Source organism: Nocardia cyriacigeorgica, assembly GCF_010858045.1.
Classification (GTDB): Bacteria; Actinomycetota; Actinomycetes; order Mycobacteriales; family Mycobacteriaceae; genus Nocardia; species Nocardia cyriacigeorgica_E.
On record NZ_JAAGVC010000010.1, the window covers coordinates 55,769 to 169,501 of the forward strand.

The following is a 113,733-nucleotide window of genomic DNA, read 5'->3' on the forward strand; positions in this document are numbered from 1 at the left end:
CGAAATGCGGCCGCGGCGAAGGGAGTTCGGCAATCCGGCGGGGATCGAGTTTGACGGCCAGGCAGGTGTCGTCGCCGGGTTCGCCGTGGACGTAGTGGTTGGTGCGCAGAGTCGCGTCGATAACGCTGAGGTAGGCGCGCAGAATACGGTCGGCATCCAAGCCGGGGACGGCGGCAATGCCTTCCTCGAGCGTCTCCAGCAGTGATTCGGTATCGGACTCCGGTGCGGCCGGATCGAATCGGGCCTCGAACAGACTCACCAGGCCGCGCGTGATCCCGGGATGCTCACCCAGGACGTTCGCGATATGGGCTCGGCTGTACGGGAATTCGCCTTGGCGCAGATAGTTCGCGTAGGCGCGCAGCACGATGACCTGGCGGTGGTCCAGTCCCGCGCGCGGTACCAGTTCATTGAAACGATCCGCCTCCGCCCGGCCGTGCCAGATGGCGGCGCAGGTGGCGGTGAAACGGCGGGCGAAATCGGCGTCGTCCAGATGCGGTGGTAGCAGGCGTTCGGGATAGCGCAGCGAGAAGCGGTAGATGCGGCAGGCGAGGCCGCCGGTGTTCGCGATGACGTACGGCCGCTCGTCGAGCACCTCCACGCCGAGGCTCTGCACGATCGGCAATACCTCGCTCAACGATGCCGGCCGTCCACCGAGGTAGAGGGTGAGCACCCAATCCTCGCTCGATTCCGGGATCCGGTGCAGCGCCAGCTCGACGTCGCCGGGGCCGAGGTGTTCCAGGTGGGCGAGGTCGTTCGGGGCGCTACCCGGATCGACGTCCTGCTTATAGCCTTCTGATATAGCCGATACGTAGTGGTCGGCGAGGTGGGGCGCGATCGGAGTGGCCCGCAAGCGCTCATCCCAGCCGCCTCCGGGTCGCTCGTATCGCACATCCGTATTCGAATCTCGCACCGGAGCCGTCGACGTTGCCTTCATGTCACTACCTTCCGAACGGAAGTCTCACCGCTTCCGCTGAGGACGCTTGACAGGTGGTTGTATATACAGGACTATACACCTAACCAGTGATTCGGCACACATTCGTTTTTCTGAGGAGAGAACCCCATGACCGACGCTTCCACCCGGCCGCAGTCCGGCCCGCGTCCCGTCCGCGCCGACCGTGGCAGCGAGCTGAGCACCCTCGGCTGGCAGCAAGAAGGCGCGCTGCGGATGCTGATGAACAACCTCGACCCCGAGGTCGCCGAACGCCCCGACGATCTCGTCGTCTACGGCGGCACCGGCCGCGCCGCCCGCAGCTGGGAGGCCTTCGACGCCATCGTGCGCACGCTGAAGACGCTGAAATCCGATGAAACGCTGCTGGTGCAGTCCGGTAAGCCGGTCGGCGTGTTCCGCACCAACGAGTGGGCGCCGCGCGTGCTGCTGGCCAACTCCAACCTGGTCGGCGACTGGGCCAACTGGGAAGAATTCCGCAAGCTCGAACAGCTCGGCCTGATCATGTACGGGCAGATGACCGCCGGCTCCTGGATCTACATCGGCAGCCAGGGCATCTTGCAGGGCACCTACGAAACCTTCGGCGCCGTCGCGCGCAAGCGCTTCGGCGGCACCCTCGCGGGCACCATCACCCTCACCGCCGGTATGGGCGGTATGGGCGGTGCGCAGCCGCTGGCCGTCACCATGAACGAGGGCGTCGCGATCTGCGTCGACTGCGACCCGGCCCGCATCGACCGCCGCATCGCCCACGGCTACCTCGACACCAAGGTCGACACCGTGCAGGACGCGCTCGACCTGGCCATCAAGATGCGCGACGAACGCAAGCCGCTGTCCATCGGCCTGGTCGGCAATGCCGCCGAGGTGTTCCCGCAGTTGCTGGCGATGGACGCGCCCATCGACATCGTCACCGACCAGACCTCGGCCCACGACCCGCTGTCCTACCTGCCGATCGGCGTGGCTCTGGAGGACTGGCACAAGCTCGCCGACAAGGATCCGGGCTGGTTCACCACCGAAGCGCAGGCTTCGATGGCCAAGCACGTCGAAGCCATGGTCGGGTTCATGGACAAGGGCGCCGAGGTGTTCGACTACGGCAACTCCATCCGCGACGAAGCCCGCAAGGGCGGGTACGCCCGCGCCTTCGAATTCCCCGGATTCGTCCCCGCCTACATCCGTCCGCTCTTCGAAGAGGGCCTCGGCCCCTTCCGCTGGGCCGCGCTCTCCGGTGACCCCAAGGACATCGCCGCCACCGACAAGGCGATCCTCGAACTGTTCCCGGAGAACGAGCACCTCAAGCGCTGGATCACCATGGCAGGCGAAAAGGTGCACTTCGAAGGCCTGCCCGCCCGCATCTGCTGGCTCGGCTACGGCGAACGGCACCGCGCGGGCCTGAAATTCAACGAAATGGTCGCCTCCGGCGAACTCTCCGCCCCCGTAGCCATCGGCCGCGACCACCTCGACTCCGGCTCGGTGGCCTCCCCCTACCGCGAAACCGAAGCCATGGCAGACGGTTCCGACGCCATCGCCGACTGGCCGCTACTGAACGCCCTGCTGAACACGGCGTCGGGCGCCTCGTGGGTGTCCATCCACCACGGTGGTGGGGTCGGCATGGGCCGCTCCATCCACGCCGGCCAGGTCTGCATCGCCGACGGCACCGAGCTCGCCGCGCAGAAGCTGGAGCGGGTGCTGACCAATGATCCCGGTATGGGTGTAATCCGGCACGTGGACGCCGGTTACGAGCACGCCGCCGAGGTCGCGCGCGAGCGCGGGGTTCGGATTCCCATGCAGGAGGGGTGATCTGAACGGTGCGGCGGCGGACTGCCGGCGCACCGACGATGGCGACGACCTCGGAGCTGCGTGAGGCCCCTCAGGCAGCTCCGAGGTCGTCGTGTGTTCAGGCGCCCCTGACAATTGGCTTTACCCGCAGCGACTTCTCGGGGAACCTCACAGAGTGAAAGCGATCGACTAGCTCGACTTCTGCGAACACACGGATCGAGTCTTGGTGGCGGTCGAGGCCGGAGCGAGCATCACCATCACCCGCGACGGCCGACCGATCGCGATACTCGCGCCGGTGCGGCGACGCACCTTCGTGCCGATCTCCGAACTCGCACAGACCAGTACGCACCTACCGCGCATCGATTACGCCGAGTGGCGGGCCGACCTCGATGCCCTGATCGACCCTTGGATCTCGAAAAGGGAGGACCCGACTCATACCGGCGGATCGAACTCAGCTCCCGAGTGACTTCGGGGCGGTTCAGGGGCAGCTTCTCATGTGTCGAAGCGGGCCTCCCTTCTGTCGGCATCGTGGCTGTACAGACCCATAATGCGTGCGAGACCACCACTGGAACTGGAAAGGTGAACCTCACCCTGACGATGAGCGCGTTGACGCAGGAACCGCTGCACGCTGCCGAGGCGAAGCTGTCCCCGAAGCAGGTCGAGGCGCGCCGCCACCAGGCCGAGAAACTCCTCGGAAAGAAGCTTCCACCCCCGCCACGCACCAACTGTCGCGGGAGTGGCACATGAGGAGGGCTCTGCCCGGCGTTTCCCATCGCCATGTGCCACTCGCGCCGCCCCAACTGGCACTGAGCAGCCGAGTCTGGCGTCGGGCGAGATCCACCGATACCGTCGACGGGTGACCCAGTGGAAGATTCTCGGTGAGCGCCGCGTGGATGAGAACCGGCACATCCAGCTGTCCACCGTCGATATCGAACTACCGGACGGGGTGCGGTTCACGCAGTATGTCGCGCGGATGCCGCGGTGCGCAATGACCTTGGTGATCAACGATGACCGGGAAGTGCTGCTGATGTACCGGCACCGGTTCATCATCGATCGCTGGGTGTGGGAGCTCCCTGGTGGGTACGTCGATCACGCCGAAGACGTTGCCGTGGCGGCTGCGAGAGAGGTCGAGGAAGAGACCGGGTGGCGGCCCCGGTCGATGGAACATCTGGTCACCTACCAGCCTGCGATCGGCACCTTGGACCAGCCACAAGAGGTGTACCTGGCACGAGGCGCCGACCTCACCACAACCGAGCCCGACATCAACGAGGCGGAGAAGGTGGCGTGGATCCCTCTGTCCGAAGCAGTCGACATGATCGCCCGGGGCGAGATCGTGGGCGCGGCGACCGTCGTCGGTGTCTACCGGGCGTTGTCACTCAGTTGACCCGCTCGAGCATCACCCTGTCACGGAATGCTGCGACGTCGGGCAACCCGGCGTAGCGAGTCAGCCTCGCCCGCAGACCACGCAGGTAGGCGTGGGTGCGGCGCGATTCCAGTGCACCGGCCATGTCCAACGCCTCGGTGCCGATACGCACCGCTTCGTGGGGATCCTGCTCGACAATCGCGGAGGCCAGCAAGCAAAGGTTGAACATCTTGCCGCGCAGGTATCCACCGGCCATGTCCAGGGATTGGATGGCCAGGCCGGCGGCGCGTTTGTGGTCACCGAGATCGCGGAAACAATGGGCAGCTTTCGCCGACATGTAGGCGGCGTCGAAATAGTCGAGCCACAGGGGGACGGCCCCCGCTCGCGAGTAAGTTCTCTCAGCGGCATTGAGTGAGGCTGCACATGAGGTTCCGTCGGACCGAGCAGCGTGGCCATGCGCCTCTACCAGATGGCATTCGGATTCCAAGGACGGCAGCCCTGCTGTCCGCGCCGCGATTCGGGCAGCGCGGGCAAGATCTACCGCGTCGCCGGGGCGCCCGACGTAAGTCGCCTGATGCGACATGGCAGCCAGTATCTCGGCGCTGAGCGCGGCATCACCGGCGGCACGCGCCATCCGAAGCGCCTGTATGAGATATCGCTGCGCAAGCCCATGCTCTTCCATGTCATAGGCCGCCCATCCCGCCAGCTTCGTCAACTCGGCCGTGGTCGCGAACAATTTGCGGCCAACAGTTTCCGCGTAGCTCCCGCGTAATAGCGGCGCGACTGAACTGTGCAGGTAGTGCACGATTGTCGAGCGCACCTTGCGCCACCGACCTGGTTGTCCAGGTCCCGGAAGGCGCCGACCATAGTCCGGACCGCGTCTACGTCGGCCAGACCAACGCGGCGCGTACCCGCCGACGTCGGATGATCAGGGCCGGAAAGAGTCAGCCACCGTATCGAGGCCGCGGGGTAAGCGGCGACCGCGTATACCGTTCCGACGAGGAACCTGCGCTGTTCGACATCGCTTCGCCATAGAGCAGTCGCCTCGGCAGTAGCCTCGGAGAGGCTGAGGGGAAATTCCAGCCCGAGGCCTGGCGAATCCTGAATGCTCGCCATCCCAGAGCTTTCTGGCGTGATTCGACGCCCCGTCAACTCGGTGAGCACTTCTGCTATCAGCATCGGCCCAGGCGGATTGGGTTGCTCGCCGGCGAGCCAACGACCGACGGACGTGTGGTCGTAATGCAGCTCCACGCCGACAGTTCGACCGCGCTCGACTATGCGACGGGCGAAACCTTTTCTACTGGTGCGAACTTCGTCGAGAAGGTCCTGAAGTTGGTGATTCGGCTGCTTCGGCAGGCGTCCCATCTCTGAAGTCTGGCATCTCATCCCGGGCGCACACCATGATCACCGACCTGTGCACACCCCCTGTGCACACACCTGCCCATGGCACGCGCCTTCCGCCACCTCGTTGTGGCGCAAGATTCGGTTCAGCCCCCGGCGCCGGGTGTGTGCCCCTCATTCCTCGGCGCCGGGTGGTCCCCAATAACCAACAATCGCAGGGGGTTCAATGGCGGATTACATCGCCGCGTTCGCCGTGGCCGGCTCGATCGCCGTATTACTGCTGGGCCTGATCTACGTACTGCCCTACACCTTCGGTGAGGATGACCCGCCGATCACGGAACGCGCTCCTCGGATGTCGGCGCGTACGGCCCATGACCTCATGCAGGCGCACCGCAGGTGCAGTATCGAAAGCTGCCCGCATAAGCGGGATGCGTATCGGACTCTTGTTGCGGTGGGGGCGATTACGCCGGATCAGCGGGCCGAGCGGTACATGCGGTGACGGATCCTGACGAAGAGCGGCGGGGGTGGGTGCAGTGGGATGACGGGACCTGGTCGGAGCTGGACGGGTATGGGATGGCGAGTGAGCGGCGGACGCTCGAGGAGATGTTGGAGGCGCTGGGGCGGGCGGAGGATGAGTGATGGGGCACAGCCGGCCACACCGATCGGCGTAGATCAGGTGGCGGTCGCAGGCTTCGCGGGGTCCCGGCACACCGCTGCCCCTGTCGTCAGCGACAGGGGCAGCGGAAACCATCCGTGAGTGAGGCTCAGTCCAGCGGACCGATCACCGACTCCGCTCCGGCGACGAGCGCACCGGAAGCAGCGAGTTCCACGGCCTTTTCGATCTCGGGCGAGAGATGACGGTCGGTGCCGGGGCCTTCGATGTGCTCGCGGAGCACGGCGCGCACGGCGGACGTCGCGGGGGACGGCTCGAGCGGGGCGCGCAGGTCGAGGGCGCGGGCGGCGGTCAATGCCTCGATGGCGAGGACGCGGGTCAGGCCGTCGAGCGCTCGGCGCAGCTTGCGGGCGGCGGACCAACCCATGGACACGTGGTCTTCCTGCATGGCCGAGGACGGGATCGAGTCGACGCTGGCGGGAGCCGCCAGGCGCTTGAGCTCGGAAACTATTGCCGCCTGGGTGTATTGGGCGATCATGTGTCCGCTGTCCACGCCCGGATCGTCGGCCAGGAACGGCGGCAGCCCGTGGTTGCGGGCTTTGTCGAGGAAGCGGTCGGTGCGGCGTTCGCTGATGCTGGCCACGTCGGCGACGACGATGGCGAGGAAGTCGAGCACGTAGGCGACGGGCGCGCCGTGGAAGTTGCCATTGGATTCGACGCGGCCGTCGAGGGTGACGACCGGGTTGTCGACGGCGCTGGCCAGCTCGCAGGCCGCTACCCGCTCGGCGTGGGCGAGGGTGTCGCGGGCGCCGCCGGCCACCTGGGGGGCGCACCGTAGGGAGTAGGCGTCCTGGACGACGGTGCAGTCGGGGTTGGCGTGGCTGGCGACGATGGGCGAATCCTTCAGCAGCCGAGTCATATTCGCCGCCGCGACGGCCTGGCCGGGCTGGGGGCGCAGGGCTTGTAGATCGGCGGCGAAGACCTTGTCGGTGCCGAGCAGTCCCTCCACGCTCATCGACGCCGTCACGTCGGCGAGCTGCAACAACTTGCGCAGATCATGGCAGGCCAGCACCAGCATGCCGAGCATGCCGTCGGTGCCGTTGATCAGGGCCAGGCCTTCCTTCTCCTCGAGTTCGACCGGCTCGATACCGGCGGCGGCGAGGGCCTGGGCGGCGGGCATCAGCTCGCCGGCGGCATCGCGCACGGTGCCCTCACCGAGCACGGCCAGCGCCACGTGCGCGAGCGGTGCGAGGTCGCCCGAGCAGCCGAGGCTGCCGTACTCGTGCACGACCGGCGTGATGCCTGCCGACAGCAGCGCGGCATAAACCTGCGCGACCTGCGGACGGACCCCGGTACGGCCGGTGGCCAGCGTGGACAGCCGCAACAGCATCAGCGCGCGCACCACCTCACGCTCCACCTCGGGCCCGGAGCCCGCGGCATGGGAGCGCACCAGGCTGCGCTGCAATTGTTTGCGCAGCTCCAGCGGGATATGCCGGACCGCGAGGGCGCCGAACCCGGTGGACACGCCGTAGACGGGCTTCGGGTCGGCGGCCAGCGCCTCGATCCGCTTGCGGCTTTCCGCCAGCGCGGCCAGCGCATCGTCCGACAGCTGGACCGGGGCGTCGTACCTGGCCACCCGCACGACGTCTTCAGGCGCCACGGGACCGGTCCCGACGATCACCGGATCGGTATTGCCCGCCACTGCTCGCTCCGCGCGCGGCAAGGTCTCCATACTCACGATTGTTCTCCGTTTCGAAATAGGTAGTAGGACGAAACTCCGGGGATCCGGAGGGTGCGGACACGCCATCGGTCACCGCAGCGACGACGGTCCCCCTGGCGCCCGAGTCGAAGCCGACGCGGCATCGGTCACCTGTGCCGTATCGCCGGTAGCACCGACCGCCGCACCATCGGCCGCCCGAGCCGCACCCGCGGGTTCGGCCACACGAGTTGCGGCGGGCCCAGTACCAGCCGCGACGGCCACACCGCTCTCCTGAACCTCCGCTGCCGCACCCGCGGGCATCGGCCCCGCCACCGGCGCGGCACCCGGTTCAGCAGACTCCGGCCGCACCCAGCGCCGATAGGCGAGGAACAGCAGCGCCAGCCACACCACGCCGACCACCAGCGCGACCCGGCTGTCGTCGTCGAAGGCGATCACGCCGATTACGAACACCAGGAACCCGATGGTGATCAGCTGCCCGTACGGCCAGAACGGCACCGGGAACTTCAACGCGGCCGCCTCCTGGGCGCTCATCCGGCGACGCGAGCGGTAGTGCGCGAGCAGAATCATCAACCAGACGAAGATGGTCGCGAAGGTGGCGATCGAGGCGATCACCAGGAACACCTTGTCCGGGATGAGGTAGTTGAGCAGCACGCCGACCAGCAGCGTGATCGTCATGATGACCACCGTCATCCAGGGCACGCCGTTGCGGGAGACCTGCTTCATCACCGCGGGCGCCTGGCCGCGCTGGGCCATCCCGTACATCATCCGGCCCGCGCCGAAGATATCGCTGTTGATGGCCGACAGCGCCGCGGTGATCACCACGATGTTGAGCACCGTCGCCGCGGGGCCGATGCCGAGGCCGGAGAAGATCTGCACGAACGGGCTGCCCTCGGAGCCGATGGTCTGCCAGGGGTTGATCGCCATGATGACGGCCAGTGTCAGCACGTAGAACAGCATGATCCGCACCGGGACGGTATTGATCGCACGCGGGATCGTGCGCTCCGGATTCTCGGCTTCACCTGCGGTGATGCCGATGATCTCGGTGCCACCGAAGGCGAACATCACGATCGCGAAGCAGGCCACGAATCCGCCGAACCCTTCGGGGAAGAATCCGCCGTCGGCCCACAGGTGGCTCACGCCGCTGCTGGTGTCGTGCACGCCGAATCCGAAGATGAGGATGGCGATGCCGCCGGCGATCATCGCGAGGATCGCGACGATCTTGACCAGGCTGAACCAGAACTCGACCTCGCCGAACACCTTCACGTGCAGCAGGTTGATCGCGCCGATGAAGAAGATGATCGCCAGCACCCAGATCCAGCGCGGGACATCGGGGAACCAGAAGCCCATGTATACGCCGAACGCGGTGACGTCGGCGAGGCAGACGATGATCATCTCGAAGGTGTAGGTCCAGCCGGTCATGAACCCGGCCAGCGGTCCGAGGTGTTTGCTGGCGTACTCGCCGAACGACCCCGAGACCGGGTTGCTCACCGCCATCTCCCCCAGCGCCCGCAGCACGATGTAGATCGCGGCGCCGCCGATCAGGTAGGCCAGCAGCACCGAGGGCCCGGCGCGTTTGATGGCCTCGGCCGACCCGTAGAACAGGCCGGTCCCGATCGCCGATCCGAGCGCGATGAATCGGATGTGGCGGGCGGTGAGGCCGCGCGTCAGCGCTTCGGCGGTTGTGTTCACACCAAACTCCCGGGTTCGAAATGGGGCAGCAGTCGAGCAATGCGGTTCGAGCATCGATGTGCGTGGGGTCACATCGGCCCTACATGTATAAGCCTATCTATACAGGAATGTCAACGTCCCCCGGCTCGCCACTCTCGCGGCTCGATTCGCTCTGGACAAATTCTGCGATCCAGGTCATAGTCGTTTCATGCCGCCTAGTGGCATTCGACTTTCATCAGATGAAATTTCTAGCCCGTCGAGGAGACCCTCGTGACCGTTGACCTACTCGATCGTTCGCTCGATACGACCGACCTACGCCGCACCGTGCGCGCCTTCGCGAATGCCGAGATCCTGCCGGGCGCCGCCGCCCGCGACGAGTCCAGGCAATTCCCTGCCGAACTGATCCGCCGGCTCGCCGAACAGGACCTCATGGGCATTTCGGTGCCCGAGGAGCTGGGCGGGCTCGGCCTCTCGACGCGCGCCCAGCTCGTCGCCATCGAAGAGGTGGCCCGCGCCGACGCCGCGCTAGCCTCGATCTACACCGCCCACTACCTCGGCCTCGAGCCGATCCTGGTCGGCGGAACCGCCGAACAGCAGCGACGCTGGCTACCCGCGCTCGCCTCGGGTCAGCAGCTGGCCGGATTCGCCCTCACCGAACCCGACGCGGGCTCGGACATCGCCTCCATGCGCACGGTGGCGCGCCGCGATGACGACGGCTGGCACCTCAACGGCGCCAAGACCTTCATCTCCAATGCCCGCGAGGCCGACCTGCTCGTGCTCTTCGCCAAGACCGACCCGAATGCCGGATTCCGCGGCATCACCGCGTTCGCGGTACCGAAGGGCACGCCGGGCATCTCGTTCTCGGAGCCACAGGACAAGCTGGGCATCCGCTCGGCGCCCACCTACACCGTGTACCTCGACGACGTCGTCCTGCCGCACGATGCGGTGATCGGCACCGAGGGCCGCGGCGGCAATATCGCGCTCACCGCGCTCAACCGCGCCCGCATCGACGTCGCCGCGATGGCCGATGGAATCGCCCTGCGCGCATGGGAACTCGGCCGCGAGTACGCCACCGAACGCAAGCAGTTCGGCCATCCGATCGCCGAATTCCAGGCCATCCAACTGCTTCTCGGCGCTTGCGATGCCGAGCTGGTGGCGGCCAGGGTGACCGCGGATTGGGCCGCCGATGTGAAGGACGCCGGTCAGGACCTGCGCCGGGCCGCCTCGATCGCGAAGTACACCGCGACCGAAGCCTGCTTCCGGATCGTCGACCGAGTGGTGCAGATCCACGGCGGCGCCGGCTTCATGCGCGAATCCGAAATCGAGCGGCTCTACCGCGACTGCCGCATCCTGCGCATCTTCGAGGGCACCTCGCAGATCCAGCTGCTGACCATCGCGGGCAACGCGCCCTCGACCCGAACCCTCGACTACTGAGAGGCCAACATGAACGCACTACCCCCGCTCGACGGCGTCCGCGTCGTCGATCTGTCCCGGGTGCTGGCCGGGCCGTACTGCACCGCACTGCTCGCCGACGCCGGCGCCGACGTGGTGAAGGTGGAGGCCCGAACCGGAGAGGACGCCCGCCACCTCGGCCCGTTCCGCGACGGCGAGAGCATCTACTTCACGCTGCTCAACCGCGGCAAACGCTCGATCGCACTCGACCTGAAGTCCCCGGAAGGTCGCGATGCGGTGCTGCGGCTGATCGAGGACGCCGACGTGGTGGTCGAGAACTTCCGCCCCGGTGTCACCACCCGCCTCGGCATCGACTACGCGGCGGCTCGTGCGCGCAATCCGCGCATCGTCTACGCCTCCATCTCCGGCTTCGGCCAGCACGGCCCGATGTCCGGGGCCGCCGCCTACGACCTGGTCGTACAGGCCCTGTCCGGCATCATGAGCATCACCGGTTCGCCCGAATCCGGCCCGACCCGGCTCGGCGAATCCTTCGGCGACCTGATCGCGGGCCTGTTCGCGGCGTGGGGCATCAGCACCGCACTGCTCGCCGCCAGGGCCACCGGCGCCGGCCAGCACCTCGACATCGCGATGTTCGACAGCATGCTCGCCATGCTCCCGACGGCACACAGCCAACTCCAGGCCACCGGAACCGCTCCGGAGCGAGTGGGCAACCGGCATCCCATCTCGACTCCATTCGACACCTACCGGGCCGATGACGGCCTGTTCGTCCTCGCCGTCGCCAGCCAGTCCGGTTTCGAGAAGCTGGCCAGAACGATGCAACGCGAAGACCTGATCGCCGATCCTCGCTTCGCCGACGACACCGCGCGCACCCGCAACGAGCCCGCGCTGCGCAAGGAGATCGAGAACTGGGCCGCCGGACGCACCGTCGCCGAGATCGTGGACATCCTCGGCACCGCCGGACTGGCGAGCTCGCCGGTGTGGGACGTAGCGGAAGCGCTCGGTTCCGAGCTGGCACGCAGCCGCGGTGTAGTCGAGTCCTTCGAGCATCCGGCGGCGGGCACCGTAAGCTACGTGCGGCAACCCGTCGTCTTCGGCGGCAGCGCACGGCCGCCGGTACGGCGAAGCCCGCTGCTGGACGAGCATCACGACGAAGTGCTCGCAGAGCTGCGGCGATAGCCCGGCACCCGGCGCATGGAGGAAACGCGAATGGCTCCCGGCGAGGTCACCCGCAGCGTGAGCCGGACCTTCGAGTTGCTCGGCGCCATCATCGAGCACGGCGGCCTGAGCCTCGCCGACGCCGCCAAGGCCACCGACCTGGCCACCAGTACCGCGCTGCGGCTGATCCGCAGCCTGGAGCAGACCGAGTTCGTGCTGCGCGGCGAGGACAACGTCTACCGGGTGGGCCCGCGCCTATTGCAGATCGGGGCGCGCGCCATCGCCGACAACCAGCTGGTGCTGCGGGCCCGGCCGGCGATGATCGAGATCGCCGAGACCACCAGGGAATCGACCTACCTGTCCGCGCCGGGACCGCACGGCACCGCGCTCTACATCGCGCAGATCGAGGGCACCTACGCCATCCGGCATATGGGCTGGGTCGGGCAGACGGTGCCGCTGATCGGCACCGCGGTGGGCGCGGCCTTGCGTGGTGAGGTCGGCGCCGAGGGCTACGCCATCGCCCACGACACTCTCGAGGAACATTCGACCGGCGTCGCAGCGCCGATCCACGACGCGACCGGACGGATCGCCGGGGCGCTGAGCATCATCGGCCCCACCTTCCGCCTCGACGATCAGACCTGCGCCGAACACGGCCGGGTACTGGTCGACCACTGCGCCCGGCTCTCGGCCGAGCTCGGTCGCAGCACCACCTCGCACTGATCCATCGCCGATCACACACCACGTCGGATTCCAGCCTCTTGACAGCCTGTCTATACAGGCATATACATATCCGGTGTGGCGTGATCCAACACACAGCATCGAACCGTTGTGAAGGGCGCCGCAAGCCGAGTCGCCCCGCAGTGATTTCGCCGCAGAAAGTCAGGCACCGCCATGAAGAACGACGGCACCCAAGAGGACCTGCTCACCCTCGAACGTCGCACCATCGACGTCGTCCCCGACAACGAGCGCCACGGCACCCCGCGCAGTCAGTTCACGCTCTGGTTCGGGGCGAATATGCAGATCACCGCCATAGTCGACGGCGCGTTGGCCGTCGTCTTCGGCGCCGACGCCATCTGGGCCATCATCGGTCTGCTCATCGGCAACGTCTTCGGCGGGGCGGTGATGGCACTGCATTCGGCGCAGGGCCCGCGCATGGGGCTACCGCAGATGATCTCCAGCCGCGCCCAGTTCGGCGTCAAGGGTGCGGTGGTGCCTCTGGTGCTGGTGATCCTGATGTACCTGGGCTTCGCCGCGACCGGCACCGTGCTCGCCGGGCAAGCCGTGAACAAGGTGCTCGGCATCGACAACCCGACGATCGGCATCCTGATCTTCGGCGGGCTCACCGCGTTCGTCGCGATCACCGGATATCGGCTGATCCACATGGTCGGGCGGGTCGCCACCGTCATCGGCATCATCGGGTTCAGCTACCTGGCGGTCCGGTTGTTCACCGAATACAACGTCGGCGATTACCTCGGCATCGTCGGATTCGATGCGGTGACCTTCCTGCTCGCCATCTCCCTCGGCGCGGGCTGGCAGCTCACCTTCGGCCCCTACGTCGCCGACTACTCCCGCTACCTGCCGCGCAGCACCAGCGAACGCACCACGTTCTGGTCCACCTTCCTGGGCAGCGTCATCGGTTCGCAGTGGTCGATGACCTTCGGCGCGCTGGTCGCTGCCGTCGCCGGGGATGCCTTCCTCGGCAATCAGGTCGGCTTCATGGGTGAGCTGGCCGGCCCGGCCGCCATCGCGTTCCTGATCTACCTGGTGATCGTGGTCGGCAAGCTGACGGTCAATGTGCTCAACGCCTACGGCGGGTTCATGTCGATCCTCACCACCGTCACCGCGTTCAACGGCCGCTCGCACATCTCCACCACCGCCCGCACCCTCTACATCCTCGGATTCGTCGGGGTGTCGATGCTGATCGCGATCGCCGCGAGCGCAGACTTCCTGGAGAACTTCAAGAATTTCGTGCTCGTGCTGCTGATGGTGTTCACCCCGTGGAGCGCGATCAACCTGATCGACTACTACCTGATCTCCAAGGAACGCATCGATCTGCCCGCGCTCTACGACCCCAAGGGCCGCTACGGGTCATGGAATGTGCCTGCGCTGATCTGCTACGCGCTGGGTGTCGTCGCCCAGATCCCGTTCCTGGCGCAGAAGATGTACACCGGGCCCGTCACCGAGATGCTCGGCGGCGCCGATATCTCGTGGATCGTCGGCATCGTGTTCACCGGCGCCATCTACTACCCGGTCGCCAAACGCACCAACAACCCGCCCGCGCAGATGATCTACCCCTCGCACACCGCGATGGTCGACACCCGGATCTAGGAGTCATCCATGGCAACAACGGCACTGACCGGCATCGGACTGCTCGTCACCAACGATCCCGCGCTCGGCGACGGACCGCTGGGCCTGCGGCGCGACGCCGCGATCGTCTTCGACGACGGCGTGGTGGCGTGGGTCGGTGATTCCGCCGCCGCACCCGCCGCCGATACCGGGCATGAGCTGGACGGGCGCGCGGTCCTGCCCGGTTTCGTCGAATCGCATTCCCACCTGGTGTTCGCCGGTGACCGGGCCGAGGAGTTCGCGGCCAGGATGTCGGGCCAGAAGTACGCGGCAGGCGGCATCCGCACCACCATCGAGGCCACCCGCGCGGCCACCGACGAGCAGCTCGGCGCGAATGTGCGGCGGTTGATGGACGAATCGCTGCGTGCCGGAAGCACCACCGTGGAATGCAAATCCGGGTACGGGCAGTCGGTGGCCGATGAGCTGCGCAGCGTGCAGGTCGCCGGCCGCTACACCGACGAGGTGACGTTGCTGGCCGCGCATGTGGCGCCGCCGGAGTATGCCGGGCGGATCGACGAATACGTCGCGATGGCCGTCGCGGAGATGATCCCGAAGTGCGCGCCGCACGCGAAATGGATCGACGTGTTCTGTGAGCACGGCGCCTTCGACCGCGATCAAGCGCATGCCGTGCTGAGCGCGGGTATCGCGCACGGTCTGATCCCGCGAGTACACGGCAACCAGCTGCGCCAGGGGCCGGGAGTGCAGCTCGCGGTGGAGTTGGGCGCGGCCTCGGTCGACCACGTGACGCATGTGAACGCCGCCGATATCGACGCCCTCGCGCACAGCGACACCGTGGCCACCCTGCTTCCCGGCGCCGACTTCTGCACGCGCAGTAGCTATCCCGACGCGCGGGCGTTGCTCGACGCCGGAGTGACGGTCGCGCTCGGGGCCGACTGCAATCCGGGCACGAGCTACACCACCAGCCTCCCGTTCTGCATCGCGATCGCGGTCCGCGATATGCATATGACGCCCGACGAGGCGGTCTGGGCGGCAACCGCCGGGGGCGCCCGCGCGCTGCGCCGCACCGACGTCGGCACGCTCACCCCCGGCACCCGCGCCGACGCGATCGCCCTCGACGCGCCCACCCATCTGCACCTGGCCTATCGGCCCGGTGTGCCGCTGATCAGCCACGTGTGGCGCAACGGCACGCTCGCCTACTCGAACTGAGGAGATTCGATGCAACCCCGCTGGACCGGACGCACCGATGGCACCACGCCCGAGCATCTGCGCTGGCATCAGGTCGTCGAACCGTATGGCGCCGGCGTCGAGCCCGACGCGTGCGTCTTCGTCGGATTCGCCAGCGACGAGGGCGTGCGACGGAACAAGGGCCGCGTTGGCGCGGCGGCGGGGCCGGATGCGTTGCGCCAGGCGCTGTCCCCGATGGCCTTGGCGACCCCGCGCCGGGCCTACGACGCGGGAACGGTGACGGTGTCGGACGCACGACTGGAGGAGGGGCAGCGCGCGCTCGGCGCCGAAGTGAGCACACTGCTCGACGCCGGCCACTTCCCCATCGTGCTCGGTGGCGGGCACGAGATCGCCTACGGTACCTACCTCGGCGTCGCGGGTTCCGCGCTCGGCCGAGCCGCCGGGCGGATCGGAATCCTCAATCTCGACGCCCATTTCGATCTGCGCGCCGACCCCGTCCCCAGCTCCGGCACCCCGTTCCGGCAGATCCTCGAGGCCGACGCCGGCGTGCGCTACGCCGTACTCGGCATCAGCCAGCCGAGCAATACCGCCGCGCTGTTCGACACCGCGGCGAAGTACGACGTGCGCTATCTGCTCGACGACGATTGCGATCAGGAGTCCGCGCTCGGTTTCGTCGACGCCTTCATGGCCGACATCGACCTGCTCTACTTGACCATCGACCTCGACGTTCTACCCGCGGCGGTCGCACCGGGTGTCAGCGCCCCGGCGGCGTTCGGCATTCCGCTCGCGACGATTCAGGCCGTCTGCGATCGCGTCACCGCCAGCGGGAAGCTCGCCGTCGTGGATGTGGCGGAGCTGAATCCCGGTCTGGATATCGACAACCGGACCGCGCGGACAGCGGCGCGCTTGATCCACCGGATCGCCACCCGGCACGTGCCCTATCGCGCGAACCCGAGCTGAACGGGCGACCGGTGTGACGGCTCCCCGGGCGGGGGGCGACCGGTGTGAGGGCTCCTCGTGCGAGCGGGCGACCGGTGTGAGGGCTCCCTGTGCGAGCGGGCGACCGGTGTGAGGGCTCCCTGTGCGAGCGGGCGACCGGTGTGAGGGCTCCCTGTGCGAGCGGATGACCGGGTGAGTGCTCGCCCGGGCGAGCGGGCGAGCCGCCGGCCGCCCCGACCGCCCCGTCCGCCGGCTGTGCCACCGATCGCATTCCGGCGGCTTGTCGGCCGCTCCCATGCCGGGGCAGTCGAGCCAGGCGGCTCCCCGATCACCGCCCGTTAATCTCGAACGCGTGACCAGCGAATCTCACGAGGCAGCCCTCGAGCTGCTCGACACCGTCACCGAATCGACCCGGCGTCTGCTCGCCACCATCGACTCCCTGGACGACGCCGCCCTGAGGGAGCCGTCGCTGCTGCCCGGGTGGACCCGCGGCCACGTGCTCGCCCATCTGTGCCGCAACGCCGACAGCCTGGTCAACCTGTTCCTCTGGGCCCGCACCGGAATCGAAACCCCGCAGTACGCAAGCACTTTCCTGCGCGATCACGATATCGAGGAAGGCGCGCCGCGACCGCTCGCCGAGCAGCGCACCGATTTCGTGGAGTCGGCCGCCCGGTTCGAAGGCATGGCCCGGATCCTCACGCCCGAACAGTGGCAGGCCGAGGTCCGCACCCGCCAGGGCCGCCCCATTCCGGCCACCGAGGTGGTGTGGATGCGCTGGCAGGAGGTCGAGGTCCATCACGTGGACCTGGCATCCGGCTACACCCACGCCGACTGGCCTGCCGAGTTCGTCGACCGGCTGCTGCCCGAGGCGGCGACCGCCCTGAGCGCATCGGCCACTGAGCCGTTCGAGATCGTCACGCCCGGATACAGCGCCGCGATCGGCGCGGGTACCCCCACGGCAACGGTCACCGCGCCCGCCGCCGACGTCCTCGTCTGGCTGCTGGGCCGCACGACGCCCGATTCGCTCACTGAGCCGCTCCCCCCTGTGCCCGACTGGAAGTAGAACGGGCGGTACCCGGCCGCGCCAAGTGTGCGCAGCCGGGTACCACTCGCGGGTCGGTCGTCAGGCGGCCTTGCCGGACCAGCCGTGATGGGTGAGGCGGCTGTGCGGGGCGACGGTCGCGACGGGGACGCCGGTGCAGTTGTCGGAGGCGAAGAGCAGGAAGGGACGGTCGCTGCGGTTGTCGACCTCGATCTCCCGCGGGAACCCGCTGGCCCAGCACTGGTCGAGGTTGCTCAGCTCCATCGTGCCGTCGATGAGCACCACTTGCCTGCCATCGCCGCCGCCGCCGAACGAACCGGTCGGGAAGGCCGAGGCGGCCGGCGCCACCACAGCCGCCGCAGCGACGGTGAGAGCGCCCATGCACGAAAGCAATCCAAGTTTCACGACGGCGAGCCTACGGGTCGGGCAAGGGTGTTCCCCACCGTTGGCGAGCCGCGCAGGCCCGCTCGAGGGGTCAGGGGCGACGCCGATCCCTGCACATTTGCCGATCCCCGCACATTGCCGAGTGCGGCGCCGGGCAGGCGCCGATCGGGCGCGAAAATGGTACGAAAGTATCCCCCCGAGACCAAGGAAGGCCCCTCCCGAGCTGGGGAGGGGCCTTCTGAAGTGCGCCCGAAGGGATTCGAACCCCTAACCTTCTGATCCGTAGTCAGATGCTCTATCCGTTGAGCTACGGGCGCATGCGGTGTTCAGTTGTACACCCGGTTTCCCGGGCTTGGCGGAGGCGAGAGGATTTGAACCTCCGGTCCCCGTGAAGGGACAACTCATTAGCAGTGAGTCCCATTCGGCCGCTCTGGCACGCCTCCTGGAGCCTTCTCTTCGAGGGCACCGGTCCTTTCGAACCGCCGAGCAGCAAGGTTACAGTAGCCAATCCACAGAGTGCAAAACGGCTGGTAGTTAGCGTAAATTGCTGTCGAACCAGTCGAAGATCCTGGTTTGCGCGTCGATGAGATCGTCGCGCTCCTCCTCGTCGTCGCCGGGTTTGTCGGCGCGGTGCAGCAGACCCGGATAACTGATCACCAGACTCGCCACCTCGGCGCGGGCGGCAGCGTCGCGTAACTGCTCGACCTCCTCGGCCGGGGTGTTCGGATCGGTCTCGCCGAACAGGCCCAGCCACGGTGCCTGTAAGCGGGGAGCGGCCTCGACGAGTGCTTCGGCCTTGTCGGTGAGCGGGCTCACGATGCCGGGGGCCGCGACGCTGACCGCGGCGCCGATGGGGCGGTTGGTGGCCACCAGGCAGGCGGCGGTGCCCGCGGTATCGAAGCCGAGCGCGCCGATGCAGTCCGGGAACACCCCGCGCCGGGTGAGCCAGTCGAAGCAGGCGTCGAAATCCTCGAACAGTTCGTCGCCGAACACACCGGTCGACGGCGGATCGGTGGCGCGGTGGAACAGATTGGGCGCGACGACCGTCCAGCCCTCGGTGGCCAGCGCCTGCATGAGCTCCAGCAACGGCCCGGTGAACTCACCGGATTCGTGCAGCAGCACGATGCCGCCACGGGCGTTGCCCTCGGGTTCGACCACGGTGATGGGCACCTGCGGGTGCGCGGCCGGGCGCCGGTCCGGCTCGGACTCACCTTCGGTTGCCATGTCGTCCCCGACGCGCAGCGGCGCTAGATCGTCATAAGTGCCCGACATGAATCCAGCGTAGGGCCGAATTCTGATCTTGGGGAGAAATTGCACGTGAGAGGCCCTCGCGCACGGAAATTCCGGCACCGGGCATATGGTTGGGGGGTGACCGCGCAGATTCGGCCGGACCTCGATTCCATTCCGGCGTACGTCCCCGGCCGCAACCATCCCGGTGCGGTCAAACTGGCCAGCAACGAGACCACCTTCGGTCCGCTGCCCGCCGCGCTCAAGGCCATCACCGAGGCGGCCGAGCTGGCGAGCCGCTACCCGGACAATCAGGTGACCGAGCTGCGGGCCGCGCTCGCGGAGTTCCTCGGCGTCTCTCCGGCGAACGTCGCGGTGGGCTGCGGCAGCGTCGCGCTGTGCCAGGAACTGGTGCAGATCACCTGCTCCTCCCCCGACGACGAGGTGCTGTTCGCGTGGCGCTCGTTCGAGGCGTACCCGATCGTCACCCAGGTGGGCAATGCCACGGCCGTGCCGGTGCCGCTGGACCCGGAGCTGGTGCACGATCTGGACGCGATCGCCGCCGCGGTCACCGAGCGCACCAAGATGATCTTCATCTGCAACCCGAACAACCCGACCGGCACCGCGGTCGGCCGCGAGGCGCTCACCCGCTTCCTCGACTCCGTGCCGGACAACGTGCTCGTGGTGCTGGACGAGGCCTACTACGAGTACATGCGACTCACCCCGCAGGACCGCCCCGATGGCGTCGAGCTCGGCCGCACCAGGCCCAATGTCGTTGTGCTCCGCACCTTCTCGAAGGCCTACGGGCTGGCCGGGCTGCGTGCCGGCTACGCGGTGGGCGCGCCCGAGGTGATCACCGCGCTGCTGAAGGTGCACATTCCGTTCAGCGTCAACCGGGTGGCGCAGGCCGCCGCGATCGCCTCGCTGGAGGCGCGCCACGAACTACTCGATCGCACCGAACCGCTGATCGCCGAGCGTGACCGGGTGCGCGACGCGCTGCTGGCGGCGGGCTATCGGGTGCCGCCGAGCGAGGCGAACTTCGTCTGGCTGGCGCTGGGCGAGCACAGCGTGCCGTTCGCGGAGGCCAGCGCCGAGGCCGGCGTGCTGGTGCGGCCGTTCGCCGGCGACGGCGTGCGCGTCACCACCGGCGATCCGCACGAGAACGATCTGTTCCTGAGTTTCGCCACCGATCCGGCGGTGGCCGCCAGGTTCACCGGCTGAGCAGCAGGTCCACTGCTGAGCGGCTGATCTACCGCCGAAGCCAGGCGGCCGGCCGGACTCTGAGCTCCGCCGGGCTCAGGCCACGCCGAGCCCGCGCGCGATGGTCGGCCAGGAGCTGACCAGCTCGTCGGCCCAGTATGGCCAGGAATGGGTGCCGGTGGGCCGCAGATTCGCGGTGTGCGCGATACCGAGGGCGTTGAGCCGGTCGATGAGGCGGCGGGTGCAGGTGTTGGTGCCGGCTTCGAGCGGGCTGCCGAATCCGATGGCGGTGAGCAGCTCCGGGTTGCTCGGGACCTCGTACTTGCCGGGGACGCCGCTGCCGGAGGACAGGTAGATCGCCTTGCCGCGCAACGCTTCCGCGTTCCTGGTGACGTCGTGGGCCAGCCAGGCCGGATCCTCTGGCTCGCCGAACATGTTGTCCGGATCGCCCTTGTAGGTGGCGATCACGGCGCGCACCTGCGCCTGCCCGAGATCGGATCCGCTGGTGTAGCAGCCGCTGTGCGCGGCGACGGCGGCGTAGAGCTGCGGTTCGCGCACCGCGAGCATCATCGCTCCCTCGGCGCCCATCGACACGCCCATCAGGGCATTGCGACCGTTGCCGTTGAAGCGGGCATCGATCAGCGGGGGCAGTTCCTTGGTCAGGAACGTCTCCCACATGTTGGTGCCGAGCACCGGGTCGGGCCGCTGCCAGTCGGTGTAGTAGCTGGCGGGCCCGCCGACGGTGAGCACCACGTTGACGTTCTTGTCCTCGTAGAACTGCAGCGCGCCGCCGCGTTCGATCCAGTTGTTGCTGTCTTCGACGGCGCTGCGGCCATCGAGCATGTAGACCGTGGGCCGAGGGGCGCTGCGATCCCGCGGCAAGAGCACCTGCACCTCGACGGTGCGGCTCATCGCGGGCGAATCGACGTAGACGCGCAGCCTGCGGTCTGTTATCTCGCTGACGCCGCTGATCTTCGGGCGGGCGGGCATCGGCCTGGTCTGCTCGGCCATGCCCGGCCCGTCGGAGGATCCGGTGCCCTGTTCCTCCGCGGGCGCCGCCGTCGTCAAGGGCGCGCCGATCGTCGCCGCACCGATCATGAGTGCGGCGCTCACCAGCGCGCCGGACAGCCGGCGCCGCGGTCCACGCCGTGACAGCATGTGGCCATACTGCCAGAAACGGCCTGCGGGTCGCGGCGACGAGGAGCGGGCCGGGCCCGAATTCACCCGGCTACCAGCACGAATGGCCGAGATCAGGGCTCGTAGACGCCGTAGGCGCGGTTCGCGATGCACATCGGCACCACGTGCTGATCCCGGCGCCATTCGAATCGCGCGGCGGCCTCGACGGTTTCACGTTCCACCAGGCAGACGGTGGTGGTGCCGGGCCGGGTGATGTTCGCCAATGGCGAGACGGCCAGCGGGATCCCGATGTAGACCTTGTTGTTCATGCACACCGGCACCACCGGCACGCCACGGATGGCGCTGTGGCGGTCGGCCACGCCCTGCGCGTGCGGCACGCCCGAACAGTCCAGTGGGTTGGCGTCGCTCGCCTGGGCGGGGGCCGCGGCGAGGGTGAGACCGGCCGCGGTACCCACGGCCAGCAAGCTCAGGGATCTAGCGATGGTGGTCCACGTCATAGCCGCATTGAAACACTCGCGGTGCAGGACACACTCGATAATCGCGGCGTGTCCGCACGCTGGGACGCGATCGGTATCGGGGCGTTGCCGCCGCCGAGGCCGGGAAGGTCCGGCCGTCGGCGCGGGTTGATGGCGGAGACGGAGGGATTTGAACCCCCGGTCGCTCTCACGACGCTCGCTTTCAAGGCGAGTGCATTCGGCCGCTCTGCCACGTCTCCAGGTCCACGATCGTAACCGATCGTGCGGGCCGGTCAGTGGCCGTCCGAGAGCGCTTCGAGGTCGATGCGGCCGAAGACGTCGGCGACGAGGTCGAGTTGCTCGGGAGTGAGCAGGTCGATGAATCCCTTGCGCACGGCCTCGACGTGACCGGGCGCGGCCTCCGACAGCCTGCGCATTCCGGTGTCGGTGAGCTCGGCGAGGACCCCGCGCCCGTCTTCGACGCAGGTGTTGCGGCGTACCAGGCCCTGGGCTTCCATCCGGCGGATCTGGTGGGTGAGGCGGCTGCGCGAGGACAGCACGCCGTCGGCCAATTCGCTCATCCGCAGGGCCCGGCCGGGCGCTTCGGACAGCAGCACCAGGATGCGGTATTCGGCCAGGCTCAGATCGTTGTCGCGTTGCAGCTGCCGGTTCAACGCGGTCATCAAGCGGAGGTGGCCGTCCATGAACGCCCGCCACGCGTTCTGCTGAGCCGGGGTCAGCCACTCCGGCTCAGCGGAAACGCGACCGCTTGGTTTGGTAGGCACGTCGGTATTCTATGTCGTCCGACCAGCGAAGTTACCGGCCGGTTACCCATTCCGGGCTCAGCGCGGGGTCACCAGCAGATCGCGGGAAAGATCTCCGACCTTCGCGTGCCCGGACAGGCCCATCGCCGAATCGAAGTCGGCCAGCAGCAGACGCAGGGCATGACGAACGCCGTCGTGGCCCGCGATGCCGAGGCCGTAGGCCCACGGGCGTCCGTAGAACACCGCCTTGGCGCCGAGCGCCAGCGCGATGAGCATGTCCGAGCCGGTGCGGATACCGGAGTCGAAGAGCACATCGGCCCGGTCGCCGACACCAGCGACGACGGCGGGCAGCGCGTCCAGCGCCGCGATCGAACCGTCGACCTGGCGGCCGCCGTGGTTGCTCACCACCACCGCATCGGCACCGGCGTCGACCACCTGCCTGGCGTCGTCGGGGTGCAGGATGCCCTTGACCGCGATCGGCAGATCGGTCCATTCGCGCAGGTGCGCGATATCGGCGGGGCGCAACGTGTGATTGCCGAAGAGGCCGGCCCAGGTGAGGATCGCGGTGCGCATGGCGTCCTCGCTGTCCTCCGGCGCGGCGGGCAGTTTGGCCCGGAACACCGGATCGGACAGGTAATTCGCGATGCCCTTGCCCTTCAGGAAGGGCAGATGCGCCAGCTCGAGATCGCGCGGACGCCAGCCGAGCGACGGCGTGTCGACGGTGACGACAATGGCCTTGGCACCCGCCTTCTCCGCGCGCTGAACGAACGAGCGCGCCAAATCGTTGTCGGCGGGCCAGTACAGCTGGTACCACCATTCCCCCGACACCGCGCCGACCTCTTCGATGGTCGACGACGCCGCCGTCGACAACACCATGCCGACGCCGAGTTCCTTGGTGACCTCGCCGACCACCGTCTCGCCCCGATCCTGGAGCAGCTCGAGCACCCCGACCGGCGCCGTGAGCACCGGCGCGGCCAGTTTGGTGCCGAGCACCTCGACCGACAGATCGCGAGTGCCGTGGCCGGTGGTGCCGCGCAGCATGCGCGGGACGATCCGGTAGCGGTCGAAGGCGGCGCGATTGGCCTGCGCGGTCCGCTCATCCGAGGCGCTCCCCGCGACGTAGGCGAAGGCCTCGGCGCCGAGCAACTCCCGGGCGCGTTCTTCGAGACCATCGGCCGTCATCGGCAGTTCCGGAACCTCACCGCCGAGCCCGCGGAAGTAGATCTCATTCTGAAAGTCGATGAAGCTGCTCACGCTCGAAGACGCTAGCGCCTACCTTCGGTGACCGCGCCCACACCCGGCGAATCCGCAGGGCCCCCGGCATTCCCGCGCATCCTTCCGTCCCGGGCCACCCCGACGAGCGCTACTCCGCGTGCGCTCCACTCGGGCAGCGCCCCGCCGGCCGCGGATGCGGGTGCGCATCACCACGCCCTCGGTCGCGGGGCGACATCCACCGCACGACCAAGGGCCAGGTAGCGCTCGAGGGCTCCCACAATGGCCGGGTGGCGGAGCGCCCCGGTCCCAGCACGGCCGCCACCCGCCACGTAGCACTGGCTCTCATGGTGTCCGGGTGCGGAGCGGACCGGTACAGCACGGCAGCCACCCGGCCACGTAGCGCGGGCTCCCGATGGCCGGGCGACGGCGGTCCGGCAGTATGGGCGCGTGCGCGCGATCACGTTGAACGGATTCGGTGGGCCGGAGGTCATGGAGTGGGCGCAGACGCCCGAACCCGAGGCCGGGCCCGGCGAAGTGCTCATCGACGTGGCGGCGGCCGGGGTGAACCGGGCCGACATCATGCAACGCAAGGGCCACTATCCGCCGCCGCCGGGTGCCAGCGAGATCCCCGGACTCGAGTGCTCGGGGGTTATCGCGGCGGTCGGCGAGGGCGTGCGCGACTGGTCGGTGGGTGATCGGGTGTGCGCACTGCTGTCCGGCGGCGGCTATGCCGAGCGAGCCGTCGCACCGGCCGGGCAGCTGCTGCCGATCCCGGACGAGCTGGACCTGGGCGCGGCGGCCGGACTGCCGGAGGTGGCGGCCACCGTGTGGTCGAACCTGGTGATGACCGCGGGGCTGCACGCCGGGCAACTGGTGCTGATCCACGGCGGCGGGAGCGGCATCGGCACCCACGCGATCCAGGTGGCCAAGCGGCTGGGGGCGCGCGTCGCGGTGACGGCCGGGTCGGCGAACAAGCTGGAACAGTGCGCCGAGCTGGGCGCCGACCTCCTGATCAACTATCGCGAACAGGACTTCGTCGAGGTCATCCGCGCCGAACAGGGCAGCGGCGGGCCTGGCGCCGACATCATTCTCGACAATATGGGCGCGGCCTACCTGGCCCGCAATGTGGAGGCGCTGGCCACCTACGGGCAGCTGGTCGTCATCGGATTGCAGGGTGGAGCGAAGGCCGAACTGAACCTCGCGACCCTGCTCGGCAAGCGTGCGGCAGTCCGAGCCACCAACCTGCGCGGCCGCCCGGCGACCGGGCCCGCCAGCAAGGCCGAGATCATCGCCGAGGTGCGCAAGCATGTATGGCCGCTGGTGGCCGAGGGCGCGGTGGTCCCGGTGATCGCGGCCGAACTGCCGATCAGCGAGGTCGGCACGGCCCACACGCTGCTCGACTCCCCCGACACGGTGGGCAAGGTCGTGTTGCAGATCGGCGACTACTGACCGAACCGGTTGCGACGGCCACTATGCGCGGAGAGCCGGGCCGGGTCCGCGGTCCAGGACGGCCGGCGGATGCCTCGGTCCAGCACGGCCGACGCACGAGGTGGCTCGGTCCAGCACGGCCGGTGCACCAGGTGGCTCAGTCCAGCACGGCCCGCGCCCCGGGTGCCTCGGTCCAGCACGGCCGGCGGATGCCTCGGTCCAGCACCGCCGACGCACCGGGCACCTCAGTCCAACGCCGCCAGCGCTCGGCCGAGCTGATCGATCTCGAACTTCGTCGTATACGGCGCCAGACCGACCGTCACCGCACCACCCTCGTCGTTGACGCCGAGCGCGTCCAGCAACCGGCTGCCGCCGTGGGTGCCGCTGAGTACGCCGATGCGGTTGTCGGCCAGTTTGGCGGCGATCTTCTCCGCCTGCAGGCCGACCATGGTGAAGCTGACGGTCGGGATGCGGGTGGAGGCGCGGCCGATGACGGTGAGGTTCTCGATCTTGTCGAGGGTGTCCATCAGATGCTCGAACAGCTGGTCGTGGTAGTCCTGCAGCGAGGTGATGGACACTTCCAGCCGCTCACGTCGGGTGCCGGTGGCGCGTTCGTCGAGCCCGGCGAGATAGTCGATCGAGGTGGTGAGCCCGGCCAGCAGCGAGTACTGATGCCCGCCGACCTCGAGCCGTTCAGCACCCTTGGCATACGGGTTGAGCGACATCGACGGAATGCGGTCCAGAAACGCCGGATCGCGGAAGACCAGCGCACCGATCTGCGGACCACCCCACGACGGTGCGCTCAGCGCGACCACGTCGGCGTTGAGTTCTTCGATGTCGATCAGCGCGTACGGCGCGGCGCCGAACGCATCCGCCACCAGCAGTCCGCCCACCTCGTGCACCCGGTCGGCGGCCACCCGGACGGCGGGCGCCGAGCCGACGATCGGCGAGGCAGCGGTGAGCGCCACCAGGCGCGCGGTGGGCCCGATCAGCTCCTCGAACTGCCAGGCAGGCATCTCGCAGGTCTCGATCTCCACCTCGGCCCAGCGCACATGCGCGCCGTAGCGGTTGGCGATGCGGAGCCAGGGGGCCACATTGGCCTCGTCATCCAGGCGCGACAGCACGATCCCGGTACCGAGCCCAAGGCGCGAGCTCAGCGATTCGGCCAGCCAGGCCAGCAGTACCGCACGATCCGGTCCGAGCACGACGCCGGCGGGATCACCGCCGACCAGGTCCGCGACGGCCTCACGCGCCGCATCCAGAATGGCGGCGCTGCGCTTGGCTGCGTGATGACGGCCTACGTGGGAAAACGACGACGTACGGAAACCTGTTGACACGGCCCGGGATACCGAATCCGGAACCAGCATGCCCGCTTGCGGGTCGAGATGGATCCAGCCGTCGCCCAGGGACGGTATCAGGCCCCGAACCCGTGCGACGTCGTAAGTCATGCTGGCCACTCTAAGGGCAGCGGGTGAGGCCGCGTAACCCTCCCCACAGGCACCGTCTTTAGCACGTCGGCGCCCGACGCGACATGATAGAGACCATGACGCACTCGGATGACGCATCGGATCCCGTCGTCGTTATCGGACCCGAGGGACGCCCCCTGCTGCTACCCAGCGGCAAGGAATCGGGCGTGCCCTACACCGCGCAGGTGGTCTCCGACGGCGACGAGAAGAGCAAGGACTCCGACGAGCGCGATGACTCCGGCGAATCGCTGGCCGACATGGTCGAGCAGCCCGCGAAGGTCATGCGTATCGGCACCATGATCAAGCAGCTGCTGGAGGAGGTCAGGGCGGCACCGCTGGACGACGCCAGCCGGGCCAGGCTGCGCGAGATCCACAAGTCCTCGATCCGCGAGCTGGAGCAGGGCCTGGCCCCGGAGCTGCGCGAGGAGCTGGAACGGCTGACGCTGCCGTTCACCGACGAGTCGGTGCCATCGGACGCCGAACTGCGCATCGCCCAGGCCCAGCTGGTCGGCTGGCTGGAGGGCCTGTTCCACGGCATCCAGACCGCGCTGTTCGCCCAGCAGATGGCGGCTCGTGCCCAGCTCGAGCAGATGCGCCAAGGTGCGTTGCCGCCGGGCGTGCACGCGGGCGACCAGCGGTCGGCCCAGCACGGCCACACCATGGGCGGCACCGGCCAGTACCTGTAACCCAAGCAGAGCGTGGACGGTAGTGCTGGCGGGGCCCGGTACGCCTCGGCCGAGTAGTGTCGAGCACCGTGCCCGCCGCTGCCGCTCGCCCCGACTCGGTTTCCGATGTGACTAACGAACAGACCTCAGAACCCACCGTCACCGCGCCCGCCGAGCCTGCCGAACCGCTGGTCTCGGACTCGCAATCGTTCGCCCGCGCGTTCAAGGACATGCGCGACGGCTTCGGTCAGCGCGAGCTGTGGCTATCGCTTGGCTGGCAGGACATCAAGCAGCGCTACCGGCGCTCGGTGCTCGGCCCGTTCTGGATCACCATCGCCACCGGCGTGCAGGCCACCGCCATCGGCATCCTGTACGCGGCGCTGCTCGGGCAGCCGCTGCGCGAATACCTGCCGTACGTGGCGGTCGGGTTGATCGTGTGGAACGTCATCCAGGCCAGCATTCTCGAGGGTTCGGATGTGTTCATCGCCAACGAGGGCCTGATCAAGCAGTTGCCCTCGGCGTTGAGCGTGCACGTCTACCGGCTGGTGTGGCGGCAGTTCTTGTTCTTCGCGCACAATTTCGCGATCTATTTCGTGGTGCTGATCGCCTTCGGGGTGTGGCAGAACCTGCATTGGACGGTCGTCTTCGCGATACCTGCGTTGCTGCTGATCTTCGCCAATTCCATGTGGGTGTCGATCCTGTTCGGCATCTTCAGCACCCGCTACCGCGATATCGCGCCGATCCTCGGCAGCATGACGCTGATGTTGTTCGTGCTGACGCCGGTCATGTGGAACACCAAGAGCCTGCAAGAGCAGGGCGGCGACGTGGCCGATCGGGCCAAGCTGGCCGAAATCGTGCCGACCTTCCACTACCTGGAAATCGTGCGCGCGCCGCTGCTCGGCGATGATCAGCGGCTCTATCACTGGGGCATCGTCGGCGCGATCACCGTCGTCGGCTGGATCGCGGCCGTGTTCGCCCTGAAGAAATTCCGTTCGCGCGTGCCGTACTGGGTATAGGAGCCGATGCAACGATGACCGATCATGTGAGCATCGAAACCCGCAACGCGTGGGTGGAGTTCCCCATCTTCGACGCGAAATCGCGGTCGTTGAAGAAGGCGTTCCTCGGTAAGGCCGGCGGCGCCATCGGGCGCAATCAATCCGACGTCGTGGTAGTCGAGGCGCTGCGCGACATCACCCTCTCGCTCAAGGAGGGCGATCGGATCGGCCTGGTCGGGCACAACGGCGCAGGCAAATCCACGCTGCTGCGGCTGCTGTCGGGAATCTATGAACCCTCCCGCGGCAGCGCCCGTATTCGCGGCCGGGTCGCGCCCGTGTTCGACCTCGGTGTCGGTATGGACCCGGAGATCTCCGGATACGAGAACATCATCATTCGCGGCCTGTTCCTCGGCCAGACGCGCAAGCAGATGATGGCCAAGATCGATGAGATCGCCGATTTCACCGAACTCGGCGAATACCTGTCGATGCCTCTGCGCACCTACTCCACCGGTATGCGGGTGCGGCTGGCGATGGGGGTCGTCACCTCGATCGACCCGGAAATCCTGCTGCTGGACGAAGGCATCGGCGCGGTCGATGCGGAATTCATGAAAAAAGCCCGGCTGCGCCTCCAGAAATTGGTGGCCCGATCCGGCATCCTGGTCTTCGCCAGCCATTCCAACGAATTCCTCGCCCAGCTCTGCGATTCGGCCCTGTGGATCGATCACGGCCAGGTCCGGCTGCACGGCGGTATCGAAGAAGTGGTGCGGGCCTACGAAGGCCCGGAGGCGGGTAATCACGTCGCGACCGTCCTTGCCGAATTGGAAGCCGAGCAGGCCGCCGATGACGCCGAACGAGAACTGGAGCCGAACCAGACATGAGTGAGCCGACCGGGAAGAACACCCCGATCGCTGCCGGGGCGTCCCCGGTCGAGTCCGCGACCTCCGCCGAACACCCGGCAGTCGATACCGGCGCGACCGCTCGCATCGTCGCCGTCGTCGTCACCCACAAGCGGCGCGAACTGCTGGCCGAATCGCTGAAGGTGCTGGCCACCCAGTCGCGGCCGGTCGACCATCTCATCGTCGTCGACAACGGCAACGAACCGGAGGTCGCCGAGCTGGTGCGGGATCAGCCGGTGGAAACCACCTACCTGGGCTCGGCCCACAATCTCGGCGGCGCGGGCGGATTCGCGCTCGGCATCCTGCACGCGCTCAGCCTCGGCGCCGATTGGGTGTGGCTGGCCGACGACGACGGCAGGCCAGAAGGCCCCGAGGTGCTGGCGACGCTGCTGGACTGCGCGGGCAGGCACGGGCTGGTCGAGGTCTCGCCCGTGGTCTGCGATATCGACGAACCCGATCGGCTGGCTTTCCCGTTGCGCCGTGGCGTGGTGTGGCGGCGGCTGCGTTCGGAGCTGGGCGAGGAGGATTTCCTGCCGGGTATCGCGTCGCTGTTCAACGGGGCGCTGATCTCGGCGCAGGCGATCGACGTCATCGGGGTGCCCGATCTGCGGCTGTTCGTGCGTGGTGACGAGGTCGAGGTGCATCGGCGCCTGGTGCGCTCCGGGCTGCCCTTCGGCACCTGCCTGCAAACGGCCTACCTGCATCCCAATGGCGCCGCCGAGTTCAAGCCGATCCTCGGCGGCCGGATGCACACCCAGTACCCGGACGATCCGGTGAAGCGCTACTTCACCTACCGCAACCGCGGCTACCTCATGTCGCAGCCGGGGATGCGGAAGCTGCTGCCGCAGGAATGGATTCGTTTCTCCTGGTTTTTCCTGGTGACCAGGCGCGACCCGGCAGGTCTGCGGGAATGGTTCCACCTGCGCAGTCTGGGGCGGCACGAACAGTTCGGGAAGCCGGACTGAGTTCGGATCGCGCCCGGCGGCGTCGTGATCCTCGTCCGGCGCGGCGCGGACGGTACCGGTCCGTCCTCGGCGACTGCTCATGAGGCGGGCGCCATCGGCCGGTGGTTCGGGTCACCGGAAGCTCCCGGCCGTGCGGGAGTCGAGGTCGCCCGGATCCGGCGCAGCACCTGGCGACCCGGGTGCTCATGCGAGGCGTCGGAGGCGGAGCTCGTGACGGCGCCGGCTCAGTGGTGCGGACGCCCGGGAAATTCGGTTGCGCGGGCAGCGGTCGGCGTGTGAGAGTAGGCGCCGAGCTTCGAGGAGAACGAGGAGGTGGAGTTCGTGGTGATTGTCGCGCGGTTTGTCGTGTCCGCGTCGGCTGTGCGGGTGCACGCCGGCGGGCCGAACTCCATCTCGTACTCAACTCGCTGAGCCCCTCGTCGTGGGCTCGGCCCCACGGAGGTTCTCTCACCATGGTCGATTACGACCTGCTCATTCCCTACGGCTGGACCGACAGCGTCCGGCTCGACTACACCGCACATCTGGCGCCCGGCCACGTACCCGCCAGGGTGATCCGGATGGACCGCGGCGAATGCGATGTCGCCACACCCAGCGGCCTCGGCCGCGCGATCTGCCCACGCTCGGATCCCGAGATCAGCGGACTGTGCACGGGTGACTGGGTGCTCGTCGACGCGACGATGACCGTGCGGCGGCTGCTGCCGCGACGCTCGGCGATCGTGCGCACCACCGCGTCACGGGATTCGCGCGCCCAGGTACTCGCCGCCAATGTCGACACGGTACTGATCTGCGCGCCCGCCGACGGTGACGTCGACCTGGGCCGGATCGAGCGGATGCTCGCCCTGGCCTGGGAATCGCACGCGCAACCCGTCGTCGTGCTCACCAAAGCCGATGCGGCCGAGTATCTTCCGCTCGACGAGGTGCGGGCCGTCGCGCCCGGTGCCGCCGTCGTCGCGGTCAGCGCCACCAGCGAGTACGGGCTCGATGTGCTCACCGCGCTGCTCGACGGCACCGTCGCCCTCATCGGCGCGTCCGGTGCGGGTAAGTCGACGCTGGCCAATGCGTTGCTCGGCGCGGAAGTGTTCGCCACGAACGACGTTCGCGCGGTCGACAAGAAGGGCAAGCACACCACCGTGCACCGCGAGCTGCGTCCACTCCCCGGCGGCGGCACGCTGATCGATACGCCCGGTCTCCGTGGCGTCGGTCTCTGGGACGCGGCCGAGGGTCTCGAACGCACCTTCAGCGATATCGAAACCCTGGCCACCGACTGCCGCTTCACCGACTGCGCGCACGATGCCGAACCCGGCTGCGCGGTACGCGCCGCCATCGACAGCGGTGAACTCACCGAGCGACGGCTGGACAGCTACCGCAAGCTCGCCCGCGAGAACGAGTGGATGGCGGCGCGCAGCGATAAGCGGTTGCGGGCCGAGCGCGAGAAGGCGTGGCGGGATATCAGCAAACAGCACCGCCGGATGTTCCGAGAGAAGAACTCGCGGCGCTGAACCGCGCAACGGGGTCACCGGTAGTGGGTGGCCCCGTTGCCGGCGGTCGTTCGCCTCGGCCGGATTCACCGGGGCACGGGCGTCCGCGGCAATCGTTCGGCGGGCCGCCGAGGTGGCCGACCCGGTCCTCCTCCGGCAGCACCGGGGCACGGGCCTCCGCGGCAATCGTTCGACGGGCAGCCGAGGTGGCGGGCACCGTCCATCGTCCGGCAGCACCGGGGCGCGGGCGATCGCGCTCTGCGCGTCCGAACCTCGACTGATCGGCCCGGTTCAGCGTTGCGCTCTCGTGCCCGACCAGCGGAAACAGCTGATCCCGGATAGCTGGAGCGAGTGTGAGGCACAACACTGGCGCACCCTATGCAACTGGTTGCATAGGGTCTGGGTTTACGCTTAATGTCGAGAAGCGGATGGCCGCGGTACTCGCAACCGCGGCGGACACGACAGGAGCAGTCAATGACCGAATCGAAGCCGCTCGCGGGTAAGACGCTGATCATGTCCGGCGGCAGCCGAGGCATCGGGCTGGAGATCGCCAAGCGAGCCGCGGCCGACGGCGCGAACATCACCCTGATCGCCAAGACCGACAAGCCGCATCCCAAACTGCCAGGCACCATCCACACCGCCGCCGCCGAACTCGAAGCCGCCGGCGGCAAGGTGCTGCCCTTCGTCGGCGACGTGCGCATCGACGAATCGGTCGCCGAAGCCGTGCGCCAGACGATCGAGCAGTTCGGCGGCATCGACATCGTGGTCAACAACGCCTCGGCCATCGACCTCTCGCCCACCGACGCGCTGCCGATGAAGAAATACGACCTCATGCAGGACATCAACTGCCGCGGCAGTTTCCTGCTGTCGAAGCTGTGCATCCCCGCGCTGCGCGAATCCGCCGCGGCCGGGCGCAACCCGCACATCCTCACCCTCTCGCCGCCGCTGAACCTCGACCCGAAGTGGGCGGGCTCCTCGCTCGGCTACACCATCGCCAAGTACGGCATGTCGCTGACCACCCTCGGCCTGGCCGAAGAGCTGAAGTCCGACGGCATCGGCGTCAACTCGCTGTGGCCGCGCACCACCATCGCCACCGCCGCGGTGAAGAACCTGCTCGGCGGCGAGGAAATGGTCGCCACCTCCCGCACCCCCGACATCTACGCCGACGCCGCCTACCTGGTGCTGACCTCCCCCTCGACCGAAACCACCGGCAACTTCTTCATCGACGACGACGTCCTCGCCGCCCACGGCATCACCGACCTGGACAAGTACCGCGTCACCCCGGGCGATGGCCCCCTGACCACCGACCTGTTCCTGTAGCGGAGCCGGGCTGGATCCCGGAGGCAAGCCCAGCCTCTACCATTCCCCGCCGCACCGGTCCCGATCCGGCCGGGGCCCGGCTCACCCAGCTCGGACCGTAGGCAGCGAGTAGTCCGGCAGCGAAGTCAGCGCGAGCCAAGTCGGTGGCTGACAGCCCGGTGAGGAACGCACGGCCGGGTCAGGTGGTGGCCTCCGAGGTCCACGGCATCGTGCACACAGGAATACCGCAGTAGCCGATCGGTTTTCGGGCAGGCATCGGCCATGGAGCGCCGGGCCGTGCGCGGCCCGGCGCTCGAGGACTAGATGAGCAGCAGGGGCAGGACGCTGAGCAGGATCAGCAAGGCGGCGCAGGCCCAGGAAATGTAGACGAAGACCATGCCCGGGGTCTTCTGGGGGCCCGGGCCGATGGCGCCGTTGAGGAAGATCAGGGCGGGGGCGCGGTAGTAGAGGCGCGCGGCCTGGCCTTCGGCGACGGGGACGGCGGTGGTGGCGGGGCCCATGTCGAACAGCCAGGGAGTGCTGACCTTGACGTGGTGCTGGCCGGGGCCGACCGGGATGTGGTTGGCGCCCCAGAGGGTGTTGGGCACCTGCTGGCCGTTGACGATGATCTTCGGTTTGGTGATGGCGAGCAGGAAGGCCAGCGGAGTGTAGGAGGCGTCGACGGTGAGGCCGGGCGGGTCGCCGGGCATGCCCTGACCGGCCGCGGGAGCCTGCGCGCCCGGGCCGCCGTACGGCATGGGCGGCTGAGCGCCTGGCATCGGCGGACGACCCTGTGGCGGCATGCCCTGCGGCGGTTGACCATACGGCCCGCCCTGCGGGAACTGCGGTGCCCCATTCGGCATCGGCGGACGGCCTGGCATCGGCTGACCAGGCGCCTGCTGGCCCGGCATCGGATGGCCCATCGGCGGTTGACCCGGCATCGGATGACCGGGCGACTGGCCCGGCATCGGCTGACCCATCGGCGGCTGACCGTACGGCGGAGCACCCGGCGGCGCGTACTGCGGCGCACCCCCGAACTGCGGCTGACCTGGCACCGGCTGCGCCTGCGGCGGCCCCGGGTAACTCATCGATTCCTCCCAAGATCGGTAACGTGCACGCGCACCCTACCGAGGTTTCGCCGGTGGCTCATGTCGAGAGCGGCGGGCCGGCTTCGTCTGATCACTGCCGCAGCCGCCGTCGAGGCGGCTCGAGCTCACTAGTACCTACCCATCTCGGGCGAGCTCGAACCACAAGATGACTGCGCCGGCTGCGTCCGATTCATGCCGCGGCCGCCGTGAAGCAGCCCGGGCACACCGGTATCTACCCGTCCAGGGCAGGCTCGAACCACGAGAGGGCCGCGCATCGCGCCAAAGCACGCCGGCACTGTCTACGGCGAATCACACTCGGATACCGACACGGAGATACCGAGTCCGACCATGGCAATCACGGCGATCCACGACCCATCCCGAAATGTAGCGGCACGCCGAAACTCCATCGGCGACAACCGTTGTCATCCGGCCGTCACCGATGGTTCCGCACTCAGCGCGCCTCGCGACCTCCGTCGATCCCGTACAACCGCTCCCAATTCTCACGGCTGGTGAGCTCCGGCATCGCCGCCCGGTACTGCTGTTGCAGCGCGGGCAGTTCGCGGCGCAGGCGGCGCAGCACCCGGATGGTGCGCAGCAGCAGTTTGCGCACGGTCGCCTTGTCGCGGCGGCGAACTCGCACACCGGACTGGGAGGCATCGGTGACGACGACGTGGTCGAACAGCGACACGTGCCACCAGTGCGCGTCCTCGCGGGTGACGCCGACGATGCCGTGCTGGGTGCGCCCGGTCCACTGCGTGATCGCGCGCTTGACCAGCACCGCGAGCAGCCGGCTCGGCTCACCACCAGCGCGCCGGACCTGGATCTCGGCGGAGGACACCGGCGGCGTGGCGGCCGGATGCTTGATGGTCTCGGCGAATTCGGCGCGGCTGGTGCGGGCCGCCGCCAGCGCCTCGATGCCGCCGTCGCGCAGCACCTGCGGGCCACGCAGGAAGTCCTCGATGCCCTGCAACGTGGTGTGCGCGAGACCGTACTGCATGGCCACCAAATGCTCGGCCAGGTTGCGGAACAGCTGCCGGGTGATCGCCTTGCCGTCGAGATCGGTGTGCATGGCGCACACGATCAGCGAGTTGCGGGTGCTGAAGTAGCGGGCCCAGTCGTCGAAGTCTTTCCAGTAGAAATCGGCGTGCCAGACCGCGGCATTGGGCAGCGTCACCGTGACGAAGCCGTGCTCGCGGGCGCGAACGCCGTATTCGACGTCGTCCCACTGGAAGAAGATCGGGATCGGCAGCCCGATCTTCTTGACCACCTCGGCCGGGATCAGGCAGGTCCACCAGGCGTTGTAGCCGGCGTCGACGCGGCGTTCCTGGTTCTTCTTCAGCATGCTGGTGTTGCGCAGGGCCTTCGGCACCTTCTGCCCGTGCATCAGCTTGTCCAGATGCACTTCCTCGGCGCCGACGTTGAGGTAGTCGGGGTTGAGCAGGAACAGCATCTGTGCGCCGACCAGCGTCGGTTCCACGGTCAGATTGGCGAAAGCGTTGAGCCGCAACACCGTTTCCGGCTCGCACAGGATGTCGTCGTCCATCAGGATGACGTCGGCGTGCTCATTGGCGCCGGACACCTCGTAGAGCCCGCGGGTGAACCCGCCGGCCCCGCCAAGGTTGGGCTGACGGATGTAGCGCAGCTTGTCACCGAAGACGGGCAGCGTCTGCTGGAACAGCGGCCGGTCCTGTACCAGGTCGGTGCCCTGATCGACCACATACACCGCATCGATGGCGGCGAGCACGACCGGATCGGAGGCCAGCGCGGCGACGGTGTGCGCGCAATCCTCGGCCCGGTTGAAGGTGCAGATCGCGATGGCGACCGGACGCACCCGCTCCGGTGCGGCGGTGGTCCAGGTGAGTTCGGAGATGCCGAGCTCGGCGCCGACCGCGTCGAACTCCAGCCACAGCGCGCCACCGTCGACGTACTGGTCCAGCGGCGCGGACAGGGTCAGCGGACCGCTGGCATCGACGTCGGCGCTGGCGATGATGCGCCGGTGCCCGGCGATATCGGAGGCGACCAGCCGCACCCGCGCCTTGTTCGCCACCTCGAGCATCATCGTCGCCTCGACCGCGGTGACGGTGGTCCAGCGCTGCCAGTAGCTGGCCGCGAACCGCCCGAAATAGGTGTTGGTGTGCGCGAGGGCGCCCTTCTCCAGCCGCAACGCCTGCCGTTCCCGCGTCGAGCGGCCCTTGACCACGGCGTACAGCTCATCGCTTACCTTCGGCGACGGGCCGGTGAAGATCCCTCGCTGCAGCACCAGTCGATCGGGCGCCGGGTGGGAGGCGACACGCAACGCGTCCGGCGCGACGTCCGCGCGATCGTTCGTTTCGGTAACGGCCTGGGTAGCCGACTGGTCCATGAAGTCCTCGAAATTCCTCATTGTGCCGACGGGACAGACATGTCCCTGCATACGGTTCGCGGCGGGAGCGAGGATATCAATCGCACACGCCGTAAGCCCGCCGAGTAGCTACCCGGCCGGCCGGTCGGATAACCCTGCTCATTCGGCGCCGACCCGTTCCGGAGCGGGGGCGCTCTTGCCCACGAAGACGAACTTGTCGTAGGCCCAGTAGCGGAACACCACGGCGACGATCTGGCCGATCAGGGTGCCGGAGATGTTGTCCGAGAGCGCGCTGGAGAGATCCAGCACATAACGGGAAAAGCCCAGGCAGCCCAGCTGCAAGCCGATGGCGATGACGTTGAACACCGCGTACAGCAGGTACTCGCGCCCTGGGTTGTCGGTCTTCTTGTGCGAGAAGGTCCACCACTTGTTGCCGAAGTAGGTGACCACCGTCGCGACCGCGATCGCGATGATCTTCGCGGGCAGCGGTGCGTGATAGAGCACACCCTCCCCACCCCAGAACACCAGCAGGTTGTAGGTGCCCGCGTCGACCAGGAAACCGATGGCACCGACCACCAGGAACGCACTGCCCTGACGCAGCGCGGTGAACACTTTGCCGGTCAACGACGCGGGCGCCGCAGGCGCTGACTGCGGTGCGGGACTCGTCGGCTCACTGGGTGACACTCGGGCGACGGTACCGCAGGCACCTCGCTGGGGCGTTTGCCCGCGCGCACCTGTAATCTCCCGGTGTTCCCATTCACAGCCGACCTCGAGGATTGACCCGGGTGGATCCCACCGAGCTTCGCATTGCCGCCGTGGTCCCTTGCCACAACGAAGAGGCTTCGGTCGCCAAGGTCGTCACCGACCTGCAGGCCGCCGTGCCGGGCATCGTCGTCTACGTCTACGACAACCTGAGCACCGACGCCACGGCCGAACGCGCCCGCGAAGCCGGTGCGATCGTGCGGGCCGAGCACACCAAGGGCAAGGGCAATGTGGTTCGCCGCGCCTTTGCCGACATCGAGGCCGATGTGTACCTGATGATCGACGGCGACGACACCTATGAGGCGTCGGCCGCACCGCTGATGATCAAAACCCTGCTCGACGGCCCCTACGACCATGTGCTCGGCGTGCGCAAGCAGGACGAGGGCGCCTCGGCGTACCGTGCGGGCCACGAGACCGGCAACAAGGTGCTCAACGGCGTGGTCGGCAAGGTGTTCGGCGAGAACGTCGAGGACATGCTGAGCGGGTTCCGGGTGTTCTCCCGCCGTTTCGTCAAGAGCTTCCCCGCCGTCTCCCGCGAGTTCGAGATCGAGACCGAGCTGACGGTGCATTCGCTGCATCTGCGGGTGCCGCAGACCGCGGTCCCGGTGGGTTTCCGTGATCGCCCGGCGGGCAGCGAGAGCAAGCTGCGCACCTACCACGACGGTTTCAAGATCCTGGCGCTCATCATCGGGCTGGCGCGGCACGAGCGGCCGGTCGCCTTCTACGGCCTGTTCGGCACGTTGAGCTGGCTGGTGTCGGTGATCCTGACGATTCCGATCGTCATCGAGTTCTACGATTCGCACACCGTGCCGCGTTTCCCCACGCTGTTCCTGGCCTTCACCCTGCTGCTGCTCGGCAGCCTGGCCTGGACCGCGGGCATGATCCTCGACGGCATCCGCCGGTCGCGGCATGAAACGGCGCGACTGGTCTACCTGCGCTATTCGGCTCCCGGGGAGGACCCGCGTCCCGGCGAGGCCGGACGTTGACGACCTCGGCCGACCGGAAATCCGCAGCCTCCGAGGAACCGGCCGACCCCGAGACCCCCACCGCTGACACCGGCGACGCGGCGAAGTCCGAAGCCGCGAGCCCGGCCGCGTCGTCGCGCCCCGAGAAGTCCTCGCGGACCGCGAATCCCCTGCGCCGCACCGCCGACACCCTGATCGCCAGGTTCGGCGCCGCGACCCTCGCCTTCACCATCCTGGCGGCCCTGTTCGGCGCCGTATTCGCGGTGATCACCCCGCCGTTCTGGGGTCACGACGAGATCACCCAGTTCGGGCGCGCCTATCAGGTCGCGCACGGCGGCTTCCTGCCGCAGGAAATCGATGACGATCGCGGCGTCGCCTACGGCGGCCAAGCGCCCGCGGCCATCGACGCGCTGATGGGCTACGCCTTCCGCGACTACAACGACAACCCGGAAGAGCCGGGCGCGATGGTCGGCGACCCGGGCGGCTACGACCGCGTCGGCGGCGCCGAGGTGACCGCCGAGCACAAGACGATCTGGTTCACCAACACCGCCGCCTACTCGCCGGTGCCTTATGTGCCGGCCGCGATCGGTATCCGGCTGGCCGGGGTGCTCGATCTGGACGCGGGCGGCATGGTGCTGCTGACCCGGCTCGCCGGTCTGCTCGCCTATCTCGTGGTGGCCGGATTCGCGCTGTGGGCGTTGCGCGGCTATCGCGTGCAGTGGCTGGCTTTCAGTGTGGCGTTGCTGCCCATCGCGGTGTTCCAGGCGGGCACCGTCACCGCGGACACGATGACCAACGCGCTGGCCATCATGGTCTCGGCGCTGCTGGTCAAGGCACTGTTCCTCGGTCGGGGGCTGGGCCGGGTGGAGACGACGGCGCTGCTCGCCGCGACGGTGCTGCTGCCGTTGAGCAAGCCCACCTACGTGCTGCTGGCCATGCTGGTGGTCCTGGTTCCGGCGAAGCGCTTCGGTTTCTCGGGCCTGCTGCGCCGGCTGCCGTGGCTGTGCGCGGCCATCGGCGCGGCCGGGTTCGCGGTGTGGATGAAGATCGCCGCGCCGACCGGTGACGGCATGAGCCTGATGCGTCCGCGGCACCAGTGGTACACGGTGAATCCGGGCGAACAGCTCAGCGGCATCCTGCGTGACCCGTTCGGTTTCCTCGGCGTCTTCGGCGAGAGCATCGCCCGCCGCGATCAGGAGTGGTTCACCGAGTTCTTCGGCGAGCTCGGCTTCGGGTACGTGGATGTGCCCGCGATGTCGATCGTGACCTGCCTGCTGGCGTTCGCGGTCGGTCTCGGGATCGCCGAGCGGATGACGACCCCGGATTTCCGGCGCACCCTGATCGTGGCGCTGACGCTGGCGGCCAGCGTCGCGATGATCTACGTGACGCTCTACATGTCGTTCACGCCGGTCGATTTCTACATCATCGATGGTGTGCAGGGCCGCTACTTCGTGCCGCTGGCCATCCTCACCTTCGCGGTGCTGCTGCGCTGGATGCCGTTGCGGCTCACCGGCCCCGGCGGTAAGGCGCCGGGCCGCGCGGCGCCGATCACCATCGTGGCGGCCACCACGATCGCGCTGGCCGCGGCGGCCATCAAGTACTACGTGGTGGTCTGGGGCTGAGCGCGGCAGCTCAGTTCGGGCTGATCGTCGTCTCGCCGGCAGCCGCGTACGCGCGTTCGGTGCTCTCCTTGTGCGGGCGCCACCAGTCCTCGTTCGCGCGGTACCAGGCGATGGTGTCGGCCAGGCCGGCCCGGAAATCGGCGTAGCGGGGGCGCCAGCCGAGCTCCTCGCGCAGCAGGCTCGCGTCGATGGCGTAGCGCTGATCGTGCCCGGGCCGGTCGGTGACGTGGTCGAAATCGTCGGGGTCGCGGCCGAACGCCTCGAGGATCAGCCGCACCACGGTCTTGTTATCGAGTTCGCCGTCGGCGCCGATGAGGTAGGTCTGCCCGATGCGGCCGCGTTCGAGCACATCCCAGACCGCGCGGTTGTGGTCGTCGACGTGGATCCAATCCCGGATCTGATGGCCCGCGCCGTACAGCCGCGGCCGCACCCCGTCGATGAGATTGGTGATCTGGCGCGGAATGAACTTCTCCACGTGCTGGTACGGGCCGTAGTTGTTGGAGCAGTTGGACAGGGTGGCGCGGATCCCGAACGAGCGAGTCCAGGCCCGCACCAGCAGATCGCTGGCGGCCTTGGTCGCCGAATAGGGGCTGGACGGGTTATAGGCGGTCTCCTCGGTGAAGGCCGGATCCGCGGCCTCCAGGTCGCCGTACACCTCGTCGGTGGAGACGTGGTGGTAGCGCACGTCGTGCCTGCGCACCGCCTGCAGCAGCGAGTACGTGCCGATGATGTTGGTCTGGACGAACGGCCAGGGCTCGGTGAGCGAATTGTCGTTATGCGATTCGGCGGCGAAGTGGACCACCGCGTCGACACCGCTGACCAGTTCGTCGACCAGATCGAGGTCGGCGATGTCGCCGTGCACGAAGTCGATGCGGTCGGCCACGGGCGCGAGCGAGGCTCTGTTCCCAGCGTAGGTGAGCGCGTCGAGCACGGTTACCGTGACGTCGGGCCGCTCGGTCACGGTCTGCTGGACGAAATTCGCCCCGATGAACCCGGCACCGCCGGTTACCAGCAATCGCACCCCACTTACCTTACGTCGCCGCGAGCGGGCTCCGGGTACCGCGGGCATGGGCGAATTGCGAAGATAGCCGAGACGGATGGATGTGTCCTTGCTCGCTTTGAATTCCGATTCAGCGAAACACCGCCTCCGCGAATCCCCTGGAAACGCCGCCCAGAAGTACACATTTCCAGAACCGCACCGCGCTAAACGCGCCCCCGGTGAACAGAATTTGAACGAACGGACACAGCCGGTTCACCCATCGTTAGCTGAATTCGATTTCGATCATTTCGTCCCCTCCGAACGCTTTACATCGAGGTTCCAGAAATGCTGATGAGGAAATTCGCCGCGACTTCGGCGCTCGTGATCGCCGCGCTCGGCGTCACGGCCGGCACCGTCAACGCCGCGCCCGCCCCCGAGACCGCCGTCAACTTCACCGCCGAGAGCACCGAGTCGTCGACGATCATCACCACCGATGCCGGCTCGCTGGTCGTCGAGGACAACACCTTCAAAGTGAAGGCGAGCAACGGCACCGTGCTGGCCGGAACCCCGCTGTCGTTCCGCGTCGACGATTTCGAGTTCCCGATCGCCGCCGACATCTCCGGCCGCACCGCCACCCTGACCCCGCAGCTGGACATGGCCAAGGCCGTCTACAAGCCGGTCGCCCTGCCGTTCGAGGACCAGGCCAACTGGAAGTCCCCTTATGACCGGGAGAAGGACGCCTTCAACCGGATGAAGGACACCATCAGCACCGGCGCCACCATCGCCACCCTGGTCGGCGGCATCGGCGGCGCGGCCGTCGGCTGCGTGCTCGGGGGCATCGCGGGCGCCACCGTCGCCTCGGCCACCATCATCGGCCTGTTCGGCCCGTTCATCCCGGCCGCCGCGGTCGGATGCATCGGCGGCATCCTCGCCGTCGGCGCGCTCGGCACCCTGGCCGGCCAGATCCTGATCACCGCGCCCGTCGCGATCGGCGCCGCGATCCAGTACTTCACCACCATCAACCAGCCGTTCAACCCGCCGGCCAAGTAATTCTCCGACGGTTCCCTACAGCAGGTGACCCCGTCCGGTTCCGACCGGGCGGGGTTTCTGCGGTGATGGCCGAATATTTGCCCGCGAAATTACGGAACGTATTTCGGATCACATTGTTGCGGTATTCCTATCGGGCGGATTCGGCACGTGTGCGGGATTGTTCACCCACGGTTCACGCGGTACGCACGTGCTCGGCCTGTTCGATTCTTGCTCGAATGAATCGTGAGGCGCGCGCCAGGGCCGCCCGGCCCTCGGGCAGATTCGGCGCGATGCTCATGAAATCGTGCACCGTGCCACGCCAGAGCTCGAGCGAGTTCGGCACGCCCGCCGCGGTGAGCCGCCGGGCCATGAGCTCGCTGTCGAAGCGCAGCAGCTCCTGTTCGGCCGCGATCAGCAGGACCGGGGGCAGTCCGGTCAGTGTCGCGTTGACCGGGGACAGCTTCGGATCGAGTACGCCGGCGACCTCACCGCCGAGCCGCACCACCGCCGTCAGCGCCGCCAGCGGGATGTAGGCGTCGCGCGCGGTCTTCTCGTACTCGCTCTTCGCAGCGTAATCGAGATCGAGCAGCGGGCTGAGCCCGAGAATCCCGGCCGGCGCGGGCAGACCCACCTGTAGTGCGGCGAGCACGGTGGAGAAGGCCAGCAGACCGCCCGCCGAATCGCCTGCGATGACGATGCGCGCGGGATCGACGCGGTGGCGCAGCAGCCAGCGGTAGGCCTCCAGGCAGTCGGCCAGCGATTCGGTGATCCGGGTCCCGGGCAGCTGCCGGTACTCGACGTTGACCACCGGCAGCCCGGTCCGGCGCGCCAAGCCGGCCACGACGGGCCGGTGGGTGCGCAGCCCACAGATGGCGAAGCCGCCACCGTGGAAATACAGCACCGCACCGTGGCGCAGCGCCCGCGATGCTCCGGCCGGACGGACGATCTCCATCCGGAAACCCTTCATCCTGACCTGTTCGCGGTCGATGCCCGCGGGCTCCGGGCGCAACATCGACAGGCCGTCGATCAGGGCCGCGCCGACGGGCAGCGTCATCCGGTTGATCGGGAAGCTGCGCAGCACCGGTCGCACCACACCTCGGAAGGCTGCCTCGAAGACGCGTCCCGGCGCACTCGGACCGCCGGGATTCACCACGATGCCCGGTTCTTTTGTCGCACCCATGGCGCACCTGCCTCCGCTGGGGCGTCGAACCCCGGCCGGACGGCAGCCCGGATGAGCGTCGACGCTGACGTTCACACCGATCACCCGGCGCCAGTTCAGAAGCAAGTATGTTTCACAACTCGCCGCCCCGGCACACCGCGTGACCGCTATCTGTGCAACAACAGTGCCCGAATCCGCTGTTCCCCATACCTGGTACCCGCACTCCGTAACCGTTTCGAACAGCACTCGGAATCTGCTCGATGCCTGGGCCGGCCGTCGGCCGCACCCGAACGTCGCGGCCGCAGGCGGTCGAACCGGTCGCCCTCATCCCCCGATGCCCTGGCAGACTGTGCAGACATGCGCGGAATCATCTTGGCCGGCGGCACCGGGACCCGGTTGCACCCGATCACGCGCGGTGTCAGCAAGCAGCTGGTCCCGGTCTACGACAAGCCGATGGTCTACTACCCGCTCTCCACGCTGATGCTGGCCGGGATCCGCGAGATCCTGGTGATCACCACCCCGGAGGACGCGGAATCGTTCCGCCGCCTGCTCGGCGACGGCACCCAGTTCGGCATCACCATCGACTACGTCGTCCAGCCCGAACCCGACGGCCTGGCCAGGGCCTTCGTCCTCGGCGCCGACCATATCGGCACCGACTGCGCGGCGCTGGTGCTCGGCGACAACATCTTCCACGGGCCGGGCCTCGGCACCAGCCTGAGCCGGTTCGCCGGACTGGACGGTGGCGCGGTCTTCGCCTACCGCGTATCGGACCCCTCGGCCTACGGCGTCGTCGAATTCACCGACGGCCGAGCGGTATCCATCGAGGAGAAGCCGAAGGTCCCGCGCTCGAATTTCGCGATCCCCGGCCTGTACTTCTACGACAACGATGTCGTCGAGATCGCCCGCGGCCTGCGGCCATCGGCACGCGGCGAATACGAGATCACCGATATCAACCGGGCCTATCTGGAAGCGGGCAAGCTGCACGTCGATGTGCTCGCCCGCGGCACCGCGTGGCTGGACACCGGAACCTTCGACTCGCTGCTCGATGCCGCCAACTACGTGCGCACCATCGAGGAACGCCAAGGCCTCAAGATCGGCGTGCCGGAGGAGGTCGCCTGGCGGATGGGCTATATCGACGACGAACAGCTGTGCGTGCTGGCCGATCCGCTGGTCCGCTCCGGGTACGGCAGCTATCTGCTCGATCTGCTCGAGCACGGACAAGGTTGGTGACATGCAGATCACGGAGATGTCGATCCCGGGCGCATGGGTGTTCACCCCGCGGCTGCACAGCGACGAGCGCGGGACGTTCGCCGAGACGTTCAAGGCCTCCGAGTTCGAGAAGGCCACCGGCCGGCGCTTCGATCTGCTCCAGGTCAACACCTCGGTGTCGGCCGCCGGGGTACTGCGCGGCATCCACTACACCGAAAACCCACCCGGTCAGGCCAAATACGTGAGCTGCGTGCGCGGCGCCTTCCTCGATGTGGTGGTGGATCTGCGCGAGGGCTCGCCGACGTTCGGGCGCTGGGACAGCGTCGTACTCGACGATGTGCACCGCCGTTCGGTGTTCCTGTCCGAGGGGCTCGGCCACGCGATCCTGTCGCTGGCCGACGATTCCACCGTAACCTATCTGTGCTCGCTGGAATACTCCCCCGAATTCGACCATGATCTGGACGCTTTCGATCCGCAGCTGGCCATCGACTGGCCGCGCACCGATCGCGACGGCCGTCCGCTGACCTACCTGCGCTCGCCGAAGGACGCCGCCGCGCCCCGCCTCGCCGATCGCTGAGCCCGCCTCGCCGGGCAGGCCTCAGCGGACGTTGGCGCGTGCGTCATCGATCGCGGTGCGCGCGTCCACCGCCACCGCCCGGATACTGTCGAAAGCCGCCCGGTAACGGTCGATTTCGTGCGATTTGTCCAGGTAGACCGGCCCGGTGAAGGCCTCGACGTACACCACCGGCGGTTCCGGCGCACCCGCCCCCGGATCGAGCGCGGGGAATTCCAGCAGCACGAACGGCCCGGACTCGATGCCGCGGTGGTACTCGGCATCCGAGGGCACCACCTGGATGCGCACATTCGGCAGCTCGCACATCAGCCGGAGATGGTCGAGCTGGCCCGCGGTCACCGAACGATCGCCCAGCGGCCGCCACAGCGCGGCCTCGCCGATCAGCACATCCAGCCGCAACGGCGCTTCGTCCCTGGTGAGCAGGGGCTGGCGGGCCATCCGCAACCGCACCCGGCGCTCGATATCGGAATCGGACAGCTCCGGGCGCGCGGCCCGCAGCAGCGCGCGAGCATAGGCCTCGGTTTGCAGCAGGCCGGGAATCAGCTGGTCCTCGTAGGCGTACAGCCGCGCGGCGGCCTCCTCCAACCCGATGTAGACGTCGAATCCCTCACCGATGACGTCGCTGTAACCGGTCCACCATCCGCGCGCCTTGGTCTCCTTGGCCAGCGCGGTGAGCGGTGCGACGGCCTCCGGCGGCGCCCCGTACACCTTGCACATGGCCTCCACATCCAGGCCGCGCAGTGAGGTCTGCCCGGTTTCGATGCGCCAGATCTTGGCTTCCGACCATTCCAATTGCTGCGCCGCGGCGCGTGTGGTCATCCTCGCCCGGTTGCGCAGATCGCGCAGCTGCCTGCCGAGGCGCCGCCTCGGCATGGTCGAGCCGGTGGTCCCCTGTGCTGCCACTGTTCCCCCTTGTTAGACGAACGGCATTGTTCCACAAGGAAACCGGACGGCAATACCAGGGATGTCACAGATAGGACAGGTGTCGCTTGCAGGACAATCACTTACGTGAGCCGCCGCGGCGGAACCGCCAGAACTGCACCGCGCGAACGTCTTCGGAGAGCTGGTTGACCGGCTCGGCCACGTCGGACAACGCCTGGAACAGGTCGTCGGCCAGATCGCTGATGTGCTCGACGCGAGTGGCCAGCCGGGAGGCGTTCACCAGGAACTCCAGCACCAGGCGCACCGAGGCGGCGATGCTCAACCCCAGCGGCACCGCGATCAAGGCGGCGAAGATGCCGAGCAACGCCGAGGCCTGCCACATCAGCACCGTCAGCGCGATCGGGATGCCGAAGGCGAACAGCAGCCCGAGCAGATAGGCCAGCGGCAGCAGCGTGCGGGTGACGGGCCTGCGGAACTGCACATCGAGCAGGCCGCGCACGGCGTCGGCGCACCACTGCCGGAACGCGCGCCTGCTGACGAACGGCTCCGGCTGGGTCTCCTCGTCGGCGGCCGCGCCGGAGAACCGGCGGGCCGCGGTCGAGCGCCAGGTGATCCAGCGCGACTCGGCCTCCAGGTCGTCCGGTTGCGGCGACTCGGTGCGGCCGGACTCATCACTCATGCCGGGAATCCTTCCCGCTCCCGGCCGCGGAAACCAGCCCCGACCTCGTCACATCTGCCCCGGTCATAGCCATGCCACCGGCCGATGGGCGCCCTAGCACCGATCGCCATTACTCGCCGGTAAATGAGACGAATCCGACAGTTGTGAAAAATTCTCGGAATCTCGTAACGCTTCGGGCACCTGCCCTCGATACGAACCATGAATGCAGGACCTGATCTGTAACGGGGAATGGAGAAGACAGTGCGCACGACGTTTCCGACTTCCGTCTCGGCGGACGCCATGTCCGCAGCCGCGCAGGACTACACCCAGCGCGGTTGGACGGTCGCCGAAACGGCCAACGGTCTGTGCCTGATCACCGATGACGACCTGTCCGCCATCGAGGTCAGTGGGGAGCTGGCCGCGGAGGTCCGTCGCTTCCTGCGTGCCAACAACCTGTCCGGACCGGTGATCGAGATCCCCGGTACCGAGCGTCGCGAGATCCACCTCGTCACCGGTGCCCGTAAGGCCGCCATGGCGATCGAGGCCATGCGCGCGGCCGGGGTCACCGTCCACACCGACGGTGCGAGCATCCCGCTGCCGCCGACCCAGCTCTCGGCCGGATCGGCCTGCTGGGGCATCGCCCCGGGCGAGGCCCGCTGGCTGCCGCCGGTGGTCGCGATCAGCGCCGCCGTCCGGGCCGCCGCGGCCCGCAAGCGTGGACAGCTCACCAGCGTCGCCTGCTGAGCCGGCACCGCAGACACGGACCAGACCGTCCGATCGACAACTGCACACGGCAGACACCGACCCCGTCGTTCCCTGACGGGGTCTTTGCCGTGCCGCGAAAACCCTTGTGCGCGGGCGGGTTCGCCGCGCGGTAACCCGACGCCGATAATCGAACGAACCAGTCTGTTTTGTCAGTGCCCGGAAAACCTTGGGCGAGCTCGGGATTCGTCGGCCCGGCTGGACGCATTCCGCTCCGCAACCGAGTGTTTGCCGGATAAAATTGACCAGCTTTCGTTTTAAGTCGCTGGTTCGACGACGAGCCTCGACGGTCTCGAATCCGGCTATCTCAGGGGGCGCGCATGCGCGGCAGCGACGGCGAGCACGAACTACAGGAACGTCACGGCACCCAGGACCGGGCCCGGCGCTTCTATGACGACCAGGTCCGCGATCGGCTCAACGAGCAGATGATCGAATTCGTCGGCCGGATGGATATGGCGTTCATCGCCACCGCCGACGCCCGCGGCGAATGCGATGCCAGCTTCCGGGCGGGCGAACCGGGCTTCCTGCACGTCATCGACGCGCAGACGATCGCCTACCCGGAATATCGGGGCAACGGTGTACTGGCCAGCCTCGGCAATATCCACACCAACCCGCACATCGGGATCCTGCTGATCGATTTCCTGCGCGATCTGATCGGCCTGCACATCAACGGCTCGGCCCGCATCGTCGACGATGTCGCGCTGCGCACCTGGGTGCCCGGCCTGCCGCCGAGCCGGCGCGGGCGCGAGGCCCAGCTGTGGGTGGTGGTCGATGTGGAAGAGGCCTACATCCACTGCCGCAAACACATCCCGCATCTGGTGCCCGCCAGCCGTGAACAGCGCGAATGGGGTACCGACAGTGTGCGCGCCAAGGGCGGCGACTATTTCGGAGTCAAGGCGGAGACGGGCGCGCTGGTCGAGAGCTGAGCGGAGTGGGCGGCGCGCTCGGCCCGGCGGCAGCCTCCCTCGCCGGCGGACGCCGTCAGTCCGCCGGCCGTGCCGAGCCGGTCCGCCCTAGTCGATCTTGAAGATGACCATCCGCTGCACCACGAAATTGATCACGGTGGCGGTGCCCTGCGCGACCACGAACGCCAGCGGCAACCGCCACCAGGTGTCGTCCAGTGCCTGGTACATCACCCAGTTGAGACCGACCTGCACCGCGAAGGTCAGCGCGTAGAGCGCCACCACCGCGAGGAAACGGACGCGGCTCGGCGGTGCTTGGAAGGTCCAGCGGCGATTGATCAGGTAAGCGGTCGTGGTGCCCGCGATGAAGCCGATGGCCTTGGCGAGATTGACCTGGAGTCCCAGCGCGTACAGCAGGGAGTACAGGCCGAAGTCGACGATCGCCGACAACCCGCCGGTCAGACCGAACCGGATCACCTGCGTCTTCAGGTCGACGTCCGTGCCGCCCGGCTCGTCGACCAGCGGAAGTTCGACCGGAAGCGGCAGATGGGGTTCGGCACTCACGCGCACGAGAGTAATGGACACCGCCGCGGCCCACCGCGCATCCACCGGCCCGGACCGCGTCCACCGCGCCGGGGCCGCGCGCGTGGCCGACGCCATACCGGCGGGTACGGCGACCCCGGCCGCCCGGTCGGCGATACCTGTAGCCTCTATGCCGATGTCCACGAAAGCTACGACCCCCACCACGACGACCGGTGATGACAGCGTTCCCGCCGCCACCAACGGCGCGGGCCGCGCGTTCGATCTACCGACGCGCACCCGGACGCTCACCGGGTGGGGTCGCACCGCACCTACATCCGCCGAAGTGCTCTCGACCAGCGATCCGGAGCTGATCGCCAAGGCCGTGGCCATGGTCGCCGAGGACAACGACGGCAAGCCCGCCCACCTGCGCCGCGGCATCATCGCGCGCGGGCTCGGCCGCTCCTACGGCGATCACGCGCAGAACGGCGGCGGCCTCGTCGTCGACATGACCGCGCTCAACCGCATCCACCGCATCGACGGCGACACCCACCTGGTCGACGTCGACGGTGGCGTGAGCCTGGACCAGCTGATGAAGGCGGCGCTGCCGTTCGGCCTGTGGGTCCCGGTGCTGCCCGGCACCAGGCAGGTCACCATCGGCGGCGCCATCGCCTCCGATATCCACGGTAAGAACCATCACTCCGAAGGCAGCTTCGGCAACCACGTCCGCTCGATCGACCTGCTCACCGCCGACGGCCAGGTGCAGACCATCTCGCCGAAGAAGAACGCGAAACTGTTCTGGGCGACGGTCGGCGGCAACGGGCTGACCGGCATCATCCTGCGCGCGACGATCGAGATGATCCCGACCGAGACCGCGTACTTCCTCAACGACGGCGTCAAGACCAGGACGCTGGACGAGACCATCGCGGTGCACAGCGATGGGAGCGAGGCGAACTACACGTACTCGAGTGCGTGGTTCGACGTGATGAACCCGCTGCCGAAGCTCGGCCGAGCCTGCCTGACCCGCGGCCGCCTGGCGACGGTGGACGAACTGCCCAAGAAACTGCGCAAGAACCCGCTGAAGTTCGACGCACCGCAGCTGCTCACCGTGCCCAACATCTTCCCGAGCTGGACGGCGAACAAGCTGACCCTCGGCGCTGTCGGCGAGGCGTACTACGCCATGGGCGGCACCTACACCGGCAAGGTGCAGAACCTGACCCAGTTCTATCACCCGCTCGACATGGTGGCGGAGTGGAATCGGGCCTACGGTCCGGCCGGCTTCCTCCAGTACCAGTTCGTGGTGCCGACCGAAGCGGTCGAGGAGTTCAAGCGGATCATCATCGATATCCAGGCGTCCGGGCACATCTCGGCGCTGAACGTCTTCAAGCTGTTCGGCCCCGGCAACCAGGCTCCGCTGAGCTTCCCGATGCCCGGCTGGAACATCTGCGTCGACTTCCCGATCCGGCCCGGCCTGAACGAGCTGGTCACCGAACTCGACAAGCGCGTCCTGGAATTCGGCGGCCGGCTCTACACCGCGAAGGATTCGCGCACCACCGCCGAAACCTTCCACCGGATGTACCCGCGCATCGACGAGTGGATCGCGATCCGCCGAAGTGTCGACCCCACAGGCGTTTTCATGTCCGATATGGCCAGGAGGCTGGAGCTCCAGTGATCAACGCAGTAGGTAACCCGCAGACCATCCTGCTGCTCGGCGGAACGTCGGAGATCGGGCTGGCGATCTGTGCCGAGTATCTGAAGAAGGGCGCCGCCCGGATCATCCTGGCCACGTTGCCGAATGATCCGCTGCGCGATACCGCGGTGGCGCAGATGAAGGCGTCCGGGGCCGAGCAGGTCGATGTCGTCGATTTCGACGCGCTCGACACCGACAGCCACCCCAAGGTGATCGATCAGGCCTGGGACGGCGGCGATGTGGATGTCGCCATCGTCGCCTTCGGTGTTCTCGGCGATGCCGAGGAGCTGTGGCAGAACCAGCGCAAGGCGGTGCAGACCGTCGGCATCAACTACACCGCTGCGGTGTCGGTCGGCGTGCTGGTGGGCGAGAAGATGAAGGCGCAGGGCTACGGCCGCATCATCGCCATGTCCTCGGTCGCCGGTGAGCGGGTGCGCCGCTCCAACTTCGTCTACGGCTCCACCAAGGCCGGCCTCGACGGCTTCTACCTCGGCCTCGGTGAGGCGCTGCGGCCCTACGGCCCGCGCGTGCTCGTCATCCGGCCTGGCCAGGTGCGCACCACCACCACGCTGGAGCATTGGAAGGCGACCGGGGCCAAGGAAGCACCGTTCACCGTCGACAAGGAAGAGGTGGCCGCGCTCGCGGTCGAGGCCTCGCAGAAGGGCAAGGAGCTGATCTGGGCTCCCGGACAGGTGCGCTACCTGATGTCGGTGCTGCGCCACATTCCGCGCCCGATCTTCCGCAAACTCCCGATGTGAGCAGGTGATCGACGGCGGTCGCGGTGCCCTGCGGGGTACGACCAGCGGCTTACCCGCGCGGCCGCCGTCGACTGAAACTTCGAGCCGGCCGGGCTGGGACGTCGAGGGCGCAGAGGCAGCCCACCGGACTCCGGCAGTCGAATGCGCGTGATGGCCACTGGACCTCGGCACGGAGGCGCGCGGATGAGGCTCCACTAGGCTGACCGCGACGTGCAGTCGGTACGACAGGAGCCGGAGGTTGGGCGCGCCGATGACAACGAACGACGATGTGCGGTCGGGGCAGTTGGTGCGCCGGGTCGGGGGCGCGCTGGGGCAGGCGGTGCTGGCGACGGTTGTCGCGGCCGTGGTCGCGGCGGTCGGCCTGTACGCGTTTTCGCTGGTGCAGTGGCCAGCGTTCAACTCCTCCAATGTGACTCGCGCCCTCACCACAGTCGGGCAGGTGGCCTCGGCCCTGCTGCTGGTCGCGTCGATCGTGCTGATCCGGCGCAAGACCAAGCTCTGGTTGGCGAAACTGCTGTCGTGGGCCGGGATTTCGGCGTTCGTCACGGTGACGCTCGGGATGCCGCTGGCCGCGACCAAGCTGTACCTGTTCGGTGTCTCCGTCGATCAGGAGTTCCGCACCGAGTACCTGACCAGGCTCACCGACAGCGCAGCGCTGCGCGATATGACCTACGCGGATCTGCCGCCGTTCTATCCGGCCGGATGGTTCTGGATCGGCGGCCGGGTGGCGAATGTGCTCGGCATGGACGGGTGGGAGGTCTTCAAGCCGTACGCCATCGGCTCGATCGCGGTGGCCGCGGTGCTCGCGCTGGTGCTGTGGTCGGAGCTGATCCGCGCGGACTGGGCGGTCGCGGTGGCGGCGGCGGTGACGGCGGTCGGGGTCGCGTATGCCGCGCCGGAGGCCTATGGCGCCGTCATCGCGATTCTGCTGCCGCCGGTGCTGGTGCTGGCCTGGGGTGCACTGCATCGGCCGGGCGTACAGCGGGGAACCGCAGGTGGCTGGGGTGCGGTGCTCGGCACCGGGATATTCCTGGGGGTGGCCGCCACTTTCTACACGCTGTACCTCGCGTTCGCGGCCTTCGCGGTGACATTGATGGCGCTGGTCGCGGCGGGGTACGCCGCCGTCACCCACCCCACCACCGCCCAGCGGGACATGACCGCCACGCAGCCCGCCGCCACCTCGGGCGCCAATGCCACCCAGGGCACCGGGGGCGGCGGTGCCACGCGGGACGCCGATGCCACGCAGGGCCCGGGTGCCACCCTTGCCACCACTGCCACCGGCACCACCCAGATCACCGCTTCCACGCAGCGCTCCGGTGTGAGCGACGGCGGCGCGTGGCGGGCCGCACTTCCTCCGCTGGCGCGGCTCGTCGTCATCGGCGCGATCGCCGGGCTCATCGCGCTCACCGTCTATCTGCCGTTCCTGCTCGAGCTGCTCGGCGGCAGCTGGCCCAGCGGCGGCACGGCATTCCACTATCTGCCCGAGGCCGGCGCGGAGCTGCCGTTCCCGATGGTGGAATTCTCGCTGCTCGGCGGGTTCTGCCTGATCGGCACGATCTGGCTGGTGCTGCGGGCGGGATCGTCGCGGCGGGCGCAGGCGCTCGGGATCGGCGTGCTGGCGGTGTATCTGTGGTCGCTGCTGTCGATGCTGGCGACCGTGGCGGGGACGACTCTGCTGTCGTTCCGCCTGGAACCGATTCTGCTGGTGCTGCTGGCCGCGGCGGGTGCGTTCGGTTTCGTGGAGGGCGCGCGGGCGGCGTATCAGGCGTTCAACGAACCGGAGCGGTTCCGGATCGTGGTGGTCGTGGTGGCGCTGGTCGGTGCGCTGGCCTTCACCCAGGACATTCCGCGGGTGCTGGCGCCGGAGATCACCACCGCCTACACCGACACCGACGGCGACGGCGTGCGCGCCGATCAGCGCGACCCGTCGGCGGTGGCCTACTACCGCGAGATCGACGCCGCGCTCACCGCCCGAACCGGACGCCCCCGCTCGGAGACGGTGCTGCTCACCGCCGACACCACCTTCCTCGCCTACTACCCCTACTTCGGTTTCCAGGGCCTGACCTCGCACTACGCCAACCCGCTCGCCGAATTCGCCGAACGCGCGGCGGCGATCGAAGCGTGGAGCGCGCTGGAATCCCCGCAGGAACTGCTCGACGCGATGGACGCGGCGCCGTGGCGGGCTCCGGATGCGTTCCTGTTCCGGCGCAGCGGCGAGGACTACACGCTGAGGCTCGCAAAGGACGTCTATCCCAACGATCCGAATGTGAGCCGGTACACCGTCGCCTTCCCCCGCGCGCTGTTCGACGATCCGCGCTTCACCAGCACCGATATCGGTCCGTTCACGCTGATCACGCTCGCGCGCTGAGGGCGGCGGGCAGGCCGCGGGTTGTCAGCTCGCACTCAGGGTGGTTGGGTACGGTGGGCTGCTGATCCGGCCGGCACGAGGAGTTGTATTACGTTTTGAGTGGGGAACCTGACGTCGAGCGGGGTGGATCGACGGCGGTGGAGGTCGCGACGGAAGGGCCGTCGACGGCCCCGCGGCTCACCACCGGCCACACACCCGAACGGACCCGTCCGCGGCTGCGGATACCGCGCGCCGACCTGCTGGTCGGCACCGGCTACCTGGTGCTCGCGACCGTCATCCTGTCCGGGCAGTGGCGCGATACCAGCGGCTCCTACCTGATCAAGAGCGGCCAGGACCAGACCATGTGGGAGTGGTTCTTCGCGGTCACCGCCCATTCGGTCGCGAATCTGGAGAACCCGCTCGGGACGAATCTGCAAAACTTCCCGGCCGGGGTGAACATGATGGCCAATACGGCCATGTTCGGCGTCGGGATCCCGTTGACGCCGGTCACCCTGTTGTTCGGGCCGACGGTCACCTTCGTGTTCGTCCTCACCCTCGGCCTGAGCGCGACCGCGTTCGCCTGGTACTGGCTGTTCTCCCGGGAACTGGTGAGTTCGCGGACCGCGGCCGTCATCGGCGGTCTGTTCTGCGGCTTCGCGCCGGCGATGATCTCGCACGCCAATGCCCACCCGAACTTCGTGGTGCTGGTGCTGCTGCCGCTGATCGCCGGGCAGCTGATCCGGCTGGTGCGCCGGGCGAGCGTGACCGAGCGGCCGGGCCACCGGGTTCGCGATGCGCTGATCCTCGGCTTACTGGTGGCCACGCAGATCGCGCTCGGCGAGGAACCGCTGCTGATCTTCGCGCTCGCCATCGCGGTCTTCGCCATCGGCTACTACCTGCGCGAACCACGGGCCGGGCTGCTCGTGCTGCGCCGCGCCACCCCGACGGTGGCGCTGGCCGCGGCGATTACGCTCGCGCTCACCGCGATCCCGCTGTGGTGGCAGTTCTTCGGGCCGCAGAGCTATCGATCCATCGACCACGGTCCGATGGGCAACGATCTCAAGGCCATCGCCCAGTTCCCCTCGGAATCGCTCGGCGGCATGTTCGCCCCCGGCCAGAGCGTGGCGATCAATCCGACCGAACAGAACGCCTATTTCGGCTGGCCGCTGCTGTTGCTGCTGGTGGCGACCGTCGCGCTGCTGTGGCGTGAGCGCATGGTGCGGGCCGCGACGGGCGTCATCGTGGTGTTCGGGGTGCTGTCACTGGGTTCGGAGGCGGAGTTCGGCAAAGAACCCACCGGCATCGCGCTGCCATGGCGGCTGCTCGAATCGGTGCCGCTGGTCAACTCCATGCTGGAATCCCGGCTGACCATGGCCGCGATTCCGGCCATCGCGGTGATCCTGGCGCTGGCCACCGAACGGGCCGTCGCCCTGTGGAAGGAGTCCGCGGTCGACCCCAAGCCGCTCGGCTGGTTCGCCGCGCTCGCCTTCGCGCTGCTGCCGCTGGTGCCGACGATCCTGCCGGTGGCCGAACGCCAGGAGACGCCGCAGTTCTTCGCCGACGGCACCGTCGACCGGTACGTCGACCACGGCTCGGTGGTGGTGGTGCCGCCGCCGCGCCCACCCGACGCGCGGGCGCTGCGCTGGCAAGCCGACGCGGGCTTCACCTTCCCGCTCGCCGGCGGCTACTTCGTCGGGCCCACCGGCGCGGACAAGAAGGGCATCTACGGTCCCGCCGCGCGGGCCACCGCGTCGCTGCTGGTGAAGGCGCAGGACACCGGAAAGGTTCCGGCGATCGACGCCGACGACCGCGCGGCGGCACTGGCCGATCTGCGGTACTGGCAGGCCGACGTGGTGGTACTGCCACGCACCACCAACGCCGATACCCTGCGCCAGACCATGACCGAACTGCTCGGCACCGGACCGACCAGGGTCGAGGACGTCTGGGTGTGGGACGTGCGGATGCTGCGTTAGCTTCGGCGCCCAAGGGCAGGCAGCGGGCTCCGTCCGGCAGCGCCGGTTAGAGTCGAGTCCCGTGCGACCGGACCGATCTCCCAGAGCGTTCAACCGTCTCCGCCTGATCGCCCTCGTCTCCGGATTTCTCGGATTCGTGCTGGCGTTGCTGACCCCGCTGCTGCCGGTGCGTCAGGAGCAGGCGGTGCTCGACTGGCCGCAGGCCGGGCAGACGAGCGTCGAAGCGCCACTGGTGAGTTACGAACCGCTGCGCCTCGAGCTCACGGTGCCGTGCCCGGTGCTGCGGGACGCTACGGGCACGCTGGTCTCCACCATCCCGATGGAGTCGGATCAGGCCTCGGCCAAGGGGCTGATCGTGGCGGTGCGCGACGGTTCGCTGTCGGTGCTGTTGCGTGATGTGCCGTTGCTGTCGGCGCCGGTGGCCGAGATCGGCGATTGTGAAGTCGTGCGGGTCACCTCGGAAGCCGCGGCCACCAGCGCCGAGATCGCCGGGGCGAATCGCGCGGATGGAACGCCGTTCCGCGCCACCGTCACTCGCGATATCCGGCCGCAGATGGTCGGCGTGTTCACCGAATTGGAGCAGGCGCGGCTCGACGGCATCCGGTTGCACGCCGATATCGATTCGCGTTTCAGCTCCTCGCCCAGCGTGTTGAAGCTCGCCGCGATGATCATCGCGGTGCTGAGCACCATCGTCGCGCTGATCGCGCTGCATCTGCTCGACACCTCCGACGGGCGACGTGCGCGCCGCTTCCTGCCCGCGCACTGGTGGCGGTTCACCCTCGCCGACGGCGCGGTGCTCGGCACGCTCGCGCTCTGGCACGTCATCGGCGCCAACACCTCCGACGACGGCTACATCCTGAACATGGCGCGCGCCTCCGAGCACGCCGGCTACATGGCCAACTACTACCGCTGGTTCGGGGTGCCGGAGGCGCCGTTCGGGTGGTCGTACGAGGTGCTGTCATGGATGACGCGGGTCTCCGACGCCAGCCCGTGGATGCGGCTGCCCGCGCTGCTGGCCGGCGTGGTGTGCTGGCTGGTGATCAGCCGCGAGGTGCTGCCCCGGCTCGGTGCGCGAGTGCGCCGCAACAAGGTGGCATTGTGGACGGCCGGGCTGGTGTTCCTGGCCTTCTGGCTGCCCTACGACAACGGCCTGCGGCCCGAACCGCTGATCGCTGCCGGTGCGCTGCTCACCTGGTGCTCGATCGAACGCGCCATCGCCACCTCGCGGTTGCTGCCCGCGGCGATCGGCATTCTCATCGCGGCGTTCTCGCTGGCTGCCGGGCCGACCGGGCTGATCTGTATCGCGGCACTGATCGCTGGGTCACGGCCGGTGTTGCAGGTGATCGTGAAGCGCGCGCGGGGCGAGGTTGCGACGCAGTCGGTGCTCGCCGAGGCTCGGGCGCGGGCGCGGGGCGAAGCTCGGCCGGACGGCGTCCCCCAGCGACCTGACAGCCGGGTTCGGGAACCCGATGCGAAACCCGCTCAGCGCCCGCGCGGTTCGCTCGCCAGCGGAACCTTCCGCTACGCGGCGCTGCTCGCACCGGGCATCGCCGCCGGAACCCTGGTGCTGGTGGTCATCTTCGCCGACCAGACCCTGGCCACCGTCATGGAAGCCACCCGGGTGCGCACCATCGTCGGGCCCAACGTCGCGTGGTTCGACGAGCGCACCCGCTGGGACTCGCTGCTCATGCTGGCGCCGGACGGTTCGCTCTCGCGGCGTTTCGGTGTGCTGCTGATGCTGCTGTGCCTGCTGGTCTGTGTACTGCAAGTGTTGCGCAAGGGCCGGATTCCCGGCACCTCGCGTGGGCCGTCGGTGCGCATCCTCGGCATCGTGTTCGCCTCGCTGCTGCTGATGATGTGGACGCCGACCAAGTGGACCCATCACTTCGGCGTGTATGCCGGGCTGGCCGGTTCGCTCGCCGCTTTGGCGGCGGTCGCGGTGGGCGTCAACGGGATTCGCTCGGCGCGTAACCGGGCACTGTTCGCCGCGGCCGTGCTTTTCCTGCTCGCCATCACGTTCACCGGGTCCAACGGCTGGTGGTATGTGTCCAGTTACGGTGTGCCCTGGTGGGACAAGGCGCCGCTGGTGGCGGGCAAGGGCATATCGACGCTGTTCCTCGGGCTCAGCGTGCTGGCGCTGCTGGTCGCGCTGTGGCTGCATTACCGGCAGCCGTATCAGCGTTCCGGCGGTTCGCGATGGGGCCGGTACGCCTCGGCCCCGTTGACGATCGCGGCCGCGCTGATGGTGATCTTCGAGGTGGCCTCGCTGGCCAAAGCCGCCGTTTCCCAATACCCCGCGTACTCGGTCGCGAAATCCAATGTGCGATCCCTGGCCGGTGAGCCCTGCGCGCTCGCGGATTCGGTACTGGTGGAAACCAATACCGCCGATTCACTGCTGACTCCGTACGACGGCGACCCCGCCGACGGTCTCGTCTCCAGCGAACCCGGCGTACAGACGGTCGGATTCACCCCCGACGGCGTGGCCGACGATCTCACCGCCGACGCCGAGGAAATCGCCGGCGGCGGCGCCAATACCGTCGAAACCGATAACGACAACAAGACCAGCGACACCACCGGCGCGGGCACCGGCGGCGGCACCACCGCGCAGGCGGGCATCAACGGGTCGACTGTCGCGCTCCCGTTCGGCCTCGACCCCGCCCGCACCCCGGTGCTCGGCAGCTACCAGGACGACGACCAGAAGCAGGCGAAGCTCACCACCCAGTGGTATCGCCTCGACCTGTCCGACTCCCTGCGCGACGACCCCGCCTACCAGGTGCTCGCCATCACCGCGGCCGGTCGTATCCGCTCCGTCGACGCCGACGGCGTGCTCACCTACGGCCAGGACCTGGTGCTGGAGTACGGAACCCGCGCCGCCGACGGCACCATGACCGTCCTCGGCGCGATCGCGCCGACCGATATCGGACCGGCGCCGTCCTGGCGCAACCTGCGCGTGCCGCTGGACCAGCTGCCCGCCGAGGTGAACGCGGTGCGCCTGGTCGCCACCGACAATGACATCACCCAGCGGCAATGGCTGGCCATCACCCCGCCCCGCCTGCCGCGCCTGGCCACCCTCGATTCGGTCGTCGGCCACACCGACCCGGTCCTGCTGGACTGGCACGTCGGCCTGGCCTTCCCCTGCCAGCGTCCCTTCGACCACCGCTACGGCGTGGCCGAGGTCCCGCGCTGGCGCATCCTGCCCGACCGCGTCGGCTCCGACGCCTCCAACGCCTGGCAGGACGACATCGGCGGCGGCCCCCTCGGCTGGACCGAACTACTACTGCAAGCCGAGACCGTGCCCACGTACCTGAACGACGATTGGGGCCGCGACTGGGGTTCGCTGGAACAGTTCACCCCGTACGACCCGGATGCGATGCCGGCCGAACTCGACATCACGACCGTGACCCGCTCGGGTCTGGCCGACGACTCCCCGATCCGGATCAGATGACCCGAGCGAGTTCCTCGGGCGACAGGGCACTGTCGACGTAGTGCCAACGTCACCGCACCGCCGCGACGGATGTACCGCCTGCCTTCCCTCTGGTGGGTATATCCGCCCGCGGACGGGGTAGATTTTCCGGCCGCCGGCGATACCGCGCAGTAACTCACCGGTCACTCAGTGTCGGCCCGGGAAACGTTGCGCTACTGCTTGTTTCGATCTCAGGATTTACCCAGCGTCGAGTCGTACAGTTGAACCTATGACTCCGGCCTTCGAAGATATGCCCCTGCGCGATCTCGTCGGACTGCTCACCGACGAGGAGCAACGAGAACTGCGCCCGTCGGTGCTACGGGTGCTCAATCGGTTACCCGATCAGGAGGTGTTACGGCGCGAACTCGGCCGGCGCCTCACCAACGTGTAGTCAGCGAACTTCCCTCGTCCACCCAAAGGGCGGTGCTCGTCATATCGACGAACACCGCCCTTCCTCAGTTTCCTAGGCGCGCGACCAGAAGCCGATCACCCAGAGATCAATTCGGCGAAGGAGACGTCGACCGGCACCGGATCTTCCATCGTCAGGCGGCGCGTGTGCAGGTAGACGAGGTGGTAGCGGCCGTCCGACAGCCGGAATTCCTCGATCTGGGAGATTCCGTCGCCGGATTCGTTGGGGTACACGATCAGGTAAGCGGGGATGCCGGCCGACGCGTACACAGCCTTTTTCTCGACGGTGTCGGTCCGGAAGGAGCTGTCGGGCGAAACGATCTCCACGACCAGTACGGCGTCGCCGGCGTAGAGCCGTTCGTCATCCTCCAGGCAGTGATACACCGTGACGTCCGGGCGGCGCAGGCTCAACGGAACGTCGCTGAGCCGGACGTCGACGTCCGTTTCGACCATCAGGCATGGCTCGGGCTTACGGCCGCTCTCCAGTGAGGCAGCCAACCTGCGCGCCACCCGGTTGTGCAACCGCGACGGACTCTCGCACTTCACGATGTGCCCGTCGACCACCTCGATGGTGCGGCTGAAATCCGCAGGCAGATCCTCGTATTCCGCCGCAGTAATCTGCGCGGGGATCCACCGGTACCAGTCGCTCGGGGCGCCGCTCGTCATGCCGACGAGCGTACCGCCAGACTTATAACAGTCCAGACTGCTCAGAAGTCCCGCACCTTCCCCCGCATCCGCAGCCCGGAGCCGGCTTCCGCAGAAAGGGCGGTACTCGTCGATATGACGAGCACCGCCCTTCGTCACGTTCTGGGACGGCTCAGAACACCCGGAGCTTGCCCGGCTGCCACAAACCGGAGCGGGTTTCGGTGCCCGTCTCCAGTTCGGCCGGGACTGCCTCGTAGTACTGGTCGTAGCGTTCCAGGGAACCCCAGTCGCGGGCCCAGTCGTCCTTCAGATAGGTGGGCATGGTGACCGATTCGGCGAGCATCTGGGAGAAGCCGAGGGGGCCGCCGAATTCCTGGGCCTGCCAGGTGTCGGTGGAGCTCACGGCCAGCGGGCGGTCGGGCAGGATGCGGTAGCGCGGGACCTCGGCCACGCCGTAGCGGTGGTCGAAGGGACGCTGGCAGGGGAACTGGAGGCCGACGGCCCAGTCCAGCAGCACGGGCTGCTCGGAACCGAGGAAGCTGTTGGCCGATTCCAGGGTCGGCACCCGCGGCGGGGTGAAGGCCAGCCACTGGTCGCCGATCAGGATCGGGTCGTTGGCGACGATGCGCACCGCATCGGCTTCGGGGGCGATCTCGTCCAGCGGCACCCGCAGGTTGCGCCAGGACGGGAACGGTCCGATATCGCGGGGCAGGTAGGTGCCCAGCTGGGTGACGCTGCCGTCGGGCTGACGCTTGCCGTAGTCCACGGTCAGCGACTGGCCGTACTGCATGGCGCCGGTGTCGTCGTAGGACAGGATGCGCCCGGCCGCGGAGATGACGATCAGCGGCTTGTCCTCGGACCGCTCCGGCAGCCCGTACCAGCTCGACGTCACGAAGGCCGGCTTCTGCACGCCGTTCTGGTAGCTACCGAGCACGGGTGTGGTCGCCGGGTCGAGCCCGAACGGCAGGGCCACGGTGCTGCCGTTGACGCCGAGCGCGCCCTGGCCACCGCCGGTGCCCGCGCTCTGCCCCTCGGCGAACGCGGCGCCGACCGACTGGGTGGAGGTGTTACCGGTGCCCGGCTTCACCTCGACGGCGTCGGCGGACAGATCGTCGGGCACACCGTTGGGATCGAAGCCCTCCGGGTCGACGCCGGCCAGCGGATCGTTCGGGTTGGTCGGCGGGTTCGCCGGATCGATGATCGGGGTCAACCGGCCACCGTTGGGATCGGCTTCGACCAGCACGTCGTTGGCGAGACCGCAGCTGGAGCCGGTGATGGCGTCGAAGTTCGAGCGCGCCAGCGAATAGCCGGGGTACTGCGAGTACGCGCCCTTGACCAGCGAGAGCACCTCGAACAGCACCATCGCCGCGGCGACCAGCGTCAACGGGATGGCGGCGAATTTCCGGATCCGCCGCCCGCGCGCCGAGCGCGGCGAACTCGGCGGTTTCGCATACCCCTCACGCAGCGCGTGCCAGGCCACCAGCGCCAGCGCCAGTCCGAACAGGATCAGGATGACGGTGTTGGACTGGATGCCGCTGACCGAGACCCGCTTGTCGAACCACGGCACCCCGAAGCTGGAGACATACCAGTAGCCGTTGATCCCGGAGAACGCCACCGCGAGCACGAACAGCAGACCCGCCAGGAAGATCGCCCGGTTCTTGCGCGCACGCAGCGCGCTGGCCGACACCGCGACCGCCGTGACCGCCGCCAGCGAACCGGCGATACCGGCGTAGGCGCCGAAGTGGTGGGTCCACTTGGTCGGGTTGAACATCATGAAGAAGATCGTTCCGAACACGATGCCCATCAACCGCCAGGTCGGGGCGCTGGCGATGCCGGGCACCCGGCGCCTGCGCAGCAGCACCAGCATGGTGGTGAACAGGCACAGCAGCATCACCAGGAAGGCGAACCGGCGCGAGACCGAACCGTCGACGGTCTCCACGAACAGGTAGTAGTAGCGCAGGTAGTCCTCGTACCAGGCCAGGTTGGGGCCGGTGGCCTGGCGGACCCGGTTGGCTTCCTGGATGCCCGCGAAGGTCTGATCGCTGTAGACGACGGTCAACACCAGTAGACCGGCGGCGGCGATCGGCGCGAGCAGCGGCAGCGTCCCGTGTTCGCGCCGCTTACGCACCACGATCTTGACCATGGGCCGGATACCGGCAAGCAACGCGGCCACACACATCAGGCCGGTCGGCGCGGCGGCGAGGGTGAACGCGGCGATCAGCACCGCGGCCGCGGCGGGCAGCAGCCGCCCGGTGGCGATGGCCCGCTCGATCGAGACCCAGGTCAGCAGCGCGCCGAGCGCGACGATCGGCTCCGAGCGCAGGCCGTTGTCGAACGGCAGCCAGAAGGCAAGGAACACCAGGCCACCGGTCCACAGCGCCACCCGGCTGTTGCGCACCCCGCGACCCAGCCGTGGCACCACCTCGCGGCTGATCACCATCCAGCACAGGATCGCGCAGGCCAGCGCGGGCAGACGCACCCACGGGCTGGCCGTCGACACCTCGGCGAAGAGCTGGATGACGTAGTAGTACCAGCCGAACGGCGCCTCGGGGACGCCGTACCAGCGGAAGTAGTTGGCCATATAGCCGGCGTCCGGCGCGACCCGGACCATGCTCAGGATGTAGCCGTCGTCGGAGGTGTTGGCGCCGACGAAATGCCACACCAGCAGCGTGCCGATGACCGCGCCGTCGGCCCAGCTCGGCTTGAACCAGTGCGCGGGCAGGAACCGGCGGTGACCACGCCCGTCGCTGGTGTCCAGCCGGGCCAGCGCCGTCAGCGCGATCAGCGTGCACAGCACCGCCGCGATCATCGCGATCATCTTGATCGCGGTCGGCGTGGAGCTGTAGCGGGTGTCGATGGTGGTGTCGAAGGCCAGGCCGGCGGGGACCTCACCCTTCAGGTCGGTGAAGACGCCGACCACCTGCGGCCGCAGATCGCCGAGCAGCTGCCCTTCCACCGGCTGACCCGTATCGGTGGTCAGGCCGTTGAAGATCGCGTGCGTGCGGTCGATATCGGAGGTGATGGTGATGTCGGTGCAGCCGGCCAGCTCATCGCGCTGGGCGGAGGCGACCACGGCGTTGCGGTCGACGACGTCCACCGAGGTGTCCGAGACCCGGACGAACAGTGCCTCCAGCGCCGCCCGATCGCCCTGCGGCGGCGCGGTGGCCAGCAGCATGCCGCCCTGCGGCGGCAGTTGCGCGACCGCCGAACACGGGATGGTCGCGCGCAGCTCGATCGGCACCTGCGACATCAGCGGCGCCTGCACATTCGTGAGCTGCCCGTTCTGCGGCCAGCTCAGCGTCGCCGTCGTCTGCGTCACCGGTAAGAACGGCGTGGCCAGCGCGAACAGGGCACCGAGCACTCCCGCGACCAGCGCGATGAGCCGCGCGGTCCGGAAATCGCGCGGAGCGACCTGCGGTGCGGGCGGCGTCTCCGGCAAAACAGCGACTGCATCTGACACGGTTGGGAAGTCTAGAGCGCGGTGCCAGACGGGGCGTGCTCAGCACGACATTGCCCGGGCGGCGGCTATTTAGCAGAACGCGGATTCGGAAGAAACGGCACCCGAATTACCGTCGACCGGTGGGGCTAGTGGAAAGCTGTGGGGTATGACAAAGGTGAATCTCGAGACGAACTACGGAACCATCGGGCTGGAGCTGGACGACGCCAAGGCACCGAACACGGTGAAGAACTTCCTGGAGTACGTGAACGCCGGGCATTACGACGGCACCATCTTCCACCGCGTCATCCCCGGCTTCATGATCCAGGGCGGCGGCTTCGACGGCGATATGAAGCAGAAGCCGACCAAGGCCCCGATCCAGAACGAGGCGGGCAACGGCCTCAAGAACGACCGCTACACCGTCGCCATGGCGCGCACCAACGACCCGCATTCGGCGACCGCGCAGTTCTTCATCAACGTGGCCGACAACGACTTCCTCAACCACACCCAGCCGGCCGGCCAGGGTTGGGGTTACGCGGTGTTCGGCACCGTCACCGAGGGCACCGAGGTGGTCGACAAGATCGCCGCGGTTTCCACCTCCTCGCACGGCGTCCACCAGGACGTTCCGTCGGAGAACGTCGTGATCGAATCCGCGAAGGTTGCCTGATCTCGCTGTCTGACTGCGGCGCCTCCGCGCCGCGTGTTCTCGGCCCCTGATGGCTCGCGTTTCTGAACCGCTGCTTGCCTTCGGCTTGCGCATCGGTCGCGGAAACGCGAGCCGGGCCGCGAACCCTGACGCTCGATCGCGCTTCGCTCGACATCGGGCGCAACCAGCCGATGTCTGCTGGCTACGCCGCTATGCCCACTTCTACAGCGGCAGCAGGTGATGTTTGCGCGGGCTGCGCAGGATGGTCTTGTCGCGCAGCAGCTGCAACGCCTTGCGCAGTTCCAGCCGGGTGGCCGACGGCTCGATGACGGCGTCGATGTAGCCGCGTTCGGCCGCTACCCACGGCGTAGCGACGGTGGCGTTGTAGAAGTCGATCATCTGCTGCCGGATCGCCGGGCGCTGATCTTCCGGCGCGGCCGCGATCTGTTTGCCACCGATCAGGCTGACGGCGCTTTCGGCGCCCATCACCGCGATGCGCGCGGTCGGCCACGCCAGGTTGACGTCGGCGCCGAGCTGCTTGGAACCCATCACCGCGTAGCCGCCGCCGTAGGACTTGCGGATCACCACCGTCACCTTCGGGACGGTCGCCTCGACGAAGGAGAACAGGAACCGGCCGCCGCGCTTGATGACGCCGATCTTCTCCTGCTCCACACCCGGCAGGAAGCCAGGAGTGTCCACCACGAACACCAGCGGGATCTCGAACGCGTCGCACATGCGCACGAAATGAGCGGCCTTGTCCGAGGCCCGCGCGTCCAGCGCGCCCGCGTAGACCATGGGCTGGTTGGCCACCACCCCGACGCTGCGGCCGTCGACCCGGGCGAAACCGGTGATCAGATTGCGTCCGGCCGTCGCACCGATCTCATGGAATTCACCGTCGTCGAAGATCCGCAGCAGGATCTCGTGCATGTCGTATCCGGCGTTGTCGGAATCGGGCACGATGCCGTTCAATTCCAGGTCGGTGTCGGTGATCTCCGGTTCCAGACCAGGATTGACGATCGGCGGCTGCTCCTGGCATGAGGTGGGCAGATACCCGAGGTAATCGCGCACCCACTGGAACGCCGCCTTCTCGTCCTCGGCGACGTGGTGGATATTGCCATACTGGGCCTGGCTGTTGGCTCCGCCCAGTTCCTCGAGGCTGACGTCCTCGCCGGTGACCTCGCGGATCACCTTGGGGCCGGTGACGAACATGTACGCCTCTTGGGTCGCCACCACCACATCGGTGTTGATCGGGGCGTACACCGCACCACCGGCACATTTACCGAGAATCATGGAAACCTGCGGCACCAGACCCGACAGCGGCTCCTGACGGCGGCCGAGTTCGGCGTACCACGCCAGCGAAGTGACCGCCTCCTGGACGCGCGCGCCGCCGGAGTCGTTGATACCGACGACCGGGCAGCCGACCTTCTCGGCGTACTCCATGATCGCGGCCACCTTGCGGCCGAACATCTCACCGACCGATCCGCCGTAGACGGTCTGATCGTGGGAGAACACCGCGACCGGGCGTCCGTCGACCAGGCCGTGCCCGGTGACCACGCCGTCGCCGTAGAGGGCCTCCGGATCGCCCGGCTTGCGCACCAGCGCACCGACTTCCACGAAGGTGCCCGGATCGAGCAGCATATTGATCCGGTCGCGGGCGCTGGGAATTCCCTTCTTCGCCCGCTTGGCCACCCCCGCTTCACCCGCCGGTTCCTGCGCCAGCTCGAGGCGTTTACGCAGGTCCGCGAGTTTCTCGGCAGTCGTGCTCACTTGGCCCCTTTCGCCTCGATTTCCGCGAGCTTCGCGGACAGGTCCGCGCCGATCTTGCCGATGCGCGGCTCGTCGATGATCTGCAGATGGTCGCCGGGGATGTGGATGACCTCGAGGTTGGGCACGTACTCGTCCCAGCCACCGTTGGGCAGCCGGTCGGCGTAGCGCGGCTCCAGCTCGAGCATGCCGTCGTGGTAGCGGTCGGCGAGGTAGAGCACCACATCACCGTCATAGCGGGTCGGGCGGACCTTTTGCAGCGCACGGTTTTCGATCCACGAGGTGCGCTGGTGTTCGAGCACCCCGCCGGGGATCTTCGCGCCGGTCATCTTGATCAGATCCGACACCATCTTGAACTGCTCTTCGTCGGATGCGTTGGCCAGTTCGAGCAGCTGGTCCCGATCGAGTTCGCCCTGCACGCCGTAGGTCTTCTGCGCGAACGCCTGGTAGCGCTCCATCCGCCGCACCCGCTCCTCGGGGCTGTTGTCCTCCCCCTCGGCGGGAATGGCCAGATCGATCAGGCCGACGATGCGCACATCGGCGCCCTCGGCGCGCAGGATCTGCGCCACCGCCATGGCCAGCACGGCACCGAGCGACCAGCCGTAGAGCACGTACGGTCCGTCGCCCTGGATCTTGCGCAGTTCGGGCACGTACTGGCGGGCGCGTTCGTCGATATCGCCGTCGACGCGCTCGAGGCCGTACATCGGGGTGGTCTCGGGCAGCTTCTTCAACAGCGGCTCGTACACCAGCGTGTTGCCGCCGGAGGGATGGAAGACGAACACCGGCACGGCATTCGAGCCCTCGGCGCGCGGGCGCAGCGGGCGGATGAAACCGTCCACGTCGGCGCCGCTGTCCTGCAATCTGCGCACCACGTCGGCGAGATCTTCGATGGTCTCGGAATCGAGCACATCGTCGACGGTGATCTCGGCGCCGACCCGCTCGGTCAGCCGCGCGGCCAGCTTCTCGGCGGTGTCCTCGTCGAGGATCGGCAAGGTGTTGAAGATGCCCTTGGCCGACTTGCCGGTGACGACCGCCCAGGTGGCGAAGGTCAGGCGTTCGGCGGCGTCACGCGGGGGGACGTCGTCTTCGGTCTCGGGCTTACCGCCGAAGAGGGCGGCGGGCGCGGCCTCGGTCTTCGCGGCGGGCGCGGCCTCTGCCTTCGCGGTAGGGGCAGCCTCGGCCTTCGGCGCGGGGGCCGATTCAGCCTCGGCGACAATCCTTTCCGCCTCGGCCTCGACCGTCGTGTCCTCGGTCTTCGCCGACGCACCGGCGGCAGCCTGCACCACCGCGGCCGGATCCTCGCCCGCCTCCAGCGCGGCACGCGCGGCGGCGACGAAGCCCTCGTCCACGCTGACGTCCTCGCCCGCGGCCTGGCGCTCGGCGATGGCCTGCACCTCGTCGCGGTGTTCGATGGCGTACCGCAGCACCTTGCCGACCTCGTGCAGGCTGGCATCGCGCACGGCCTGGATCTGCAGCTGCGGGATATCGAATTCGTATTCGACGCGGTTCTTGATCCGCATGGCCATCAACGAGTCGAGGCCGAGTTCCATCAGCGGGATCTCCATCGGCAGATCCTCGACCGCGTACCCCATCGACTCGGCGACGATCAGTGCCAGCCGCTCCTCGACGGTCTGCGAGCCGTTGGGATCCCAACGGTCGCCGAAGGATTCGGTGACCTCGAGGTCGGTGCTCGCGGCGGCCTCGACCGGCGCGGCCGTAACCGGTGCGGCCGCAACGGGTTCGGGCAGTGCGGCGCCCGAGGTGACGACGGCGTCGAACAGCAACCGGAACCCGGCGCCCTCACGCGCGTGCACCTGCACCGACGCCCCCCCGGGATGCGGGGTCAGCGTGGTGGTCAGCGTGCCGGAAGCCGGCGGTGCGCTGTGCGCGATGGTCGCGCCGAGCGAGACGTCGCTGAGCACCTGCGCGGCCGAGGCCTGCACCAAGGTGGCCAGATCGGTGACGGCCGCGGCCTGCACCTCCCACACATGCCTGCCGTCGGGCAGCGCGACATGCGAACCGGGCGCCCGGCCGCTACCGCCGGTGGACATGGTGGCCTTGGGCCAGTACTCCTTGCGCACGAACGCCGTGCGCGGGATGTCGGCGTAGTCACCGGCGGGCAGCAGCGACGGCAGGTCGACGGCGTGGCCGTGCACATACAGCTGCGCCAGCGCCGAGATCACGCCTGCCGATTCGTCTTCCTTGCGCTTGAGCGTCGGAATCAGCTGCGCGTCGTGCAGTCCGGCCGCGAAGGTGGTGCCGAGCACCTGCATCAACGCGACCGAGTTCGGTGCCAGCTCCAGGAAGGTGGTGATACCCGAATCCACCGCGAGCTTCACCGCGTTGGTGAAGTACACGCTGTGGCGCATGTTCTTGACCCAGTAGTCCTCGTTGTGGATCGGGTCGTGGCCGGGAGCGTAGAACTGCTCCTTGTCGACGGTCGAATACAGGCCGACCTTCATCTTGGTCGGCTCGATACCGGCCAGCTCGGCGGCCAGCTCGCCCAACAGCGGGTCCATCTGCGAAGTGTGGCCGGCACCGCGGGTCTGCAGCACCCGGGCGAACTTGCCGGACTCCTCCACCCGCGCCACGATCTGCGCGACCTGCGCCTGCGGACCACCGATGACGGTATTGGTCGGCGCCGCGTAGACGGCCACCTCGACGTCGGGGAACTCGGTGAGCAGCTCGGCGACGTCGTCGGCGCTCAGCTCGACCAGCGCCATATTGCGCACATCGTCATCGCTGATCATCTGCTCGCCCTCGCCCATCAGGCGCGAGCGGGCGCAGATCACCCGCACCGCGTCCTCCAGCGCCAGACCGCCCGAGATGTAGGCGCCAGCGACCTCACCCATGGAGTGGCCGACGACGGCGGCGGGTTCGGCGCCGTGCGCGCGCAGCAGCGCGGCCAGGCCGAGCTGAATGGTGAAGATGCCGACCTGCGAGGTGCCGACGTTGTAGTCCTGCGCGTCGTCGAGAATCATCTCGCGAATGGAGTAGCCTGCCTCGTCCTGCACCAGCTCGTCGACCTCGTCGACGGTGCGGCGGAAGATCGAATTCTCCTGGTAGAGCTGCTTACCCATCTTCCGGTGCTGGGCGCCGAAACCAGCGAACACCCACATCGGGCCCTTGATCGCGGGGGCGTCGGCGGTGAACACACCGGTGCCCGGCTTGCCCGCCGCGATGGCGCGCAGACCGGCGACGGCCTCCTCGTGGTTCTTGGCCAGCACCACACCGCGCGAACGCCAGTGGCTGCGCTTGGCCAGCGACCGGGCGACATCCGCCAGCGGAACGTCCTTGCCCGGGCCTTCCAGCCAGTCGGCCAATTCGGCGGCGGCGCGCTTGCGGCGCGAGGGCAGGTAGCCCGACACCGGGAGGATCACCGGCAGCGGTTCGGCTCGATCGGCGGACCATTCCGGCTCCGCCGCAACGGTTTCCGCAGCCGCCTCCGACTCGGCGACGATGCTCTCGGCCTCGGCCACCACATCGGTGGTCTCGGCCACCACATCGGTGGTCTCGGCATCGGTGTCGGCGCCGTCGGCGACCTGGGCCGCTGCCTGCGCGGGCACGTATTCCTGCAAGACCACGTGCGCGTTGGTGCCGCCGAACCCGAAGCCGGAGATGCCTGCGGTCGCGATACCGCTGTAGCGCGGGAACTCGGTCGGCTCGTCCACCACCTTCAACCGGGCCTGCTCGAACGGGATGTACGGGCTCGGGGCGGAGTAGTTGATATTGGGCGGCAGCACATTGTGCTGAAACGCCATGACCACCTTGGCCAAGCTCGGCACGCCCGCACCGGATTCGAGGTGACCGAAGTTGGTCTTCACCGAACCGAGCAACGCCGGCTTGTCGGCGTCGCGGCCGCGGCCGACCACCCTGGCGAGTGCCTCGGCCTCGATGGGGTCGCCGATCGGGGTGCCGGTGCCGTGCGCCTCGATGTAGTCGACGGTGCTGGGATCGATGCCCGCGTCGCGGTAGGCGCGGCGCAGCACGTCGGCCTGGGCGTCCGGGTTCGGCGCGAGCAGGCCGTTGGAGCGGCCGTCGCTGTTGATCGCCGTGCCCTTGACCACCGCGTAGATGTGGTCGCCGTCGCGTTCGGCGTCGACGAGCCGCTTGAGCACCACCAGGCCCGCACCCTCGGAACGCACCATGCCGTCCGCGTCGGCGGCGAAGGCCTTGATCCGGCCGTCCTCGGAGGTGCCGGGCGCGAAGCCGAGCGTCGTCATCGGCATCAGCAGCATGTTCACGCCGCCGGCCAGCGCCAGATCGGCGTCGCCGTCACGCAGCGCGCGCACCGCCTGATGCAGCGCCACCAGCGTGGACGAGCACGCGGTGTCCACGGTGACCGAGGGGCCGCGGAAATCGTAGAAGTAGGAGACGCGGTTGGCGATGATGCCGTTGGAGCTGCCCATGATCGCGTACGCCTCGGCGGAGGCGGGCAGCGTCGGATCCGGGTCGGCCAGCCCGAGCGCGGCGATCATCTGGAAATCGCTGGTGGAGGAGCCGATGAACATACCGACCGGCGCGCCCTTGAGATCGCTCGCCGGAATCCTGGCGTGCTCGAGCGCCTCCCAGGTGAGCTCCATCATCAACCGCTGCTGCGGGTCGACCCGCTCGACCTCGACCGGCGACATGGCGAAGAACTCGGCGTCGAAGCCCTTGACGACATCCTGATCCAGGTAGCCGCCCCTGGTCTTACCCTCGGCGACGGCCTTGGCCACCGACGGTTCGCTGAGGAACTCCGACCAGCGGCCCTCGGGCAGGTCCCGGATCGCGTCGCCGCGGTTCATCAGGAACTCCCAGGTGGACTCCGGGGTATCCCCCGCGCCCGGCAGCCGCGTCGACAAGCCGACGATAGCGATGTCGTGTGCCTCGCCGGGGGCGTATCCGGCGGTGTAGGACAGCTCGTCGGACTCGTCCGCCGGCAGCTCCGGCTCACCGTTGACGATGACGTCGGCCAGCGAGGCGATGGTCGGATGCTGGTAGACCACCGTCGCGTTCAGCACCACACCGGTGAGTTCCTCGATATCGCCGCCGAGGGCCATCGCATCGCGCGAGGCCAGCCCGAATTCCTCCATCGGGCGGTCGACGGTGATCTGCTCGAGCGGCTGGCCGGTCGCGTCGGCGACCCACGTGCGCAGCCATTCCCGCAGCTCGGCGACGGAGATGTCCGGATTGGCCGGAGCTGCGGCGGTGGCAGCCGAATCGGCCTCCGCGCCGGGATCGACGTGGTGGTTGTCGGTCGTCTCGGGAGCCATGCCCTCGTTCTCAGCCATCAATCCTCAAGCTACCTGTAAGCGCGCTGGGCGCGGCGGCGAATGGGCACCGTCGCCCATCTCTTAGCGACGCCCAGCCGCGGGCATCGGTCGGTCGAACACGAAGTCTCTCGAACAGCCATATCGGTCGACGCCCCGCCCGCTGTTTCAGCGCGTGGACCGAACAGCGGGCAGGGCAGTCGGCCCGCCGCGGCATGCACCGCGACGGGCCGGGAAACTCACTCCTCCGGGGCGTCCGGGAAGGCTTGCTGGGTGTAGCCGCCCCGCAAGGTGCCGCCGATGTACTCGGCCTTGCAGGCTCGGCGGGCGATCTTGCCGCTCGACGTGCGCGGAATGGAACCGGCCGGTACCAGCAGCACATCGCGCACGGTGACGCCGTGACGCTGCGAGATGGCCGCGCGCACCGCGTCGGCGATCGGCTGTGGATCGGCCTTGCCCGCGCCCGGACCACGCTCGGCGACGATGACGAGCTGTTCGGAGGCGTCGTCGGCGTCGAACTTCAGCCCGGAATGGCTGCCCTGCTCGAACACCTCGGCGGGCAACTGGTTGGCCGGCACCGAGAACGCGGCGATGAAGCCGGGGCGCAGCGCCTTGCTCGCCTCCTGCGCGGAGTACTCGAGATCCTGCGGGTAGTGGTTACGCCCGTCGACGATCACCAGGTCCTTGACGCGGCCGGTGATGTAGAGCTCGCCGTCGAAGTAGACGCCGTAATCGCCGGTGCGCATCCAGTTGCCGTCGGCCGGCGCGCCCTCGGCGTGGCTGCCCGACTCCTGACGTTCGGTGAGCTTGTTCTGGAAGGTCGCCGCGGTCTCGTCCGGGCGGCCCCAGTAGCCGATGCCCATGTTGTTGCCGTGCAACCAGATCTCGCCGACGCGGCCGTCGGGCAGCTCATGGCCGCCGCCGTCGGATTCCACGGTCTCCGGATCCACGATGACCGCCCACTGCGAGCGCGCCACATAACCGCACGACACCTGGGCGATGGCGTTCTCGGCGCTCGGATCCACCTTGACCATGCGGCCGGCATTGAGCTCGTCGCGGTCGACGTAGGTGACCTTGGCCTCGTCCTCGGACTTGGTCGCGGAGACGAACAGCGTCGCCTCGGCCATGCCGTAGCAGGGCTTGATCGCGGTCTTGGGCAGACCGTACGGAGCGAACGCCTCGTTGAACTTCTTCATCGACGAGGTGGTGACCGGCTCACTGCCGTTGATCAGGCCGATGACATTGGACAGATCGAGCGATTCACCCTGCTTGGGCAGCCCACGCGCCGCGGCGTGCTCGAACGCGAAGTTCGGGGCGGCGGCGAAGGTGCCTGCGCCGTCGGAGACCGCGGCCAGTTCCTTGATCCAGCGGTACGGGCGGCGCACGAACGCGCTCGGCGACATGATGGTGATGTATTTGCCGCCGACCGCGGGCAGGATCACCGTCAGCAGGCCCATGTCGTGGAACAGCGGCAGCCAGGTGACGCCGCGGGAATTCCAGTCCAGGTTGATCGCGTCGACCATCTGCAGCAGGTTGGTGCCGACGGCGCGGTGGGTGATCTCCACACCGGCCGGTACCCGGGTCGAGCCCGAGGTGTACTGCAGGTAGGCGATGTCGTCGACGGCGATGTCCGGGCGGACCCAGCTCTCCCCGACACTGTCGGGAATGGCGTCGACGGCGATGATGCGCGGGCGCTGAGCGGCGGGCAGCGAGCGGAAGAACTGACGCACCCCGGCCGCGGAGGAGCTCGCGGTGAGGATGGCCGACGGTTCGCAGTCACCGAGCACCGCGTGCAACCGGTCGGTGTGACCGGGCTCGTCGGGATCGAACAGCGGCACCGAGATGTTGCCCGCGTAGATGGCGGCGAAGAAGGAGATCACATAGTCCAGGCCCTGCGGTGCGAGGATCGCGACCCGGTCGCCCGGGTTGGTCACCTGCTGCAGTCGGGCGGCCACCGCGCGCAGGCGCACCCCGAATTGCTGCCACGTCAGCTCGTGCACCTCACCGTCTCGCTCGCGCGAGTAATCGATGTAGCGGTACGCGAGCGTGTTCGCGTCATTGCGTGTGTGCTTCTCGACGTGATCGACCAGGGTGCGATCTTCGGGAATTGTGATGTTCCCGTTTTCGTCCAGGTAATCGTCGAAAGTCTCGTCCATTCCTTCTCCTCCGAGGCACACGCAGCCAGACGACGACATTCGCCGCTGTTACCTGTGAGGCCCCGACTCGCTTTCGCCCGCGGGAGCCCGGGTATCAACCGAGCCGGCCCTGCAGATTTTTGTTGCGGTCTGCGCGGTGACCGCCTATCGGCTAGATGTTCTCAAACCAGAGACATGTTACAGAGAAGAGCCACTCACTCGTCCCGCAGCAAGGGAATCACGGGGGCGAACGCGTCCATCTGGGTGGGGAACACGCCCACGTACGACATCCCTGTGAGTTGCCGCACCCGGCGGATCTGTTCGGCGATTTCCTCGAACGAACCGATGGCCACGTAAGGCGAGTTCAAGATCTCCTCGACCGTGAGCTTCACGTCGACCTCGAGATCGGGGTGCAGACCGCGGTCGATCGCCGACAGCGCCATTTCCGCGGTCTTCTCCCGGTCGTCGGTGATGACGATCGCGGTGATCGCCCAGTTCAGCTCGATCTGATCGAAGCGCTCACCGGCGGCTTCCTTGATCAGGTTCACCTTCTCGATGGTCTTCTCCATGGTGATACCGGAGAGCAGACCCTTGCCGTTCTTGGTGGTGACCGGAACGACGGAGATGATGTCGGCGTGCTTGGCGGCCAGGCGCAGCATCTTCGGGCCACCGCCGCCGGTGCACAGCGGCGGACGCGGGCCCTGCCGCGGGCGCGGGGTGCCCTTGATGCCGTTGACCTGGTAGTACTTGCCCTGGAAGGTGCATTCCTGCCCGCGCAGCAGCACGTCGAGGATGGTCAGCGCCTCATCCAGCTTGGCCAGGCGGATGCCGGGCGAATCGTATTCGAGCCCGGCGGCGAGGAACTCGTCCTGCTTCCAGCCCGCGCCGAGCCCCACCTCGAGCCTGCCCTTGGACAGCACGTCGATGGTGGCCAGGTCCTTGGCCAGCACCACCGGGTTGCGAAAACCGTTCGCCAGCACCGAAGTGCCGAGCCGGATCCGCTCGGTGGCCTGGGTCAGCGCGCCGAGCGCGGCGATCGGGCCGATCTGGTCACCGAGGTGGTCGGGAACGACGAAAGTGTCGAAGCCGTACTCCTCGGCCTGCTGTGCGGTCTGAATGAACTTCCGGGCACCGCCCTCTTGCTTGTTTCCCTCACCCGCAGCCGCGAAGCGGAACGGACGCAGTGGCGAACCCAGCGCGCTCAACTCACCAGCCGGTGCGGCGGCTTCAGTCATGAACTCATGCTCCTGGCTATCGGAAATTGCCTGCGCGCAACCCGCCGCCTGGCACGGGGCGGGCTCGCGATCATCAGCGCACTTTACAGCGTGACGACGGGGTCGGACCGCGGCGTCCGAAGTTCTGCCGACCTCACGAATGCGGGGGCCGCGGAGCCGCCTCGATCAGGCCACTTGCCCAGTTGGCCGTCCACTGGGTGGCGGTGGTGCCATTGGGATCGACCACAAAACCGTTGTAGAGCGCATGCACCGGATTGCCCACCGCACCGATCAGGGTGGTGAGGCTGCCGACGATGTTGGTCGGACGCAGCGCGTCCCGCGGAGCGTCGCAGATCAGGTCGGTCGGCGCGCAGATCGTGTACGTGCGATCGGCCACCGATCCGAACCCACCCGGTCGCGGCCCGGTCATGCTGATGCCGGGAACGTTGAGACCGGCCAGCGCGACCTCGGCGCCCACCCCCGGCGGGACGGGGCCGATCGGGATCGCATTGCCCGGCCCGGTCTCACCGGTGCGGCGGCCGTCCGCGATCAGCGTGACTCCGAGCAGCAGATCCTCGGGAATCGGGCCGTTACCCGCGCCCACCTGAGCCGCGATATCACCGGCGATCACCGCGCCCTGGGAGAAACCGGCGAACACGTACGAGGTCAGCGGGCATTCGGCATGCCGAGCGGTGAGCGTGTCCACCATCTTGCGGGTGCCTTCGGAACGGCTGTTGTTATAGGACTGCTGGCCGTCCGGCGGGAACGCGATCGGGTTCGAGAACTGCGCGACGTACGGCACGGTGTAGATATCGAGCCGCTCGGCCGGGAACTGTTCACGCAACGGCCCGGTGACGTTCAACATCAGCGAGGCCGGATTCGCGGTCGGATTGTGCGGATCGTCGTTACTTGCCGACTCCCAGGTGCCCGGCACCGCGATCATCTGCACATCGGGGCAGCTCGCGGGCTGGCTGGTGGGCCGCTCATCGGGCGGCTTGGGCCCCGGCTCCGGTTCCCGCAACCGCCCGGCGAGCAGATACCAGGCCAGCACCACCACGATGACTACCAGCACCGCCAGTGCGAGCAGCACCAGGCAGCCCACCGGCCTGGACCGGCGGGATCTCGAACCGCGACGCGCGCTCACTGACAGTACGTCTGCTTCGCGACGTCGATGTAGATCTTCCCGGCCTGCTCGACCGGCATCTTGGCCGGATCGAACGCCGGGTCGGCGCCCGCCATCGCATTGGCGTAGATGGCGATCTCGGCATCGGGCTTACCCGCCGCGACCGCGCCACAGATGTAGTTGCCGATGGTGATCGCGTCCTGCGGGTTGGACGGGTTGACGCCCTGCTTGTTCAACTCGGCGAGGAAGGTCTTCTCCTTGTCACCGAGATCGCCGGTCTCGGCGGGCGGAATGTCCTCGGCGGGCACCGGCGCCGGACGTTCCTGCGGCGCGGGCGCCGGGGCGTCCTCCGCACTCGGCTGTGCGGGCGGAGCGCCCTCGCCCTCCGGCGCGGGCGCGGCGGAAGCGGATCCGGGCGCCGACGTGGCCGCCGACGTGGAGGGGGTCAGCGTCGGCGTGCTCGACGCCGTCGAATCGTTGTCACCGCAAGCGGCGAGCAACCCGGATGCGGCGATCGCCACCGCAACGCCGACTACCTTGCCACGGGTCCGATACATGAAAGTCCTTTGTTATTTGGCCGCTGGTGCGGCGGGTTTGCGGCCCCCTGCTGTCTCGTGTTTCCGCGGCGGAAACACGAGACGGGCCGCAAACCGCTCAGGTTTTCCAGGGGGGCGAACACCGAGGGTAATACCCAGACCGGGATACGGCTGCTCAGCTACGAAGTGTGGCACATGACACAGACCTCGGTTCATCCATCCGCACCCTTCCCCGATCGGCGATGACCTGGCCGAAGGTCAGGGATGCACTTGGGCCTTGCCGTCGCGGATGGTGATGTGACCGGCCTGGAAGTTCTGCTGGACCCCGCCGGGGATGGCGAACTCGTCGCTGATCGGGAATCCGAGGCGGCCGTTCTCGTAGCCCGCGTCGCGCCAGGCGTCCATGATCGGCCCATTGCGCACCGCCCAGGCGCCCGACAGCGGGCTCCAGTAGATGTTGCCGCCCTCGAACCGGCTGTAGCGGCCGAGATCCTTCAACGGCTGCTCCGGCGAGGCGGGGAAGCCGAGCCAGCTGTTCTCGAAACCCATGTCGGCGTATTTGCCGAGGATCAGGCCCTCCACCCGGTGCACGCCGGTGGCCGGGCTGAAATACATGGGCCCGCCCTCGAATCCCTGCACCGCGCCATCGCGATTGGGCGTCTTGATCTCCGGGCCGGTCGGGTAGCCGGCGGGCCCGCCCTCGAATCCCTGCCTGCCCCACTCTTCGAGAATCGCCCCGCGCACCACCTGCGCGCCGGTCTGCGGAGTCCAGTACAGCGAACCGTGCTGGAAGGTCTGCAATCTGCCGCGCCCGTCGGGCAATCCACGTTCGGGGCCGGTCGGCAGGCCGAGCGCACCGGCCGGGCCGGCAGCGGCCTGATAGCCGCCGCCGATCATGCCCGCGACCGGATGTGCGCCACCATCTTTGGAGAAGAACACCCGGCCGTGCCGGAAGTCCTGGGCCACACCGCCGTTCACCGGGTACTCGCCGGTCAGGCAGTCGCCGAGCCAGCCGTTGGCGGCAACCACCGGACCGATGGCCCCACCCACCTCGCACGCGGGCTTATCGGCTTCCACGCCGAGCGCGGCAGCGGCCTGCGGCCAGGACTGGCGCATCTCGAAATCCCAGTACGGCCACGAATGTGTGCCGGAGGCACGGTAGTTCACCTGCACCGGGATGCTCAGGTCACCGAGCTTGGTGACGAAGTTCTGCGACGTCATCCTGGACAGGATCTCCAGGCCCATCCCGGCCAGATTGGTGCTCACGCCCGGCACCACACCGCTCGGTGCGTCGTGCGGTCCGGTGGCACCGGAACCGCTGGAGACGTAGAGGCTGATCCCCTTCAGCTTCTCGGCCAGCAGGTACGGATCGTGTTCCTCCCACAGTGGGCTGGTCGGCGGGCCCCACATGGCGGTGGAATCGAACCCACCGGCGTCGCGCATGGCGAACTGGATCGCCTGCGGCATGCCGAGCGTCGTCGTGGTGAGGAAACCGGAGTAGGAGGCGGCGTACTTGACGAAATCCTTGTTGCGGGCGGCCAGGAACATGGCGGCGGTACCGCCCATCGACAGCCCTTCCATGCCACGCACATTCGTGGCCCGCCACTGGCCCTCGAGTAGCGGCGGGAGTTCCTTGGTCAGGAAGGTCTCCCACTTGTAGTTCTTGCCGTTGTTGGGTTCGAGCCAGTCGGAGTAGAAGCTGGATTGCCCGCCCACCGGCAGCACCACGGTGACGTTCTTGTCGGCGAAGAAATCGACCGCGCCCGCATCTTTGATCCAGCCGCTGACGTCCTCGGTGGCGCGCAGGCCGTCGAGCATGTACAGCACCGGGAACTTCGCGTCGGGGCGGGTGTTCCAATCCCGGGCCAGCAGCAACCGCACCTGGATCGGTGCGCCCATGGCGGGCGAGTTCACCCACAGCTCGACATGCCGATCGGTCAGCCAGATGACATTGCGCACCGAAGCCGGCGCGGCGGCGGTGACCGCGGGCTGAGCGTCGGCGGCCGGCGCATGCACCACGCCGAGCCCCGCCGCGAAGGGCAGCACCAGCGCCGTGGCGAGCGCGGGCAGGATCGTGCGCGGCTGCCGGCCGAACCGTGCGCCGCTGCCCTGCCTACCGCGCGCAATACCTACCACAGGGATGTTTGTACCCCGGTCGGGCCGTGGTTCCGGGGATGACGCGCCCATAGCAAACCATTTGGTTCGCCGCCTGTTTCCCGCCATCGGCTCCGGTCACGCCGGCGGTGGAGCCGTATTCGCTTACCGCACAAGCGAACACGGGTCACCACACAGCAAACGGCGCCGCCCGCTTCCGAAGGAAACGAACGGCGCCGTCGAGCGCGTCAGCGACCGATGATCACCAGCCGCCGGTGGCGTCCAGGAACATCTTGCGGGAGGCGAACAGCTGGCCCTCCCAGTACTTCCAGCTGTGCGTACCGGCAGCCGGGAAGTCGAAGTGCGCCTGGATGCCGAGGGTGCTCAGGCGGGCCTGGAAGGCGCGGGTGTTCACCAGCGACAGCGCCTCGAGGGCCATCGCGTTACCGGTGTTGAACACGCCGATCGCCGAGTTCGGGTGATCGTGCGGACCGGGCAGGCCGCTGGCCGCCGAGATGTACATCGGCAGACCCTTCAGCTGCGGCGCGAACACGAACGGGTCCATCCGGAGCCAGGCCGGGCTCCACGGCGCGGCCATCGAGTCGACGTTGTAGCGGCCGGCGTCGAGCATCGCGATGCGGATGGCCTCACGCATACCGGGCGCGGAGATGTTCAGGTAGCCCGAGTAGGACGCGGCGGCCTTGAACTGATCGCGGTGGTAGGCGGCCAGGGCCAGGGCGGCGCTACCACCCATGGACAGACCGGCGACCACGTTGTTGGTGCGGGAGACGCCGTAACCCTCGAGGAAGGTCGGCAGCTCCTTGGTCAGGAAGGTCTCCCACTTGTAGGTGGTCTTCTGACCGTTGGTGTTGGACGGCGCGTACCAGTCGGCGTAGAAGCTGGACTGGCCGCCGACCGGCATCACAAGGGTGATGTTGTCATTGGCGAACTGCTGCATCGCGTTGGTCTCGAACGACCAGGCGTTGCGATCGTCGCGGGCACGAAGGCCGTCGAGCAGGTAGAGCGCGGCGTTGCCGCCGCGGCTGGCCCACTGGACCTGCACCTTGATCGGACCCATGCTCGACGGAACCATCAGCTCCTCGTAGCCACCGGCGGGCGCCCGCAGCGCGGGGCCGTGCACCGGAGCCGCGATGGCGGCGGTCGGAGCAGCCACACCCGCGGCGATCGGCAGCGCTAGCGCCGCAGCGCCGACGGCCAGAATCCGGTTACGCCAACTGCGAGGCGCGCCTCGCCGTCCCGTGGTCCTCTTCGGGGCGGCCGCCCTGCCGAAACGCATGAATCCTGCTCTCTTTCTGCTGTTGTGGAGCCACCCGCGGCTGCGGGCGACACCCGTTCTGTGTCAACGAGACGCCGCCGGGGCCTGTACCCGAATCCCGACCTTCCGGTACAGCCGTCGACGGCGCTACAACGATCTGGTCACACTGATGCTCGCTGGACGATATTCGACCCCCGAATCGTTAGCAAGACCCGGGGTTGCAGTGCGGGCCGAAATCCGTCCGCGACAATCAGTGATCGTGCGGTGACACTACCGTGTCCCGCGGTTGATGTCGCGACGGACCTCATTATTTGTTCGTTATCCCAAATCAACGGGCGCGCACCAAGATCACCAACGCCGAGGGAACGTTCCGCTCCGCCGGATGAAGTGATCATGAACGGACCGCAGTGAACTCCTCGCGGCATCGAACCCGGCAACTTTCCCGCGTACTTCGCACATCGCACATCGATTCGAGGAATAGCGGCAGAAATGCGCCGGAAATAGCCGGACAACATGAATTCGGGCCCTGTCCGGACCACCCGTGAGGGGTGTGCCGAACAGGGCCCTGCCGAATGCGGGGCTCAGCCGATATGCGCCGAGAGATCCGGCGTCATCCGCGCGACCTCTTCGGCCCAGTAGGACCAGGCGTGAATACCGACGTTCGGGAAGGAATAGACCACATTGTTGGCGCCGAGCGTCGCCATCCTGATCTGGAAGGCACGGGTGTTGGCCAGGGCCAGCGCCTCGAGCGCCATACCGTTCACGGTGCCGGCCGTTGGACCGTCGGTCGGGCCGGGCAGCCCGCTGCCCGCCGAGATCCACAGGCGGGTGTTGTTGTCACGCAACCGCGGCGCGAACACGAACGGATCCATCCGCAGCCACTGCGGGCCCCATGGCGGCGCCATCGAATCGACGTTGTAGCCGCCGGCGTCGAGCATGGCCATCCGGATCGCCTCGCGCATACCCGGTGCGGAAATGTTGAGGTAACCCGAGTAGGAACCGGCGAAACTGAACTGGTCCGGGTGATAGGCGGCCAACGTCAGTGCGGCGCTACCGCCCATCGACAAACCGAATACGCCATTACGGTTCGGATTGAAGCCGAGCCGGTCGCGCAGCGCCCAGCGCAGATTCTGGGTCAGGAAGGTCTCCCACTGGTACCGGTAGCTCTTACCCGGGCCGGCGGCGAGCGCGTTGAGCGCGCCCGAACCCGACGACGAACCGGTGCCAGGCGGGATGCCGGCGAAACTACTCGGCGCATTCCAGTCGGCATAGAAGCTGGACATACCGCCGACCGGCATCACCACATTGATGTTCCAGTCGGTGAGCAGTTGCGCGACGTTGGTATCGATCTCCCAGCCGCTCAGCGTCTCCGGGGCGCGCAGACCGTCGAGTGCGTAGACCACTCGGTTGGTGTTGCCGTCCTTGGCGCGGAAGACGCGCGATTTGATGGGGCCCATCCCGGAATCGACCCAGAAATCGAAACCGGCCGGGTTGAACGCCGCCGAGGCGGGAGCGGCCGGACCCGCTATGGACACCCCCATGGGGACGAGCATCGCCGCGGCGACACCTACCGCCGCCCGCTTCACCCATGAGCCGGACCGCGTCGTTCTACCGGGCCTGCGCGCACTTCGCATTCGACTAGACCTTTCGCCTGAACGGCCGGTCAGCAATCGCATGGCTACGACACCGGCCTCCTCATCGGACACCGGGTGACCGCGTCGGACGATCTCGAGACGCACCCACCTGTGTGCATGTTCCTGGTGTATCAATCGACAATGAATGCCTCCATGTTGCTGGATGGTGATCCATCCCACAACTCCGGCGGGCTTCCGTATGCACATTCGTTGCCGGGAGCTGTGTTGGATTGCGGCTCCTTCGCCGCGTCTGTTCGTGGCCCCGGGGAAGTCACGAACCGGGCACCTCGGGATCGCCCGCCCTGGGTCGCACCAGGTACCCCGGAAAGCAGAAGGCCGCTCGGTGGGTGCCGAGCGGCCTTCTGGTCGGAATCCGGTCTAGCCGATGTGGGCCGACAGGTCCGGAATCATCCGGTAGACCTCGGACTCCCAGTTCCGCCAGTTGTGCACACCGACGGGCGGGAAGCTGTAGGTCACGTTGTTCGCGCCCAGCGTCATCATGCGGACCTGGAAGGCGCGGGTGTTCACCAGCGCCAGCGCCTCTAGCGGCATGCCCTGGATGATGTCCAGCGGCGCGGTGGCATCCGCCGGGCCCGGCAGGCCACTGCCGGCGGCGACCCACAGCCTGGTGTTGTTGGCCTTGAGTCGCGGTGCGAACACGAACGGGTCCATCCGCAGCCACTGCGGGCCCCACGGCGGCGCCATGGCGTCGATGTTGTAACCGCCCGCGCTCAGCATGGCCACGCGCAGCGCCTCACGCATACCGGGCGCGGAGATGTTCAGGTAACCGGAGTAGGAGCCGGCGAAGCTGAACTGATCCGGGTGGTAGGCGGCCAGGGTCAGCGCGGCACTACCGCCCATCGACAGGCCGAAGACGCCGTTGTTGTTCGGGTTGAACCCGAGCCGGTCCCGCAGCGCCCAGCGCAGGTGCTGGGTGAGGAAGGTTTCCCACTTGTAGGTGTTGGTCTTGCCGAGGGTCTCGGTCCAGCCGGAGGAACCCGTCGCGGCCGAACCGGACGACGAGCCCGACGACGAACCCGCCGAACCGGTGTTCAGGCCGAGGAAATCGCTCGGCCCGTTCCAGTCGGCGTAGAAGCTCGACGGACCACCGACGGGCATGACCACGTTGATGTTCCACTTGGTCAGCTCGCGGACGACCTCGGTCTCGATCTCCCAGCCGCTCAGGTCGCCACGGGCGCGCATACCGTCCAGGGCGTAGACCACCCGGCTGGTGTTGCCGTCCGCGGCGCGGAAGACGCGGGACTTGATCGGCCCCATCTCCGAATCGACCCAGAAGTCGATTCCGGCGGGGTTGAATGCCGCCGACGCCGTCGCGCCGGGGCCTGCCACCGACGCCCCGAGCGGTAGCAGCACTGCCAGCGACATGAGCATCGATCGCTTCAACCAGGAACCGGCTCTTCGGACTCCCGGTCGGCCACCGTGCGCTCTGCGCGCGATCACGCCTCGCATGTGTTCTCGGCCTTTCGTCATGCGGCGGTCGCCGCGTTCCTCGGTGCCACCGTGCCCCGGCCCACGTTTCGGGCAGGACACGGCGGGGTACCACGGCAGCCTAACCCGTGACCTATGCCAGAGCGTTATCAAAACGAGACAAAGTGAGGCACGCCGCTTTGTTCGCGGCGCGTCGACAACGCGCTAGCGGGGCGGTTGCGGGTAGGGGTCGACCAGCCCGCAACGCTGGATCTCGTACTTGGGCACCCGCTCGATACGGTACTTCGCGAAGTTCAACGCATTGCGGAGGTTGTGCTTGAACCGATCCCATGTCAGCTCACCGCGGTAGGACAGCAGCAGGGCGTGGGTCTGCGGGCACGACATCGCCACCCGCGCCTGGGTCACCCATTTCTCGTCCAGGTACCAGGGCATCCACGGCTTCTGATCCACCATGCCGGTGTCCACGATGACCCAGTCCGGGAACAGGCTCTTGTCGTGGCCGATGCGGCCGTCCTCGAGCCGCTCGGTGTGCGCGGCCAGCGGGTAGGCCAGCCCCATCGGGTCGATGACGCGCACGTCCAGCGGGACGTTCATGCTGGTCATGCCCAAGTTCAGGAAGTAGACGGTATGGCCGGCGCCGCCCTCGGGGATGGGCTGCGGCGGCGGCGCCACGTACCAGAACATGAACGACGGCGAATTCAGCAGCAGCCCGCCGTTGGGATTGGCCATGATGTCGTTGACCATGGGCCGCATCCGGGCGTAATCGAGGTAGTCCTCGGCCAGGATCGGATGGTCGTGGCCGGTGTTGAGCACGTAGTAGACGCGTTCGTCGACGATGCCGGACGAGCTGATCTTGGTGCCGGTGGTGATCGCGGTGGTGCCCATCGCCAGCAGCGACCACACCACCGTGCCGACCAGCGCCAGCGAGGTCAGCACGAAGGCACCGCTGCCCGCCGAGATCGACCGCAGCCCCGCTTCGGGCAACCGCACCGGCAGCACCGCGACCGGGGCCAGCAGGCAGAACAGCTGCGACAGCAGCATCCGGCCGTGCATGAAATCGCCGCCGACGCGCAGGGCGTAGACGGTCAGGATGACCCCACTGCCGAGCATGAGGGCGACGACGGCACTCGGTGAACGCAGCCACTGCCGGAACCGGATCGTCCAGCGGGCCCTCGGCTCATCGGAATCCTCGGTCTCTGCCTGCTTCGCGCCGGCCCGTCCGGCACGCGCCGCGACGATCCCGGCGACGAGCAGGATCAGCAGCGGAACCCAGAGGAAGTACGGCCCGACCAGATCCCACAGGTAGGTGAAGCCCTGCTCCCATTTCGCACCACCGGCATCCTTGGCCACAGCCGTATTCGGGTACGGCAGACCGTAATAGCCCATCCGCCAGATCTGGTAGCCCAGCGGCAGCAGGCCGGCGACCGCGACGATGGTCAGTCGCAGCAGGCTCGGGCGCAGCCGGGTGGCCGGCATCGGCGCCAGGAAGATCATCAGCAGCGCCAGTCCGCCGACCAGCGTCATCTCCGGGCGGATCAGCGGCGCCAGACCGGCGAGGAACACCAGCCCGAGCAGGCCGGGCACCCGGACGCGTTCGGCCTGGCTCCACCGCACCATCAGCCAGAACAGCAGGCCGAGCCAGGCGATGACCAGACCGCTCTCCAGGCCGGAGGTCACGTAGTCACGGGCGGGCGGCACCGCGATGTAGGCCAGTGCGCCCGCTGGCAGCAGCAGCGCCGAGGACGATCCGCCCCACAGCCGAGCCGAGCCGAGCATGGCGAACACGATCGCCAGCACCGACAACGTCAGCGCGACGCCGAGCACCACGTACTCCAGCCGCGCCTGGGTGAGCCAGCTGAAGAACCAGACGATATAGGTCCACGCGGTGCTGGTGTTGGTTTCGACCCGTTCGCCCGCGTTGAACACCGGGCCGTTGCCCGCGAGCAGATTGCGCACGGTGCGCAGCACGATCAGGCCGTCGTCGGCGATCCAGCGGCGTTGCCAGCCACCGATCGCGAACAGTGCGGCGGTCAGCACCACCCCACCGACGAATGTGGCCCGGGATAGTCGGGCGATACGCGAGGCCGGGGCGGGCTGCTCCTCGGCAGCCGCCCGCTCCGCGTATTCGGTTCCCTCCGCTCCCGCTACCAGCATCTCGTCAGGTGAGATAGACAGCGACACCTACCGCTCCGATCCAGGCGATTGCGAGGAACTGGAGGACCCGGTCCCCCAGCGCGATCTCTTCCGGTTCGCCGGCCTCGCCGCCATCGACGTCGACCGCGTACCGCAGGATTGCGATGGTAAACGGAACCATCGAGATGGCGTACCAGTTCGTGTTATTGGCTTCGCCCTGCTCGAAGGCCCACAGGCCGTAGAACACCACGACCGCCGTCGCGGCCAGCGTCCAGATGAAACGCAGGTAGGTGGGCGTGTAGTACTCGAGCGACTTGCGGATCTTGGCGCCGGTACCCAGCGCGATCTGCAATTCGGCGTAGCGCTTGCCCGCCGCCATGAACAGCGAACCGAAGGCCATGATCAGCAGGAACCACTGCGACAGGCCGATATCGGCGGCCGCGCCACCGGCGACGGCGCGCAGCAGGAAGCCCGAGGACACGATGCAGATGTCGAGCACGGCCTGATGCTTGAGGCCGAAGCAGTAGGCGAGCTGGATGCCGATGTAGACCGCCATCACGACCGCGAGCTGCCACGATGCCAGCAGCGAACCGAGGATCGAACCGGCAAGCAGCACCACCGCGAGCATGTAGGCCAGGTTCACCGGCACCACACCGGCCGCGATCGGCCGGTACCGCTTGGTCGGGTGGGCGCGGTCGGCCTCGACGTCCATGGAGTCGTTGACCAGATAGATGCCAGAGGCCGCCATGCAGAACACGACGAACGCGATCGCGACATGCGCGAGCACCGAGGCGTCGCCGAGCACATCGGGGCCCGCGGCCAGCGGCGCGGCCAGCACCAGGACGTTCTTGACCCACTGCCGGGGCCGGACCGCCTTGATCAGGCCACCGGCCAAGGTCTTGGGCGGGCCCTTGACGACGGCTTCGGCCAGATCGGCGCCGGTCGGCTCTTCACTCATCTCAACCAAGGCCTTTTCTTCAGTGGTCATGTTTACGCGCCCGTCGCGAAGCCAATCGCTTCTCGGTACCGATCAACGCGGCAGCCGACGCCGCACCGAGCGCGGAACCGGCGAGCACATCCGAGGGGTAGTGCACCCCGAGCACGACCCGGGACAGCACCATCGGCGGGACGAGCACCGCTGGCAAGGGTAGCCCGGTCAATCTGCCGAGCAACACCGCAGCGGCGGCGGTGGAGGTCGCGTGCGAGGACGGGAAGCTGAGCTTGCTCGGCGTCGACACGTTGACCTGCACCGACGGATCGTTCGGGCGCGGGCGGCGGACCACCCGCTTGATCACGATCGAGGCCGCGTGCGCGCCGACCGCGCCGACCGCAACCCCGGCCCACTGCCTGCGGCGCGGCTTGTCCACCAGCCAGCCGGCGGCGGCGATGCCGACCCAGCCGAGCGCGTGCTCACCGAAGTGCGACATCGCGCGGGCGGCGGAGACGACGGTGGGGTTGGCGCCGATGGTGCCCTGCACGGCGTTGATGATCGCGACCTCGCGCGGGACCTCGACGTATTCGCCGCTGCACGCGCAGGCGCCGCCGCACCCCTCCTCGGCCGGATCGACCAGGGGCAGGCTCGGGTTCATCGCGTTCACTTCTCGGTTCCGTTCTGACTGACGCCGAAGGTCTTCTCCCATGCGGCCGCGCTGGTCAGCTCGGCATGGGCGGCCCGGTAGCGCTGCTGCATCTCCGGGAAACGGGCGGTGAGTTCCTTGCGCAGCCGCAGCGCTTCCTTGAGCAGCTCGGCCGCCTTGCGCGGATCGCGCTTGCGGTAGACGACGCCGCGGCCATCGGCCGTGGTCACGGTGACGCCATCGACCTGGGAGAGCAGGAACCAGCGGGCGTCCAGCGTCGGCACGTTCAGCTGGGGGGTGTCGTGGTTGACCGGATCGACCTTGCGGAAGTTGTGCACCACACCCTTGGCCAGGCGCGCCACCTTGGCCAGCGGATTACCGGGCTCGCCGACCGCGCCGACGCTGTGGTGGCTGGCCATCGGCAGCTCCGTCGACGACGGCAGCACCACCGCGTCCGGGTAGTCCTTGCGCATCGCGTGGATCTTGCCGAGCGCACTCGGCAGCAGGTCGAACAGGCCCTCGGGGCCTGCGAGGAAATCGCGGATCGCCTCGTTCTGGATCGCGACCGTGGAGTACTCCAGGCAGAGCAGATGCTTGAGCGTGGCCTTGATCGTGTTGACGACCATCGGCTTGCCGTCGCCGGGCAGATGCAGCGAGGCGACCACCAGGCGATTGCGCAGATGGAAGTACGCCTGCCAGTCGATGGCGTCGTCCTTGTCGCTCCACGCCATATGCCAGACCGCCGCGCCCGGCAGGGTGACCGTCGGATAGCCGGCGGCGCGGGCGCGCAGGCCGTACTCGACGTCGTCCCATTTCAGGAACAGCGGCAGCGGCTGACCGAGCTCCTCGGCGACCTGACGCGGGATGACGCAGGTCCACCAGCCGTTGAAGTCGACATCGATGCGCCGGTGCAGCAGCTTGGAGTTGTCCCGGTCGCGCAGCGGGTACTTGGAGAAATCGTGGTCGTACTCGACGTTGGGCGCCGCGGTCCACATGAAGATGCCGCGGTCGACGACCTCGCCCATGGTGTGCAGATGTGAGCGTTCCTGCAGGTTGAGCATCTGCCCGCCGACCAGGATCGGCGATTTCGCGAACCGGACGAAGGCCAGCGCGCGCAGGATCGAATCGGGTTCGATCTCGATGTCGTCGTCCATGTAGACGATGTACTGGGCGTCGGTGGTCTTCAACGCCTCGTACATGACCCGGCTGTAGCCGCCGGAACCGCCGAGATTGGGCTGATCGTGGATGGCCAGCCGGTCCCCGAGTACCGCCGCGGCCTCGGCGAAGCCCGGTTCGTCGACGACCTTGCGGTTGCCCTGATCAGGGATGATCACGGCCTTCATCTGATCGAGCACCAGCGGATCCGAGCCGAGCGCCGCCAGGGTCTTCACCGCGTCGGTCGGGCGGTTGAACGTCGGCATGCCCACCGCGATGCTGCCGTCGCCGGGCGCTTCGACCGGGGCATACCAGCCGCCCGCCAGCAGGGTGACCGCGGTGTCGGTGGTGATGTCGAACCAGATCCAGCCGCCGTCCTCGAACGGGGCGAGCTCGGTCTCGAACTCCACGAAGGTCGAGTCGGCGCCGGGTTCGACCGCGAATTCGCGGCCCTGCACGTGGATGCGGGAACCGTCGGCCTTGGAGCGGTAGACGTCGACACGGCCGTGCCCGGCCAGCTCCAGCCGCAACACCACCGAGCTCAGGATGCTCCAGCGGCGCCAGTAGCTGGCGGGCAGCGCGTTGAAGTAGGTGCAGAACGACACCTCCGACTCCGCGCCCACCGACAGCGAGGTGCGGGTCGGTGCGTGCGCGCGACGGGCGTTGGTCGGCGACTCCTCCAGGTAGAGGGTCCGCACGTCCAGCGGTTCGCCCGGCCGCGGCAGGATGATGCGTTGCAGCAGCGCCTTGGCTCGGGTCTCGGTCGTCATCTCTTCCAGAATCGGTTGCGAGGTCATTCGTTCCCTGTGGTCGCGGCGTGGATTCGGGGCCTGCGCACCTACGCCTGCTCGCTGTCGGTCAGCGGCGCGCCCGATTCCAGATGCGGCCTGAGCACATTGTCGAACATGCTCAGCGCGCTACCGATGGCCATATGCATGTCCAGGTACTGGTAGGTGCCCAGACGGCCACCGAAAACGACCTTGGCCGTTGCGGTTTCGTTCTTGGCGCGCTCGCGGTAGGCCAGCAGCTTGGCGCGGTCCTCCGGCGTGTTGATCGGGTAGTACGGCTCGTCACCGGTCTGCGCGAAGCGGGAGAACTCGCGCATGATGACGGTCTTGTCTTCCGGGTAGGCGCGCTCGGGATGGAAATGGCGCGGCTCGATGATGCGGGTGTAGGGCACGTCCGCGTCGTTGTAGTTCATCACCGAAGTGCCCTGGTAGTCGCCGGTGGGCAGGACCTCGGTCTCGAAGTCGATGGTGCGCCAGCCCAGCTCGCCCTCGGCGTAGTCGAAGTAGCGGTCCAGCGGGCCGGTGTAGACGACCGGAGCGTCCGGATTCGCCGCCCGGATCTCCTCACGCACGTCGAACCAGTCGGTGTTCAGCCGCACCACGATCAGGTCGGAGGCGGCCATGTTCTCCAGCCACTTCGTGTACCCCTCCTTGGGCAGGCCCTCGTAGGTGTCGTTGAAGTAGCGGTTGTCGAAGGTGTAGCGGACCGGCAGCCGGGTGATGTTGCCCGCGGGCAGTTCCTTCGGGTCGGTCTGCCACTGCTTGGCGGTGTAGTCGCGGATGAAAGCCTCGTAGAGCGGGCGGCCGATCAGCGAGATCGCCTTCTCCTCGAGGTTCTGCGCGTCCGCGGTGTCGATCTCGGCGGACTGCTCGGCGATCAGCGCCTTGGCCTCGTCCGGGGTGAAGTAGCGACCGAAGAACTGCGAGATCAGCCCGAGTCCCATCGGGAACTGGTAGGCCTGCCCCTTGTGCATCGCGAACACGCGGTGCTGGTAGTTGGTGAACTCGGTGAACTGGGTGACGTAATCCCAGACCCGCTTGTTCGAGGTGTGGAACAGGTGCGCACCGTACTTGTGCACCTCGATCCCGGTCTGCGGATCCGGCTCCGAATAGGCGTTACCGCCGATGTGGTGGCGACGGTCGAGCACCAGCACCCGCTTACCGAGCAGCGTGGCGGTGCGTTCGGCAACGGTCAGCCCGAAGAAGCCGGAGCCGACCACGATCAGGTCGAAGGTGGAATCGGAGGACGCGGAGTTACCGGGGGACGATGCGACGGTCACGGGAGCCCAGAGTATCGGACTTCCCCGTGAGGTCCGGGTCGAGTCGCGGGGTGCGCATCCGGCAGGCGTTCTGCCACCGGTTTCCCGTGCTCGTCACCTGCGCCGAGGCACCGTCCGGGCGCCCGGTGACAACCTCTGCCGGGTGGGATCCACCGGTTCCGGCCGAGCGTGACTACCGCGAAGACCGCGGTGAACCCGAACACGACCGCACGGCTGCCAGGACGACGCGCTGCGGTGCGGACGAGAGGACGGGCCGGGCCCCGACATCACCGCTCGACCAGGCTCCACGTCGGTATGGCGGGGCTTACACCGGCGACGGCGAACTGGTGCGGCGCTGGTCGAAGCGGGCACGCAGGTGGAGCCGCACCCTGCCGTTCCGCTGCACGAACGACTCCGGTGTCCACCGATCGTGCGCGGCACCGGAAGGCGCCGAACGCGCGGCGCTCCGGGGTGACCTGCAACGAGCCCACGGTGGGCGCGGGCGGAACCTACTCGGCCCCGGCGATCTCGTGCAGGCACCGCCACTGCTGGGTCAGGTATTCACGGCGCTCGCCGAGCTGCTCCGTCTCCGATGAGCGAGCCGGGCCTACCGGTACGGGTAGTGCCCGTACATCGGGGCGGGGGCGGCGAGAGCCGGGGTGCGGGGGGCGCGGATCCAGCGGCCGGTGGCGCTGAGGGAGGCCAGGATGAGGACGGCGACCACCAGGGCCAGGTCGAGGAACATCTGGCCGACCATCGTGCCGATGATGCTGATCGCCCAGGCGATGTTGATCAGGGCGAGCGCGCTGGCGATGATGACGGTGACGCGGCCGAACTTGGTGCGGCACACCAGCAGTAGACCGCCGAGCAGCATCAGGAAGGCGATGAGGCCGGTCAGCCACAGCATGATGTCGGCGGTGTTCTGGGAGAAATCGAGGTCGATGTCGACGTCGCTGCGGGAGCTGCTGCCGCCACCGCCGCGTCGGCGGGCGCCGCTCACCACGGGGGCGCCCAGCTGGTTTGTCAGCTGCACCGCCCGGATGACGCCCCAGACGTAGAGCGCACCGCAGATCATGGCGAGAATGCCCGCGGTGATTCCCGTTCCGCCGCTTGCCTGTTGCTGCGGCGGTTGCGGTGGGTAGCCGTAGCCCGGCGGCTGCCCGTACGCGGGCGGCGCGCCGTAACCGGGCGGCGGTCCGTAATTGTGCGGCGCTGGGTAACCGGGCCGACCCTGACCCGGGTGACCATAGGGATAACTCATGGGACGTCCCCCCTCTCGATGTCGCCGGAACTCTACCGTGCGGTCCCGACAGCGAGCGAGCCGAAGACGCCCGCACGCGGGAGGTTCCCCGTGCGGGCGTCGGCGAAACCGTTGACCGCCGGACCCGATCCGGCTGCCCCTCGGCTATCGGAGGTTGCGGTCGGCGTAGATCCGCATGGCGTCGCGGACGAACTCGGCCGTGCCCTCGCCGTGCCGGTCGTAGTTCTGCCCGAAACGCGGGTCGGCGACGTACATCTCGCCCAGTCCGGCGAAATGGTCGGCGCCCGGGCGCTTGCCCTGGTAACCCCCGGTCAGCCACTCGTAGTGGCGCTGGGTGATGGCCTGCACCTCATCGCTTCCGGCATCCAGACCGGCCGCATGGGACCGGCCGAAATCGGCGGCGATATCGAGCTGGGTCTGCTGGAAGGCCTGCTTCTCGGCCTCGCTCAGCGAACGCCACCACCGGTCACCGCTCTCGTAGGCGTCCTTGCCCCACCGCTCGATGACCTCGTCCTTGTACCTGGTGTGGTCGAACCCGTCGAAAACTTCTGCTGCCACGAGCTTTTCACCTCTTTCCATTTTGCGCAGCGTTGAGTTCACCGACTCGATCCGACGCCGGATCCGATCCTGTTCCTGCCGAAGCAGTTCCAGGTGCGTGTGCAGTGCCGCGGTGGCGTCCTGCTCCCCGGCGAGCACTTCGGCGATGACCGGCAGGCCGAGGCCGAGCTCTCGCAGCAGCAGGATGCGTTGCAACCGCACGAGAGAGTCCTGGTCGTAATAGCGGTACCCGTTGGTCCCGATCCGGCTCGGCGGCAACAGCCCCAGCTCGCCGTAGTGGCGCAGCGTGCGGCTGGTGGTACCGGCTGCCTTGGCCAGATCCTGGATGGACCATTCACCGGTCCGGGTGCCCGCGACCATGACCTGAACTCCTTCCCTGTCGAGGCGGTGCAACCAGCTTGCAAGTTGACGTTACGTCAAGGTCAAGCTGGATCGCACCGCCTCTTCAGGGCGTGGATCACAGCGGACGGTCAGGCGCCGCCGAGTGGCCGAGGTGTACCGAATACGTCGGCTTCGGTCGGCAGTTCCGACCACACCGCCGCGCCCGGCGGTTGCACCTCAGGGGTTGCGCCGGTCGGTGTTCGCTGCACCTCGGGTCCTCCGGGCGCGGCCGAAGCGCTCGCCGGGTCGCCCTGGGCCGGTGCCGCCGGGGTTCCGGGTGCCGGCGCGCCCGGTGTTTCCGAAGCCGGGCCGGCCGGATCTCCTGGTGCGGCCCCGGGCTCGGCGCTGCCCGGCGCCGAATCGGCCAGGCCGGGCACCAGCTCGAGCAGGGTCGTGAAGTCCACGACCTGCGCGCCGAGCGTCGGCGTGTAGATGATGACGCCATTGCTGTACAGCCGGTACAGCCCGGCGTTCTCGGGCAGGATCATCTCCGGCCCGATGGGTTCACCCACCGAACTCTCCGCACCGCCGATCCGGGCGTATTCGGCGTCGATCGGGGATTCGGTGTCGGAGGTCCTGGTGCGCGGCGCGGGGCCGGGCGGCGGTGCGCCGACGCTCAATTCGGCGGGGGTGGGCCCGACTTCGAAGGTCTGGATGTCGGCGGGCTGCCCGCCGTCGGGTGCGGCGGAGTATTCCGAACGCAGGACGTGCCCGTCGCGCAGCAGCACCATGCCCGCCGTCGAGGCGACGGCCTCGGCGGTGCGCGGATCTTCCTTTGCGGTACCGGGATAGACCTGGCAGTCGGTGGTGTCGCAGGTCTGCGCGTACGGGTAGCGCGTCTCGGCGAGGGCGTAGGAGCGGGCCGCGATGGCCTGGGCGCGCAGGGCCTCGGCAGCGCCCTTGTCGGCCCAGTTGGCCTGCACTTCGGCCGGGATGACACCGAGCAGGTAGTCCTCCACGTCGACCCGGTTCACCGTGCGCGCAGCGCCGTCCTCGCCGGCCACACCCAGCGAACCGCGGTACGCGCCGCCACCGCACAGGGTCAGGTGCTCGGCGGCGGGGCGGGCCGGAGCGGGATCGACGGGGTAGATCCACGGATCCGCGGTCGAGGTCTGCCACAGCACCTCGCCGTCGCAACCGCTCGTGACCACGACATTCGCGCCGCCATCCGGTAGGGCGGTGAGGTGGGCGACCTCGCCGGGGCCGATGATCCGGCCGGCCACCCGCGCGCCGGCCTCGGCGTAGGCGTCGAGGGTCGAGTCGTCCTGTGCCATCAACCGGACGGCGACGGTGGTCGGGCCGACGGCGCCGAGGGTGGCGCCCGGGTAGTAGTGCCCGAGGATGCGTTCGGCCGTCCAGCCGTCCTGTGCGTTCTGCAGCGCGCCGTGCTGGCTCATGCCGCGGCCGTGGCCCGGCCCGGCAAGCGGTCTATACACCTCGTCGCCGGTCCACAGCACCAGCGGGCCGGCGACGAGCAGGGCCGTCGCGCCGACGACCAGCAACGAACTCCGCCTGCCTCGGCGCCGGCGCATCGACTGCGGTAAATGCGGCGCTGCCAGCGCATTCTCGACGCGTTGCGCCAAGAACCCGCGAGCGCGGTCGTTTCGTTGCGGCATCCGTTCACTCCCCTTGGTTTCCAAGGACCGGACAGGGTTCGGCGCCTGTCGGCATGTCGTTTAGACCGGCCACGATCCGAGAGCTACATTCGAGCACACATAATCCTCAACAAGAGGTTTAGAGATGTGAAATTTGTGACTAGTGTGATCCTTGGGACATCTCGACGCAAGCACTGATGCACTCGGATCACTGGTTCGACCCGATGGGAGAAGCTCGTGCCCTACCGCAAACCGAAACGTTCCTACGTGCTCCCGGTTGTCACCACACTTGCGGTAGCGGCGCCGCTGGCCGCCCTCGTGCCCAGTGATTCGGACTACCGCACCGCCAACGAAACCCAGCTCGCCGCCGTCCCCGCGCAGCTGGCCGAAGTGGTACTGAATTCCGCACCCGACATCGTGCTGCCGCTGCGCGAATTGACCGGTCTCAACCTGCCCGACCTGCGCCTTTCCGATTTGCGCAAGATTCCGCTGCCCGCCTCGGTTCCGGTGCCGCCCGGGCTTCCGCTACCGCCCGGCATCCAATTACCCAGCGAGATTCCCTTACCCCAGTTCGACTCCGGTCAACCCTCCGCACCGCAGATTCAGAACGTCCCAGGACGCCTGCCCACCGGTGCGCAATTCATCGCCGACCCCGCCCTCGGCGCCGACCCGAACACCCCCGCCCTCGCACCGGGCGCGGTGCCGCCCGAGCTGATGACGGAGGTCGGCGCGCAAGTCAAAGAACTTTCCCGCGACACGCCGTTCAGCGTCGTCGCCCTCACCGCCGAGGACCTGCTGAACACCAAGGCGATGATCCGGGCCAAGCAGCCCGACGGCACCTGGGGCCCCTGGTACGAGACCGAGCCGATCGACACCGGCGCCGCCGACAATGCCGCACCGTCCGGCACCGAAGGCACCGAGCCGATCTACGTCGGCAACACCACCGCCGTGCAGGTCCTGGTGACGCGCAAGCCCGCACCGGCGCCCGCGCCGCAGGATCACGGCGCCCCCATCCAGCCGACGCCGGCCGCCGCGCCCGTCGACGAGCCGGAACCCGAACTCAAAGCGGTGCTGATCGATCCGGGTCGCGGCGCCATCGACGGCGCGCTCAACGACGTCGCCGCCGCGCTGCCCGGCGGCGGGCCGACGGTGATCACCCGGAACCAATGGGGCGCCGACGAATCCATCCGCTGCGATTCCCCCACCTACGACGACGGCCTCGGCGGTGTCACGGTGCACCACACCGCGGGCCGCAACGACTACAGCAAGGCCGAATCGGCCGGTATCGTCCGCGCGATCTACACCTATCACGCCCAGACCCTCGGCTGGTGCGACATCGGCTACCACGCCCTTGTCGACAAGTACGGCCAGATCTTCGAGGGTCGTTTCGGCGGGCTCGACAAGCCGGTGCAGGGCGCGCACGCGGGCGGGTTCAACGAGAACACCTCTGGCGTGGCGATGATGGGCAACTACGAGTCCGAGACACCGTCCACTTCCATGCTGAACGCGGTCGGGCGGTTCGTCGGCTGGCGCACCAAGATCGCCGGGCTCGACCCGAAGGGCTACACCACCATGTACTCCGAGGGCACCGAGTTCACCCCGTACGCGCAGGGCGAAGAGGTGCGGCTGCCGATCGTGTTCGCCCACCGCGACGTCGGCAACACCAGCTGCCCCGGTGACGCCGCCTACGCGCAGATGGACCGGATCCGCGATATCGCCGCGGGCGCGCCCGGCGCGTCGGGCAGTACGCCGCCGTCGCGCCAGGTGCAGTCCGATGTGGCCGCGCTGGCCAACCTCACGGCCAAGCTGCTGACGATGGTCAACGACAACATCATCGCCAAGTACTGGGCGTCGAAGGGTGGACCGGACGGCCCGCTCGGTCAGGCCGCCTCCGAGCCGCTGCCCGCCGCGCAGGGTCAGCAGTACGCCAAGTTCGTCAACGGGTACGTGTATTCGACGCCGGACGGGCAGGCCATCGAGGTGGTCGGCAAGATCCTCGACCGCTTCCTCGAACTGGGCGCCGACGCGGGCGTGCTCGGCCTGCCGCTCGGCAACTCCTACCCCGTCCCCGACGGCCTGCGCGAGGACTTCCAGTACGGATCGCTGATCCTGAACCAGGTCACCGGCATCGTCACCACGGTGTGGAAGACCTACAACGACACCTATCAGGAGGAGATGAACCGGCCCGACCAGGTGTCGGCGCCCGATTCCCCCGCACCCGCGGACGCGCAAGCACCGGTACCGGGTACCCCGGCCGCTCCGGGGGCGCCTGCTCCGGTACCGGGAACCCCGGCCGCTCCGGGAGCGCCCGCGCCGGCTCCGCAAGCAGCGCCCGCACCCGAGGCGGCACCGCCCGCTGAGGCACCCGGCCCGGCGAGCGAGGAGCCGTCCACACCCGAGGTCGGCCAAGCGCCCGCACCTGAGGTAGCCCCGCCAGTCGCCCCCGAGAACGGCTAGGCGGGTAACTGAGTGTGCCGAGCCGGCTACGAGATCCACGCGCCCGATCGGCCACCCGACCGCAGTTCCGGGCCAGTATAGGTCCCGGCCAGGTATAGGTTTCCGCCCGCCTTTGAGCGACAATCGCGAGACTTGTCGCTCAGATGCGGGCGAAAACAGTCTCCTCCCGGCCGCACGCGCCCGGGCAGTTCCAGCCCGCGATCACACCCACCAGCGTTCGAGCACTCGCGCCACACCGTCCTCGGCGTTGGTCGTGGTCACCTCGTTGGCTGCGGCGATCGCCTCGGGGTGGGCGTTGGCCATGGCGACGCCGCGACCGGCGAGGGTGAGCATCGGGATGTCATTGGGCATATCGCCGAAGGCGATGGCCGTTGCGGGGTCGATGCCGAGCCGTTCGGCCACTATCACCAGGCCGGACGCCTTGGTGACGCCCGGCGCGGACAGTTCGATCAGGCCATGGTCGGTGGAATAGGTGATGTCGGCGCGCTCGCCGACCATCGGGGCGAGCGCGGCCAGCATGTCACCGCTGCGGGCGCCGGGGAGCCGGATCAGCATCTTGATCGCCGGCGCGTCGATCACCTCGTGCCGGGCGACGGCGGTGTCGTCCGGATTGAGCCAGGCGTGTTCGTACTCCGGGGAGCTGACGAATTGCGGTGTCACCGCGTCGTGGGCGCTGGCACCGACCCGCTCGGCTGCCAGACCACACCCCGGCAGCACCTCCTCGGCGAGGTCGGCGATCCAGCCGAGGGTCTCGATATCGAGAGTCCGGCTGGTGAGCACCCGATCGGCGGCGCTGTCGTAGATCACCGCGCCATTGCCGCACACACACAGCGGCGCGAAGCCGAGCCCGTCCACCACCGGGCCGATCCAGCGCGGCGGGCGGCCGGTCGCCAGCACGAACGGCACACCGTCGGCGACGACGGCGCCGACCGCGGCTTTGGTGCGCGCGGTGACCCGCTCGTCGGGGTCGATGAGGGTGCCGTCCACATCGGAGGCGACGAGTTCCGGCTTCGGCAGCTGCACACGGGTCACCCATTCCATTGTGCTGTCTTTCCGCGCACGCCGCCGCGCCGCCCACCCGGCACGCCGACGGGTTGCCCGGCCACCGGTCTTCGAGTTTGCCGAACGATGAACACGCTGGTTGCCCGTCGGGCGCGCGCGGTGGCCGGTGGCTCCCTATGATCGGGGGCTACACCTGGACTCGAGGGGACCGATGACCGGCTTTTTGCTACGACGTGCGCTCAACTATGTCGTGCTGTTGCTGCTGGCGTCATTCCTCACGTTCAGCCTGGCGTCACTGACCTTTCGCCCGCTCGACAGCCTGGAACAGCGCAATCCGCGGCCGCCGCAATCGGTGATCGATGCCAAGGCCGAGGAACTGCACCTGAACGAGCCGATCCCGCAGCGCTATCTCACCTGGATCAAGGGCATCCCGCAAGGAGATTTCGGCACCACCCTCGCCGGGCAGCCGGTGAGCGAGGAATTGCCGCGCCGGGTGGGAGTCTCGCTGCGGTTGCTGATCATCGGTTCGATCGTCGGCACCGTGCTCGGCGTGCTGATCGGTGCGGCCGGGGCGATCCGGCAATACAAATTCAGCGACTACTTCACCACGATCGTGTCGCTGCTGATTCTGTCCACACCGGTCTTCCTGCTCGCGACGCTGTTGAAATACGGTGCGCTGGAGATCAATTCGATGACCGGGCAGCAGATCTTCCTCTACACCGGCGAGACCTCGGCGAGCACGATCGAAGGCTTCGGTGCGCAGCTGGTGGACCGGCTCCAGCATCTGGTGCTGCCGACGCTGACGCTTGCGCTCGGCGGTATGGCCGGTTACAGCCGCTACCAGCGCAACGCCATGCTCGACGTGCTGCAGAGCGATTTCATCCGCACCGCCCGCGCCAAGGGGCTGACCAGGAGCAAGGCTCTCTACAAACACGGCCTGCGCACCGCGCTGATCCCGATGGCCACGCTGTTCGCCTACAGCCTCGGTGGACTCATCACCGGCGCCACCTTCACCGAGAAGATCTTCGGCTGGCACGGCGTTGGTGAATGGCTGGTCGATTCGATCAATGCCCAGGACCTGTACGTCGTGGTCACGGTGACGGCGTTCGCGGGTCTGGTGGTGCTGGTGTCGGGGCTGTTGTCCGACATCGTGTACGCGATTCTCGATCCCAGGGTGCGTGTGGGATGAGCGTCAGGCCCGAAGGAGGCAGCTTGCGTAACCACGTAGGGCCCGGGAATCCCACCATGGGGGCAGCGTGACCGAAGCCGAGATCATCGTCCAGGGCGCCCCCGAGGTCGCCGCGACCGGGCGACGCAAGCTGGTATGGCGCCGTTTCCTGCGCAACAAACCCGCCGTGGCCGGCGCGGTCATCCTGGTGCTGTTGTTCATCGTGAGTTTCGCGCTGCCGCCGTTTCTGCCCTACGACTACCAGCAGCTCGATTACACGGCGCTGCTGAAACCGCCGAGCCCGGAGCATCCGTTCGGCACCACCCAGATCGGCCAGGACGTGCTCGCGCAGACGCTGCGCGGCCTCCAGAAATCGCTGATCATCGGGTTCTGCGTGGCCATCATCTCCACCACCATCGCCGCACTCGCCGGTTCCATCGCCGGACTGCTCGGCGGCTGGACCGACCGGGCCATCATGTGGTTCGTCGATCTGCTGCTCGTGGTGCCGAGCTTCATCATCATCGCCCTGTTCGCCCCGCGCACGAAGGGCAGCGGCTCGATTCTGCTGCTGATCCTGCTGCTGGCGCTGTTCGGCTGGATGATCAGCGCGCGGATCGTGCGCGGGTTGACGTTGAGCCTGCGCGAACGCGAATTCGTCCGCGCCGCACGATATATGGGCGCACCCACGCGCACGGTGATCCTCAGCCATATCGTGCCGAACATCGCCTCGATCCTGATCATCGACACCACCCTCACCGTCGGCGCATCGATCATGGCCGAGACCGGGCTCAGCTTCCTCGGCTTCGGTGTGCAGCCGCCGGATGTCTCGCTCGGCTCGCTGATCGCCTCTGGCACCAAATCCGCGCTGACCTACCCGTGGCTGTTCCTGTTCGCCGGTGGGCTGCTGATCATCACGGTGTTGTGCGCGAATCTGGTGGGTGACGGGCTGCGCGACGCATTCGATCCGAGTGCGAAGCGGGCCAGGTCGCGGAAGGCGAAGGCATGAGTACTGACACCACGTCCGTCGCGCAGACGCCGCCGGAGAAGTCCGCCGCCGCGCCGCTGCTCGAAGTGACCGACCTGCGCGTCTCCTTTCCCAGCGAAGAGGGCCGCGTCGATGCCGTGCGCGGGGTGAGCTACACCGTCAACGACCGGGAAGTGCTGGCGATCGTCGGCGAATCCGGTTCGGGCAAGTCGGTGTCGTCGCTGGCGGTGATGGGCCTGCTGCCCGAGCAGGCCAGGATCAACGGTTCGATCCGGCTGCGCGGACGTGAGCTGCTGGGGCTGGGCGACAAGCAGCTGTCCAAGCTGCGCGGCAGCTCGATCAGCATGGTCTTCCAAGACCCGCTCTCGGCGTTGACCCCGGTGTACCGGGTGGGCGATCAGATCGCCGAGGCGCTGCTGGCGCACGGCGCGATGAACAAGGCCGACGCCGCGAAGCGGGCCGTCGAACTGCTCGATCTGGTGGGCATTCCCGACCCGGAAGTGCGCGCGAAGGCGTTCCCGCACGAATTCTCCGGCGGTATGCGCCAGCGGGTGGTGATCGCGATGGCGATCGCCAACGATCCGGCGCTGATCATCTGCGACGAACCGACGACCGCGCTCGACGTCACCGTGCAGAAGCAGATCCTCAACCTGCTGCGCAAGGCTCGCGACATCACCGGCGCGGGCGTCATCATGATCACCCACGACATGGGCATCGCCGCCACCCTCGCCGACCGGGTCGCGGTCATGTACGCCGGCAGAATCGTCGAAACCGCCGCCACCGCAGAGCTGTTCAACACCCCCCGGATGCCGTACACGGTGGGTCTGCTCGGCTCCATCCCCCGCATGGACGGCCCGGCCCGCGCCCCGCTCATCCCGATCGTCGGCGCGCCGCCCGCCATGCACGCCCTGCCGCCGGGCTGCTCGTTCGCCCCGCGCTGCCCCATCTCCATCGACGACTGCCGCGCCGCCGAACCACCACTGGAACGCACCGGACCCGGGCATTCCGCCGCCTGCATCCGCACCTCGGAGGTGGGTTCGGCGGAGCTGTTCGAGGCCTACCGCCGCGAGATCAGCGAGCCGGAGCAGATCGCCGACACCGAACCCGACGTGGTGTTGCGGGTGACCGACCTGGTGAAAACCTTCCCGATCACCTCGGGTGTGGTGTTGCGCCGGCGCACGGGCGAAGTGCGCGCCGTCGACGGCATCAGCTTCGAAGTCCGCAAGGGCCGGACGCTGGCGCTGGTGGGCGAATCCGGTTCCGGGAAATCCACCACCCTCACCCAGATCCTGGATCTGGTGCGCCCCGAAGCCGGCCGCATCGAAATCCTCGGCACCGACGTCGCGACCCTGACCAAGGCCCGCAAACGCGAGATCCGCCGCAAGATGCAGATCGTCTTCCAGGACCCCACCGCGTCTCTCGATCCGCGCCTGCCCATCCACGACGCCATCGCCGAACCGCTGCGCATCGATGGCCGCCCGCGCGCCGAAATCGCCCGCCGGGTACCGCAACTGCTCGAACAGGTGGGTCTGCGCCCCGAACACGCCGACCGCTACCCCGCCGACTTCTCCGGCGGCCAGAAACAACGCATCAGCATCGCCCGCGCCCTCGCCCTCGACCCGGAACTGCTCGTCCTCGACGAACCGGTCTCCTCCCTCGACGTCTCCATTCAGGCCGGCGTCCTGAACCTGCTACGCGACCTGCAAACCGAACGCGGCCTGTCCTACCTGTTCGTCTCCCACGACCTGTCGGTGGTCCGCAACCTGGCCCACGACATCGCGGTCATGTACCGCGGCAAGATCGTCGAATCCGGACCGGCGGAACAGATCTTCGGCAACCCTGAACACGAGTACACCCGGACTTTGATCGACGCGGTGCCCGAACCCGTCGTGAGCCGATAGGAGGTTTGCCGTGCGGATCCACTCGCTCGGTATACGTGTGGCCGTTGCGGCCGTCGCGACCGGTCTGGTCCTGTCCGGATGCTCGAGTTCGGATGACCCGGCACCGGGCGCCGAGGTCGCCGCGCTCGGGACCTCCAACGACATCAATCCGCGCGATGTCTCCGAGCTGCGCGACGGCGGAAACCTGCGACTGGCGTTGAGTTCATTTCCCGAGCAGTGGAACGCGCTGCACATCGACTCCGACGGCGAGGTCAGCGCGGTCGAACGTCCGCTGATGCCCCGTGCGTTCCACACCAGCGCCTCGGGTGAGCTTTCGGTCAATACCGACTACTTCACCAGCGTCGAACTCACGGACACCGATCCGCAGCGGGTCGTCTACACCATCAATCCCGAAGCTGTCTGGTCCGACGGGACGCCGATCACCTGGGAGGATATGCGGTCGCAGGCCGCGGCTCTGAGTGGGGAGAACCCCGAATACCTGATCAAGATGACATTCGGTTTCGACCGGGTCGAGAAGGTGGAGCGCGGCGTCGACGATCGTCAGGCGATCATCACCTTCAAGGAGCATTACGCCGATTGGCAGGGCCAGTTCGCGGGTGAGGCATTCCTGCTGCCCGCCTCGGTGACCAGCACGCCCGAGGCTTTCAACAAGAGTCAGCTCGACGGTCTCGGCCTTTCGGCGGGCCCGTTCATCATCCAGTCCGTGGACAAAGCGCAAGGCCGGGTCGTGCTCGGTCGTAATCCGAAATGGTGGGGCGAGACCCCCAAGCTCGACACCATCACCTTTACCGTGCTGGCGAGCGAGGCGGTGATCCCGGCCTTGCAGAACAATGAGATCGATGCGGTCGGTATCGCCAGTATCGACGATATGCGCACCGCGCAGAGCACCCCCGGTGTGCAGATCCGGCGTGCGCCGGGCAACAGCTGGTCGCACCTGACCTTCAATGGTGCGCCGGGCTCGAATTTGGAAGACCCGCGGGTACGGGTCGCGATTTCGAAGGCTATCGACCGCAAGGGTATTGCGGTCGCCATGCAGAACGGTCTCGTGGCGAATCCTCAACCACTCAACAACCATGTGTACGTGCAGGGGCAGGTGGGCTATCAGGACAACAGCCTGCCGTTCGATCCGGAAGCCGCGGCGCGCGAACTCGACGAACTCGGGTGGAAGCTCAACGGTGAGTTCCGGGAGAAGGACGGCCGCAGGCTCACCATCCGCGACGTCATGTACAACGCGCAGAGCTGGGTGCAGATCGCCCAGATCATCCAGCAGAACCTCGCGCAGATCGGCGTCGAACTCATCATCGACACCCGGCCAGGTCAGGGCCTGTTCACCGACGTATTCCAGCCCGGAAATTTCGATGCCGGGCAATGGGTGTGGTCGAGCGATGTCTTCGCGCTGAAGAACCTCCCGCAGGTCTACCGCTACGACCCGAACGATCTCCAAGGCAACTACGGTCGCATCGGCTCACCGGAAATCAACGACCTCATCGACAAGGCCCTGGCCGAACTCGACCCGCAGAAGGCCATCCAGATCGCGAACGAGATCGATCGCAAGCTGTTCGAGATCGGTTTCTCGCTGCCGCTGGTCCAGTCGGCGGGTAACGTCGCGGTCCGCGCGGATCTCGCCAATTACGGCGCTCCCGGACTCGCGTCCTACGACTACACGAAAATCGGGTTCTTGAAGTGAGGGCGCGTTCGCTCCGGTCACGCACGATCGAGCAGGAAGGTCAGATCATGAGGAATCGGTTGCTGCGCAGACGAGTCGCGGTTCCACTGCTCGCGTTCAGCCTCATCGCGGCTGGTTGTGCGTCGAACGACAGCGATGCGCCGGAAGGCGCAGTCGCCGAGGTGGGCGCCACCAACGACATCAATCCGCACGATGTGAGCGAGCTCCGGCCGGGCGGGAATCTGCGACTCGCGGTCTCGTCGTACCCGGCGAACTGGAACACGCTGTCCAATGACGGCAACGAGTACGACATCGGCGCGATCGAGCGGCCGATGATGCCGCGGGCCTACAAGATCGATGCCGCGGGCGAACTGTCGATCAATACCGATTACTTCACCGATATCCAGCTCACCAATACCAATCCGCAGACGGTGGTCTACACCATCAACCCGAAGGCCGTCTGGTCCGATGGCACCCCGATCACCTGGGAAGACATCGCTTCCCAGGCCAACGCGCTCAGCGGAAGGGACAAAAGCTTCCTGATCGCGAGCACGATGGGCTTCGACCGGGTGGAGAAGGTAGAGCGGGGCGTAGACGACCGACAGGCGATCATCACCTTCAACAAGCACTTCGCCGATTGGCGCGGACAATTCGCCGGCAATCAGTTCCTTTACCCGAAATCGGTTACCGCGACTCCCGAGGCGTTCAACCACAGCCTCGTCGACGAGATCAAAGTGACCGCGGGGCCGTTCATGGTGCAGTCCACCGACCGGGGGCAGGGTCGTATCGTGCTCGGCCGCAACCCGAACTGGTGGGGTGACAAGCCGGTTCTGGACACCATCACCTTCTCGGTGCTCGACAGCTCGGCCTACGTTCCTGCCCTGGCGAACAATGAACTCGACGCCGTCGGCCTCGCCACCCGCGACGACATGGAAACGGCCCGCAATACCGAGGGTGTGGCGATCCGCCGCGCACCGGGCAACAGTTGGTCGCATCTGACCTTCAATGGTGCACCGGGTTCCATCCTCGAAGACCCGAAACTGCGCGTCGCGATCGCCAAGGGCATCGACCGCCAGGGCATTGCTACTGCTGTACAGAACGGGCTGGTGCAGGACCCCAAACCGTTGAACAACCACATCTACTTGCAGGGGCAGGTCGGCTACCAGGACAACAGCCTGCCGTTCGATCCGGAAGCCGCCGCGCGCGAACTCGACGAACTCGGGTGGAAGCTCAATGGCGACGTCCGGGAAAAGGACGGCCGCAAGCTCGAGATCCGCAATGTCATGTACAACGACGACACCTGGGTGCAGATCGCACAGATCATGCAGCAGAATCTCGCCCAGATCGGCGTCAAGATGAATATCGAAACCAAACCGGGCCGTGGATTCTTCACCGACGTCATCCAGCCCGGTAATTTCGATGTCGGACTGTGGGTGTGGGTCGGTGACCCGTTCCCGCTCAGCAGCCTGAACCAGATCTACAGCTACAACCCGGAAGATTTGCAGGGCAACTATGGCCGCATCGGCTCGCCCGAACTGAACGCTCTGATCGAGCAGACGATTTCGGAGCTCGACCCGAAGAAGGCGATCGAGCTGGCGAACCAGGTCGACCAGCAGGTCTGGCAGGAAGGGCATTCGCTTCCGCTGTTCCAGTCGGCAGGAAACGTCGGGGTACGCGCCGATCTCGCCAATTTCGGTGCCGCGGGCCTCGCCTCTCTGGACTACACGAAAATCGGCTTCCTGAAGTGATTCCCGGATCAGGCCGGACCGAACATCCCCTGGCCTATCCGCTCACCGTCACGTTCGGCGCCCTCGCGGTCATCACCGCGTGGGCGCCGTTCGCCGATGTGGACCAGCTCAGTGCGCTGGCGGCGGTGGCGGTGGGGATCGTTGGGTATTCGGGGGTCCGCGTCGCGCGGGCGCTGGGGTGGCTCGGGAGCGGGGTGGGTGCGGACGAGACGCTTGCGGTGAAGCGGGTGCGTCAGCAGCATCGGCTGGTCAGCCGGTCGTGGCTGGAGTTCACGCACGGGCGCCGGACGTGCTGGCTGCCGGTGTATTTCGATCCGGCACTGATCACGTTGGTCGAGGCGACGGCCGAACTCGGGGAACGTTCGGTCCGGTTGGGTGAGGTTCGGCTCTTCCCGTCCGGCCGGGTACGCGACACCGAACCGCCGGGCCGCCTGATCGACAATCCATCGCGCCCTGACCCGGACGGCGTCACCCAGGCGCGAGCGGCGGCGTCACCCCTGCGGCGGCTGCTGCTGGACGCGCAATCGGTGGTCGCAGCTCCCTTCGCCGGCCTGTTCTGGATCTACATCGATGGCGGCGGTATCCCCGCCTTCACCGCCGCCACCTGCGTCGCCGCCGTCACCGCCACCTGGCTCTCGGCGATCCGCGGCTCCGACCCGAGCTGACGATCCGCAGGTCATCGCGGCGAATTCCGGCGGGCGTTCGCGGACTCCTGCGGCCAAGGAAATTGGTCTGACCACTTGACCTCCTGACCTTTCTGCCGCAGAGTGGGCTCATGGCGTTGCAACCGGTGGTGAAGCGGTCGGTGTCGGCGGATGTGTTCGAGCAGATCGCCGACGATGTGCTGAGTGGGGAGTTGGCGCCGGGGACGGCGTTGCCCAGCGAGCGGCAGTTGGCGGAGGCGTTGGGGGTGTCACGGCCCGCGGTGCGGGAGGCGTTGCAGCGGTTGTCGGCGGCGGGGCTGGTGGCGGTGCGGCAGGGGGATGCGACGACGGTGCTGGATTATCGGCGCGGGGCCGGGCTCGAGGTGTTGCCTCGGCTGCTGGTGCGGGCGGGCGCGCTGGATCCGGCGGTTGCCCGCAGCATTCTGGAGGCGCGGCTGCACAACGGGCCGAAGGTCGCCGAGCTCGCGGCCGCCAGGATCGCCGAGGAAGATGCCACGGAACTGGCGAAAACCCTGACAGGCCTGGTGGATTCCATTTCCGAGTCGGAATCGGATCCGATCGCGCAGCAGCGGATCGCGCTGGAGTTCTGGGATCACCTCGTCGACGCCGCCGATTCGATCGTGTTCCGGCTGATGAACAACATGCTGCGGGCCGCGTATGAGCCTGCGCTCGCGGCGCTTGCCCCGATCATGTCCGCTGAGGTGGGCAATGTGGCGGGGTATCGAGAACTGGCCGACGCCGTCGTGGCGGGCAGGCCGCAGCAGGCCGCCGAACGAGCGCGAGCATTGCTCGAGCCGGCGACCACTGCTCTGATCAGCGTCCTCGACGGACATCGAGCACTACCACGGGAATCATCATGACCACAGCTCAACCCCCAGAACCGGCATCGATCGAGGCCACCGCGCGCGCCAAGGTGCGCCGCGATGAACGCGCGCTGCGTCGCGGGCTCACCCTCGGCGCGGCGGCCCGTGAGTTCGTCCGGCATCCCTCGCCCTGGTTGATCGGCCTCACCCTGCTCGCGGCGCTGACCGGCCGGATCATCGTCGGCGACTGGCAGCCGACCGACGCGCTGGTGCCTGCGGTCATGCTCGCGGTCTTCCCGATCTTCGAATGGGTCGTGCATGTGACCGTGCTGCATTGGCGCCCACGCACACTCGGCCCGATCCCGATCGACAGCGAGCTGGCCCGCAAACACCGTGAGCACCATGTGGATCCGCGCGATATCCCGCTGATCTTCATCCCGACGAAAACGCTGACCGTGCTGGTGGTGGTGCTGGTCGCGATTGCCCTGCTGGCCTTTCCGCGCCTCGGCCTCGGGCTGACGTTCCTGCTCACCATCACCGCGCTCGGCCTCGGCTACGAGTGGACCCACTACCTCATCCACACCGACTACAAGCCGAAACACTCGCTCTACCGGGCCATCTGGCGCAATCACCGGCACCACCACTACAAGAACGAGCATTACTGGTTCACCGTCACCACCTCGGGCACCGCCGACCGGCTGTTCGGTACCGCGCCCGACCCGTCGCGAACCCCGACCTCCCCGACCGCGCGTCACCTGCACGCGACCTGAGTCACCGCAGGTAGCGGACCGGTTCCGGCTACCGAACAGCCACCGCCGCGCCGGCACCTTCGAGAGGTGCCGGCGCTTTTTCGTGTTCCGATCTTGACGGATGGATACCTTAGGGGGGTATGGTACTGCGCAGTCGATACGGCTTCCGGAAGGGAAGGGACTTCTCATGACTACGCAGACCAGATCCACCACGAAACGGTGGTGGGCGCTGGCGGTGATCGCCGCCGCGCAGTTCATGGTCATCATGGACACCTCGATCATCGGGATCGCGCTGCCGAAGATGCAGGCCGAGCTCGGGTTCTCCCAGGAAAATCTCACCTGGGTGTTCAACGCCTACGTGATCGCCTTCGGCGGTTTGCTACTGCTCGGCGGCAGGCTCTCGGATCTGCTCGGCGCGCGCCGGGTATTCGCCGCGGGCTGGGTGGTGCTGCTGGCCGGATCGGTGGTCGCCGGTGCCGCGGGCAACGTGGCGACCGAACTGGCGGGCCGGGCCATCCAGGGCGGCGGCGCGGCGCTCATCGCGCCCTCGGCCTTGACCCTGCTGATGATGCTGTTCGGCTCGTCGCCGCAGGAACTCACCAAGGCGCTGGCCGTCTACGGCGCGGCGGCGCCGGCAGGTGGCACGGCCGGCGTGTTCCTGGGTGGCGTGATCACCGAATACATCAGTTGGCCTTGGGTTTTCTACATCAACGTGCCGATCGCGATCCTGGCCCTGATCGCCGTTCCGCTGCTCATGCCCGCCGCCCCGGCACGATCGGGATCGGTGGATGTGCTCGGCGCGGTCACCGTCACCGCGGGTCTGGCCGCGGCGGTCTACGCGATCGTGCAGGCGCCGGAGGTCGGCTGGGCCTCGGGGCAGACCTGGGGTGTGCTGGCCGTGGCGGCCGCGCTACTGGCGGGCTTCGTCTACCTCCAGTCGCGCAGCAGTGAACCGCTGATGCGGCTCGGCATCTTCCGCGCACCGAACCTGGCCGCCGCGAATATCGCGCAGTTGCTGCTCGGCGCGGCCTGGGTGCCGATGTGGTTCTTCCTGAACCTCTACCTGCAGCAGGTGCTCGGCTACAGCGCGTTCCCCTCGGGCGCCGCGCTGCTGCCGATGACGACGCTGATCATGCTCGGCATGATCGTCATCGCACCGCGGGCGATGCAGCGCTTCGGCGCCAAGCCGATGATCGTGACCGGCCTGCTGATCCTCGGCATCGGCCTGGCGATCATGTCGCTGGTGCGCCCGACCGGCAACTTCTGGGTCGACGTGCTGCCGGCCTCGCTGGTGGCCGCGGGTGGCATGTCGCTGGCCTTCATACCCTCGTTGGGTACCGCCATCTCCGCCGCGCGCCCCGAGGAGGGCGGGCTGGCCTCGGGCATCGTGAACGTCAGCTACCAGGTGGGCTCGGCGATCGGCCTGGCCGCGATGACCGCCGTGGCCGCCGCATTCGGCGCCGACCAGCTCGGCGATCTGCCGGAACTGACCAACGGCTTCTCCGCGGCCTTCCTCGGTGCCGCCGTGATCGCCCTGGCAGGCGCGGGTATCGCGGCCGTCACCATGCGCTCGCCGGCGCAGCAGGAGGTGGCCACAGCGGATTGACAAGTTACCCTAGGGGGGTATGGTAGTAACCACGTTCGACGGACAGTCCGTCACCGAGAAGGAGAGCACTCGATGAGCACCACCACCGCGACCGTCACCGGGATGACCTGCGGCTGCTGCGTCAACAAAGTCCGCGACAAGGTCGGCGCCCTGCCCGGCGTCACCGACGTCGCCGTCGACCTGGACAGCGGCACGGTCACCGTCGACGGCGCACCAGTCGAACGGACGGCGCTGGCGGAGGCCGTCGCCGCGGCCGGCTTCCAACTGGCCGACTGAAATCCATCCACAGCAATCCACCGCATCGAATCAACAGAAAGACGGAGCCTCCCGATGAACACAACCACCAAGTTCGCCGGATTCGCCCTCGGCCTCGCGGCGGTCTTCGGGATCGCTCTCGGTGTCGGCGCCGCGGTCGGTCCGGAACCCTCCGAACCGGCCGGGCACGATGCCCACGCGACCGGATCCGCCAGCACCGGCGGATCCGGCTCCGCGGAGCTTCCGGGTGGGCTGGTCGCCACCGAAGCCGGCTACACACTGGCCCTGGACAACGCGACGACCACCACCACCGCCGACGCCCAGCTGCGGTTCCGCATCCTGGACGCGACGGGCGCACCGGTCACCCGCTACGTCCGCTCACACGACAAGGACCTGCACCTGATCGTGGTCCGCCGCGATATGGCCGCCTTCCAGCACGTGCACCCGGTTCTCGACGCGAACGGCACCTGGAGTGTTGCGCTGAACCTCTCCCGGGCCGGCGATTACCGGGTCTACGCCGACTTCACGCCCGAAGGTGGCGAAGCCCTGACCCTCGGCGCCGACCTGCGGGTCGCGGGCCAGTACGACGTGCAGCCGCTGCCCGCCCCGGCGACCAGCACCACGGTCGGCGACTACACCGTCACGCTGGACGGCGCGGTCACGCCGGGCCGGGCCTCGAAGGTCACGCTGACGGTGAGCCGCAACGGGCAGCCGGTCACCGACCTGCAGCCCTACCTCGGTGCGTATGGTCACCTGGTCGCCCTGCGCGCCGCCGACCTCGCCTACCTGCACGTCCACCCCGAAGGTGAGCCCGGCGACGGTGTCACCGCGGCCGGCCCCGGCATCACCTTCTTCGTGACGGCCCCGACCACCGGCGATTACCGGCTGTTCCTGGATTTCCAGCACGAGGGCGTGGTGCGGACCGCCGAGTTCACCGCGACCGCGGGCCCGGCCTCGACGACCGCCGCGCCGGACGCGGGCCACGGCGCCGAACAGCCCGGCCACGGACACTGACCCGGCCCCCGAACCCACCGACCTCGCACCGAGCGACAATTTACTGAGCACCAGAGAAACGGAGCGACCCATGACCACCGCGACACAACCACCCGCCACCGGGCAGGTCGAATTGGTGATCGGTGGCATGACCTGCGCGTCCTGCGCCAACCGCATCGAGAAGAAGCTGAACAAACTCGACGGCGTCACCGCGACGGTGAACTACGCGACCGAGAAGGCGCGCGTCGACTTCACCGGCGACATCTCCCCCGACGATCTGATCGCCACCGTCGAGCAGGCCGGCTACACCGCCGCCCTGCCCGCGCCGAAGGTGGAAGCGGCCGCCGCCGAACCGGTGGAGGAGGATCCGACCGCCTCGCTGCGGACCCGGCTGCTGGTCTCGCTGGTGCTGACCGTCCCGGTGATCGCCATGGCGATGATCCCGGCCCTGCAGTTCACCAACTGGCAGTGGCTGTCGCTGACGCTGGCCGCTCCGGTCGTGGTGTGGGGCGCGCTGCCGTTCCACAAGGCGGCGTGGACCAACCTGCGGCACGCCACCGCCACCATGGACACGCTGGTATCCATCGGCACGCTGGCCGCGTTCGGCTGGTCGATCTACGCGCTGTTCTGGGGCACCGCCGGTACGCCGGGGATGACCCACCCGTTCGAGTTCACCATCTCGCGGATGGACGGTTCCGGCAGCATCTACCTCGAGGCCGCGGCCGGCGTGACCACCTTCATCCTGGCCGGACGCTTCTTCGAGGCCAGGTCGAAGCGACGGGCCGGTGCTGCCCTGCGGGCACTGCTCGAGCTCGGCGCCAAAGAGGTTTCGGTGCTGCGCGACGGCGTCGAGCAGCGGATTCCAGTGGAGGAGTTGACCGTCGGGGACCGGTTCGTGGTGCGCCCCGGCGAGAAGATCGCCACCGACGGCGTGATCGTCGAGGGGTCCTCGGCGGTGGACGCGTCCATGCTGACCGGCGAATCGGTGCCGGTCGAAGTGGGCACCGACGACGCCGTGGTCGGCGCGACCGTCAACGTCGGCGGGCGGATCGTGGTGCGCGCCACCCGCATCGGCTCCGACACCCAGCTCGCCCAGATGGCCAAGCTGGTCGAGGACGCACAGACCGGTAAGGCGCAGGCCCAGCGGCTGGCGGACAAGATCTCCGGCATCTTCGTGCCGATCGTCATCGCCCTGTCGGTGGCCACCCTCGGCTTCTGGCTCGGCACCGGCGGCGCGATCGCGGCGGCGTTCACCGCGGCGGTGGCCGTGCTGATCATCGCCTGCCCGTGCGCCCTCGGCCTGGCCACGCCGACCGCGCTGATGGTCGGCACCGGGCGCGGCGCCCAGCTCGGCATCCTGATCAAGGGACCGGAGGTGCTCGAATCCACCCGTCGCGTGGACACCGTGGTGCTGGACAAGACCGGCACCGTCACCACCGGCAAGATGACCCTGCTCGACGTCATCGCGGCCGACGGTGAGGCTACCGACGAGGTGCTGGCCCTGGCCGGTGCGCTGGAGGATTCTTCCGAACACCCCATCGCCCAGGCCATCGCCAAGGGCGCACGGGACAAGCTCGGCGAACTGAAGCCGGTCGAGGGTTTCGCGAATATCGAGGGCCTCGGCGTTCAGGGTGTGGTGGACGGTCACGCGGTGATCGTCGGCCGGGCCCGGTTGCTCGCCGACTGGTCGCAGCAGCTCGACGCCGAACTCGAACGCGCCATGGCGGCCGCCGAGGCCGAGGGCAAGACCGCGGTCGCGATCGGCTGGGACGGTAAGGCGCGCGGGGTGCTCGTGGTGGCGGATGCGGTGAAGCCGACCTCCGCGCAGGCGATCACTCAGCTGCGTGCGCTCGGCCTGACCCCGATCATGTTGACCGGCGACAATGCCGCCGCCGCCCGCGCGATCGGCGACCAGGTGGGCATCGACGAGGTGATCGCGGAGGTGCTGCCGCAGGACAAGGTCGAGACCGTCAAGCGGTTGCAGGCCGAGGGCAAGGTGGTCGCCATGGTCGGCGACGGCGTCAACGATGCGGCCGCGCTGGCCCAGGCCGATCTCGGTCTGGCGATGGGCACCGGCACCGATGTCGCCATCGAGGCCAGTGATCTGACGCTGGTGCGCGGTGATCTGCGTGCGGCGGCGGATGCCATCCGGCTGTCGCGGCGGACGCTGGCCACCATCAAGGGCAATCTGTTCTGGGCCTTCGCCTACAACGTGGCCGCGATTCCGCTGGCCATGGCGGGCCTGCTGAATCCGATGCTCGCGGGCGCGGCGATGGCGTTCTCCTCGGTGTTCGTGGTGAGCAACAGCCTGCGGTTGCGCAATTTCCGGTCCACCGCGCGGTAACGGCACAAAGCAACGGGCGGGACGGCTGATCGGCCGTCCCGCCCGTTGTTTCGTGGTCTGTGAAGAGAGCGGATGACGGGATTCGAACCCGCGACCCTCACCTTGGCAAGGTGATGCGCTACCAGCTGCGCTACATCCGCATATCGCCGCGTCGGCGGTGATCCGCCATCGTGCGACGCCAAACTTTAGCCGGAAGCGGCGCCGGGTGCCAAACCGGCTCGTCACCAGCTGTTGCTTCGCTGTCCTACTCGGGTTCAGGGGCCGGGTCAGCTGCCGGGCGTCGCGTCGCCGCGCGCTCGGCCCGGCGGGCGGCCAGCTCGGCGCGCTCCAGTTCCGCCGCGCGCTCCAGCGTCGGTGCACCGCCACCGAGCCGGGCGGGCACCCATGGCGCACCGGCCGGTGCCGGGTACCCGTCCTGCGCGGCGGCGAGCTGGACGCCGAGTTCGGTACGCAACCGCGCGGTCAGTTCATCGGGTGTGCCCATCGGCGGGATCGGGGGCCCGATCCGGATATTGATCGGGAAGTTATTGCGACCCAATCGTTTCGGGATATCTTTGGTCCAGATGCGCTGGGCGCCCCAGATGGCCAGCGGAATGATCGGCACATCCGCCTCGATGGCCATCCTGGCCGCCCCGGATTTGAATTCCTTCAACTCGAAGCTGCGGCTGATGGTGGCCTCGGGATAGACGACCACCAGTTCACCCGCGCGCAGCGCATCGACAGCGCGGGCGAAGGATTCGGCACCGGCCGACCGGTCGACGCCGATCGCCTTGCAATGCTTCATCAGAAAGCCGACGATCCCGTGTTCGAGTTCGGCTTTCATCATGTACCGCACATTGCGACCCGAATTACGGCCGACCAGACCGACTTCCATGAAATCGAGGTAAGCGGTGTGATTCACCGCGACCACACCGCCACCGCTGCGCGGAAACAGCTCCTGACCGCGAATATCGATCCGCAATCCCTGCGCCCAGAGCACTGTGCGCACCAAACCGGTGAGGATGTCGTAGACCGGTTCACGAGCCATCCGGCAAACCCCCTGTGGTCGACCTACTGCTGAGCGGCGTTCTTGCGCGCGGCCCGCGCGGCGGCCTTCTCCGCGGCCTCGGCGGCGTCCATCGCGTCGGCCTCCTCCAGCGTCGGCGCGCTGCCACCGAGCCGTGCCGGCACCCAGTACGCGCCGGGTTCGTGCTCGTAGTCGCGCTGCACCTCGAGCAGCATGCGCTGCATGGTGGAACGCAGCTGCGCGGTGAGTTCGGCAGCGGGTTCATAGGGCTGGATGGGTTCGCCGACGGCGATGGAGATCGGAGTGTTGGTGCGGCCGAGCCGCTTCGGGAAACCCTTGGTCCACACCCGCTGCGCACCCCAGATGACGATCGGAATGATCGGCACATCGGCCTCGATGGCCATGCGGGCGGCGCCGGATTTGAATTCCTTGATCTCGAAGCTGCGGCTGATCGTCGCCTCCGGGTACACCCCGACCAGCTCACCGCGCCGCAGATAGTCGACGGCGGCCTTGTAGGAATCGGCGCCGGCGGACCGATCGACCGGAATATGCTTGAGCGCCCGCATGATCGGGCCGGAGATCTTGTTGTCGAAGACCTCTTTCTTGGCCATGAACCGGATATAGCGCTTGGGCGTGCGCACCGGAAGTCCGGCATAGGTGAAGTCCATGTATCCGGTGTGGTTCACCGCCAAGACGGCACCACCGGACGCAGGGATGTGTTCATCGCCGGTGACGGTGAACTTCAGACCTTCAACGAAGAAGACGGTTCGGGCCAGGCCGATGATCGTCCGGTAGACGGGTTCCACAATTCCGCTAGCGTAGTCGCTGCCCGGCCGATCCGGCAGTGCGGCGGTATTGCGCGCCGTAGGCAAGGGTGATCGACCCCAGTCACGCACGAGGAAAGGTGATCTCCGAAGTGGACCGCGCCGAGCCCGAATCGCAGGACATCCGCAACGTCGCGCAGGATGCGAGCGCCGTACGGCGGGCGAGCGATCCGGGTGGTGCCGAGCGTTCCGGCGGACCGGTCGGCGCCCATCCGATGACCGGCGGGCACCGTGGCGCGACGCCGCCGCAGCACCCGGACCAGCGGCGGAGCAGCTCCCGCCGGGCGTCGTTCGGTGCCGCGGCCATTGCCGGCGCGGCACTGCTGGCCGGATGCGATTCGGCATCGGGCATACCCGGCGACGATCCGTCCGGCAGCAATTCCATCACCGCGACGACCCCACCCGCGGCGATCCCGGACCGGACCCCGCCGGCAATGGCCGCGGCACCGAACGACGCCCCGCGGGCGCCGCTTCTGGCACCCCGGGGACCGCACCGACCGGGGGTGCGTCGGCCGGGATCG

88 protein-coding genes, 4 tRNA genes and 1 pseudogene (1 of these 93 running past the window's edge) are annotated in these 113,733 nt (G+C 67.9%); 47 read left to right on the plus strand and 46 right to left on the minus strand.

The genetic code is table 11. The features are described from left to right. Positions 1 to 889 carry the 5' portion of an NAD-glutamate dehydrogenase domain-containing protein gene (locus GV790_RS12385; RefSeq protein ID WP_375139386.1) on the minus strand. It extends 2,474 nt beyond the left edge of the window, so only the first 889 of its 3,363 coding nucleotides appear in the window; the start codon lies at positions 887 to 889; the stop codon falls past the left edge of the window. Between the two features lie 171 nt (positions 890 to 1,060). Between GV790_RS12385 and hutU the strand changes: the two genes are divergently transcribed. From hutU to GV790_RS12400, 3 genes are all read left to right on the plus strand, one after another. Beyond that, on the plus strand, positions 1,061 to 2,740 hold the full coding sequence (gene hutU, locus GV790_RS12390; RefSeq protein ID WP_163813512.1) for a urocanate hydratase: 1,680 nt from the start codon (positions 1,061 to 1,063) through the stop codon (positions 2,738 to 2,740). A 202-nt stretch (positions 2,741 to 2,942) separates the two neighbouring features. Then, positions 2,943 to 3,185, plus strand: a complete 243-nt coding sequence (locus tag GV790_RS12395) for a type II toxin-antitoxin system Phd/YefM family antitoxin (protein ID WP_175585872.1) — start codon at positions 2,943 to 2,945, stop codon at positions 3,183 to 3,185. 390 nt (positions 3,186 to 3,575) lie between these two features. Continuing rightward, complete coding sequence (locus GV790_RS12400; RefSeq protein ID WP_218586406.1) at positions 3,576 to 4,103, plus strand: NUDIX hydrolase; 528 nt, start codon at positions 3,576 to 3,578, stop codon at positions 4,101 to 4,103. Here GV790_RS12400 and GV790_RS30740 read toward each other — a convergent pair. After that, positions 4,096 to 4,902 carry a hypothetical protein gene (locus GV790_RS30740; protein ID WP_218586407.1) on the minus strand — a complete coding sequence of 269 codons (807 nt, stop codon included), beginning with the start codon at positions 4,900 to 4,902 and terminating at the stop codon, positions 4,096 to 4,098. The genes GV790_RS12400 and GV790_RS30740 overlap by 8 nt on opposite strands. A gap of 747 nt (positions 4,903 to 5,649) precedes the next feature. On the opposite strand from GV790_RS30740, the gene GV790_RS12410 reads away from it, so the two are divergent. After that, positions 5,650 to 5,922 carry a hypothetical protein gene (locus GV790_RS12410; RefSeq protein WP_163813513.1) on the plus strand — a complete coding sequence of 91 codons (273 nt, stop codon included), beginning with the start codon at positions 5,650 to 5,652 and terminating at the stop codon, positions 5,920 to 5,922. Between the two features lie 265 nt (positions 5,923 to 6,187). On the opposite strand, the gene hutH is transcribed toward GV790_RS12410, so the two are convergent. Both hutH and GV790_RS12420 read right to left on the minus strand, forming a co-directional pair. Then, entirely contained in the window at positions 6,188 to 7,768 is a 1,581-nt protein-coding gene (hutH, locus tag GV790_RS12415) for a histidine ammonia-lyase (RefSeq protein ID WP_163813574.1), read from the minus strand. A gap of 78 nt (positions 7,769 to 7,846) precedes the next feature. Beyond that, the gene (locus tag GV790_RS12420; protein WP_280212545.1) at positions 7,847 to 9,445 is read right to left on the minus strand and encodes an amino acid permease; all 1,599 of its coding nucleotides are present in this window, start codon (positions 9,443 to 9,445) and stop codon (positions 7,847 to 7,849) included. Positions 9,446 to 9,694: 249 nt separating this feature from the next. Between GV790_RS12420 and GV790_RS12425 the strand changes: the two genes are divergently transcribed. From GV790_RS12425 to GV790_RS12455, 7 genes are all read left to right on the plus strand, one after another. After that, positions 9,695 to 10,858: an acyl-CoA dehydrogenase family protein gene (locus GV790_RS12425; RefSeq protein WP_163813514.1), complete on the plus strand. Its 1,164-nt coding sequence runs from the start codon at positions 9,695 to 9,697 to the stop codon at positions 10,856 to 10,858. 9 nt (positions 10,859 to 10,867) lie between these two features. Then, entirely contained in the window at positions 10,868 to 12,013 is a 1,146-nt protein-coding gene (locus GV790_RS12430) for a CaiB/BaiF CoA transferase family protein (RefSeq protein WP_163813515.1), read from the plus strand. A gap of 30 nt (positions 12,014 to 12,043) precedes the next feature. Beyond that, positions 12,044 to 12,712: an IclR family transcriptional regulator gene (locus tag GV790_RS12435; protein WP_163813516.1), complete on the plus strand. Its 669-nt coding sequence runs from the start codon at positions 12,044 to 12,046 to the stop codon at positions 12,710 to 12,712. 171 nt (positions 12,713 to 12,883) lie between these two features. Further along, the gene (locus GV790_RS12440) at positions 12,884 to 14,320 is read left to right on the plus strand and encodes a purine-cytosine permease family protein (RefSeq protein WP_163813517.1); all 1,437 of its coding nucleotides are present in this window, start codon (positions 12,884 to 12,886) and stop codon (positions 14,318 to 14,320) included. 9 nt (positions 14,321 to 14,329) lie between these two features. Next, positions 14,330 to 15,505 carry an imidazolonepropionase gene (gene hutI / locus GV790_RS12445; protein WP_163813518.1) on the plus strand — a complete coding sequence of 392 codons (1,176 nt, stop codon included), beginning with the start codon at positions 14,330 to 14,332 and terminating at the stop codon, positions 15,503 to 15,505. Between the two features lie 9 nt (positions 15,506 to 15,514). After that, complete coding sequence (gene hutG, locus GV790_RS12450; protein ID WP_163813519.1) at positions 15,515 to 16,444, plus strand: formimidoylglutamase; 930 nt, start codon at positions 15,515 to 15,517, stop codon at positions 16,442 to 16,444. A gap of 331 nt (positions 16,445 to 16,775) precedes the next feature. After that, positions 16,776 to 17,486 carry a maleylpyruvate isomerase family mycothiol-dependent enzyme gene (locus tag GV790_RS12455; protein WP_163813520.1) on the plus strand — a complete coding sequence of 237 codons (711 nt, stop codon included), beginning with the start codon at positions 16,776 to 16,778 and terminating at the stop codon, positions 17,484 to 17,486. Between the two features lie 60 nt (positions 17,487 to 17,546). On the opposite strand, the gene GV790_RS12460 is transcribed toward GV790_RS12455, so the two are convergent. The 4 genes from GV790_RS12460 to GV790_RS12475 form a co-directional block, all read right to left on the minus strand. Next, positions 17,547 to 17,870, minus strand: a complete 324-nt coding sequence (locus tag GV790_RS12460; protein WP_163813521.1) for a hypothetical protein — start codon at positions 17,868 to 17,870, stop codon at positions 17,547 to 17,549. Between the two features lie 223 nt (positions 17,871 to 18,093). Then, positions 18,094 to 18,166 (minus strand) — tRNA-Arg (locus GV790_RS12465). Positions 18,167 to 18,202: 36 nt separating this feature from the next. Continuing rightward, positions 18,203 to 18,292, minus strand: a tRNA-Ser gene (locus GV790_RS12470). Between the two features lie 91 nt (positions 18,293 to 18,383). Continuing rightward, positions 18,384 to 19,121, minus strand: a complete 738-nt coding sequence (locus tag GV790_RS12475; RefSeq protein ID WP_163813522.1) for a dienelactone hydrolase family protein — start codon at positions 19,119 to 19,121, stop codon at positions 18,384 to 18,386. A 96-nt stretch (positions 19,122 to 19,217) separates the two neighbouring features. On the opposite strand from GV790_RS12475, the gene hisC reads away from it, so the two are divergent. Then, positions 19,218 to 20,297: a histidinol-phosphate transaminase gene (gene hisC / locus GV790_RS12480; RefSeq protein WP_163813523.1), complete on the plus strand. Its 1,080-nt coding sequence runs from the start codon at positions 19,218 to 19,220 to the stop codon at positions 20,295 to 20,297. Positions 20,298 to 20,372: 75 nt separating this feature from the next. Here hisC and GV790_RS12485 read toward each other — a convergent pair whose 3' ends face one another. The 5 genes from GV790_RS12485 to GV790_RS12505 all read right to left on the minus strand — a co-directional run bounded on the left by GV790_RS12485 (position 20,373) and on the right by GV790_RS12505 (position 23,886). Further along, positions 20,373 to 21,434 (minus strand): alpha/beta hydrolase, encoded by a 1,062-nt coding sequence (locus GV790_RS12485; RefSeq protein WP_163813524.1) that lies wholly within the window; start codon positions 21,432 to 21,434, stop codon positions 20,373 to 20,375. A 92-nt stretch (positions 21,435 to 21,526) separates the two neighbouring features. Next, the gene (locus GV790_RS12490) at positions 21,527 to 21,910 is read right to left on the minus strand and encodes a hypothetical protein (RefSeq protein WP_228815215.1); all 384 of its coding nucleotides are present in this window, start codon (positions 21,908 to 21,910) and stop codon (positions 21,527 to 21,529) included. A gap of 130 nt (positions 21,911 to 22,040) precedes the next feature. Continuing rightward, positions 22,041 to 22,128 (minus strand) — tRNA-Ser (locus GV790_RS12495). Between the two features lie 33 nt (positions 22,129 to 22,161). Beyond that, positions 22,162 to 22,572 (minus strand): MarR family winged helix-turn-helix transcriptional regulator, encoded by a 411-nt coding sequence (locus GV790_RS12500; RefSeq protein WP_163813576.1) that lies wholly within the window; start codon positions 22,570 to 22,572, stop codon positions 22,162 to 22,164. Between the two features lie 138 nt (positions 22,573 to 22,710). Continuing rightward, entirely contained in the window at positions 22,711 to 23,886 is a 1,176-nt protein-coding gene (locus GV790_RS12505) for a lactate 2-monooxygenase (RefSeq protein ID WP_163813525.1), read from the minus strand. Positions 23,887 to 24,294: 408 nt separating this feature from the next. Here GV790_RS12505 and GV790_RS12510 point away from each other — a divergent pair, with 408 nt between their 5' ends. After that, positions 24,295 to 25,296: an NAD(P)H-quinone oxidoreductase gene (locus GV790_RS12510; RefSeq protein ID WP_163813526.1), complete on the plus strand. Its 1,002-nt coding sequence runs from the start codon at positions 24,295 to 24,297 to the stop codon at positions 25,294 to 25,296. Between the two features lie 224 nt (positions 25,297 to 25,520). On the opposite strand, the gene GV790_RS12515 is transcribed toward GV790_RS12510, so the two are convergent. Then, positions 25,521 to 26,723, minus strand: a complete 1,203-nt coding sequence (locus tag GV790_RS12515; protein ID WP_163813527.1) for a cysteine desulfurase-like protein — start codon at positions 26,721 to 26,723, stop codon at positions 25,521 to 25,523. Between the two features lie 95 nt (positions 26,724 to 26,818). Here GV790_RS12515 and GV790_RS12520 point away from each other — a divergent pair, with 95 nt between their 5' ends. The 6 genes from GV790_RS12520 to GV790_RS12545 all read left to right on the plus strand — a co-directional run bounded on the left by GV790_RS12520 (position 26,819) and on the right by GV790_RS12545 (position 33,060). After that, complete coding sequence (locus GV790_RS12520) at positions 26,819 to 27,427, plus strand: bacterial proteasome activator family protein (protein ID WP_163813528.1); 609 nt, start codon at positions 26,819 to 26,821, stop codon at positions 27,425 to 27,427. 107 nt (positions 27,428 to 27,534) lie between these two features. Continuing rightward, entirely contained in the window at positions 27,535 to 28,422 is an 888-nt protein-coding gene (gene wzm, locus GV790_RS12525; protein WP_375139387.1) for a galactan export ABC transporter permease subunit Wzm/RfbD, read from the plus strand. A 14-nt stretch (positions 28,423 to 28,436) separates the two neighbouring features. Next, the gene (wzt, locus tag GV790_RS12530; RefSeq protein WP_163813529.1) at positions 28,437 to 29,279 is read left to right on the plus strand and encodes a galactan export ABC transporter ATP-binding subunit Wzt/RfbE; all 843 of its coding nucleotides are present in this window, start codon (positions 28,437 to 28,439) and stop codon (positions 29,277 to 29,279) included. Further along, positions 29,276 to 30,262: a galactofuranosyltransferase GlfT1 gene (gene glfT1, locus GV790_RS12535; RefSeq protein ID WP_178127823.1), complete on the plus strand. Its 987-nt coding sequence runs from the start codon at positions 29,276 to 29,278 to the stop codon at positions 30,260 to 30,262. Before wzt ends, glfT1 begins: the two co-directional genes overlap by 4 nt. Before the next feature lie 452 nt (positions 30,263 to 30,714). Continuing rightward, positions 30,715 to 31,761, plus strand: a complete 1,047-nt coding sequence (rsgA, locus tag GV790_RS12540) for a ribosome small subunit-dependent GTPase A (RefSeq protein ID WP_163813530.1) — start codon at positions 30,715 to 30,717, stop codon at positions 31,759 to 31,761. A gap of 453 nt (positions 31,762 to 32,214) precedes the next feature. Further along, positions 32,215 to 33,060, plus strand: a complete 846-nt coding sequence (locus GV790_RS12545; protein WP_163813531.1) for an SDR family oxidoreductase — start codon at positions 32,215 to 32,217, stop codon at positions 33,058 to 33,060. A 299-nt stretch (positions 33,061 to 33,359) separates the two neighbouring features. Here the strand turns inward: GV790_RS12545 and GV790_RS31060 are convergent, their stop codons facing one another. The 3 genes from GV790_RS31060 to GV790_RS12560 form a co-directional block, all read right to left on the minus strand. Further along, positions 33,360 to 34,127: a hypothetical protein gene (locus GV790_RS31060; RefSeq protein WP_256673239.1), complete on the minus strand. Its 768-nt coding sequence runs from the start codon at positions 34,125 to 34,127 to the stop codon at positions 33,360 to 33,362. A gap of 451 nt (positions 34,128 to 34,578) precedes the next feature. Beyond that, complete coding sequence (locus GV790_RS12555; protein ID WP_175585877.1) at positions 34,579 to 36,489, minus strand: glycosyltransferase; 1,911 nt, start codon at positions 36,487 to 36,489, stop codon at positions 34,579 to 34,581. Positions 36,490 to 36,627: 138 nt separating this feature from the next. Next, entirely contained in the window at positions 36,628 to 37,152 is a 525-nt protein-coding gene (locus GV790_RS12560; RefSeq protein WP_175585873.1) for a GtrA family protein, read from the minus strand. A 101-nt stretch (positions 37,153 to 37,253) separates the two neighbouring features. Between GV790_RS12560 and GV790_RS12565 the strand changes: the two genes are divergently transcribed. Together GV790_RS12565 and GV790_RS12570 are read left to right on the plus strand one after the other, a co-directional pair. After that, positions 37,254 to 38,216, plus strand: a complete 963-nt coding sequence (locus tag GV790_RS12565) for a glycosyltransferase (protein ID WP_163813532.1) — start codon at positions 37,254 to 37,256, stop codon at positions 38,214 to 38,216. Further along, the gene (locus GV790_RS12570) at positions 38,213 to 39,817 is read left to right on the plus strand and encodes a DUF2142 domain-containing protein (protein ID WP_163813533.1); all 1,605 of its coding nucleotides are present in this window, start codon (positions 38,213 to 38,215) and stop codon (positions 39,815 to 39,817) included. Before GV790_RS12565 ends, GV790_RS12570 begins: the two co-directional genes overlap by 4 nt. 10 nt (positions 39,818 to 39,827) lie before the next feature. Here the strand turns inward: GV790_RS12570 and rfbB are convergent, their stop codons facing one another. Further along, positions 39,828 to 40,838 (minus strand): dTDP-glucose 4,6-dehydratase, encoded by a 1,011-nt coding sequence (rfbB, locus tag GV790_RS12575; RefSeq protein ID WP_163813534.1) that lies wholly within the window; start codon positions 40,836 to 40,838, stop codon positions 39,828 to 39,830. Positions 40,839 to 41,141: 303 nt separating this feature from the next. Between rfbB and GV790_RS12580 the strand changes: the two genes are divergently transcribed. Then, positions 41,142 to 41,846: a hypothetical protein gene (locus GV790_RS12580; RefSeq protein ID WP_036531823.1), complete on the plus strand. Its 705-nt coding sequence runs from the start codon at positions 41,142 to 41,144 to the stop codon at positions 41,844 to 41,846. 172 nt (positions 41,847 to 42,018) lie between these two features. Here GV790_RS12580 and GV790_RS12585 read toward each other — a convergent pair whose 3' ends face one another. Next, positions 42,019 to 43,005, minus strand: coding sequence for an alpha/beta hydrolase (locus GV790_RS12585; RefSeq protein WP_178127826.1), 987 nt, complete (start codon positions 43,003 to 43,005; stop codon positions 42,019 to 42,021). Positions 43,006 to 43,341: 336 nt separating this feature from the next. Here GV790_RS12585 and rfbA point away from each other — a divergent pair, with 336 nt between their 5' ends. Both rfbA and GV790_RS12595 read left to right on the plus strand, forming a co-directional pair. Continuing rightward, positions 43,342 to 44,214, plus strand: coding sequence for a glucose-1-phosphate thymidylyltransferase RfbA (rfbA, locus tag GV790_RS12590; RefSeq protein ID WP_163813535.1), 873 nt, complete (start codon positions 43,342 to 43,344; stop codon positions 44,212 to 44,214). Position 44,215: 1 nt separating this feature from the next. After that, positions 44,216 to 44,770 (plus strand): dTDP-4-dehydrorhamnose 3,5-epimerase family protein, encoded by a 555-nt coding sequence (locus tag GV790_RS12595; RefSeq protein ID WP_163813536.1) that lies wholly within the window; start codon positions 44,216 to 44,218, stop codon positions 44,768 to 44,770. 21 nt (positions 44,771 to 44,791) lie between these two features. On the opposite strand, the gene GV790_RS12600 is transcribed toward GV790_RS12595, so the two are convergent. Together GV790_RS12600 and GV790_RS12605 are read right to left on the minus strand one after the other, a co-directional pair. Next, positions 44,792 to 45,670 (minus strand): helix-turn-helix domain-containing protein, encoded by an 879-nt coding sequence (locus GV790_RS12600; protein WP_280213280.1) that lies wholly within the window; start codon positions 45,668 to 45,670, stop codon positions 44,792 to 44,794. Positions 45,671 to 45,767: 97 nt separating this feature from the next. After that, the gene (locus tag GV790_RS12605) at positions 45,768 to 46,328 is read right to left on the minus strand and encodes a DUF4282 domain-containing protein (RefSeq protein ID WP_163813537.1); all 561 of its coding nucleotides are present in this window, start codon (positions 46,326 to 46,328) and stop codon (positions 45,768 to 45,770) included. Positions 46,329 to 46,568: 240 nt separating this feature from the next. Here GV790_RS12605 and GV790_RS12610 point away from each other — a divergent pair, with 240 nt between their 5' ends. Both GV790_RS12610 and GV790_RS12615 read left to right on the plus strand, forming a co-directional pair. After that, positions 46,569 to 47,051: a hypothetical protein gene (locus tag GV790_RS12610; protein WP_163813538.1), complete on the plus strand. Its 483-nt coding sequence runs from the start codon at positions 46,569 to 46,571 to the stop codon at positions 47,049 to 47,051. A gap of 338 nt (positions 47,052 to 47,389) precedes the next feature. Beyond that, on the plus strand, positions 47,390 to 47,995 hold the full coding sequence (locus GV790_RS12615) for a pyridoxamine 5'-phosphate oxidase family protein (protein WP_163813539.1): 606 nt from the start codon (positions 47,390 to 47,392) through the stop codon (positions 47,993 to 47,995). Between the two features lie 87 nt (positions 47,996 to 48,082). Here GV790_RS12615 and GV790_RS12620 read toward each other — a convergent pair whose 3' ends face one another. Further along, positions 48,083 to 48,541: a GtrA family protein gene (locus tag GV790_RS12620; RefSeq protein ID WP_163813584.1), complete on the minus strand. Its 459-nt coding sequence runs from the start codon at positions 48,539 to 48,541 to the stop codon at positions 48,083 to 48,085. Between the two features lie 142 nt (positions 48,542 to 48,683). On the opposite strand from GV790_RS12620, the gene GV790_RS12625 reads away from it, so the two are divergent. From GV790_RS12625 to GV790_RS30545, 6 genes are all read left to right on the plus strand, one after another. Then, positions 48,684 to 50,162, plus strand: coding sequence for an FAD-binding oxidoreductase (locus GV790_RS12625; RefSeq protein ID WP_163813540.1), 1,479 nt, complete (start codon positions 48,684 to 48,686; stop codon positions 50,160 to 50,162). Next, positions 50,159 to 50,938: a decaprenylphospho-beta-D-erythro-pentofuranosid-2-ulose 2-reductase gene (locus tag GV790_RS12630; RefSeq protein ID WP_163813541.1), complete on the plus strand. Its 780-nt coding sequence runs from the start codon at positions 50,159 to 50,161 to the stop codon at positions 50,936 to 50,938. Before GV790_RS12625 ends, GV790_RS12630 begins: the two co-directional genes overlap by 4 nt. 250 nt (positions 50,939 to 51,188) lie before the next feature. After that, positions 51,189 to 53,306 (plus strand): galactan 5-O-arabinofuranosyltransferase, encoded by a 2,118-nt coding sequence (locus tag GV790_RS12635; protein ID WP_163813542.1) that lies wholly within the window; start codon positions 51,189 to 51,191, stop codon positions 53,304 to 53,306. A 137-nt stretch (positions 53,307 to 53,443) separates the two neighbouring features. Further along, a complete protein-coding gene (locus GV790_RS12640; RefSeq protein WP_163813543.1) occupies positions 53,444 to 55,258 on the plus strand; it encodes a YfhO family protein in 1,815 nt (604 codons plus the stop codon). Positions 55,259 to 55,319: 61 nt separating this feature from the next. Next, positions 55,320 to 58,703, plus strand: a complete 3,384-nt coding sequence (locus GV790_RS12645) for an arabinosyltransferase domain-containing protein (protein WP_309138994.1) — start codon at positions 55,320 to 55,322, stop codon at positions 58,701 to 58,703. Positions 58,704 to 58,950: 247 nt separating this feature from the next. Continuing rightward, positions 58,951 to 59,112, plus strand: coding sequence for a hypothetical protein (locus GV790_RS30545; RefSeq protein WP_014348450.1), 162 nt, complete (start codon positions 58,951 to 58,953; stop codon positions 59,110 to 59,112). Between the two features lie 95 nt (positions 59,113 to 59,207). Here the strand turns inward: GV790_RS30545 and GV790_RS12650 are convergent, their stop codons facing one another. Together GV790_RS12650 and GV790_RS12655 are read right to left on the minus strand one after the other, a co-directional pair. Further along, on the minus strand, positions 59,208 to 59,933 hold the full coding sequence (locus tag GV790_RS12650) for a Uma2 family endonuclease (RefSeq protein WP_163813544.1): 726 nt from the start codon (positions 59,931 to 59,933) through the stop codon (positions 59,208 to 59,210). A gap of 13 nt (positions 59,934 to 59,946) precedes the next feature. Then, complete coding sequence (locus tag GV790_RS12655; RefSeq protein WP_375139388.1) at positions 59,947 to 63,234, minus strand: arabinosyltransferase domain-containing protein; 3,288 nt, start codon at positions 63,232 to 63,234, stop codon at positions 59,947 to 59,949. A gap of 145 nt (positions 63,235 to 63,379) precedes the next feature. Between GV790_RS12655 and GV790_RS12660 the strand changes: the two genes are divergently transcribed. Further along, positions 63,380 to 63,877 (plus strand): peptidylprolyl isomerase, encoded by a 498-nt coding sequence (locus tag GV790_RS12660; protein WP_130918458.1) that lies wholly within the window; start codon positions 63,380 to 63,382, stop codon positions 63,875 to 63,877. Positions 63,878 to 64,078: 201 nt separating this feature from the next. Here GV790_RS12660 and GV790_RS12665 read toward each other — a convergent pair whose 3' ends face one another. The 18 genes from GV790_RS12665 to GV790_RS31650 form a co-directional block, all read right to left on the minus strand. Further along, positions 64,079 to 65,623: an acyl-CoA carboxylase subunit beta gene (locus tag GV790_RS12665; protein WP_163813545.1), complete on the minus strand. Its 1,545-nt coding sequence runs from the start codon at positions 65,621 to 65,623 to the stop codon at positions 64,079 to 64,081. Continuing rightward, positions 65,620 to 70,893: a polyketide synthase Pks13 gene (gene pks13, locus GV790_RS12670; RefSeq protein ID WP_178127828.1), complete on the minus strand. Its 5,274-nt coding sequence runs from the start codon at positions 70,891 to 70,893 to the stop codon at positions 65,620 to 65,622. Before pks13 ends, GV790_RS12665 begins: the two co-directional genes overlap by 4 nt. Before the next feature lie 218 nt (positions 70,894 to 71,111). Further along, complete coding sequence (gene fadD32, locus GV790_RS12675; RefSeq protein ID WP_163813546.1) at positions 71,112 to 73,028, minus strand: long-chain-fatty-acid--AMP ligase FadD32; 1,917 nt, start codon at positions 73,026 to 73,028, stop codon at positions 71,112 to 71,114. A 194-nt stretch (positions 73,029 to 73,222) separates the two neighbouring features. Then, positions 73,223 to 74,242 carry an LLM class F420-dependent oxidoreductase gene (locus GV790_RS12680; protein WP_014348444.1) on the minus strand — a complete coding sequence of 340 codons (1,020 nt, stop codon included), beginning with the start codon at positions 74,240 to 74,242 and terminating at the stop codon, positions 73,223 to 73,225. A gap of 133 nt (positions 74,243 to 74,375) precedes the next feature. Next, entirely contained in the window at positions 74,376 to 75,365 is a 990-nt protein-coding gene (locus GV790_RS12685) for a cutinase family protein (protein WP_375139389.1), read from the minus strand. Next, positions 75,362 to 75,901: a DUF732 domain-containing protein gene (locus tag GV790_RS31645; RefSeq protein WP_163813547.1), complete on the minus strand. Its 540-nt coding sequence runs from the start codon at positions 75,899 to 75,901 to the stop codon at positions 75,362 to 75,364. Before GV790_RS31645 ends, GV790_RS12685 begins: the two co-directional genes overlap by 4 nt. Before the next feature lie 237 nt (positions 75,902 to 76,138). Then, positions 76,139 to 78,067: an alpha/beta hydrolase-fold protein gene (locus GV790_RS12695; protein ID WP_256673242.1), complete on the minus strand. Its 1,929-nt coding sequence runs from the start codon at positions 78,065 to 78,067 to the stop codon at positions 76,139 to 76,141. A 169-nt stretch (positions 78,068 to 78,236) separates the two neighbouring features. After that, positions 78,237 to 79,271: an alpha/beta hydrolase gene (locus GV790_RS12700; RefSeq protein WP_228806775.1), complete on the minus strand. Its 1,035-nt coding sequence runs from the start codon at positions 79,269 to 79,271 to the stop codon at positions 78,237 to 78,239. 560 nt (positions 79,272 to 79,831) lie between these two features. Next, the gene (locus tag GV790_RS12705) at positions 79,832 to 80,884 is read right to left on the minus strand and encodes an alpha/beta hydrolase (RefSeq protein ID WP_163813549.1); all 1,053 of its coding nucleotides are present in this window, start codon (positions 80,882 to 80,884) and stop codon (positions 79,832 to 79,834) included. 378 nt (positions 80,885 to 81,262) lie between these two features. After that, complete coding sequence (locus GV790_RS12710; RefSeq protein ID WP_375139390.1) at positions 81,263 to 82,354, minus strand: alpha/beta hydrolase; 1,092 nt, start codon at positions 82,352 to 82,354, stop codon at positions 81,263 to 81,265. 183 nt (positions 82,355 to 82,537) lie between these two features. Further along, positions 82,538 to 84,487, minus strand: a complete 1,950-nt coding sequence (gene zomB / locus GV790_RS12715; protein WP_163813551.1) for a flagellar motor control protein ZomB — start codon at positions 84,485 to 84,487, stop codon at positions 82,538 to 82,540. Positions 84,488 to 84,491: 4 nt separating this feature from the next. Continuing rightward, positions 84,492 to 85,424, minus strand: coding sequence for a decaprenyl-phosphate phosphoribosyltransferase (locus GV790_RS12720; protein WP_130919802.1), 933 nt, complete (start codon positions 85,422 to 85,424; stop codon positions 84,492 to 84,494). Between the two features lie 19 nt (positions 85,425 to 85,443). Then, the gene (locus GV790_RS12725; protein ID WP_178127842.1) at positions 85,444 to 86,055 is read right to left on the minus strand and encodes a phosphatase PAP2 family protein; all 612 of its coding nucleotides are present in this window, start codon (positions 86,053 to 86,055) and stop codon (positions 85,444 to 85,446) included. A gap of 5 nt (positions 86,056 to 86,060) precedes the next feature. After that, positions 86,061 to 87,995: a glycosyltransferase gene (locus GV790_RS12730; protein ID WP_163813552.1), complete on the minus strand. Its 1,935-nt coding sequence runs from the start codon at positions 87,993 to 87,995 to the stop codon at positions 86,061 to 86,063. Positions 87,996 to 88,036: 41 nt separating this feature from the next. Next, on the minus strand, positions 88,037 to 89,266 hold the full coding sequence (gene glf / locus GV790_RS12735) for a UDP-galactopyranose mutase (protein WP_163813553.1): 1,230 nt from the start codon (positions 89,264 to 89,266) through the stop codon (positions 88,037 to 88,039). Positions 89,267 to 89,852: 586 nt separating this feature from the next. Continuing rightward, positions 89,853 to 90,506, minus strand: coding sequence for a hypothetical protein (locus tag GV790_RS12740; protein ID WP_163813463.1), 654 nt, complete (start codon positions 90,504 to 90,506; stop codon positions 89,853 to 89,855). A 144-nt stretch (positions 90,507 to 90,650) separates the two neighbouring features. Then, the gene (locus tag GV790_RS12745; RefSeq protein WP_163813554.1) at positions 90,651 to 91,424 is read right to left on the minus strand and encodes a MerR family transcriptional regulator; all 774 of its coding nucleotides are present in this window, start codon (positions 91,422 to 91,424) and stop codon (positions 90,651 to 90,653) included. 110 nt (positions 91,425 to 91,534) lie between these two features. Further along, complete coding sequence (locus GV790_RS31650) at positions 91,535 to 92,977, minus strand: LGFP repeat-containing protein (RefSeq protein WP_425343116.1); 1,443 nt, start codon at positions 92,975 to 92,977, stop codon at positions 91,535 to 91,537. Between the two features lie 300 nt (positions 92,978 to 93,277). Between GV790_RS31650 and GV790_RS12755 the strand changes: the two genes are divergently transcribed. Continuing rightward, complete coding sequence (locus tag GV790_RS12755) at positions 93,278 to 95,497, plus strand: N-acetylmuramoyl-L-alanine amidase (protein WP_163813556.1); 2,220 nt, start codon at positions 93,278 to 93,280, stop codon at positions 95,495 to 95,497. Positions 95,498 to 95,698: 201 nt separating this feature from the next. Here GV790_RS12755 and GV790_RS12760 read toward each other — a convergent pair whose 3' ends face one another. Further along, a complete protein-coding gene (locus tag GV790_RS12760) occupies positions 95,699 to 96,538 on the minus strand; it encodes an HAD family hydrolase (protein ID WP_163813557.1) in 840 nt (279 codons plus the stop codon). 172 nt (positions 96,539 to 96,710) lie between these two features. Here GV790_RS12760 and GV790_RS12765 point away from each other — a divergent pair, with 172 nt between their 5' ends. The 12 genes from GV790_RS12765 (at position 96,711) to GV790_RS12820 (ending at position 111,382) form a co-directional block, all read left to right on the plus strand. Next, positions 96,711 to 97,688 (plus strand): ABC transporter permease, encoded by a 978-nt coding sequence (locus tag GV790_RS12765; protein ID WP_163813558.1) that lies wholly within the window; start codon positions 96,711 to 96,713, stop codon positions 97,686 to 97,688. 67 nt (positions 97,689 to 97,755) lie between these two features. Beyond that, a complete protein-coding gene (locus GV790_RS12770) occupies positions 97,756 to 98,673 on the plus strand; it encodes an ABC transporter permease (RefSeq protein ID WP_163813559.1) in 918 nt (305 codons plus the stop codon). Then, positions 98,670 to 100,553: an ABC transporter ATP-binding protein gene (locus GV790_RS12775; RefSeq protein WP_163813560.1), complete on the plus strand. Its 1,884-nt coding sequence runs from the start codon at positions 98,670 to 98,672 to the stop codon at positions 100,551 to 100,553. The genes GV790_RS12770 and GV790_RS12775 overlap by 4 nt, the downstream gene beginning before the upstream one ends. 10 nt (positions 100,554 to 100,563) lie before the next feature. Next, positions 100,564 to 102,240: an ABC transporter family substrate-binding protein gene (locus GV790_RS12780; RefSeq protein WP_163813561.1), complete on the plus strand. Its 1,677-nt coding sequence runs from the start codon at positions 100,564 to 100,566 to the stop codon at positions 102,238 to 102,240. 47 nt (positions 102,241 to 102,287) lie between these two features. Continuing rightward, positions 102,288 to 103,967, plus strand: a complete 1,680-nt coding sequence (locus tag GV790_RS12785) for an ABC transporter family substrate-binding protein (protein WP_163813562.1) — start codon at positions 102,288 to 102,290, stop codon at positions 103,965 to 103,967. After that, positions 103,964 to 104,632, plus strand: coding sequence for a hypothetical protein (locus GV790_RS12790; RefSeq protein ID WP_309138995.1), 669 nt, complete (start codon positions 103,964 to 103,966; stop codon positions 104,630 to 104,632). Before GV790_RS12785 ends, GV790_RS12790 begins: the two co-directional genes overlap by 4 nt. A gap of 110 nt (positions 104,633 to 104,742) precedes the next feature. Beyond that, positions 104,743 to 105,492, plus strand: a complete 750-nt coding sequence (locus GV790_RS12795; RefSeq protein ID WP_163813563.1) for a FadR/GntR family transcriptional regulator — start codon at positions 104,743 to 104,745, stop codon at positions 105,490 to 105,492. Then, positions 105,489 to 106,205, plus strand: a complete 717-nt coding sequence (locus GV790_RS12800; protein ID WP_256673244.1) for a sterol desaturase family protein — start codon at positions 105,489 to 105,491, stop codon at positions 106,203 to 106,205. Before GV790_RS12795 ends, GV790_RS12800 begins: the two co-directional genes overlap by 4 nt. 166 nt (positions 106,206 to 106,371) lie before the next feature. Continuing rightward, on the plus strand, positions 106,372 to 107,790 hold the full coding sequence (locus GV790_RS12805) for an MFS transporter (RefSeq protein ID WP_163813564.1): 1,419 nt from the start codon (positions 106,372 to 106,374) through the stop codon (positions 107,788 to 107,790). Between the two features lie 72 nt (positions 107,791 to 107,862). Beyond that, positions 107,863 to 108,066, plus strand: a complete 204-nt coding sequence (locus GV790_RS12810) for a heavy-metal-associated domain-containing protein (protein ID WP_163813565.1) — start codon at positions 107,863 to 107,865, stop codon at positions 108,064 to 108,066. Between the two features lie 54 nt (positions 108,067 to 108,120). Then, positions 108,121 to 109,059, plus strand: coding sequence for a hypothetical protein (locus GV790_RS12815; protein WP_163813566.1), 939 nt, complete (start codon positions 108,121 to 108,123; stop codon positions 109,057 to 109,059). Positions 109,060 to 109,129: 70 nt separating this feature from the next. Then, entirely contained in the window at positions 109,130 to 111,382 is a 2,253-nt protein-coding gene (locus GV790_RS12820) for a heavy metal translocating P-type ATPase (protein WP_163813567.1), read from the plus strand. A 67-nt stretch (positions 111,383 to 111,449) separates the two neighbouring features. Here the strand turns inward: GV790_RS12820 and GV790_RS12825 are convergent. The 3 genes from GV790_RS12825 to GV790_RS12835 form a co-directional block, all read right to left on the minus strand. Beyond that, a tRNA-Gly gene (locus GV790_RS12825) sits at positions 111,450 to 111,522 on the minus strand. Positions 111,523 to 111,626: 104 nt separating this feature from the next. Further along, positions 111,627 to 112,409, minus strand: a complete 783-nt coding sequence (locus GV790_RS12830; protein WP_163813568.1) for a lysophospholipid acyltransferase family protein — start codon at positions 112,407 to 112,409, stop codon at positions 111,627 to 111,629. Positions 112,410 to 112,432: 23 nt separating this feature from the next. Beyond that, positions 112,433 to 113,194 carry a lysophospholipid acyltransferase family protein gene (locus GV790_RS12835; RefSeq protein WP_163813569.1) on the minus strand — a complete coding sequence of 254 codons (762 nt, stop codon included), beginning with the start codon at positions 113,192 to 113,194 and terminating at the stop codon, positions 112,433 to 112,435. 98 nt (positions 113,195 to 113,292) lie between these two features. Here GV790_RS12835 and GV790_RS30745 point away from each other — a divergent pair. After that, positions 113,293 to 113,733: pseudogene (locus GV790_RS30745) on the plus strand (hypothetical protein); the annotation flags it as partial.

Bases quoted from the DNA above. Each gene is read 5' to 3' on its own strand.
- hutU (WP_163813512.1), top strand. From the start codon at position 1,061: ATGACCGACGCTTCCACCCGGCCGCAGTCCGGCCCGCGTCCCGTCCGC.
- GV790_RS12410 (WP_163813513.1), top strand. From the start codon at position 5,650: ATGGCGGATTACATCGCCGCGTTCGCCGTGGCCGGCTCGATCGCCGTA.
- hutH (WP_163813574.1), bottom strand. From the start codon at position 7,768: ATGGAGACCTTGCCGCGCGCGGAGCGAGCAGTGGCGGGCAATACCGAT.
- GV790_RS12430 (WP_163813515.1), top strand. From the start codon at position 10,868: ATGAACGCACTACCCCCGCTCGACGGCGTCCGCGTCGTCGATCTGTCC.
- GV790_RS12435 (WP_163813516.1), top strand. From the start codon at position 12,044: ATGGCTCCCGGCGAGGTCACCCGCAGCGTGAGCCGGACCTTCGAGTTG.
- GV790_RS12440 (WP_163813517.1), top strand. From the start codon at position 12,884: ATGAAGAACGACGGCACCCAAGAGGACCTGCTCACCCTCGAACGTCGC.
- hutI (WP_163813518.1), top strand. From the start codon at position 14,330: ATGGCAACAACGGCACTGACCGGCATCGGACTGCTCGTCACCAACGAT.
- hutG (WP_163813519.1), top strand. From the start codon at position 15,515: ATGCAACCCCGCTGGACCGGACGCACCGATGGCACCACGCCCGAGCAT.
- GV790_RS12475 (WP_163813522.1), bottom strand. From the start codon at position 19,121: ATGTCGGGCACTTATGACGATCTAGCGCCGCTGCGCGTCGGGGACGAC.
- GV790_RS12485 (WP_163813524.1), bottom strand. From the start codon at position 21,434: ATGCTGTCACGGCGTGGACCGCGGCGCCGGCTGTCCGGCGCGCTGGTG.
- GV790_RS12490 (WP_228815215.1), bottom strand. From the start codon at position 21,910: ATGACGTGGACCACCATCGCTAGATCCCTGAGCTTGCTGGCCGTGGGT.
- GV790_RS12500 (WP_163813576.1), bottom strand. From the start codon at position 22,572: ATGGACGGCCACCTCCGCTTGATGACCGCGTTGAACCGGCAGCTGCAA.
- GV790_RS12515 (WP_163813527.1), bottom strand. From the start codon at position 26,723: ATGACTTACGACGTCGCACGGGTTCGGGGCCTGATACCGTCCCTGGGC.
- GV790_RS12520 (WP_163813528.1), top strand. From the start codon at position 26,819: ATGACGCACTCGGATGACGCATCGGATCCCGTCGTCGTTATCGGACCC.
- wzt (WP_163813529.1), top strand. From the start codon at position 28,437: ATGACCGATCATGTGAGCATCGAAACCCGCAACGCGTGGGTGGAGTTC.
- glfT1 (WP_178127823.1), top strand. From the start codon at position 29,276: ATGAGTGAGCCGACCGGGAAGAACACCCCGATCGCTGCCGGGGCGTCC.
- rsgA (WP_163813530.1), top strand. From the start codon at position 30,715: ATGGTCGATTACGACCTGCTCATTCCCTACGGCTGGACCGACAGCGTC.
- GV790_RS12545 (WP_163813531.1), top strand. From the start codon at position 32,215: ATGACCGAATCGAAGCCGCTCGCGGGTAAGACGCTGATCATGTCCGGC.
- GV790_RS31060 (WP_256673239.1), bottom strand. From the start codon at position 34,127: ATGAGTTACCCGGGGCCGCCGCAGGCGCAGCCGGTGCCAGGTCAGCCG.
- GV790_RS12555 (WP_175585877.1), bottom strand. From the start codon at position 36,489: ATGGACCAGTCGGCTACCCAGGCCGTTACCGAAACGAACGATCGCGCG.
- GV790_RS12580 (WP_036531823.1), top strand. From the start codon at position 41,142: ATGCTGATGAGGAAATTCGCCGCGACTTCGGCGCTCGTGATCGCCGCG.
- GV790_RS12585 (WP_178127826.1), bottom strand. From the start codon at position 43,005: ATGGGTGCGACAAAAGAACCGGGCATCGTGGTGAATCCCGGCGGTCCG.
- rfbA (WP_163813535.1), top strand. From the start codon at position 43,342: ATGCGCGGAATCATCTTGGCCGGCGGCACCGGGACCCGGTTGCACCCG.
- GV790_RS12595 (WP_163813536.1), top strand. From the start codon at position 44,216: ATGCAGATCACGGAGATGTCGATCCCGGGCGCATGGGTGTTCACCCCG.
- GV790_RS12605 (WP_163813537.1), bottom strand. From the start codon at position 46,328: ATGAGTGATGAGTCCGGCCGCACCGAGTCGCCGCAACCGGACGACCTG.
- GV790_RS12615 (WP_163813539.1), top strand. From the start codon at position 47,390: ATGCGCGGCAGCGACGGCGAGCACGAACTACAGGAACGTCACGGCACC.
- GV790_RS12625 (WP_163813540.1), top strand. From the start codon at position 48,684: ATGCCGATGTCCACGAAAGCTACGACCCCCACCACGACGACCGGTGAT.
- GV790_RS12635 (WP_163813542.1), top strand. From the start codon at position 51,189: ATGACAACGAACGACGATGTGCGGTCGGGGCAGTTGGTGCGCCGGGTC.
- GV790_RS30545 (WP_014348450.1), top strand. From the start codon at position 58,951: ATGACTCCGGCCTTCGAAGATATGCCCCTGCGCGATCTCGTCGGACTG.
- GV790_RS12660 (WP_130918458.1), top strand. From the start codon at position 63,380: ATGACAAAGGTGAATCTCGAGACGAACTACGGAACCATCGGGCTGGAG.
- pks13 (WP_178127828.1), bottom strand. From the start codon at position 70,893: ATGGCTGAGAACGAGGGCATGGCTCCCGAGACGACCGACAACCACCAC.
- fadD32 (WP_163813546.1), bottom strand. From the start codon at position 73,028: ATGGACGAGACTTTCGACGATTACCTGGACGAAAACGGGAACATCACA.
- GV790_RS12680 (WP_014348444.1), bottom strand. From the start codon at position 74,242: ATGACTGAAGCCGCCGCACCGGCTGGTGAGTTGAGCGCGCTGGGTTCG.
- GV790_RS31645 (WP_163813547.1), bottom strand. From the start codon at position 75,901: ATGTATCGGACCCGTGGCAAGGTAGTCGGCGTTGCGGTGGCGATCGCC.
- GV790_RS12695 (WP_256673242.1), bottom strand. From the start codon at position 78,067: ATGGGCGCGTCATCCCCGGAACCACGGCCCGACCGGGGTACAAACATC.
- GV790_RS12700 (WP_228806775.1), bottom strand. From the start codon at position 79,271: ATGCGTTTCGGCAGGGCGGCCGCCCCGAAGAGGACCACGGGACGGCGA.
- GV790_RS12705 (WP_163813549.1), bottom strand. From the start codon at position 80,884: ATGCGAAGTGCGCGCAGGCCCGGTAGAACGACGCGGTCCGGCTCATGG.
- GV790_RS12710 (WP_375139390.1), bottom strand. From the start codon at position 82,354: ATGCGAGGCGTGATCGCGCGCAGAGCGCACGGTGGCCGACCGGGAGTC.
- zomB (WP_163813551.1), bottom strand. From the start codon at position 84,487: ATGCTGGTAGCGGGAGCGGAGGGAACCGAATACGCGGAGCGGGCGGCT.
- GV790_RS12720 (WP_130919802.1), bottom strand. From the start codon at position 85,424: ATGAGTGAAGAGCCGACCGGCGCCGATCTGGCCGAAGCCGTCGTCAAG.
- GV790_RS12725 (WP_178127842.1), bottom strand. From the start codon at position 86,055: ATGAACCCGAGCCTGCCCCTGGTCGATCCGGCCGAGGAGGGGTGCGGC.
- GV790_RS12730 (WP_163813552.1), bottom strand. From the start codon at position 87,995: ATGACCTCGCAACCGATTCTGGAAGAGATGACGACCGAGACCCGAGCC.
- GV790_RS12740 (WP_163813463.1), bottom strand. From the start codon at position 90,506: ATGAGTTATCCCTATGGTCACCCGGGTCAGGGTCGGCCCGGTTACCCA.
- GV790_RS12745 (WP_163813554.1), bottom strand. From the start codon at position 91,424: ATGGTCGCGGGCACCCGGACCGGTGAATGGTCCATCCAGGATCTGGCC.
- GV790_RS31650 (WP_425343116.1), bottom strand. From the start codon at position 92,977: ATGCGCCGGCGCCGAGGCAGGCGGAGTTCGTTGCTGGTCGTCGGCGCG.
- GV790_RS12760 (WP_163813557.1), bottom strand. From the start codon at position 96,538: ATGGAATGGGTGACCCGTGTGCAGCTGCCGAAGCCGGAACTCGTCGCC.
- GV790_RS12765 (WP_163813558.1), top strand. From the start codon at position 96,711: ATGACCGGCTTTTTGCTACGACGTGCGCTCAACTATGTCGTGCTGTTG.
- GV790_RS12775 (WP_163813560.1), top strand. From the start codon at position 98,670: ATGAGTACTGACACCACGTCCGTCGCGCAGACGCCGCCGGAGAAGTCC.
- GV790_RS12785 (WP_163813562.1), top strand. From the start codon at position 102,288: ATGAGGAATCGGTTGCTGCGCAGACGAGTCGCGGTTCCACTGCTCGCG.
- GV790_RS12795 (WP_163813563.1), top strand. From the start codon at position 104,743: ATGGCGTTGCAACCGGTGGTGAAGCGGTCGGTGTCGGCGGATGTGTTC.
- GV790_RS12800 (WP_256673244.1), top strand. From the start codon at position 105,489: ATGACCACAGCTCAACCCCCAGAACCGGCATCGATCGAGGCCACCGCG.
- GV790_RS12805 (WP_163813564.1), top strand. From the start codon at position 106,372: ATGACTACGCAGACCAGATCCACCACGAAACGGTGGTGGGCGCTGGCG.
- GV790_RS12810 (WP_163813565.1), top strand. From the start codon at position 107,863: ATGAGCACCACCACCGCGACCGTCACCGGGATGACCTGCGGCTGCTGC.
- GV790_RS12815 (WP_163813566.1), top strand. From the start codon at position 108,121: ATGAACACAACCACCAAGTTCGCCGGATTCGCCCTCGGCCTCGCGGCG.
- GV790_RS12820 (WP_163813567.1), top strand. From the start codon at position 109,130: ATGACCACCGCGACACAACCACCCGCCACCGGGCAGGTCGAATTGGTG.
- GV790_RS12830 (WP_163813568.1), bottom strand. From the start codon at position 112,409: ATGGCTCGTGAACCGGTCTACGACATCCTCACCGGTTTGGTGCGCACA.